98 protein-coding genes, 3 tRNA genes, 4 rRNA genes, 1 other RNA gene and 2 pseudogenes (2 of these 108 running past the window's edge) are annotated in these 115,343 nt (G+C 34.1%); 58 read left to right on the forward strand and 50 right to left on the reverse strand.

The genetic code is table 11. From position 1 onward, the window contains the following. Both C0J27_RS03195 and C0J27_RS03200 read right to left on the reverse strand, forming a co-directional pair. Positions 1-368, reverse strand: the 5' portion of a protein-coding gene (locus C0J27_RS03195; protein ID WP_115585751.1) for a hypothetical protein. It extends 277 nt beyond the left edge of the window; 368 of the gene's 645 nt are visible here — the first part of the coding sequence; its start codon is at positions 366-368; the stop codon falls past the left edge of the window. 42 nt (positions 369-410) lie between these two features. Further along, positions 411-1,052 carry a hypothetical protein gene (locus tag C0J27_RS03200; protein WP_115585752.1) on the reverse strand — a complete coding sequence of 214 codons (642 nt, stop codon included), beginning with the start codon at positions 1,050-1,052 and terminating at the stop codon, positions 411-413. 189 nt (positions 1,053-1,241) lie between these two features. On the opposite strand from C0J27_RS03200, the gene efp reads away from it, so the two are divergent. Together efp and nusB are read left to right on the forward strand one after the other, a co-directional pair. Further along, positions 1,242-1,808 carry an elongation factor P gene (gene efp / locus C0J27_RS03205; RefSeq protein WP_350337599.1) on the forward strand — a complete coding sequence of 189 codons (567 nt, stop codon included), beginning with the start codon at positions 1,242-1,244 and terminating at the stop codon, positions 1,806-1,808. A 13-nt stretch (positions 1,809-1,821) separates the two neighbouring features. Further along, entirely contained in the window at positions 1,822-2,337 is a 516-nt protein-coding gene (gene nusB / locus C0J27_RS03210; protein ID WP_115585753.1) for a transcription antitermination factor NusB, read from the forward strand. An 80-nt stretch (positions 2,338-2,417) separates the two neighbouring features. Here the strand turns inward: nusB and C0J27_RS03215 are convergent, their stop codons facing one another. The 9 genes from C0J27_RS03215 to C0J27_RS03250 all read right to left on the reverse strand — a co-directional run bounded on the left by C0J27_RS03215 (position 2,418) and on the right by C0J27_RS03250 (position 7,781). Beyond that, positions 2,418-2,657, reverse strand: coding sequence for a hypothetical protein (locus C0J27_RS03215; RefSeq protein WP_115585754.1), 240 nt, complete (start codon positions 2,655-2,657; stop codon positions 2,418-2,420). Positions 2,658-2,670: 13 nt separating this feature from the next. After that, complete coding sequence (locus C0J27_RS03220) at positions 2,671-2,970, reverse strand: hypothetical protein (protein WP_115585755.1); 300 nt, start codon at positions 2,968-2,970, stop codon at positions 2,671-2,673. A gap of 175 nt (positions 2,971-3,145) precedes the next feature. After that, positions 3,146-3,313 (reverse strand): hypothetical protein, encoded by a 168-nt coding sequence (locus tag C0J27_RS05680; RefSeq protein ID WP_162801766.1) that lies wholly within the window; start codon positions 3,311-3,313, stop codon positions 3,146-3,148. A 221-nt stretch (positions 3,314-3,534) separates the two neighbouring features. Continuing rightward, positions 3,535-3,864 (reverse strand): hypothetical protein, encoded by a 330-nt coding sequence (locus C0J27_RS03225; RefSeq protein ID WP_162801767.1) that lies wholly within the window; start codon positions 3,862-3,864, stop codon positions 3,535-3,537. A gap of 57 nt (positions 3,865-3,921) precedes the next feature. Beyond that, positions 3,922-4,356 carry a hypothetical protein gene (locus tag C0J27_RS03230; protein WP_115585757.1) on the reverse strand — a complete coding sequence of 145 codons (435 nt, stop codon included), beginning with the start codon at positions 4,354-4,356 and terminating at the stop codon, positions 3,922-3,924. Positions 4,357-4,516: 160 nt separating this feature from the next. After that, a complete protein-coding gene (locus C0J27_RS03235) occupies positions 4,517-4,762 on the reverse strand; it encodes a hypothetical protein (RefSeq protein WP_162801768.1) in 246 nt (81 codons plus the stop codon). Positions 4,763-4,983: 221 nt separating this feature from the next. After that, complete coding sequence (ndk, locus tag C0J27_RS03240; RefSeq protein ID WP_115585759.1) at positions 4,984-5,388, reverse strand: nucleoside-diphosphate kinase; 405 nt, start codon at positions 5,386-5,388, stop codon at positions 4,984-4,986. 1 nt (position 5,389) lies between these two features. Continuing rightward, entirely contained in the window at positions 5,390-7,291 is a 1,902-nt protein-coding gene (locus tag C0J27_RS03245; RefSeq protein WP_115585760.1) for a 30S ribosomal protein S1, read from the reverse strand. 103 nt (positions 7,292-7,394) lie between these two features. Further along, positions 7,395-7,781: an iron-sulfur cluster assembly scaffold protein gene (locus C0J27_RS03250; RefSeq protein WP_115585761.1), complete on the reverse strand. Its 387-nt coding sequence runs from the start codon at positions 7,779-7,781 to the stop codon at positions 7,395-7,397. A gap of 121 nt (positions 7,782-7,902) precedes the next feature. Here C0J27_RS03250 and C0J27_RS03255 point away from each other — a divergent pair, with 121 nt between their 5' ends. Continuing rightward, positions 7,903-9,273 (forward strand): hypothetical protein, encoded by a 1,371-nt coding sequence (locus tag C0J27_RS03255; protein ID WP_115585762.1) that lies wholly within the window; start codon positions 7,903-7,905, stop codon positions 9,271-9,273. Positions 9,274-9,332: 59 nt separating this feature from the next. On the opposite strand, the gene prs is transcribed toward C0J27_RS03255, so the two are convergent. The 3 genes from prs to C0J27_RS03265 form a co-directional block, all read right to left on the reverse strand. Then, the gene (gene prs / locus C0J27_RS03260; protein WP_115585763.1) at positions 9,333-10,202 is read right to left on the reverse strand and encodes a ribose-phosphate diphosphokinase; all 870 of its coding nucleotides are present in this window, start codon (positions 10,200-10,202) and stop codon (positions 9,333-9,335) included. A 76-nt stretch (positions 10,203-10,278) separates the two neighbouring features. Continuing rightward, a complete protein-coding gene (locus C0J27_RS05685; RefSeq protein WP_162801769.1) occupies positions 10,279-10,467 on the reverse strand; it encodes a hypothetical protein in 189 nt (62 codons plus the stop codon). Positions 10,468-10,486: 19 nt separating this feature from the next. Then, a complete protein-coding gene (locus C0J27_RS03265; protein ID WP_115585764.1) occupies positions 10,487-13,111 on the reverse strand; it encodes a M16 family metallopeptidase in 2,625 nt (874 codons plus the stop codon). Between the two features lie 107 nt (positions 13,112-13,218). Between C0J27_RS03265 and C0J27_RS03270 the strand changes: the two genes are divergently transcribed. The 5 genes and pseudogenes from C0J27_RS03270 to infB all read left to right on the forward strand — a co-directional run bounded on the left by C0J27_RS03270 (position 13,219) and on the right by infB (position 20,696). Continuing rightward, the gene (locus tag C0J27_RS03270; RefSeq protein WP_115585765.1) at positions 13,219-14,313 is read left to right on the forward strand and encodes a ComEC/Rec2 family competence protein; all 1,095 of its coding nucleotides are present in this window, start codon (positions 13,219-13,221) and stop codon (positions 14,311-14,313) included. Positions 14,314-14,382: 69 nt separating this feature from the next. Further along, positions 14,383-15,948 (forward strand): clostripain-related cysteine peptidase, encoded by a 1,566-nt coding sequence (locus C0J27_RS03275; protein ID WP_115585766.1) that lies wholly within the window; start codon positions 14,383-14,385, stop codon positions 15,946-15,948. Positions 15,949-15,981: 33 nt separating this feature from the next. Further along, a complete protein-coding gene (locus C0J27_RS03280) occupies positions 15,982-17,253 on the forward strand; it encodes a clostripain-related cysteine peptidase (RefSeq protein WP_115585767.1) in 1,272 nt (423 codons plus the stop codon). A gap of 587 nt (positions 17,254-17,840) precedes the next feature. Next, a pseudogene (gene nusA / locus C0J27_RS03290) lies at positions 17,841-18,794 on the forward strand (transcription termination factor NusA); the annotation flags it as partial. A gap of 18 nt (positions 18,795-18,812) precedes the next feature. Next, the gene (infB, locus tag C0J27_RS03295; protein WP_115585770.1) at positions 18,813-20,696 is read left to right on the forward strand and encodes a translation initiation factor IF-2; all 1,884 of its coding nucleotides are present in this window, start codon (positions 18,813-18,815) and stop codon (positions 20,694-20,696) included. A gap of 249 nt (positions 20,697-20,945) precedes the next feature. On the opposite strand, the gene C0J27_RS03300 is transcribed toward infB, so the two are convergent. Then, entirely contained in the window at positions 20,946-21,806 is an 861-nt protein-coding gene (locus C0J27_RS03300; RefSeq protein ID WP_115585771.1) for a deoxyribonuclease IV, read from the reverse strand. A 268-nt stretch (positions 21,807-22,074) separates the two neighbouring features. Between C0J27_RS03300 and C0J27_RS03305 the strand changes: the two genes are divergently transcribed. The 11 genes from C0J27_RS03305 (at position 22,075) to C0J27_RS03355 (ending at position 33,353) form a co-directional block, all read left to right on the forward strand. Next, positions 22,075-23,910 carry a hypothetical protein gene (locus C0J27_RS03305; RefSeq protein WP_115585772.1) on the forward strand — a complete coding sequence of 612 codons (1,836 nt, stop codon included), beginning with the start codon at positions 22,075-22,077 and terminating at the stop codon, positions 23,908-23,910. Between the two features lie 16 nt (positions 23,911-23,926). Next, complete coding sequence (gene aspS, locus C0J27_RS03310; protein WP_252120560.1) at positions 23,927-25,696, forward strand: aspartate--tRNA ligase; 1,770 nt, start codon at positions 23,927-23,929, stop codon at positions 25,694-25,696. Between the two features lie 107 nt (positions 25,697-25,803). Next, positions 25,804-26,061 (forward strand): hypothetical protein, encoded by a 258-nt coding sequence (locus C0J27_RS03315; RefSeq protein ID WP_162801771.1) that lies wholly within the window; start codon positions 25,804-25,806, stop codon positions 26,059-26,061. Between the two features lie 558 nt (positions 26,062-26,619). Further along, positions 26,620-28,167: ribosomal RNA gene (locus C0J27_RS03320) — 16S ribosomal RNA — on the forward strand. Between the two features lie 81 nt (positions 28,168-28,248). Next, a tRNA-Ile gene (locus C0J27_RS03325) sits at positions 28,249-28,324 on the forward strand. A 23-nt stretch (positions 28,325-28,347) separates the two neighbouring features. Beyond that, positions 28,348-28,423, forward strand: a tRNA-Ala gene (locus tag C0J27_RS03330). 181 nt (positions 28,424-28,604) lie between these two features. Next, positions 28,605-31,602, forward strand: a 23S ribosomal RNA gene (locus C0J27_RS03335). 88 nt (positions 31,603-31,690) lie between these two features. Then, positions 31,691-31,805 (forward strand): 5S ribosomal RNA (gene rrf, locus C0J27_RS03340). Positions 31,806-31,926: 121 nt separating this feature from the next. Then, positions 31,927-32,041 (forward strand): 5S ribosomal RNA (rrf, locus tag C0J27_RS03345). The 16S, 23S and 5S rRNA genes sit together here with 2 tRNA genes alongside, the layout of an rRNA operon. Before the next feature lie 357 nt (positions 32,042-32,398). Beyond that, entirely contained in the window at positions 32,399-33,145 is a 747-nt protein-coding gene (locus C0J27_RS03350) for a ParA family protein (RefSeq protein ID WP_115585774.1), read from the forward strand. Then, entirely contained in the window at positions 33,135-33,353 is a 219-nt protein-coding gene (locus tag C0J27_RS03355; protein WP_115585775.1) for a hypothetical protein, read from the forward strand. The genes C0J27_RS03350 and C0J27_RS03355 overlap by 11 nt, the downstream gene beginning before the upstream one ends. A gap of 358 nt (positions 33,354-33,711) precedes the next feature. On the opposite strand, the gene C0J27_RS03360 is transcribed toward C0J27_RS03355, so the two are convergent. Then, positions 33,712-36,273, reverse strand: coding sequence for an ATP-dependent Clp protease ATP-binding subunit (locus tag C0J27_RS03360; RefSeq protein WP_115585776.1), 2,562 nt, complete (start codon positions 36,271-36,273; stop codon positions 33,712-33,714). Between the two features lie 447 nt (positions 36,274-36,720). Here C0J27_RS03360 and C0J27_RS03365 point away from each other — a divergent pair, with 447 nt between their 5' ends. Further along, entirely contained in the window at positions 36,721-37,389 is a 669-nt protein-coding gene (locus tag C0J27_RS03365) for an ankyrin repeat domain-containing protein (protein ID WP_162801772.1), read from the forward strand. Positions 37,390-37,682: 293 nt separating this feature from the next. Here C0J27_RS03365 and C0J27_RS03370 read toward each other — a convergent pair whose 3' ends face one another. Next, positions 37,683-38,207 (reverse strand): nucleoside triphosphate pyrophosphohydrolase, encoded by a 525-nt coding sequence (locus C0J27_RS03370; protein WP_115585778.1) that lies wholly within the window; start codon positions 38,205-38,207, stop codon positions 37,683-37,685. A 116-nt stretch (positions 38,208-38,323) separates the two neighbouring features. Continuing rightward, positions 38,324-40,513 carry a D-alanine--D-alanine ligase family protein gene (locus tag C0J27_RS03375; RefSeq protein WP_115585779.1) on the reverse strand — a complete coding sequence of 730 codons (2,190 nt, stop codon included), beginning with the start codon at positions 40,511-40,513 and terminating at the stop codon, positions 38,324-38,326. Positions 40,514-40,744: 231 nt separating this feature from the next. Between C0J27_RS03375 and C0J27_RS03380 the strand changes: the two genes are divergently transcribed. The 4 genes from C0J27_RS03380 to orn all read left to right on the forward strand — a co-directional run bounded on the left by C0J27_RS03380 (position 40,745) and on the right by orn (position 44,131). After that, positions 40,745-41,809, forward strand: coding sequence for an ankyrin repeat domain-containing protein (locus C0J27_RS03380; protein WP_115585780.1), 1,065 nt, complete (start codon positions 40,745-40,747; stop codon positions 41,807-41,809). Positions 41,810-42,093: 284 nt separating this feature from the next. Then, positions 42,094-42,960 carry an ankyrin repeat domain-containing protein gene (locus C0J27_RS03385; protein WP_162801773.1) on the forward strand — a complete coding sequence of 289 codons (867 nt, stop codon included), beginning with the start codon at positions 42,094-42,096 and terminating at the stop codon, positions 42,958-42,960. A gap of 145 nt (positions 42,961-43,105) precedes the next feature. Continuing rightward, complete coding sequence (locus C0J27_RS03390) at positions 43,106-43,510, forward strand: hypothetical protein (RefSeq protein WP_115585782.1); 405 nt, start codon at positions 43,106-43,108, stop codon at positions 43,508-43,510. Positions 43,511-43,561: 51 nt separating this feature from the next. Next, complete coding sequence (gene orn / locus C0J27_RS03395) at positions 43,562-44,131, forward strand: oligoribonuclease (protein WP_252120561.1); 570 nt, start codon at positions 43,562-43,564, stop codon at positions 44,129-44,131. A gap of 34 nt (positions 44,132-44,165) precedes the next feature. Here the strand turns inward: orn and C0J27_RS03400 are convergent, their stop codons facing one another. From C0J27_RS03400 to C0J27_RS03420, 6 genes are all read right to left on the reverse strand, one after another. Then, positions 44,166-44,654, reverse strand: coding sequence for a hypothetical protein (locus C0J27_RS03400; protein ID WP_115585783.1), 489 nt, complete (start codon positions 44,652-44,654; stop codon positions 44,166-44,168). Between the two features lie 329 nt (positions 44,655-44,983). Further along, a complete protein-coding gene (locus tag C0J27_RS03405; RefSeq protein WP_115585784.1) occupies positions 44,984-45,427 on the reverse strand; it encodes a hypothetical protein in 444 nt (147 codons plus the stop codon). 195 nt (positions 45,428-45,622) lie between these two features. Further along, on the reverse strand, positions 45,623-47,578 hold the full coding sequence (gene priA, locus C0J27_RS03410) for a replication restart helicase PriA (protein WP_115585785.1): 1,956 nt from the start codon (positions 47,576-47,578) through the stop codon (positions 45,623-45,625). A 98-nt stretch (positions 47,579-47,676) separates the two neighbouring features. Next, entirely contained in the window at positions 47,677-47,820 is a 144-nt protein-coding gene (locus tag C0J27_RS05690) for a hypothetical protein (protein WP_162801774.1), read from the reverse strand. A 57-nt stretch (positions 47,821-47,877) separates the two neighbouring features. Further along, a complete protein-coding gene (locus tag C0J27_RS03415; protein WP_115585786.1) occupies positions 47,878-49,170 on the reverse strand; it encodes a hypothetical protein in 1,293 nt (430 codons plus the stop codon). A gap of 30 nt (positions 49,171-49,200) precedes the next feature. Continuing rightward, a complete protein-coding gene (locus C0J27_RS03420) occupies positions 49,201-49,830 on the reverse strand; it encodes a hypothetical protein (RefSeq protein ID WP_115585787.1) in 630 nt (209 codons plus the stop codon). Between the two features lie 209 nt (positions 49,831-50,039). Between C0J27_RS03420 and C0J27_RS03425 the strand changes: the two genes are divergently transcribed. The 7 genes and pseudogenes from C0J27_RS03425 to rho all read left to right on the forward strand — a co-directional run. Beyond that, positions 50,040-50,870 (forward strand): HhH-GPD family protein, encoded by an 831-nt coding sequence (locus C0J27_RS03425; RefSeq protein ID WP_162801775.1) that lies wholly within the window; start codon positions 50,040-50,042, stop codon positions 50,868-50,870. Between the two features lie 133 nt (positions 50,871-51,003). Next, positions 51,004-52,257: an ankyrin repeat domain-containing protein gene (locus C0J27_RS03430; RefSeq protein WP_115585789.1), complete on the forward strand. Its 1,254-nt coding sequence runs from the start codon at positions 51,004-51,006 to the stop codon at positions 52,255-52,257. A gap of 137 nt (positions 52,258-52,394) precedes the next feature. Continuing rightward, positions 52,395-55,130: a DNA polymerase I gene (polA, locus tag C0J27_RS03435; protein ID WP_115585790.1), complete on the forward strand. Its 2,736-nt coding sequence runs from the start codon at positions 52,395-52,397 to the stop codon at positions 55,128-55,130. Between the two features lie 105 nt (positions 55,131-55,235). Continuing rightward, positions 55,236-55,787 (forward strand): hypothetical protein, encoded by a 552-nt coding sequence (locus tag C0J27_RS03440; RefSeq protein ID WP_115585791.1) that lies wholly within the window; start codon positions 55,236-55,238, stop codon positions 55,785-55,787. Positions 55,788-55,952: 165 nt separating this feature from the next. Beyond that, the gene (rpmA, locus tag C0J27_RS03445; protein WP_115585792.1) at positions 55,953-56,216 is read left to right on the forward strand and encodes a 50S ribosomal protein L27; all 264 of its coding nucleotides are present in this window, start codon (positions 55,953-55,955) and stop codon (positions 56,214-56,216) included. 63 nt (positions 56,217-56,279) lie between these two features. Beyond that, the gene (gene secF, locus C0J27_RS03450; RefSeq protein ID WP_115585793.1) at positions 56,280-57,143 is read left to right on the forward strand and encodes a protein translocase subunit SecF; all 864 of its coding nucleotides are present in this window, start codon (positions 56,280-56,282) and stop codon (positions 57,141-57,143) included. 216 nt (positions 57,144-57,359) lie between these two features. Next, positions 57,360-58,595: pseudogene (rho, locus tag C0J27_RS03455) on the forward strand (transcription termination factor Rho); the annotation flags it as partial. A gap of 218 nt (positions 58,596-58,813) precedes the next feature. On the opposite strand, the gene C0J27_RS03460 reads toward rho, so the two are convergent. From C0J27_RS03460 to C0J27_RS03470, 4 genes are all read right to left on the reverse strand, one after another. After that, entirely contained in the window at positions 58,814-59,125 is a 312-nt protein-coding gene (locus C0J27_RS03460; RefSeq protein WP_115585794.1) for a hypothetical protein, read from the reverse strand. Positions 59,126-59,269: 144 nt separating this feature from the next. Then, a complete protein-coding gene (locus C0J27_RS03465; RefSeq protein WP_115585795.1) occupies positions 59,270-60,997 on the reverse strand; it encodes a zinc-binding dehydrogenase in 1,728 nt (575 codons plus the stop codon). Then, positions 60,889-61,134 carry a hypothetical protein gene (locus C0J27_RS05790; RefSeq protein WP_350337604.1) on the reverse strand — a complete coding sequence of 82 codons (246 nt, stop codon included), beginning with the start codon at positions 61,132-61,134 and terminating at the stop codon, positions 60,889-60,891. Before C0J27_RS05790 ends, C0J27_RS03465 begins: the two co-directional genes overlap by 109 nt. After that, positions 61,017-61,424, reverse strand: coding sequence for a hypothetical protein (locus C0J27_RS03470; RefSeq protein WP_115585796.1), 408 nt, complete (start codon positions 61,422-61,424; stop codon positions 61,017-61,019). The genes C0J27_RS05790 and C0J27_RS03470 overlap by 118 nt, the downstream gene beginning before the upstream one ends. Before the next feature lie 138 nt (positions 61,425-61,562). Between C0J27_RS03470 and C0J27_RS03475 the strand changes: the two genes are divergently transcribed. Further along, the gene (locus C0J27_RS03475; RefSeq protein ID WP_115585797.1) at positions 61,563-62,072 is read left to right on the forward strand and encodes an HIT family protein; all 510 of its coding nucleotides are present in this window, start codon (positions 61,563-61,565) and stop codon (positions 62,070-62,072) included. A gap of 13 nt (positions 62,073-62,085) precedes the next feature. Continuing rightward, complete coding sequence (gene alaS, locus C0J27_RS03480; protein WP_115585798.1) at positions 62,086-64,674, forward strand: alanine--tRNA ligase; 2,589 nt, start codon at positions 62,086-62,088, stop codon at positions 64,672-64,674. Positions 64,675-64,929: 255 nt separating this feature from the next. Here alaS and C0J27_RS03485 read toward each other — a convergent pair whose 3' ends face one another. The 5 genes from C0J27_RS03485 to C0J27_RS03505 form a co-directional block, all read right to left on the reverse strand. After that, positions 64,930-66,537, reverse strand: a complete 1,608-nt coding sequence (locus C0J27_RS03485) for an ankyrin repeat domain-containing protein (RefSeq protein WP_162801776.1) — start codon at positions 66,535-66,537, stop codon at positions 64,930-64,932. A 2-nt stretch (positions 66,538-66,539) separates the two neighbouring features. After that, positions 66,540-67,910, reverse strand: coding sequence for an ankyrin repeat domain-containing protein (locus tag C0J27_RS03490; RefSeq protein ID WP_115585800.1), 1,371 nt, complete (start codon positions 67,908-67,910; stop codon positions 66,540-66,542). A gap of 11 nt (positions 67,911-67,921) precedes the next feature. Then, positions 67,922-69,406 (reverse strand): ankyrin repeat domain-containing protein, encoded by a 1,485-nt coding sequence (locus tag C0J27_RS03495; RefSeq protein ID WP_115585801.1) that lies wholly within the window; start codon positions 69,404-69,406, stop codon positions 67,922-67,924. A 167-nt stretch (positions 69,407-69,573) separates the two neighbouring features. Further along, a complete protein-coding gene (pth, locus tag C0J27_RS03500; RefSeq protein WP_115585802.1) occupies positions 69,574-70,122 on the reverse strand; it encodes an aminoacyl-tRNA hydrolase in 549 nt (182 codons plus the stop codon). Positions 70,123-70,124: 2 nt separating this feature from the next. Further along, positions 70,125-70,817, reverse strand: coding sequence for an OmpH/Skp family outer membrane protein (locus C0J27_RS03505; RefSeq protein WP_115585803.1), 693 nt, complete (start codon positions 70,815-70,817; stop codon positions 70,125-70,127). A gap of 402 nt (positions 70,818-71,219) precedes the next feature. Between C0J27_RS03505 and C0J27_RS03510 the strand changes: the two genes are divergently transcribed. Together C0J27_RS03510 and C0J27_RS03515 are read left to right on the forward strand one after the other, a co-directional pair. Further along, a complete protein-coding gene (locus C0J27_RS03510; protein WP_115585804.1) occupies positions 71,220-72,509 on the forward strand; it encodes an NAD(P)/FAD-dependent oxidoreductase in 1,290 nt (429 codons plus the stop codon). Between the two features lie 306 nt (positions 72,510-72,815). Further along, complete coding sequence (locus tag C0J27_RS03515) at positions 72,816-73,634, forward strand: hypothetical protein (RefSeq protein ID WP_115585805.1); 819 nt, start codon at positions 72,816-72,818, stop codon at positions 73,632-73,634. A 76-nt stretch (positions 73,635-73,710) separates the two neighbouring features. Here the strand turns inward: C0J27_RS03515 and ssrA are convergent. The 4 genes from ssrA to smpB all read right to left on the reverse strand — a co-directional run bounded on the left by ssrA (position 73,711) and on the right by smpB (position 76,106). Beyond that, positions 73,711-74,097, reverse strand: a transfer-messenger RNA (tmRNA) gene (gene ssrA, locus C0J27_RS03520). 95 nt (positions 74,098-74,192) lie between these two features. Continuing rightward, positions 74,193-74,357: a hypothetical protein gene (locus C0J27_RS05695; RefSeq protein WP_162801777.1), complete on the reverse strand. Its 165-nt coding sequence runs from the start codon at positions 74,355-74,357 to the stop codon at positions 74,193-74,195. A 229-nt stretch (positions 74,358-74,586) separates the two neighbouring features. Next, a complete protein-coding gene (locus C0J27_RS03525) occupies positions 74,587-75,477 on the reverse strand; it encodes an ankyrin repeat domain-containing protein (RefSeq protein ID WP_115585806.1) in 891 nt (296 codons plus the stop codon). A 176-nt stretch (positions 75,478-75,653) separates the two neighbouring features. Continuing rightward, the gene (gene smpB / locus C0J27_RS03530) at positions 75,654-76,106 is read right to left on the reverse strand and encodes an SsrA-binding protein SmpB (protein ID WP_115585807.1); all 453 of its coding nucleotides are present in this window, start codon (positions 76,104-76,106) and stop codon (positions 75,654-75,656) included. Between the two features lie 107 nt (positions 76,107-76,213). Here smpB and C0J27_RS03535 point away from each other — a divergent pair, with 107 nt between their 5' ends. After that, positions 76,214-76,909, forward strand: coding sequence for a hypothetical protein (locus C0J27_RS03535; RefSeq protein WP_162801778.1), 696 nt, complete (start codon positions 76,214-76,216; stop codon positions 76,907-76,909). 2 nt (positions 76,910-76,911) lie between these two features. Further along, entirely contained in the window at positions 76,912-77,934 is a 1,023-nt protein-coding gene (gene tsaD, locus C0J27_RS03540; RefSeq protein WP_115585809.1) for a tRNA (adenosine(37)-N6)-threonylcarbamoyltransferase complex transferase subunit TsaD, read from the forward strand. Positions 77,935-78,013: 79 nt separating this feature from the next. On the opposite strand, the gene C0J27_RS03545 is transcribed toward tsaD, so the two are convergent. Then, on the reverse strand, positions 78,014-78,688 hold the full coding sequence (locus C0J27_RS03545; protein ID WP_115585810.1) for an SET domain-containing protein-lysine N-methyltransferase: 675 nt from the start codon (positions 78,686-78,688) through the stop codon (positions 78,014-78,016). 78 nt (positions 78,689-78,766) lie between these two features. Continuing rightward, complete coding sequence (locus C0J27_RS03550; RefSeq protein WP_115585811.1) at positions 78,767-79,648, reverse strand: SET domain-containing protein-lysine N-methyltransferase; 882 nt, start codon at positions 79,646-79,648, stop codon at positions 78,767-78,769. Positions 79,649-79,761: 113 nt separating this feature from the next. Between C0J27_RS03550 and C0J27_RS03555 the strand changes: the two genes are divergently transcribed. From C0J27_RS03555 to C0J27_RS03590, 8 genes are all read left to right on the forward strand, one after another. Then, positions 79,762-80,730: a dolichyl-phosphate beta-glucosyltransferase gene (locus C0J27_RS03555; protein WP_115585812.1), complete on the forward strand. Its 969-nt coding sequence runs from the start codon at positions 79,762-79,764 to the stop codon at positions 80,728-80,730. Positions 80,731-80,819: 89 nt separating this feature from the next. Next, on the forward strand, positions 80,820-82,280 hold the full coding sequence (gene atpD, locus C0J27_RS03560; RefSeq protein WP_115585813.1) for a F0F1 ATP synthase subunit beta: 1,461 nt from the start codon (positions 80,820-80,822) through the stop codon (positions 82,278-82,280). Beyond that, the gene (locus C0J27_RS03565) at positions 82,261-82,506 is read left to right on the forward strand and encodes a hypothetical protein (protein ID WP_115585814.1); all 246 of its coding nucleotides are present in this window, start codon (positions 82,261-82,263) and stop codon (positions 82,504-82,506) included. The genes atpD and C0J27_RS03565 overlap by 20 nt, the downstream gene beginning before the upstream one ends. A gap of 50 nt (positions 82,507-82,556) precedes the next feature. Continuing rightward, a complete protein-coding gene (locus C0J27_RS03570) occupies positions 82,557-84,083 on the forward strand; it encodes an ATP-binding protein (RefSeq protein ID WP_252120562.1) in 1,527 nt (508 codons plus the stop codon). Between the two features lie 164 nt (positions 84,084-84,247). Next, a complete protein-coding gene (locus tag C0J27_RS03575) occupies positions 84,248-84,661 on the forward strand; it encodes a hypothetical protein (RefSeq protein WP_115585816.1) in 414 nt (137 codons plus the stop codon). A 36-nt stretch (positions 84,662-84,697) separates the two neighbouring features. Beyond that, positions 84,698-85,465, forward strand: coding sequence for a substrate-binding periplasmic protein (locus C0J27_RS03580; protein ID WP_115585817.1), 768 nt, complete (start codon positions 84,698-84,700; stop codon positions 85,463-85,465). Next, positions 85,462-86,115: an amino acid ABC transporter permease gene (locus C0J27_RS03585; RefSeq protein WP_162801779.1), complete on the forward strand. Its 654-nt coding sequence runs from the start codon at positions 85,462-85,464 to the stop codon at positions 86,113-86,115. The genes C0J27_RS03580 and C0J27_RS03585 overlap by 4 nt, the downstream gene beginning before the upstream one ends. Further along, entirely contained in the window at positions 86,108-86,824 is a 717-nt protein-coding gene (locus C0J27_RS03590) for an amino acid ABC transporter ATP-binding protein (protein ID WP_115585819.1), read from the forward strand. Before C0J27_RS03585 ends, C0J27_RS03590 begins: the two co-directional genes overlap by 8 nt. Before the next feature lie 166 nt (positions 86,825-86,990). Here the strand turns inward: C0J27_RS03590 and C0J27_RS03595 are convergent, their stop codons facing one another. The 3 genes from C0J27_RS03595 to C0J27_RS03605 form a co-directional block, all read right to left on the reverse strand. Next, a complete protein-coding gene (locus C0J27_RS03595; protein ID WP_115585820.1) occupies positions 86,991-87,890 on the reverse strand; it encodes a hypothetical protein in 900 nt (299 codons plus the stop codon). A gap of 124 nt (positions 87,891-88,014) precedes the next feature. Further along, entirely contained in the window at positions 88,015-88,281 is a 267-nt protein-coding gene (locus tag C0J27_RS03600) for a hypothetical protein (RefSeq protein WP_115585821.1), read from the reverse strand. Between the two features lie 143 nt (positions 88,282-88,424). Further along, complete coding sequence (locus C0J27_RS03605) at positions 88,425-89,639, reverse strand: M23 family metallopeptidase (protein WP_115585822.1); 1,215 nt, start codon at positions 89,637-89,639, stop codon at positions 88,425-88,427. Between the two features lie 162 nt (positions 89,640-89,801). Between C0J27_RS03605 and C0J27_RS05750 the strand changes: the two genes are divergently transcribed. From C0J27_RS05750 to C0J27_RS03630, 5 genes are all read left to right on the forward strand, one after another. After that, entirely contained in the window at positions 89,802-91,589 is a 1,788-nt protein-coding gene (locus C0J27_RS05750) for a hypothetical protein (protein WP_252120563.1), read from the forward strand. A gap of 8 nt (positions 91,590-91,597) precedes the next feature. Beyond that, on the forward strand, positions 91,598-93,274 hold the full coding sequence (locus C0J27_RS03615; RefSeq protein WP_115585823.1) for a hypothetical protein: 1,677 nt from the start codon (positions 91,598-91,600) through the stop codon (positions 93,272-93,274). Positions 93,275-93,278: 4 nt separating this feature from the next. Continuing rightward, positions 93,279-98,030, forward strand: a complete 4,752-nt coding sequence (locus tag C0J27_RS03620) for a hypothetical protein (protein WP_115585824.1) — start codon at positions 93,279-93,281, stop codon at positions 98,028-98,030. Between the two features lie 104 nt (positions 98,031-98,134). Then, positions 98,135-99,388: a GIY-YIG nuclease family protein gene (locus C0J27_RS03625; protein ID WP_115585825.1), complete on the forward strand. Its 1,254-nt coding sequence runs from the start codon at positions 98,135-98,137 to the stop codon at positions 99,386-99,388. 286 nt (positions 99,389-99,674) lie between these two features. After that, positions 99,675-100,472 carry an ankyrin repeat domain-containing protein gene (locus C0J27_RS03630; protein WP_162801780.1) on the forward strand — a complete coding sequence of 266 codons (798 nt, stop codon included), beginning with the start codon at positions 99,675-99,677 and terminating at the stop codon, positions 100,470-100,472. A 91-nt stretch (positions 100,473-100,563) separates the two neighbouring features. Here C0J27_RS03630 and C0J27_RS03635 read toward each other — a convergent pair whose 3' ends face one another. Then, positions 100,564-101,853: an alanine/glycine:cation symporter family protein gene (locus C0J27_RS03635; RefSeq protein WP_115585827.1), complete on the reverse strand. Its 1,290-nt coding sequence runs from the start codon at positions 101,851-101,853 to the stop codon at positions 100,564-100,566. Positions 101,854-101,961: 108 nt separating this feature from the next. Continuing rightward, a complete protein-coding gene (gene ruvA, locus C0J27_RS03640) occupies positions 101,962-102,561 on the reverse strand; it encodes a Holliday junction branch migration protein RuvA (protein ID WP_115585828.1) in 600 nt (199 codons plus the stop codon). Between the two features lie 136 nt (positions 102,562-102,697). Between ruvA and C0J27_RS03645 the strand changes: the two genes are divergently transcribed. The 6 genes from C0J27_RS03645 to C0J27_RS05700 all read left to right on the forward strand — a co-directional run bounded on the left by C0J27_RS03645 (position 102,698) and on the right by C0J27_RS05700 (position 106,439). After that, positions 102,698-103,144, forward strand: coding sequence for a DUF1653 domain-containing protein (locus C0J27_RS03645; protein ID WP_252120564.1), 447 nt, complete (start codon positions 102,698-102,700; stop codon positions 103,142-103,144). A gap of 238 nt (positions 103,145-103,382) precedes the next feature. Then, a tRNA-Gly gene (locus C0J27_RS03650) sits at positions 103,383-103,458 on the forward strand. Positions 103,459-103,571: 113 nt separating this feature from the next. Continuing rightward, positions 103,572-104,210: a Jag N-terminal domain-containing protein gene (locus C0J27_RS03655; RefSeq protein ID WP_115585829.1), complete on the forward strand. Its 639-nt coding sequence runs from the start codon at positions 103,572-103,574 to the stop codon at positions 104,208-104,210. Continuing rightward, positions 104,192-104,506, forward strand: coding sequence for a hypothetical protein (locus tag C0J27_RS03660; RefSeq protein ID WP_115585830.1), 315 nt, complete (start codon positions 104,192-104,194; stop codon positions 104,504-104,506). The genes C0J27_RS03655 and C0J27_RS03660 overlap by 19 nt, the downstream gene beginning before the upstream one ends. A gap of 8 nt (positions 104,507-104,514) precedes the next feature. Further along, positions 104,515-105,891 carry a tRNA uridine-5-carboxymethylaminomethyl(34) synthesis GTPase MnmE gene (gene mnmE, locus C0J27_RS03665; protein WP_115585831.1) on the forward strand — a complete coding sequence of 459 codons (1,377 nt, stop codon included), beginning with the start codon at positions 104,515-104,517 and terminating at the stop codon, positions 105,889-105,891. A 395-nt stretch (positions 105,892-106,286) separates the two neighbouring features. Then, positions 106,287-106,439 carry a hypothetical protein gene (locus C0J27_RS05700; RefSeq protein WP_162801781.1) on the forward strand — a complete coding sequence of 51 codons (153 nt, stop codon included), beginning with the start codon at positions 106,287-106,289 and terminating at the stop codon, positions 106,437-106,439. An 80-nt stretch (positions 106,440-106,519) separates the two neighbouring features. Here the strand turns inward: C0J27_RS05700 and C0J27_RS03670 are convergent, their stop codons facing one another. Continuing rightward, on the reverse strand, positions 106,520-107,647 hold the full coding sequence (locus C0J27_RS03670) for an ankyrin repeat domain-containing protein (RefSeq protein ID WP_115585832.1): 1,128 nt from the start codon (positions 107,645-107,647) through the stop codon (positions 106,520-106,522). 129 nt (positions 107,648-107,776) lie between these two features. After that, positions 107,777-108,418: an OmpA family protein gene (locus tag C0J27_RS03675; RefSeq protein ID WP_162801782.1), complete on the reverse strand. Its 642-nt coding sequence runs from the start codon at positions 108,416-108,418 to the stop codon at positions 107,777-107,779. 392 nt (positions 108,419-108,810) lie between these two features. On the opposite strand from C0J27_RS03675, the gene C0J27_RS03680 reads away from it, so the two are divergent. Next, positions 108,811-110,349, forward strand: a complete 1,539-nt coding sequence (locus C0J27_RS03680) for an Rne/Rng family ribonuclease (protein ID WP_115585834.1) — start codon at positions 108,811-108,813, stop codon at positions 110,347-110,349. A gap of 170 nt (positions 110,350-110,519) precedes the next feature. Beyond that, positions 110,520-111,980, forward strand: a complete 1,461-nt coding sequence (gene gatB, locus C0J27_RS03685; RefSeq protein ID WP_252120565.1) for an Asp-tRNA(Asn)/Glu-tRNA(Gln) amidotransferase subunit GatB — start codon at positions 110,520-110,522, stop codon at positions 111,978-111,980. A gap of 100 nt (positions 111,981-112,080) precedes the next feature. Here the strand turns inward: gatB and C0J27_RS03690 are convergent, their stop codons facing one another. The 4 genes from C0J27_RS03690 to C0J27_RS03705 all read right to left on the reverse strand — a co-directional run. Continuing rightward, a complete protein-coding gene (locus C0J27_RS03690) occupies positions 112,081-112,710 on the reverse strand; it encodes a hypothetical protein (protein WP_115585835.1) in 630 nt (209 codons plus the stop codon). Positions 112,711-112,831: 121 nt separating this feature from the next. Then, positions 112,832-113,371 (reverse strand): hypothetical protein, encoded by a 540-nt coding sequence (locus C0J27_RS03695; protein WP_115585836.1) that lies wholly within the window; start codon positions 113,369-113,371, stop codon positions 112,832-112,834. 360 nt (positions 113,372-113,731) lie between these two features. After that, positions 113,732-114,328, reverse strand: coding sequence for a hypothetical protein (locus C0J27_RS03700; protein WP_115585837.1), 597 nt, complete (start codon positions 114,326-114,328; stop codon positions 113,732-113,734). Between the two features lie 30 nt (positions 114,329-114,358). Beyond that, on the reverse strand, positions 114,359-115,343 hold the 3' portion of the coding sequence (locus C0J27_RS03705; RefSeq protein ID WP_115585838.1) for a hypothetical protein. It continues 236 nt past the right edge of the window; only the last 985 of its 1,221 coding nucleotides appear in the window; its start codon lies off the right edge, out of view; it ends in the stop codon at positions 114,359-114,361.

The raw sequence follows: 115,343 nt of genomic DNA on the forward strand, positions 1-115,343 counted from the left end.
TTTTTATCAAGAACGCAATATAATCGGCATGCAATCGTACCTAAAGTCTTTGTATCAGCCATTCCACTTAAGGTTGCGTTAGAGTCTAAAATAGCTTGATTATAATCATCTTGCATGCTTAATTGACGAACTCGTTGATAGCTCTTCTGCGTCTCAACTTGCATCTTAATTTTACTATCAGTACTTGTTTTTCTTGCAGCAGTTTCAAGTAATAAAGCTTGCGCTCTATTGTGTTCAATTTGGCCAGTTAACGTGTCAGCTCTCATAATCATAGGATTTTTTGGTGCTGAATTTTTTGAATTATATTCAGAAGCTTTAAGTAATGGATTCATAGAAAAAAAAGCAAGAACATACAGTGTAAATTTCATACAACTCCTTTCCTTCATAATCAATATTTTATGATTAATTTTCTATACCTTGCTATCCTGAGCAACAGGATGCGCATGAACAACAACTGTAACAGAACTACCTAAACCACTTTGCCCCACTGGAGCAGGCGGTAAGTTATTTTCTTCTGCTAAATTTTTCAATCTCATGTGTATTGCCTTGATAAGACCGTGACCTGTTGTTTTAATTTTTTGCGAACTTGGCATAAAAAAACAATTTTGCTTGTGCGCTGCTTGATCTATCCCAGCTAATTCATGTAAAATCAGTTGATCTTCTTGATGAGTTAAAACTGGATATAAACTATCTCGTACAACAAGCAACGTATGCATTTTTTCTATTTTAGTTTCTCTATCAAATTTCTTCATATCGTTTGTATCAAACTTACGTTCCAAGCTCCCAGCGCATTGCAATAAAACATCTTTATAGTTATTTTGCCTTTCAATCATATCAATTTGATCTCGCGTATTTGTTGTAGTAACCCGCATAGAAATTTTATTATTAATTTCTGCTCGCTCACGTTCAACTCGACGTAACTCTTCTTGAGCATTTTTGTTATTCTCTTCCAATACTGAAGTATGAACGCGCTGCAATATTGAATGCGGTTGTGAAGCTTGTATAACTAAAATGTTCATAAAAAGCGCAACAACACAGAACTTAATCTTCACACAATTCCTTTTCAATTTTTTTAAAATGTGTATGTTTTTCAATCTCACCATCATGTATAGTACAATTTTCATCTAAATGAAAAGATATATATAAAAAAATTTTCAAGTTGTAGCTATATTGATTTTTTTCCCACATCATTTTATACTCAAATATACGAGATTCATATCTTTCCCCCCACTTTAAAGGACATGCCTGTGATAGCGACTTCTGATTTTAAAAAAGGCCGTAAAATTTTGTTCCGCGATGAACCATACATGGTTATCGACTTTGCCCATGTAAAACCGGGTAAAGGTGGTGCTTACGTGCGCACAAAAATGAAAAACATGATCACAGGACTTATGCGTGAAGAAACTTTCCGCTCAGGTGAAAAGTTCGAAGATCCAGGATTAGAATATAAAGATATGCAATTTCTTTATAACGAAGATATGTTATACCACTTCATGGATTTAGATTCTTTTGAGCAAGTATCTTTAAATAAAAATCAACTTGAAGAAGCACTTGATTACCTTAAAGAGCAAGAAATTTATAATGCACTTTATTTTAAAGGCAAATTAATTACGATTAACGCTCCAATGTTCATGGAATTAAAAGTTGTTGATGCTCCACCTGGGGTACGTGGAAACACAGCTCAAGGCGGCGGGACAAAAACAATTAAACTTGAAACAGGTCTTGTTTTGCAAGCTCCATTATTCATTGAAGAAGGCGATATTTTAAAAATTGATACTCGAACCAACGAGTACATTGAACGAATTTAACGGAATATAGTCTATGAGCGATCAAAACACCGACCAACAAATCGTTGATCAAACTACAGGCGTTGATGATTTAGTCTCGCAAAATTTAACAACTCGTAGAAAAATGAGATCGTTGTTATTTCACGTGCTCTATGCAGCTGATGCGTTTGATTACGAAACATCTGCAGTTGTTATTGCAACTAACTTTAACCGTGAATATGAAACAAATATAGATCTAGAAGGCGAAATCATTAAAATTGTTAATGAAATCGCATTGAAAAGAGATGAACTTGACGAACAAATTGTACCCTTTCTTGAAAACTGGAAGTTTGATAGAATCGGTCGTTGTACACTCTTAGTATTACGTTATGCTATTTGGGAAATGCTTTACACTACAACTCCACACAGCATTGTAATTAACGAAGCTATTGAACTTGCAAAATGCTTTGCTGAGCAAGATTCATACAAATTTGTAAACGGTATCTTAGATAAAATTTATAACAGCATCAAGCCAGAAGAAGCTGGCGATGATGATAATGAAAATCTCTAGATAACTAGTATCTACAAAAAAATTAAGGGCTCCAATCTAACAAGATTGGAGCCCTTTTTAATATTCTACAAACTATAAAATTACTTATTTATAGTTTTACTTACAACTGTTGCTGCAGATGCAGTAGTTTTTAATCTTGTATTTTGCATTGATTGCAAAGTTCTATTAGTTGCTTTTTTAGACCCTGTTTCAGACCAGGTTTTTGATAAAGCATTTTTTCTTGCATGCGGCTCTTCAGAACTGTTTCTAAAAGTTTTGCCCGCAAATGCATTAGCATTCATTGCAACTACAAACAATGCTAATATTTGAAATTTTTTCATACATAATCCTTAGTTATTTTAAAATTGCTAATCTTTGTTCGTCTTTTCTTTTACCAGCTTTTAATTTCTTATGTCTATCTGCTTTTGGAGAACATCCAAAATGGCAAACTGTGTCTGGCGAAACAGCTTCATCATGATTAACTAAAAATAACGGTGAATTGCGCTCTTCTTTTTTGGTTTGACGACAAACAGCATTAAAAGCACTCACTGTTTTACTATAAGACTTTGAGCTTGGTGAGCCAAGTTCACTTGCACAAGCTTTTTCGATACCAAAAGCAAGTAATACACAAATTAACAATTGAAATATTTTCATAAAAAAACCTTTGAGTAACATGTTTTAAGCTCAATAATAATAATTCAGTGTATCAAATTGAAATATTATTGCAAAAAAATAAATTCTCAATAGAAAACAAAAAAATATAGAACAATCTTTAATTGATGACAACTAAAAATCATTCTATATTTTAAATTTACTTATTGTATAGGTCTTAAATGCGTATAAACGATAAACCTTTAATAACTAAAAGCACACCAATAATAATCCAAATTACTGCATTATTTATGATATCGTAACCTGCAAGCAGATATATACCTGCAACAAGTAATAAAACTCCAATTAATGTGCTTTGTATAGCGTCTAATTTATTGTAATCCATAATACTCTCCTTTTTTAAAATATTTTACACTCTTATAACTACTTGTTCATACTAAAAAAAGTTCATAGCATTGCGCAATTAAATAGTAATTAAATTTGAATAAATCATGAAAAAGCTCTGATAATCAATTCCCAAGAAATATAAATAGATTAAAAAACAAATGAAAAACAAAAAAGCTCTCATTTTCATGAAAGCTTTTTTTAATTGTATAATGCAAATATCTATAAACTAGACACTAATTTATTGCAAACATGCAGCTGTTCTGCAAACAACCAACTCACTGCATCTATTTTTTCTTTTGTATGAGCTTTATTAAGAGCTTTTAGAAAATTTTGTGTTTCCCATAAACAAAACTGCAAGCGCTTTTCACGATCTTTATCACCACGAAGCTGAGACAAGCCTATCTGCACAGAGTAAACTCCGTATGATGCGACGTCCGCAATAACTAAGGACGTTGCTTTTGTTACAACTTTTATCTGCTCTTCGTCAAAAGCTTGCATTGAGCAAAAACTGGTGATTAAAGCAAGTATAAACAATAATTTACTTTTCATTTTTACATCCTAGTAACAAAATAAAACCTCATTACAAAGTGAAATCTCTCATAATTTTTAGTTTAAATCTAAAGATTGCTGCATCGCTTTACTCAAATTTTCATAGTGCAATGCTACCTTTGCACGCTTCAAATTTTCTTTTGCGGCGAGCACAGCTCGCTCGGCATTTTTTGCTGCTCTAAACGCTGTAAATTGTTTGTTAACATCACCTATTTTATCTGAAGAAATTATGCGGTTAAGCTCAGGATAATACTGATACGTACAATTTTTAGCGCAAGACTTGTAGTCTACAACTAATTTAGAACCAAATTCTTTTAGATCAGCTTTATCTTCTTGTGTGCAATCACAACAAAAACCAGAAATTAACCTTGGCTCTTGAAATATAATATTGATTATTTTGTCAGAAGCCACTTGTGTAAAATTTTCAGCAGCTTTTAAATTTTCATATCCAAAGCTTGCTAACATCAATAAAATTATATTTGATCTGTTCATTTTTTATTTTTTTTATAGGTGAAAATATTTTTACTATTTATTTAACTATATCAGATAGAAAAGTTATGTAAAAAGCATGACATATAACTGTAAAGAATCTATTTCATTGACTTGGTATGTTTTCAGGCTCATAAATTTAACTATCCTTAGGCGATAATTATTAATGTAAATCTACTGCTTTTTGCATCGCCTGAAATACCATCGCGTAATGCTCCGGTGATTTTTCTTTTTTTCTTTTTAATACTTTTAAATTTTTACTTGTTGCACATTGATTATCTTTTAGTTGCTGATCATTAAGCTGTCTTTGATAATTTTGTGCTAACATAAAAGCTGTTATAGGATTTGCTTGCAATGCTGTAACAGCGCCACTCAATACAAATAACAATGCTAAATTTTTTATTTTCATTTTGATATCTTTCATAAAGGAAAACTTTTATTACGCTCTACCATGTTATCAAATAGAAAACATTTTGCAAAATCAGTGTGACAGTATGAATAAAAATTTATAAAAAATATGAAAACAGAAATTACAGTCACACAAAATAAAAGATGGTAACATTATATTTCTATAATATTACCATCTTTTATTTAATTATCTCAATAAACTAGGCTGACAATCTTTGCAGATTATAGAGCTGGAAAGAATATTGCTAATTCACGAGCTGCACTTGCTAATGAATCTGAACCATGAGCAGCATTTGCTCCAATGTTTGCACCGTACAATGCACGAACTGTGCCTGCAGCTGCATCTTTTGGATTTGTTGCACCCATAAGATCTCTCCATGCCAATACTGCATTCTCTTTTTCAAGAGCAAGAATAATGATAGGAGAAGCCATCATCGCAGCAACCATTTCACCAAAGAATGATCGTGCGCTGTGTTCTTTGTATAATTCATTTGCTTGTTCTTGGCTCATGTTGATTTTATGCATACCAACAATGTTGAACCCAGCAGCTTCAATCATATCAATAATTTTACCAGCGTTTTTTGCTGCAACAGCATCTGGCTTAATAATTGCAAAAGTACGTTCCATATTAGTCCTTTTTAACTGTAGCTTTTTTAGCTTTAACAACTTCTTCTGTCTTAGCTTTTTTGTCTACAGCAACATCAGCTGCACCAGACATATGTCTTTCAAGTTCTAGTTGGAAAGCAGATTTTGCTTTTGAACCTTCGTTTGAATGTGTAGATGATGAGAATGATTGAGATTCTTTTTTAGGAGCTGTAGCTGCTTTTTTCTTAGGAGCTGCTGCTGAAGAAGTAGTTGTTGAAGTTGCAGGAGCTGCAGCTTCTTTCTTTTCTACTTTTTTAGGAGCTTCAAGAGAAAGACTTAAACCAAGCTTACGCTCTTCAGCGCTTGCATTGATTACGCGTAATTCTTTTTCTTGTCCAGCTTTTACAGGCTCATCTTTTTGCTCAAGTAATTCTGAGTTGTAAATTAAACCTTCGATTCCTGTTGCAAGTTTAACAAAAGCACCATAGTTAGTGATTTTTGTTACAGTCCCTTTAACAATAGAATCTACAGGGTAATCTGCTTCAACAGTTTTCCATGGATCTTGTTTCAATTGTTTGATACCAAGAGCTACTTTTTTGCTATCTTCATCAATAGAGATAATAACAGCTTCGATCTTGTCACCACGTTTGTACAAGTCACCTGGATGTTCAATGTGTTCTGTCCATGAAAGGTCAGAAACGTGAACTAAACCATCAACACCTGGCATTAATTGAACGAAAATACCAAAGTCAGTAACATTGCTAATTACGCCTTTGATCGTTTGCCCAGCTTTAAAATCTTCGCCAACTGCTGTCCAAGGATTTTTTTCTAATTGCTTGATACTTAGAGACATTCTACGGTTGTCAACATCAAGAGAAACAACTAATGCTTCTAACTCTTGTCCAACTGTAAATCTATCTTGTAAGTTAGAAATTCTGTCTGTCCAAGAAATTTCTGAAATATGAATTAAACCTTCTACGCCTTTTTGTATTTCAACAAAAACGCCATAGTCAGTAATACTTGCAACTTTACCTTTAACACGGCTGCCCACTTGTACAGCTGCATCAAGACTTTGCCATGGATTTTTATCCATTTGTTTCATACCAAGAGAAACTTTGAAGTTTTCTTTGTCGATAGAAAGTACTTTAACAGAAATTGTTTCACCAATTTTAACAATTTCGCTTGGGTGAGAGATTCTGCCCCATGTCATATCAGTGATATGCAATAAGCCATCTACGCCGCCAACGTCGATAAACACACCGTAGTTAGTGATGTTTTTAACAACGCCTTCAATAACTTTACCAACTTCAAGAGATCCAAGAACAACTTTTCTTGATTCATCACGACGTTCAGCAAGGAATTTACGACGAGAAATGATGATATTTCCACGTTTTTTGTTAATTTTGATAATTTCTGCAGTAACCATTTGACCAACATATTGATCAAAGTCAGTTACACGATGTAAATCAACTTGTGAACCAGGAAGGAACGCAGGAATACCAACGTCAACACTAAGACCGCCTTTAACCTTGTGAAGAACCATACCTTCAACTGGCAAGCCAGCTTCTTGTAATTTAGCGATTCTGTCCCAAGCTTTAACAGCTTTAGCTTGTTCGTAAGATAGAACAACATCACCATTAACGTTTTCGATTTCGTCAATCATAACTTCGATGTCAGATCCAACAGACAAAGCTTTTAATTCATGTTCAGGAAACTCGTAAGCAGGAATAAATCCGTTTGATTTGTAGTCGATATCAACTAAGACACCGCTACCATCAACTTCAAGAATTTTACCTGTAATTAATTGACCTGTAGAGAATTTTCCAACAGTGCCATCATACAGTTCTTGCATATCTTTAAGTTGCTCTGCACTTAAAGTAAAGCCTTGATCTGCGACGACTTCAGCACGAGCAAATTGCTTCGGCTTAATAAACTCTTTTGACATAGCGCTCCCAATACAGTTTTTTATCTATCTAAAAAACTGAAAAAATGTAAGAAAAATAGTAGTATCACTTTTTAATTTAACAGATTATTTTTGACTAAGCAAATCACACTTTTTTTTCTAAATATGATTTTATTCCCTTTTGTAAAGCCATTAAAGACAGCATCCCGCACTGCATGCGCTTTAAGCCAAGTTGCATGTTTAACAACTGCTCTACCAGGGTGTCATCAAGCTCTAAAAGTTGTTCTAATTTCTTATCAAGAGCAAATTCTGTCAACTTTGATGCCATCGCAACACTTAAAACACAACCCTTACCCTGAAAAGCTATTTTAGTTATTTTGCTCTCATGAACAAGCGCGCATATTGTCACACTATCGCCACACGATGGGTTATACATTGGTGAAATAAAATCAAAAGATTCAAAAAGCCCAAAATTTCTTGGACTTTGATAATGATCAAGCAATTCTTGCTCGTATAAATTTTGCATACTCATCTAAAAACCCCTCATTGCTTACAAGGCAAATGCATTCTCAAGGAGAAAACATAAAGCCTTGATTTTATTCATCCCCAGTCAGTACAGTATAGTAAATTTTATTACAAAAAGGATGTCTTCTATGAAACAAAAAAACAAATTAATGCTCTTTCTTTCTTGCGGAATACTTATTTTTCAGACAGCAATTTGCTCAGATCTTGACACTCAAGAACAATACGCTCAAGATGAAATAATGTTAACTAGAAACTTTAAGCCGATTACTCAACTCGATGGTAACGAATATTCAAATTTATCCCATGTAAATGAGTTGATTAGTATAAACAACAGAAGAGATTCAGTAGATCTTACGACTGCTATACAATCAGCATCAATTGAAATACTAAAACTAGAATCACTCAATAAAGTAAGAGAAACTCTCTTAACAAGCTACCTGAATAGCAATGAAGTTATTGCACCTTTTTCTATGATTGAAGAAAAATCAAACATTAAGAAAATTGAGCAAGAAAAAATTAAACAAAATTTAGCTTATAAAAATATTGTATCAGGAGGCATTGGAATCACATCTCTAGGAGCTTCAATTTATGTTGGTAAAGTAACAGAGTCATTATTAAAGTCGGAAAAGAGAGTCTTTGGGTTTGACGACTTACTTGCAGCAAGTGCTGCACAATCAATTTGGCAAGCTGTTATTCCTACAGCATTTACTGCTATTGTTGGCTATATTGCTTGGAGGCAAGTTGATTATTATTTACATGCAGAAGAAAGAGCTCGTTTAGCTATTATGCAAGACAAAATGGACTCTGCGGACAAAAGAATAACACGAGAATTTACAACAGCTGTCAATAATCTTCGCAAAGACGTCAACTCAAAAGATTTAGAACTCAATAAACAGATATACAAAGGGCTTTCTAAGTGTGATAAAAAACTAGATGAGGCATTAAAGTACCTTAATGAAAGTAATTTTAGACAAGACGAGCAAATTAAAGCAATTGTACATGAGCAACATGAACATACAGATGATATAAATCAAATAATAAGCTTACAAGCAAGCGCTATTCAAGACCATATCAATACAAACAGAGATGTTGTCAATAAATTAGTAGCCAAAATAACGGCTCTGGATTTATATGTTTCACAACTTCAACAAACAAATCATGAAATGGCAGAAAAACAATTATTAATGCTGCCTATGATGGAACGCATTAAAACTATGATAGAAAAAGACTGGTTTGAAGACTTAAAAAATATCTATATCCCAAGTGATTCAAGCGAAGAGCACAAAGATGAAAATCCATCCGCATCACCAAAAGCTTCAATGCAAAAAGCGCCAACTCCTTTAAGCGCAACATCCAGAACTTCAACTCCGACAGTTACAGTAAAAAATCCAACTCATCAAACTCATGTAATAAAACCTCAACCTCAAAAATCAAAAACTAATAGCGACGGATACCATTATGGTATATTTGAGATACTGTATGGTAAAAAAAATAAATAAATTTAAAAGGCCTTGATATTTTTGTATCAAGGCCTTTTAAATTTATTTATGCTCAAAAACTACAAAGTCAAATCAACTATATTTTTGATCAAAGGTGTAATAGATTTCACATGAATACGCTCATGATTAATTTGATGAGCTGGCGGAGTTGAGTTAGTACAAAATAATACTTTAACTCCTAGTGCCCACAAATCGTTCCACGCAACTCCATGAAAAAAAGCATGCGTCACAAAAATAACTATCTCTTCAACCCCCATTAATTTTAATGCCATACAAGTTTGTATTAAAGTCTGCCCAGAGTCTAAAATATCATCATATACCATAACTTTTTTACCAATCTTTCCTTGAAAATCATGCATAGTAAGCTCTTGAAAATTTCTTTTTTTCAAAAAAAAACCATACGAAACATGCGGAAAAAAATCATAAATCCAAGTAGATCTTTTAATAGCTCCGGCATCAGGATAAACAAAAGTAAATCCAAGTGAAACATACCGAGCCATATCATGAATAAATAGCTGTTCTGATGTTTGAACCAAAACAGGAACGGTTGCCTGTAACAACTGATCATAATTATGGGCCTCTATAGTTACAACTCTACAAACCCCCGTACTCAATAAAAGCGCATCAGCCCACACAAAGCCGTGAGATAGACCAACGTTATAAAGATCTTGTCGCTGATAGCCTAAGTACGGCGCATACAAGGTAACTGAAGATGCTTTTCCTTGAATTAAAGCATGCAATAATAGCAACAGAGTTAAAGACTGTTCTAGCGGAGCTGTAAGTGATCCAATAACAATGCATTTTTTACCTTGTACACTATCAAGCAACTTTACAACAAGTTCTTGATTTTCAAATTGCTGAACTTCATAAAAACAACGGTCAGAAAAACCTGCGGCTAAGTATTCATACTGTTCTTGTAGAAATAACATACAACCTTTCTTGCAAAAAAGGCCTAAGAATCTGAACAACAAACTCTTAGGCCTTTTTTATTATTTTTTATACAAATTAATTCTTAACAGGTAACGTTTCACTTGTATTTTGATCAGTTTCAAATTTTTCTTGAATTTCACTGCAAACTGCTTCTAAAGAATTTTCAATAGCAACAGCTTCTTGTTGCATTATTCTTTGCTGATATAAGCAATATGCAGCACCAGCTAAAATTGCAACACACAACAAGTTCATTAAAAACTTCATACAAACTCCTTCTGCTTTTTTAAATTCGGCCTACTTTGATTTTAACAAGTTTATCACTCGATAAAATCTTTTTAACAGCTTGCTGAACTTGAGCTATCGTTATTTTTTGTAAAACATCGACTTGTTTTTCAAAATAATTAAACGGCAAATTATACTTCTTTAAAAACAAGAATGTCGAAGCTTTTTGCTCATTGCTGTCATACAGAGAATCAAATGAATTAATAAGAGCATTTTTTGCTTCTTGTAGTTCATCTTCTTCTATAGAAAGAATTGCTTCATCAATTTCTTTTTTTATAACTTTTTCAGCTTCTTCTATTCTATCATTTGACACAATTGTTTTAATCAGAATCATACCCGGTTGTTCACTTGCACCATACAATAATGAGCCACCAATGGTATAAAACAAACCAGTTTGTTCACGTAATTTAAATAATCGAGAGCTCATAGAACGAAGCGCACCACCTGTTAAAATTTGATCAAACAACAAAATTTTATCGTAATCTTCATGTAATCTATCAATAGATAGTCCTGCAAAAAGAAGAACAATTTGATCCCGATTAATATACGATGTAATATCTTGTTTTTCAACGGTTGCAAGCCCTGGATAAACCAAATTATCAACAGAGCTTCCCTGCCATTGGCCCAAAGTTTTTTCAACTAACGCTTGAACATTATAATTATTAAGATTTCCCACAAGAGCAATTCGCGCTCCTTGAGGAGATATCATATGCTTGTAATAATCAATACAATCTTGCAATGAAATAGCCGCAAGGCTTTCTTGAGACCCAAGTAACATATTATTAAAAGCATGGTCTTTATAGACAACATTACGAGCCAGCTGAACACTAAATGATGAAGGATTATCCCAGAATTTCTTTAACTGAATTGCTATGCGACCCTTAACCTTATCCAAAGAAATATCTTCAAATGATGCATTGGTAAACATTTCAGTCAATAAAGACAAACCTTTTTCAACATCTTGCTTTAAGAACGTTGTGCTCACATGGCCTGGCGTTACATAAAACGACATGCCATGCGATTCAATTTCATCAGAAAAGCTTTGACCGGGAAAGTTTTTAGTTCCTTCTAAAAGCATTCTACTGACAACATTTCCAAGACCTTGCTTAAGTTGATTGTCGTAGTAATGATTTGCTTTAAGATCAATTTGGCACTCAACAATGTCAACAGTATCATTGTGAAACCACACCAATTCAAGCCCATTAGCAAGAACAACGCTGCCTGGTTTACTGTAATCAAAAGTTTGCTTTTCATTGAGGATAACAGAATGAACATACGATCCATCTTCAACAAGAGTTTCGCGTTGCTTTGCTCCTAAAATTGCTGCATCTTCATCATCAGATTCTTGCTGTAATTTATTCAAGTATGCTATCTGGCGTTCAGGAATCGCAACAACTTCCCCTTGGTTGCGAACAACTTCATGTAAATAATTTGTCGCAAGGTTCTTTATCTCTTCAATCAAAACATTCTGCTCAATATTGCCATATTCAAATGGGTACAAAGGATCTTTAATCGCAAGAAATGATTTTCCAATTGCATAAGCTTGTTTTTGAGTGTCTTCAAGCATTTGTTGATACTCAATTTGAGCAAATCGTTGCGCTCTTTCAACTTCTTTGACGCTTGGACCATCTTGGGCTATAAGATCAATTTCTCGTTGGATATGCTGAATAATTAACTCAATGTCTTTTGCATCTTTTGGATTAAACTCAATAAACAAAACAGCTTGATCAAATAAGTCATAAGAAAACGCGTGAATGCTTACAACAAGTTGTAGTTGATCAACTAAAAGTTTGTACAAACGAGAACCTCTGCCATTTGCAAGCACATAACAGAGCGATTCAACAATAAATTCATTTTTAGTTATAACTCCAGGAATTAAGAATGAAACCGTACAGATTGGTTGCTTAATATCTCTAAATAAACGAATAGACTTGCGTTTTACATCTTCATTTAAGAAAAACTTCTCATTATTCCAACCATTTCCCGCAGGAATATGTGAAAATTCTTTTTCAATTTTTTCATGCACTTCTTCTGGATTAACATCACCAACAATAATCATTACAGCGTTATCAGGTGTATAATGTTTTTTATAAAAAGCTAACAATGTTTCGCGAGTAACACTCCATAAATCTTGCTTATAACCAATAATTGGGTAATGGTAAGGATGCGACTCAAACAGATTGGTAACCATGGTCTCTGCAAGCGTTGCGCCATAGTTATCTTTATACATTTTGAGCTCTTGAATAACAGCTTTAACTTCTGAATTAAGATGCTCTTGCTTGAAAGAACAATTCGTCATACAATCTGACATAATTGGTAAAACTTTATCCCAGTTAGCTACAGGAATATCAAACAAGTAGCCTGTATAGTCATATGATGTAAAAGCATTACAACTTCCTGATAATTTACTGACAACAAGATTAATATCAGACTCAGTTAACGTTGTTGTTCCTTTAAAAATCATATGTTCAATAAAATGAGCAATCCCTTTTTCTCCAGATTTTTCATGCTTAGAACCAACATTATACCAAAGCTGTATAGAAACTTTTTCAGCACCTTTTTTTGGACAGACAAGAATGGTAAGCCCATTACTTAAACTCGATTGAATGACACGTTTGTTTTGCATAGAGCTGTCCCCACAGTTTTTACACGATTTAAATTTTAGACACACCAAAGTGTTTTTTTATGGTATACTAATCATAAATAAATACAATTTTCACCACACCCTTTCTCATGCAATCATTTAGTTTTTCTACAAAATATCTTGCCATAGTTATTATGGCTTTCATTGCCGGCATTTGCTGGACCCCTTATTCAATATGGAGCCTTGCGATTGCAAGCGGCAGTTTATTTTTAATTTTTCAAGAAAAAAATGCCCCTTTATTATGTGCTCTTGCATGCTGTCTTTTCTTTTTTGGATCAACTCGTTATTATCAAAACAGAGAAGTTTATTTTTCAGATAGCCACCTACTTGAAAAGAAATGCAACATCATTGCAACAGTCCAAGAGATTATGCCTCGCCTTGATGAGACTGAACAAATTTGCATTATCTTGCAAGTCCACCAGATAGAAATTCATGACAAAAAGTATCCAGTTCACAAAAAAATCTATCTATTTTTGCCTTACTACACAACAGTTTGGCTTAAATCTTATCAAAAAATATCCATAAAAAATATTATACTTAAACACCCTCATTCATCTTCATATCAAGAATATTTAATTCGAGAAAATGTATGGGCTGTTGCGCATCAAAAAAAGCTTTTTTATACAACTGTTGCAAAGCCAACTGCATTTCAGCAACAAATTAATCTGTTAGCAAGCCTGCCTTTACTTGCAACACAGCATAATTTTTCAGAATTAACAAAAACATTGTATCTTTCAATTTTCTGCGGAAAAAAAATAAAATCTCCAACAACAAATCGTATGAAAAAAACATTTCAATACTGGGGAATCTCTCATCACCTAGCACGATCAGGACTTCATCTTGTTATACTCATAAGCCTTTTATCATTTCTTCTTGCTTGTATCCCATGCAGCTCATCAAAAAAACAACTGTTCATACTTGCATTATTGTGGATATATTATGCCACAACATACTCTTCAGTAGCATTTATGCGAGCTTTTTATATGTATACTTTTTATGCATTATGCAAGCAGCTTTTCCTCCCCAGCAACTCCATTCACATTCTTTTTTTAACAGCTTTTTTTATATTAACGCTCAACCCTCACCACCTCTTCTTTTTAGATTTTCAATTGAGCTTTAGTGTAACTCTTTTGATATTATGGTTTTGTCAGGCAACTCAAAATACAAAAACTATTGCTTCTTAATTCTTCGTTTTTCTATGTTGGACTCAAAATAAGTCTAGTCTGATGGTTTAATAACCAAGGAGTTCGTACATGAAAAACGCTAAAATATATATGCTCATTTTATGCATAAATTTACTACACGCCAGCCACGCAATCACAGGCGATTTTGATTCTACAAAAGCTGAAATAAGCAACCTACAGATATCAGATCCAGAAAACATTTTAATCTATACTTCTGAATTATTGCGGCTATCTCTAGAACAAGACAAGGATCAGGAATATTTAAACAGTGCTACAGAGGAAGAACTATTAGACCTGCGTACAATCTCTGCTGAAAAAGATTGCACACTCGTTGTTTTTATGGCTGCAAATAACGATTTATACAGATTTGCACTAAAAAATATCGTTCAAATGGAAGCTGTTGGCTCCAATCAAAATATCAACATCATCGTTCAGCTCCACACTCCAGGTGCTAACAATCCTACAAAGCGATATGTAATAAAAAAAGGCAAAAGATTACTTGTTCCTGCAGAGGGCCCAGCGCTCACAACAAAACTTGATAGCGGCGATCCAGAAACCTTAATTGACTGCGTAGAGTGGGCAATGAAGTACTATCCTGCAAAAAACTTAATAGTTAATTTTTGGAACCATGGCTCAGGATGCTGGGATCCAGGAGTTTTGAAAACTATTAGCACATACGATCTTTTTTATATGAACTCTGAGACAAACCTACTTGAGCTTGATCGCAGCATTGAATTCATTGAACACATCGAAGAACAAAACAACTATAATCAAAATGAAGCTAAAAAAAATCAAGACACTCTTGATGATAATGATTATCTAGAAAGCGAAAAGCGCGGAATATGCTTTGATGAAACATACAAGAGCTACATGAGCAACCAAGACCTCAAGTACGCTCTATCGCAAATTCAAAATCGAATCTTAGGCGGTAAAAAAATAGCTGCAGTTTGGTTTGATGCTTGCCTTATGTCGATGATTGAAATTACAAATATATGCAAAGATCATGCAGACTACTTTATGGGATCACAAGATGTTGAATATGCATCAGGATCAAATTATCAATTAGCTCTTAGCCCTTTTATTGATAGATCATTATCTCCTAAAGAATTTGCATGCCACATTGTGCACTCATTTGAAAAAGCATATCAAAACATCACTCGTGATTTTACACAATCAGCAATAGATTTATCGTTAACAGGTGTCATTGAAGAAAATATAGAGCTCGTTGCCCAACAGCTTGTAACTGCAATGCAATACCAGACTGATAAATCAGTTTTCAAGATGATTCAACAGTCAAAGTCCCGGCCTGCATGCACATGCTTTGAGGAACCTTCTTTTATAGACATTCGCCATCTTTACATTAACCTTCAAGCAAACCTTGGGCAAATTAACCTTAATGACAAAGCAAAAGAAGCTACAATTAAAGCAGAATTAAAATTTCTTCTTGAAAAGGGAATTAACGCAATTAATAGAGCTGTTATAGCAAATACAACAGGAAGCAACCTTTCTCATGCTTGTGGAATATCTATATATTTTCCAGAAAGAAATATATTTCACTCCTACCCAATATGTAGTTTTGCTCGCTCAAATAGCTGGATGAACCTACTCATTCAATATCTTCAACAAGCGCGATGATATTTTAAAACAAGCCGATTGAGGAGTATCAACATGCCAATTAGATGTAAATATATTTTGTCATTGTTCATACTCCTGGGTCTGCCATGCAACTTACAAGCTCAATTTAAAAAAAAATATACCTTATTAGTTTTCATGGCAGCAGATAACAATCTTGCTCGCTACGCACTTTATAACTTAGAGCAAATGCTTACGGTAGGATCAAATCAAAATGTTAATGTTCTTGTTCAGATAAATACGCCGGGCAAAGAAAAAAAGACAGAGCGTTATTTCATAGAAAAGGGAAAAAAAACTCTTATAACAGCTCGCAACCAAGCCCCAGTAGAAAAATTAAATAGCGGCAGCCCCCAAACACTTATTGATGCAGCTGACTGGGCAATGAAAAATTATCCTGCAGAGAATTTAATTTTAAACTTATGGAGTCATGGCTCAGGAATTCACGATCCTTCAAGATACTGCAGTGAATTCAACCTAGAAGTCATTGATGAATTTGAACAACGAGGCATTTGTTTTGATGATACCTTTAAAAGCTATATGACAAACAAAGACCTTACATTTGCCTTGCAAGAAATACATCAAAAAGTCTTGCGTGGCAAAAAAATAGCAGTACTTTGGCTTGAAGCATGCTTAATGTCAATGGTAGAAGTTGCAAGTTCATTAAAAAATCACATTGACTACCTTGTCTCTTCTCAAAATGTAGAATACGCACCAGGTTCAAGCTATCAACTTGTTTTACATAAATTTCATCAAGAAAAAGTTCCTTTGCCCCAAGAAATTGCATGCCATATTATAGAATCTTTTACAAAAATATACGGCCCAACAAAACTTAATTACACTCAATCAGCAATAAACTTAACCAAGATCAATGCAATTGAAATAAATATAAACTCTGTTGCTCTTGAACTACTTACTGCAATAGAACTTCAAAATAAAAAATCAGTGACAACTCTTTTAAAAAAATGCAAAACAGCACCTTTATGCACCTGCTTTCACGAGCCATCATTTATTGATTTACAAAACTTTTACAGCAACCTTCAAGCAAACATAAATCAAATTAATTTGAAAAACAAAATCAAAGAAAACTCAATAAAATCAAATCTGCGAAACTTTACAAGGCAAGGTCTACAACTAATAAATAACGCAGTCATTGCAAATACAGCAGGAAATAATGCGCACCAAGCAAAAGGGCTGTCTATTCACTTTCCAGATCATGGAGCACTGCCCTCATACCTTTCTTGCGATTTTAACCAATCTAACAATTGGGGCAAAATGCTCATGCAATATGCGATTGCAAGCAAAGCATGATTCACACTGAATAACCAAAAGAAGGTCAAGTTTCTAATTGTATTATTATGTGGATAAGTGGTGGATAAGTGGTGGATAAGTGGTGGACAACTCTCACAGAGTGTGGAATAAGCCCTGCTAGAGTAGCTATTCAGAGCAAGAAGCTCGAAAAGATCCTCCAGCAAGCACTATTCAGAGCCCGCCAAAAAGTTATCCCCATAGTTATCCCCAAGTTATCCACCACTTATCCACATAAGGCGCAACCATCAAAAGGCCCTAACACAAAGGCTTTTTGATCACTAAAATAAAGTTATCCACATAAATGAGCCTTACCTATTACTATTATTACTTTATAAATATATATAATATGATATACATGTTCAAACACGAAGATACAGTAAAAACGGTGATCCTTTTCTTTTTCCCATTTTTCTGGTATTCTGCTTGTATACAAATTGTTATAAATTATTAATAGCCCTAAGAAATATTTAAACTATGTTACATAACGTAATATCTGAACTTGTTGATGAAAAAGGTTTGAAAAAATCTGATCTCAACGAAATTATCAAAGAAGGTATCTTAGCTGCGTATTTAAAAAATACCCTGAGGCCATCTTGCGCATTGATTTTGATAAGGCAGGAGCCGTTATTGTCGAAATCGAAAAGACTGTTGTCTCTGAAACCGAAAATGAACTGACACAAATAAGCATTAGAAAAGCTCGGTTCTTTAAAAAAGGCATTCAACTTGACGAGACAATGTGGATTCCCTTTGAAGGAACAATTGGCAGAGTGGAAATTTTAAAAGCAAAACAGGTAATAGCATCAAAAATTAGAGATGTTGAGGCGCTTACTGTCTACAATGAATTTATAGACAAAAAAGGCACTATTGTTCATGGTACTGTGCACAAATGCGAGCACAGTGGAACAACGGTTATGCTTCGTGATACACTAGCTTTTTTGCCTCGATCATGCTCAATTCCCGGAGAAAAGCATGTTGCGGGCAGACCAATTAAAGCTCTTTTGAAGGATGTTTACTCTGATTTTAGAAGTGGGGGCCAGTTAATCCTTGACAGAGCGTCTGGTGATTTCCTAGTCAAGCTTTTAGAGCTAGAGATTCCTGAGATTTATGACAAATTAATTGAGGTCAAAGCTGTTGCAAGAAAAGCTGGATACAAATCAAAAATAGTTGTTGCATCTCATGATCTTAACATTGATCCTGTTGGGACGTGTGTGGGTGTTGGTGGCGGAAGAATAAAGCCTATTCTTAAAGAACTTTTTAGTGAAAAAATCGATGTCATTTCATGGGTTAATTCAAAAGAAGAGCTCGTTAAGAATGCTTTAAGACCTGCAGAGGTTAATAAAGTTGAAATCGTTGACCAGGAAGCAAAGGTTTGGCTAAGTGAGGATCAGCGCGCTTTTGCAATTGGTAAAATGGGGCAAAATATCAGCCTTGCAGCTGAGTTGCTTAATTTAAATATCCACTTGATATCATCTTCATCATCTTCAGACGATTCGATTTCGTTTTCTGATGGTCAGGATGTTGAAAATAATGAAAATAATTAGTACGAGTAGGGTTTCTGAATGCGCATATATGAGTTTTCGAAAAAGTTTGATGTCGCTGTAAAAGACATTGTTGAGCTACTTAAAGAACGAGGCGTTCGTCGAGCTGATGCAGAATTCATGCTGACAGATTCTCATATTTCATTTCTTAAAAAGCGTTTCCATATTGGAGCTGTTAAAGAGCCAGTTCAGACTGCTCACGTAAATGTTGACATTGAAGACAAGGAAGTGTCGCTTGGGGATCTAGCACAACGTCTAGGTCGTCCTGCAAGCGAGGTTATTGTTTTGCTGTTAAAGCGTGGTATCGTGGCAAACATAAATAAACTTCTTCCTCGCGATGTTCTTGCTATAGTTGCAAAAGAGTATGGCGCAACACTTGTTGATACAGTTAAAGATACTGTTAATAAGAGTAATGTTGTAAAAGAGTCGCTTCAAAAAGAGCAAGTTGTTCAAGAAAAAAGAGATCCAGTTGTTGTTATTGTTGGTCACGTTGATCATGGAAAAACAACGTTGTTGGATTACATTCGCAAGACAAAAGTTGCTTTAGGAGAAGCTGGTGGAATTACTCAGCACTTAGGTGCATACAGCGTCCCAACTAATCATGGAAATGTTGTGTTTCTTGACACTCCTGGACATGAAGCCTTTTCTGTTATGCGCGAACGAGGCGTGAGCGTTGCTGACGTTGTAGCTCTTGTTGTTGCGGCTGATGACGGCGTAAGACCTCAAACAATCGAATCTATCAAGGCTGCTCAATCTTTAAAAGCACCGATAGTTGTTGTTATTAATAAAATTGATAAAGTTGATTCGCTTAGAATCGAAACTGTTAAGCGTGAGCTTTCTCAGTACGGTTTGTTGTCAGATGAGTGGGGCGGAGAAACTCCGTATGCACTTATATCTGCAAAGACTGGTGCTGGAGTTGATGAGTTAATAGAGCTTTTAGCTTTGCAAGCAGATATGCTTGATTTAGTAACAAGTTCTGCAGTTGCTGCGCGAGGATATGTTTTAGAGTCGCAAATTCAAAAAGGAAGAGGAGCTGTTGCTTCACTGCTTTTACATTGCGGAACTCTTTCTGTTGGCGACTTCTTTATATGTGGAAAAGTCGATGGTCGAGTCAATTCAATTGTTGATGGGACAGGTAAATCTTTGAAGTCAGTTGGGCCCTCAAAGCCAGTTTTGGTTTCAGGGTTTTATGATTTTCCTAAAGCAGGTGATTTGTTACAGGCATCATCCCAAAAAGAGGTTAAAAAACATCAGTCAGAAGTTGAGAAAGATGTTCAAGTAAAGCAGCTTTATGATGCTTCTCAGGCGGCAATAAATGTAATTGTTAAGGTTGGATCGTTTTCATCACTTGATGCTGTCGTTCAGTCATTACAAGCAATTACTGTTAACAGAGCACTTCCTATTCGTGTTATTTCTTCTGGTGTAGGCGATATTAATGAGAGAGATATTGAATTTGCAGAACAAGCTCATGCTCTTATTTATGGTTTAGATGTTAAAGTTGAGCGTAATGCAGCGGCTTTAAAGAGCGAGGTTCAAGTTAATATTTACAATATTATTTACAAGTTACTTGATGATGCTCGCGAAGCTGTTCTTAAAACCAAAAAACCTGAGTATATTGAGACTCAGTTAGGCAAAGCTATTGTTAAAGCAATATTCAAAGTTAACTCCTCTATTATTGCTGGTGCTGGAGTTCATGAAGGCGCATTGAAAAAAGGTCAATTTGTTGCTATCTATAGAAATAGCAAAAAAATAGGTGAAGGTATAATTAAGAGTCTTCAGAAAGATAAAAGAGCGGTTGATACAGCTCCAGAAGGTTTTGACTGTGCCTTTAGAATTGACACTTTCGAAAGCTGGAAAATGGGCGACGAAGTAATCTGTTTTAGCAGAGAAGAAAAGAAAGATTAACTTGTTGCTTTTTGTTGCATTGTGTTGCGCTAAGGCGTTAAAATAAACGAAAACCCCCTTCTAGAAGGGGGTTTTTTGTTGTTGCTTTTTTGTCAGTTTATAAAGTTTTTACTTTTTTGACGAATCTTATAAATTTGTTTGTAGATCTCTTGCTGTAGAATATTTGAAAAAGTATTTAGGTAGTATGGTTTGAGAACTGCTTATTAACGAAGTGAAAAACTATATAAAATAGTCTTCTCACTTCGTTTTTTATTTTAAAAGGCTTGCCAGCTTTTCCAGATTTCTTTTATCGTTTTCAAGGTCTTCTGAGTGTGGAGTCTCTAATATTTTAGGTACGTTTAAAAAGCGTGCATCATTTACAATCATCATAAAAGCTTGAATGTTTATTAATCCATCCCCTATGTTTTCATGCCTGTCTACATGAGAGTTTAATTCTTTTTTTGAGTCGTTAATGTGAAAGGCTTTAAGGAATTTTAATCCTATGGTTGCGTCGAAATGAGCAAACGTTTTTTCATATTTTTCGGCTGATGTGAAATCGTAGCCTGCTGCAAATGTGTGGCATGTGTCAAAGCAGACCCCAATTCTATTTTTGTCCTCTATTCTACTTATTATTTTTGCAATTTGTTCAAAGGTGTGTCCAATGCTTCGACCTTGGCCTGCCATTGTTTCAATAAGCACGGTTGTTAAAGACCCTGGAGTTTCTTTTAGTGATTTGTCTATATAATCACCAATTAATTCAAGAGTCGCCTCTTGACTGTCTTTTTCAGATGTTCCTGGATGCAAAACAAGGTATGGTATTTCAAGTTCATGACATCTATTAATTTCATCGACTAACGCGTGGTATGATCGCTCTTGAACTCCTACTGTCGATGAACCTAAGTTAATGAGGTATGAAGCGTGTGCTATAACCATTTTAATGGGAGAATTTCTTTTTGTTTTAATAAAAAGCTCAGCTTCGCTTTGGCTGATTTTTTTTGATGCCCACTGACGATTGCTTTTTGTAAAAATTTGAATAGCTGTACAGCCAATTTTTGACCCGTTTTCAATAGCGTTGAAAAAGCCACCTGAGACTGAGAGGTGTGCACCTAGCAAGTGAGTGTGATTGTTCATAAAATCCAGTCGTTGTTTTATATGTTTTTGTACATTATAACCCTTTCAATTTGCTGCGCTAGTTTTTTTACTCCGGCTATTGTGATTTCTCGCGAAATTTAATATAGAAAAATTATTACAACAAAAATCATATAGAATATAAAAAATAGCAATTTGATATCAAGAGTTCATTTGATAAATTTGACAATAGTCGTTATTTTATAGAAAATAGCTATGATACGCTATTATACAATTGACAATATTCTGTCCTTTCGTTTTCGGGATTTTCATGAAATTTTTTCGACTTAATCAGCTGATAGCAGCTTTATTGCTATCGACATTTGCATTTTTACAATCTTCTTCATCCAATCAATCTATCAAGATGGCTGGTAAGTTAACAAAAGAGATGTATGCAAACCATTTTATGACGTACCTTAATAATACCATAGCTAATGATGCGGCGTTTAGATATCGTACAACGCTTGATGGTAACTTTTTAGCTCAGTATGGGGATCTTAAAAAGAATCCTAAAGTTGAGATCAAAGGAACTGGACGTTTTCGTTATGACGTTGGAACAGCGGCCTTGGTTAAAACAGCTCCCGTTTCTTTATCAATAGCTGGTACATCTTTTGATATTCCATCAGCAAGTACACAAAAGACATTGTTGTTTTTGCGTGAATTATCTATGAAGATTTCTTTAGATGAAAATGAAGATGGAGCGACTCATTACTTAAAGTTTGGAAGTTTTCCTTACGAACTTGGTCGCGGTATCGCTTTAGGGGCTGCTTATAATTCAGGCGGCTTTTTAGGTCTTGATCCTCGATTCTCTATTGACCAATTTGCTTCAGGTGGTATTTTTCATACAGACCTGTTTCATGATAGTGTTTCTATGGACGCTTACTTTGCTTTACTTGCAAATCCTAATGGATCATTAAGAGAAAATGCTGAAAAGATTAGAGCTATGGAAATAAGCTCTTTGCCGTTTCAAGATCAAACACGCGGTCCAAATCGTGGAGTATGGTTTGGTTCAGTTTCTTTAAATTGGAATGCGATCGATTTAAATGATTGTAAGTTAAATGTTAACCCTTATCTTTATATGCATGTTTCGCCTGATCAAACATTAGAGTTTGTAGCCGATACAGACAGTCAGCTATATGGAATTGGGACTGCTGTTGAATTTAAAGTTGGTAATTTTGAGTGGGGCTTTGAAGGTGCTTTTCAGGGTGGACAGACAGAGATTAAAGCTTGGGATAGAAATCTAACAACGCTTATTAATAATAATGGCGATGCAAGTTTCCGTTATACAAAGGTTTACTCAGATGCTGGTTTAACAACTCTTGCTTATGCTACAACAGCCAACCAAGCTGTTGTAGATTCTTTGCCAGAAGGCTATTTGCAAAACGGTCAACAAATTGGCACAAGTGGTTTATATAATGCTAATGATAGGTTCCGTCCTGCCCAAGCTCAATTTTATCACGGTTATTTCTTTGTAACTGATTTTTCTTACAGTTTTCTTGATGGACAACTGAAATGGTGTGGAGATGTCGGATATGTTTCAGGGCAGCTTGATGATTTATATGACATTACTGGGTTAGATCAAAAAGAGTTAATGCACCGAGATTTTAATGGGTATGTTCCAATTCAGTCAGTTTACTCAGGAAAAAGAATTCAGCATCTTGTTATGTTAAACACAGGCGTACCTCGTTTTACGGTTATGAATCCGACTATAAGTCCATCTGATATTAATGCACCGTCTCGTATCACTGGGGTTGCAACGTTGACAGATAAGTTTACTAATCTTGCTTATACAGGAACCGCATTTGAAATTAAGCCTGATAAATTTAAAGATCAAAAGCTTTTACTAAAGCCAGTTGCAATTTATTATTGGATGGTACAAGCACCTTATCTTGCAGATGGAGTTACTGTAGCTTCGCACGCATTAGGAACGGCATTGAGTTTAGAACTTGAAGCAACTTTAAAAGAGTGTATAAATATTGGTGGATATGTTGGTTTGATGATTCCAGGGACTCAGTACAAACAATTTGCTGGTTTGCAGTTGAGAGGCGGTAAGCTTGGAAGCAACACTGCATATGTTTTAAACTTCTTTATGGCGTATAAATTTTAAATAAAAAGTGAGTATTATGACAAATATGAAGCGAACTACGTATTGTGGATTAATAACAGAACAATATTTGCATCAGGAAGTTACTTTAGCTGGTTGGGTTAATAAGCGCCGTGACCATGGAGGATTAATTTTTGTTGATCTTCGTGATAGAGCCGGTATTATGCAAATTGTTTTTAATCCTGATTTTGATAAGCAAGCTCATGCAACAGCTCATGAATTGCGTAGTGAATTTGTTATTTTAGTTAAAGGTAAAGTCATTCGACGAGATGACAAGTTGATTAATAAAAATATTGCTACAGGTGAATTTGAACTACAAGTTACAAGCTTAACTATTTTGAATAAGTCTAAAGCTCTTCCGTTTGCTTTAGATGAAGATCTTGCTGATGAAGACACTCGTTTAAAATACCGCTATTTAGATCTTCGTCGTCCTGAGATGCAAAAAAAATTGCAACTGCGTAATGATATTCTTTTTACTACACGAGAATTTTTTCATAAAGATGGTTTTATTGATGTTGAAACTCCAATTTTAACAAAAAACACCATGGAAGGGGCTCGTGAGTTTATTGTCCCTTCACGCGTTCATGAACATAATTTTTATTCATTGCCCCAATCACCACAAATGTACAAGCAACTATTGATGGCAGCCGGTTTTGATAAGTACATGCAAATAGCTCGTTGTTTTCGGGATGAAGATTTACGGGCTGATCGTCAACCAGAGTTTACACAACTTGATTTAGAGATGTCGTTCATTGAAGAAGATGACATTATTGGCGTTATTGATAACTACATCAAAACATTGCTTAAAAAAGTTTCAAACATTGATGTGCAAATTCCATTTAAGCGGATTAGCTACGATTACGCCTTTTCAAATTTTGGATCAGATAAACCTGATTTGCGATTTGATTTAAAAATTCAAGATTTTTCATCATTATTTATTAACACTGAATTGAAATTTTTAAAAACAGTTGTTGCAAATGGTGGTAAAGTTGGTGGTTTGCATGTGAGCGGGAAAGTTTACTCTCGATCAGAATTGTTAGCGTGGGTTGATGCGGCAGTTAAATTTGGAGCAAAAGGGTTATTGTGGATACGCTTTAATGAAGATTGCAAGCATGAATCTCCTGTTTCTAATTTTCTACCAGATAACTTCTTTGAACAAGTTAAAGAAATTTGCCCTACGTTGCAGGCTGGCGACACAATTTTCTTGATTGCTGGTGAGTATGAGGATGCATGGACCCTGCTCGGTCGTCTTCGTTTAGAGCTTGCACAGGATTTAAAAATTATCCCAGAACATGAATTAAATTTTTCTTGGGTCGTAGATTTTCCTATGTTTGAATACAACAAAGATGATAAGCGCTGGTACTCAAAGCATCATCCGTTTACATCGCCTCAAGCAGGTTGGGAGAATTTAGAACAAAAAGACATTAAAGCTCGAGCGTATGACATTGTATTAAATGGTGTAGAGCTTGGTGGTGGATCAATTCGTATTCATGATTCTGTTATTCAGAAGAAAATATTCAACATGATCGGTATGACGGACGAAGTTGCTCAAAATTATTTTGACTTTTTATTAGAGTCTCAAGAGCTTGGCTATCCGCCTCTTGGTGGTATTGCAATTGGAATTGATCGTTTTGTTATGTTGCTAACAGGCTCAAAATCAATTCGCGAAGTTATTGCATTTCCTAAGAATCAACGCGGTTATGATCCAATGATGAAGGCGCCTTCTGAAGTTGAAGAGCAAAAATTAGAATTATATCGATTGAAGTACTTACCAAAGAAAAATAAGTAATATTAAAAAAGAGAAAGAAGTTTTGTATGTTGTACAAAACTTCTTTCTCATAAAAAACACTTAAGAGTATAAAAATAAGGTTTATGATGAACTGCATGTTGAGCTATATGTTTCTATTTATTTTTTTAAACTCTGTTAATTTAGAGTCGATGGAAAAATCTTCTTCTTCTTCTTTGTATGAAAATTATGATTTGGGTGGAGATAGATGTATTGAAGGAGGAGCAGGAACATATCCTCCAATGTCTGATGAAGAATTGGCTATGAGAAAAAAAGCACGAAAAGACAAAAACAACAAAGCTCAAAAGTCTTGGACTGCTAAATTTTGTGGATGTATTTCAAATCAAAATGTTAAAAAAGATAAGTAATATTTGAATGCAGTATATATGTAAATAAACCTTGCATTTTTAAAATAAATCGCTATTTTATTTACATATATACTATAAATTTATATAAAAAATTATGTCAATTTCTTGTTGACAATGTTAGTTGTTCAGGTTATTATTTAAACATGATTTAAGTTTGAAAGCAGCAATCACCAATTAAAAGCAATCAACTCATTGAGAGGTTCTTTTAAGGGCGTAAAAATAAATTAAAAAGTTTTAAAAAAAGTTTGCAATTTGTTTTTATCTGGTGTAATCTTATTTCACATGGCAATCATGGTTTAAGTTTGAAAACAAAAATGCAGTCGATCGGTTTTATAGCTCTTTTTAGGGTCTGTAAGTCGAAAGAATCATGTGTCTGAAATTAAAAAGTTTTCTTTGCAATTCTCTTTCATTTGTTGTATGATAGTTTCTCTGGTTCGGAGGTTTGGTTACCTTTCGAGTTAGAGCTTAAATTTATCTTTGAAATTTCATAAGAAATTTGGTAATAAAATTTCCAAGTTTAGGATTTTTTGTCAATTTTAAAATATCACAGAAAATTTTGTGATGAAGAGTTTGATCCTGGCTCAGAATGAACGTTGGCGGTGTGCTTAACACATGCAAGTCGAGCGAGAGAGTCTCTTCGGAGATGAGTAAAGCGGCGAACGGGTGAGTAACGCGTGAGGATCTGCCTTTAAGTGAAGGATACCCTTGAGAAATTAAGGTTAATACTGCATACGTCCGTCATTAACATGACGGAGAAAGATGGCTTAGGCTGTCGCTGAAAGATGAACTTGCGTTCTATTAGCTAGTTGGTGGGGTAAAGGCCTACCAAGGCGATGATGGATAGCCGGCCTGAGAGGGTGAACGGCCACATTGGAACTGAGAAACGGTCCAGACTCCTACGGGAGGCAGCAGTGAGGAATATTGCACAATGGGCGAAAGCCTGATGCAGCGACACCGCGTGAAGGATGAAGGTCTTAGGATTGTAAACTTCTGTTAAGTGGGAAAAAAGAATCGCTTCAAATAAAAGCGAGAGATGATGGTACCACTAGAGAAAGCACCGGCTAACTTCGTGCCAGCAGCCGCGGTAATACGAGGGGTGCAAACGTTATTCGGAATTACTGGGTGTAAAGGGTACGTAGACGGCATATTAAGTTAATTGTTAAATTCCCCAGCTTAACTGGGGGTAGGCGGTTAAAACTAATAAGCTAGAGGATGAGAGAGAGAAGTGGAATTCTCGGAGTAGCGGTAAAATGCGTAGATCTCGAGAGGAACACCGATGGCGAAGGCAGCTTCTTGGCTCATTTCTGACGTTGAGGTACGAAAGCGTGGGGAGCAAACAGGATTAGATACCCTGGTAGTCCACGCTGTAAACGATGATCACTAGACGTTAGGCTTGCTTGCAGGCTTAGTGTCGCAGCTAACGCGATAAGTGATCCACCTGGGGACTACGGTCGCAAGATTAAAACTCAAAGGAATTGACGGGGGTCCGCACAAGCGGTGGAACATGTGGTTTAATTCGTCACTACGCGAGAAACCTTACCTAGGCTTGACATGCTTTTGACTGCTGCAGAAACGTAGCTTTCTAGACTTCGGTTTAGACAATTGCACAGGTGCTGCATGGCTGTCGTCAGCTCGTGTCGTGAGATGTTTGGTTAAGTCCTCTAACGAGCGCAACTCCTACCGTTAGTTGCTATTCCGTAAGGAAGCACTCTAGCGGGACTGCCTGGGAAACCAGGAGGAAGGTGGGAACGACGTCAAGTCATCATGGTCCTTATGCCTAGGGCTACACACGTGTTACAATGGTCGGTACAGAGAGTTGCAAACTAGTAATAGTAAGCTAATCTCTTAAAGCCGATCTAAGTTCGGATTGAGGTCTGCAACTCGACCTCATGAAGTTGAAATCGCTAGTAATCGCGCATCAGAACGGCGCGGTGAATTCGTTCTCGGACCTTGTACACACCGCCCGTCACACCATGAGAGTTTTTCATACCCGAAGGCATCTTAGCTAACCATTTATGGAGGCGGATGACTATGGTAAGGGAAGCGATTGGGGTGAAGTCGTAACAAGGTAGCTGTAGGAGAACCTGCGGCTGGATCACCTCCTTTCGAGGGAGATAAAACAGTTTGTTTTTATATTGGTGTGCAAAAATTTAACAAAAAATTCTAAACTTGGTACTAAACTTTTCTGGGCCTATAGCTCAGGTGGTAGAGCGCTCTGCTGATAACGGAGAGGTCAGTCGTTCGAGTCGACTTAGGCCCACCATTTGATTATAGGTGTCAGTGTAAGGGGATGTAGCTCAGTTGGTAGAGCATCCGCTTTGCAAGCGGAGGGTCAGCGGTTCGACTCCGCTCATCTCCACCAATTAAAAATTCTTATGAAATTAGTAAAAGACGTTCGTGTTGGTAAATGGAGTATAAAAAATTTTCTTGTGATCTTTGAAATATTTGTAAATGTAGTTAAGGGTAACTACAATTTCGACTTAGATAGTAAAATATCGAGTCGCTTTAGTTTGTATAATATTTAATATTGTATAATAAATTTTGACTAATTGAAAAGGGCATTTGGTGGATGCCTTGGTATCAGGAGGCGATGAAGGACGTTATAGCCTGCGATAAGCTTCGGGGAGCTGGCAAATGAGCTTTGATCCGAAGATTTCCGAATGGGGAAACCCTTCTTGGCAATCCCAAGAAATCTTTATCTGAATATATAGGGTAAAGAAGCGAACGGCATGAACTGAAACATCTAAGTAGTGCCAGGAAAAGAAAATGAATATGATTCCCGTAGTAGTGGTGAGCGAAATGGGAAGAGCCTAAACCCATGTCATGTTAAAGCTTGTATGCGTTGTGATGTGGGGGTAGTGGGAATATATGTCCGAAAGATACAAATTTCGGCTTGTGGTTGCATACGTCAGTAGAACAGCTCTGGAAAGGGCGGCCATAGAAAGTGACAGCCTTGTAGACGAAGGCCTATGCAAAACAAGATTATATATCCCGAGTATCATGGGACACGTGTAATCCCGTGAGAATCAGTCCAGACCATTGGATAAGGCTAAATACTACCTGATGACCGATAGTGAACAAGTACCGTGAGGGAAAGGTGAAAAGAACCCCGGGAGGGGAGTGAAATAGAAACTGAAACCAAATGTCTATAATCTGTGGAAGCGATGTATACGTACGCGCAACCATGTGCCTTTTGCATAATGAGCCAACGAGTTATTCCTATGTTGCAAGATTAAGTTTAGAAAGAACGAAGTCGTAGCGAAAGCGAGTCTGAATAGGGCGTTTAGTAACATGGGATAGACCCGAAACCAAGTGAGCTTTCCATGTCCAGGATGAAGTTTTAGTAAAATAAAATGGAGGTCCGAACCGGTGTAGGCTGAAAACTGCTCGGATGAGGTGTGGAAAGGGGTGAAAGGCTAATCAAACTTGGAAATAGCTGGTTCTCCCCGAAATATATTTAGGTATAGCCTTGCGCGATGAATTATAGGGGTAAAGCACAGTTGAGATTTTGGGGTCTTCACGATTACCAGGTCTTTACTAACTCTGAATACTATAATTTTAGAACGCAGGAGTCAGACTGTGGGAGATAAGTTCCATGGTCGAGAGGGAAACAGCCCAGATCGTTAAATAAGGTCCCTAAGTATTCGTTAAGTGTGAAAAGAAGTGGAGACGCACTGACAGCCAGGAGGTTGGCTTAGAAGCAGCCATCCTTTAAAGAAAGCGTAATAGCTCACTGGTCAAGTGTTTCTGCGCTGAAAATAAACGGGGCTCAAACGAATCACCGAATTTGCGACTTGCACTTTACTGTGCAGGGGTAGGGGAGCGTTCATTGATAGATACAAGCTTGACCGTAAGGACAGGTGCCGTGATCAATGAAGTGAGAATGTTGGCATAAGTAACGAAAAAATAGGTGAGATTCCTATTCGCCGAAAATCTAAGGTTTCCGTGAGATCGGATTATCCACTCAGGGTTAGTCGGCCCCTAAGTCGAGGCCAATTGGAGTAGACGATGGGAAACAGGTTAAATATTCCTGTACCGCTAAAAAGCGTTTGAGTGATGGGGTGACGCAGGAAGGTAGGCTGAATTGATGTATGGATGTCAATCTAAGCACAAAGATAGGTCTTGTTGGCAAATCCGCAAGATCGTTGATTTGAAGTGTTATGGGCATTCTGATCCCTAGTGGAGATGTGTGTTCAGCTGATCCTACGCTGACTAGAAAAACCTCTAGCGAGCTTTATTAGCGACCGTACCGCAAACTGACACAGGTAGATGGGTAGAGTATACTCAGGCGTTGAGATAACTATCATTAAGGAACTCGGCAAAATAGCCCCGTAACTTCGGGAGAAGGGGTGCCTGCGGCGTGAAAGCGCTTGCAGGTTTCAATAAAATGGACCAACCGACTGTTTAGCAAAAACACAGGGCTCTGCAAACTCGTAAGAGGAAGTATAGAGTCTGACACCTGCCCAGTGCTGGAAGGTTAACAGGATGGGTTATCCGTAAGGAGAAGCTCAGAATCGAAGCCCCAGTAAACGGCGGCCGTAACTATAACGGTCCTAAGGTAGCGAAGTACCTTGTCGGGTAAGTTCCGACGCGCATGAATGGTGTAACGAGTTGGACGCTGTCTTGATGATAGACTCAGTGAAATTGTAGTTCCGGTGAAAATGCCGGATACCCGCGACTGGACGGAAAGACCCCGTGCACCTTTACTATAACTTGACATTGATCTTTGGATAGGTTCGTGTAGGATAGGCGGGAGACTGTGATACTATGGCGCCAGCTGTAGTGGAGTCATCCTTGAAATACCGCCCTTATTCGTTCGAAGATCTAACTTTAAATTTCCGTAATCCGGATAAAGGACATTGTCTGGTGGGTAGTTTGACTGGGGTGGTCGCCTCCTAAATTGTAACGGAGGCATTCAAAGGTTCCCTCATGACGAATAGAAATCGTCTGTAGAGCGCAAAAGTATAAGGGAGCTTGACTGCAAGACATACAGGTCGAGCAGGTGCGAAAGCAGGATTTAGTGATCCAGTGGTTCTGTATGGAAGGGCCATTGCTAAATGGATAAAAGGTACGCCGGGGATAACAGGCTAATCTCTTCTGAGAGTTCATATCGACGAGGAGGTTTGGCACCTCGATGTCGGCTCATCGCATCCTGGGGCTGAAGAAGGTCCCAAGGGTTTGGCTGTTCGCCAATTAAAGCGGTACGTGAGCTGGGTTCAGAACGTCGTAAGACAGTTCGGTCCTTATCTGTCGTGGGCGTAGGGTATTTGAGAGAGGCTGTTCCTAGTACGAGAGGACCGGAATGGGCAAACCTCTGGTGTTCCAGTTGTTCCCCAAGAGCAACGCTGGGTAGCTAGGTTTGTAAGAGATAACCGCTGAAAGCATCTAAGTGGGAAACTCGTCTCAAGATAAGATACCCCGTTATAGTCGCAAGACTATAACATTAAGATTCCTTGTAGACTACAAGGTTGATAGGCTGGATGTGTAAGCACAGTAATGTGTTCAGCTAACCAGTACTAATAAATCGAATGTTTTAGCCAATCTATAAAAAAAGCTAAAGACGTGTAGTTATTTAACAACAACATTTACAAATATTTCAAAGCATCCAAGAAAAAAATTATTAAAAATTTCTGGTGCGTATAGCTTTGGGGCAACACCCGTTCCCATCTCGAATACGGTAGTAAAGTTCAAAGCGTCGATGATACTTGGCTGGAGACGGCCTGGGAAAGTAGATAGCGCCAGGATTAAATTTTAGGACTTCATACCTCAAAATATGAAGTCCTTCTTTCTTTCAATCATCCATTCAGCATACATTTACACAATATTTTAAAACACACATGCTCAAAAGTTTGATTATCAAAAATTTCCGGTGCGTATAGCTTTGGGGTAACACCCGTTCCCATCTCGAATACGGTAGTAAAGTTCAAAGCGTCGATGATACTTGGCTGGAGACGGCCTGGAAAAGTAGATAGCGCCGGGATTATAAATTACATAAAAAAGAGCTCCATAGAAATATAGGGCTCTTTTTTTTCGTCTTTTTTTAAAATAGTAGCTATTTTTTATGCAAAATTATATTTTTTTTGATATATCTATAGGGATATTGTCTTTTTGTTTGTTATATCGTGAATTTAAAATAATCTAAATTATTTGTTCTATAAAATCTAAAGAGAGTTTTATAGATAATTATTTGCTTTTATTTCTAAAAAACCATATATCTATACAGCATGTTTTATTGTTTTTTAGTGAAAAATAACAAAACTCTTGATTTATAGGTTGTATTATTTTCAATATTGTTCTGTTGTTACAAGGTTAGCAATATAACAATAAAGGAGTTTTTGTGAGAAAAATAGCAGTCTCTTTATCTAAAGGCGGAGTTGGAAAAAGTACCGTTGCAGTAAGTTTAGCTCATGGTTTAGCAATTGCTGGTAAAAAAGTTTTATTGGTTGATACTGATGATCAAGGCCAAGATAGTTTTTTATTAGGTGTAAATCCACCGACTGGACTTGCAGAAGTTTTATGCCAAAATTTATTAGCATCGCAAGCAATATTTTTAGCTCGACCAAATTTATCTATTCTTGCTGGTGGAAAGTCTTTATCAGCAGCAAAAAGAGAGATTGGCAGAAAAGATTATGGGGCAGAACAAACTTTAAGCGAAGTTTTAAAACCAATTGAAGATCAATTTGATTATATTATTTTAGATACATCTCCTGCATGGGATCCTTTAACTATTAATACATTATTTTATGCTACTGAAGTGTTAACGCCAGTTTCGCTTGAAGCTTTAACCATTAATTCTCTTGCAGAATTTGTAAATCGACTAGAATCTGTTAAAAAATTTAACAAAGATTTGAATCATTCTTACGTTTTACCAACTTTTTATGATTTGCGAGTCAAAAAATCATCAGAAATTTTACAACAACTAAAAGGTTATTTCCCAGTAAAACTGTGTGATGTTATTAAATATAACGTTCGAATTTCAGAATCTGCTGGTTTTGGGCAAACAATTTTCGAATATAGTCCAAATTCGACAGGCGCCCAAGACTATAAAAAATTTGTAGAAAGGATTATTTCTGATGAAAAATAGAAAAAGCACTCCAGATATTATGTCTAATTTAATGTTGAATCAATCATCTTTGATTGCAACAGAACCGGCAAACATGCAAAATGTTAATATTGATAGCAATAAAACAGTGTTACGTGAGCAGCAAGAAATGATTTCTTTAAAGGAAGATCTTAAAGAAATAGAACCTGCAAGCAATAAAACAGTAAAAAAGCTATCCAGCTTGCAGTAAAAGAAAAAACTACGTTTAATTTATCACAAGAAATTTTAATAGAACTTGAAGATGCATGGATAAAATTGCGGAGAAAATTAAAAGGGGAGCAAAGAATTACCAAAACTTTGATCGTCGAAAAAGCTATTAAGATCATATTGGCTGATTTTGAATCAAAAAGTGAGCTGAGTGATATTTTTCAAGAGTTGAAAAGTTGAAAATATTGTAAAAAATATAACAATAAAACCATAAAGTTTTGCTGCCGTTTAGATTTATTATACGATGAAAATCTCTCTATGTTGTTGTATTGTTGTATGGTAAAAAATAAAATACCCTAAAAAAGGCCAGTTTTTAAAACCGGCCTTTTTTATTTAGCGCATTAGTTAATAATGATCATATCATTTTTGACGTCAGTAGAAATATTTTTAGCTTCTGGATGCTTTAAAATATATTGTGATATGGGTACTATTAAATATTGCTTTATTGCTCGCTTCATTGGACGCGCTCCAAATTCTTCTACAAATCCTTTGTCAGCGATAAAATCTATAACAGAATCAGGAATATTCAAGGTAATTCCAAGATCTTCGACTTTATGTTGAAATCCTGCAAGATGAATTTTGGTAATATCTGCAATTGTTTTTTTATCAAGCATTTTAAAGTAAACGATATCATCAATTCTGTTTAAAAATTCGGGTCTAAATGTTTGCTGTAAAACTTTTTCGATGTCATGTTTCACTTTTTCATCGATTTTTTTAGCTTCTAAAATAATATGAGAACCGATATTTGATGTCATAATAATGATCGTATGAGAAAAATCTATCGTACGACCTTGCCCGTCAGTCAGACGTCCATCGTCTAATATTTGTAAAAATATGTTAAATACGTCTGGATGAGCTTTTTCTATTTCATCAAAAAGAACAACGCTATACGGATTTTTACGTACTAATTCGGTTAATTGTCCGCCTTCTTCGTGCCCAATGTAGCCAGGAGGTGAACCAATAAGACGGGAAACGGTATGTTTTTCCATATATTCAGACATATCAATGCGAATCATTTTACGTTCGTCATTAAATAAAAAATCTGCTAAGGTTTTTGCAACTTCAGTTTTACCCACACCTGTTGGCCCTAAGAACAAGAAAGATCCTATTGGTTTGTTTGGATCTGTTAGTCCTGCACGATGCATTTGAATAGCTTGAGCCACTTTTTCTATAGCCTCATCTTGTCCTGCAACACGTTTTTTTAGAATTTCTTCCATGCCTAAAAGCTTTTCCGTATCACCTTTTTTTAATTTTTCTGTTGGAATACCTGTCCAACGCGATAAAACTAAAGCAATATCATCTTCAGTAACTTCTTCTTTTATAAGATTGGAACCATTTTTTTTAGCTTTTTCTTGTTCATCAGCAAGTTGTTTTTGTAGCTGAACCAGTTTTCCATATTTTAATTCAGAAGCTTTTGCATAGTCACCAGCTCGTTCTGCTTGCTCGTATGCATAGGTTGCAAGCTCGATTGCTTCTTTTATTGAGCGTATTTTTTCCAGGGGTGCGCGCTCTGTAGCCCATTGGTTAGCAAGGGTTTGATGCTCTTCTTTTAAACTTGATAGTTCAATATCAAGTTCTTTGAGTCTATTTTGAGAAGCTTCGTTGTTCTTTTCTTTTTCCAGAGCTAGTTTTTCGATCTCTAATTGTCGAATTTTTCGCTCCATACGATCCAAACTTTCTGGTTTTGAATCGATTGCCATTTTTACCATTGAAGCTGCTTCATCAACAAGATCAATAGCTTTATCTGGCAAAAAACGGTCAGGAATATTTTTTGCTGATAGTTGAGCTGCATTGACTAACGCTTGGTCAGTAATTTTTATTCCATGGTGCAATTCATATTTTTCTTTAATCCCGCGCAAGATAGAAATAGTATCTTCAACAGTTGGCTCAGAGACTAAAACTTTTTGAAAGCGTCGTTCAAGTGCCGCATCTTTTTCGATATATTTTTTATATTCTTTAATGGTTGTTGCACCAATACAATGCAATTCACCACGAGCCAGAGCTGGTTTTAAAAGATTAGAAGCATCCATACCCCCTCCAGATGAGCCAGCGCCAACAAGCATGTGTAATTCATCGATGAATAATATGATTGAATCTTGTGATTCAGAAACAGCTTTTAAAATGCCTTTTAAACGCTCTTCAAACTCACCTTGATACTTTGTTCCAGCAATTAACAATCCAAGATCCAATGAGTAAATTTGACGATCTTTTAAGCTTTCAGGTACATCATTGTTAATAATTCGTTGTGCAATACCTTCAACGACCGCAGTTTTTCCTACGCCAGGTTCACCAATAAGGACAGGGTTATTTTTTGTTCTGCGAGATAAAATTTGAATGACGCGACGAATTTCTTCATGTCGGCCGATGACCGGATCTAGTTTGCCAAGTTGTGCTTGTTTGGTGATATTTTGACAATATTTATCTAAAATTTCGTACTCTTTTTCTGCATTTTTATCAGTCACTTTTTTTCCTTTTCGTAACTTATTCATCAGTTCTAAAATTACTGTTTTATTGAAATTGTGCTCTTTAAAAAATGTTGATATTCCATCAGGAAGAGTGTTTGAGTTGGTCCATGCAATTAAAAAATGTTCAAGGCTGATAAACTCATCGCCAAGCGCATCTGCCTCTTTTTTACATGCATCAAAAAATTTTTGTAATGACGGATCAGCGGTAAGTTGAGCACCTGAAATAGTCGGCAATTTTTTAATTTCGTGTTCGACCAATGATCGTAATTTTTCTAAAGAAAGATTGCATCGTTGATAAAATGAAAGACAAAATTCATTATCTAAACTTTTAGATATAATATGCAATGGTAGAAATGTTGGGTTCTGGTTTGCTTGAGCAAATTCAATACTTTTATTGATAAGTTCAGAACTTGATTGTGTGAAGTTTTCAAGATTCATATATTTTTCCTCGCGTCCTTTTTTGTACTATGAGAATAATTTAGAACTAATTTAGCAATTTTTTAGGCGATGTCGAGGCCTATTTTTATTACACAATAACTATGAAGATTTTCTAAATTGCTATATATATATTTTTTATATAAATTTTTTATATTTTATTAAAATAATGCTTATTATAAAGACTTTTAAGATCGTTGTAAAAATAAAAAAATTGTAATCAAAAAAAGCATGATATAAAAAATTTATTTTATATCTATACTTTGTACTTAATATAATAAGTATACATTGATTTTAATTTATTTTGTTTCAGATTGTCAATATTATGATGAAAGAAGGGCTACTATATTCTCACTTTAAAACTATCATCTATTGATCATTGTGCGATATCGTGAATCTGATAAAATGATGACAAAAAGTGTATGCATCAAAAACTATAAAAGGGATAGTATGAAAAATTTAATGACTGTATGCGCTCTATTACTTTACTCTGGTACAAATTTTCAAGCAGCAGAAAGTTTGCACAAAGCATGTATGCAAGCGGTCTTGAAAGGTGATATAGACATGATTGACCAATATATTCAAGAACAAGAGATTGATATAAATATTCAAGATGAGTTAGGCTTAACAGCTTTTATGCGTGCAGCTGCTCACGGACAACTTGAAGCCATGCAATTTTTGATAAAGCTGGGTGCTCATATTAATCTTCAGGATCACGCAGGTAATACAGCTATACTTCACGCTGTGTATAAACGTCAGCTTCAAGCAGTTCAATTTTTAATCGGTGAGCATGCTGATCTTACGCTTCAAAATTCATTTGGGTCAACAGCGTTGATGGTAGCAGTTGAGAACAATAACCAACCAATCATGAGTATACTTGCCCAAGAAGATTCAAATGTTAACGCACAAGATAATTGTGGCTTTACTGCTTTAATGGTTGCTGCGAATTTAAATTTGCATGAAGCAGTTGCATTATTACTCAAGCATGGTGCAGATGCTTTGTTGCAAGATAATGGAGGATGGACAGCTTTCAGGCTTGCCCAATTTCAAGGCAATACAGAAATCGCTGAGCTTTTAAAAGAAGCTCAATCAAAACATTGGTATAATTTTTTTAGTTAATTAAATAAAATTGTTAATATTTAAAATAAATATAGTTATACAGCTTTAATGTTTGCTTGCTGTTATGCAAATGAAAATTTGTTTGAAAAATGTGCAAATAAAGAAATTAATTCTCATGATGGTTATACTGCTTTATTGTGAGCAATAAAATAGAGGTTTGTAAAAAGAGTTAAAGTATTAATTTTTTTGATAAATGAAAGTATATACAGGTCGTTAGAATCAACATATAAATAAATAGGGTATATATACCTAAGTTATATATACCCTATTCTTAAATCGAGACTTTTAAAAATTTATTCTACAATTAATGTATATTTATCAGGATCTTTTGAACAATAAACATCTAAGAAACTGCCTGGAATAGATTCTGTTGTTGTTACAAACTTACGCTCTAAATAACTTCCGCGATCATTTCTTTTTTTATTGCGAGACTGTTCAATTTCTTCTCGTGATAAGTTGTGTAAAGCTATAATGCAATCAACAACTTCTAAAACATCGCCAACTTCGCTACTCAGCTCTTCTTTGTTTTTAGCTGTATGAACTTCGCCAGCTTCTTCAATTAACTTTAAACCAAGTTGATTATTATACGCTTGGTCATCTAAAATAACACGATGAATAATGTCACCATGGCGTTCTTCTAGTTGTTCAATAGCATTATCTCTCCATAATTTATTGTGAATAAATTTACGTCGCGGTACAATTGATGCAGTTTCTTCTGTTGTAGTTTGTAACTGTTTTACTTTTTTATACATGAAAATATTACAAAGTAGTAGTGGAACTAAAATGAGTATTGAGTTAAAGATTGTTTTAAAGTTCATAAGATTCCCTGTTTAGAAAAATTGTAGATTGGGTTATATTTTAATTTTTAGCGAAAAATGTATGCCAGGTAGGTTTTTAAATTCAACCTGGCTTGTCAATTGAGAAACTTTTTTATTTATAACGATTGCTGTATTTCTAAAGCTTTGTCTACACAAACAGATGCAGATTTTTCATGTTCCTGTAATCCTAGCTCTATAATTTTATCGATAAATTCCATCGGTCGCATGCCATCTTCGGCAGCTTGATGGAATATACAAGTTGCAGGCGTTAGACCTGGAAGTGTGTTAATTTCTATTAAAATAACACGGCGCTGGCCTGTTGGTGATTGCTGAGCTGTTTGAAAAAAGCAGTCAATTCGAGCGTATCCACGACCATCGACAGCTTGAAACATTGCTTGGATCTCTTTTCTTACAAAAGCTAAATCAGTTTCTGGTAGTAAAGCTGGGGTTTGGTTTTCGCCTGCACCGGGTAAAAATTTTTCTTCTAGCGATAACAATGCACCTTTCACGACAGTTTGGCTTGGCATTAAAGCTTGAGGATTCTCATTGCCAAGCACCCCAACAGTCAATTCCATGCCGGTAATTAACTCTTCAATGAGGGCATATTTTTTTTGCATAAAAAGCTCTTGCAGCGCTATTTCAACTTCTTCACGATTTTTTGGAGCAGAAACCATCACACTGCAACCATCGTCATGGGGTTTAATTATGCAAGGATAGCCAATAGATTGTAAAAATATCTCTAAGCTCTCATCTTTCTGTGCCCATGTATCATATGACAGGAGCAATGATTTTGGAACATGAAAACCTTGAGAGCTTAAAAAATTCGTAGTTTTAAATTTATCCATACATAAGCTGCTGGTAAAAACACCTGAACCATTATAAGGAATTTGCAGCATCTCAAGAGCGCCTTGAATAGTCCCATCTTCACCAGGGCCGCCATGCAATGCTATAAATGCAAAATCAATATGAGTTGCTAAATCTGACCAGCCAATTTGCTGCGATGTGTCTAAGTTTTCTTCAATTTCTCTTGTTGAATGGCATACAAGTAAACGATTGTCGATGATATTGAGTTTAACATCACTTGATACAAACAGAGGTACTATTTCATATTTTTTTGTTGATAGTTTATAAATTACGTTGCGTCCAGACTCTAAAGAAATCTCTTTTTCATTGCTTGGCCCACCAAACAAAACTCCAACACGAAGTTTTTTAAGGTTTGTAGAAGTTTGTTTTTCTGCTGCTTTTTCCATATCATAACTTTTTAATTCTGTTTTAATCAGGTGGTTAATTAATTCTGTGTGGCCAATATTAACTTCTGCTGCTTGGCGAAATAAAAACGTTGCAGGCCCCATACCAGAAAGAGGATTGCTATCAATAATTACTACACGTTCATCTGGGGTTAAAAATCCATCAATGCGCGCTAGGTTAGTAAAACCGATAATTTTCATAGCAGCTTTACAGGTTTCTTGAATTTTTTTTATTAACGAATCTGAGCATCGAGCTGGAGTTTTTTCATGAACTGCACCTGGCATATATTTTTGCTGGTAATCAAAATATTCAGAGCCTTTTGAAATTAAGACTTCTGTTGGAGGAAGTGCTACCAATTCACCAGTTGTGTTGTCCGTAATAATAATGCAGGTAAATTCCATGCCATGAACTTTTTCTTCAATCATGACTGATTGGCCTTTACTGCAGCTAATAAAGCATGCAGTCTCAACAGCTTTTTGTAGATCTTGTAGTTGCTTAACAACAAAAACTCCAAAACTTGAGCCTTCGTGAGATGGTTTTACAATCAAGGGAAATTGTAAGTTATGATCTATTAATTGTTTTTCAATAACTGAACTGTTGTAATTTTTAATTTGACTAACAGATATACAAAAACCAGCCGGAACATCAATTTGTTGTGCTCTTAAAAATTCATTGTGCAGCTGCTTGTTCATGCCAAGGGCGCTTGCAAGTTTTTTTGAGCCTAAATAAGGAATGTTTAAAAGCTCAAGCATAGCTTGTAATCTACCATCTTCGCCATATTTTCCATGGACAGCAATATACATAAAATCAACAAGATGAGGCAGTTCATCCCAGCTGACTTGTTGAGCTTGCGTTGTTAATCGTGCTTGAAAATCAGCTATTTTGCCACGGTATAAAAAGGTCCACGGTAAAATGTATAACTTACCATCGACTGATTGAAAAAGTGGAATAACTTGGAATAAATCTGCATCTAAATGATCACAAATTGTTCGCCCTGAGTTAAAAGAAACTTCGCGTTCAATGGACATTCCTCCCATCAAAACTCCAACTTTTAGCATGACGTAGATCCTTATTCTAATGAAGATTTATTGTTTAGTTATTCTTTTAGTTTACTGCTTTTATTTATTTATCTCAAAATATAGATGATATTTATACACATTTTTAAGAATTTTTCTAAAAAGTTAAATGTTCCTTATTTCTATTGTTTTGAGCATCTGTTGATTTCTGTTTGTAAATATTTATATCTTTGTTGAAAGTGTTTAAATTTTTATTATGAAATAAATAATCTTATGAAATATCTAAAAATGTTAGCTGTGCTTAGTTTTGTTTTTACTTCAAACCTTTTTTCCGTAGAACATGAAGTAAAATCAACTTCATTTCAGGAAGATCTTGAACGTTATGCAGAGCATGATTACAAAGCTGAAAATGAAGTATTTAAATTCTTACAAAAACAAAAATTGACACAGCAATCATTGTATGATTATTTTTTAGAACATACAGAATTTAATGATAGTGATCATGAAGATCAAATGCCAAACTTTGATGAAGTTGTGCAAGGAGCGCATGATCTTATTGCTGAAAAAATAAAAGATAGATTTATGCAAGGGATGACGGAGGCATTATTGCAGCAAAAAAAGTTACATGAAGTTCAAGATCCTGTTTTTCAATTTGTGATAAATCATCAAGATTATGATTTTATAAAATATCTTATGTATGAATGGTTAGGGCAATGGGCAACATTAAAAAATAAAATAAGCTTTTATGAAGGTGTACCTGTCCGTAAAAAAATGAATCTTTTCATAACAGTATTCTTTGATCGCCAAGATATTTTGCAGATGTTGATTACAGCGCATGCAGATTTAAATATTCAAGATGATCACGATAAATATACAGTATTAATATTAGCAGCAGAAAAAGGAAAAGAAAAATGTGTCAAAATGTTACTTGAAGCTGGAGCAAATAAAAACATTACATGTGCTTATGATGTTACGGCATTAATGCTTGCATCTCAAGCAGGTCATGAAGAAACTGTGCGTATTTTAGTGAATAATGGGGTGGATATAAATAGCCTTGATGTACATCATTGTACAGCTCTCATGATTGCAGCTCAAGCAGGTCATAAAGAAATGGTAAATATATTACTTAAGGCTGGAGCTGATAAAGATATTAAAAGTCTTAAAAATGAGACTGCATTAATGGCTGCAGTTCAAAAGGGTCGTACAGGAATAGTAAAAAAATTACTTAAGGTTGGAGCTGATAAAGATGTTAAAACTATTGATAATAAGACGGCATTAGATTTTGCAGTTCAAAGAGATTATAAAAAAATACAAGAGATATTATTACATGCCAATTAAGATAAACATGGGTAAATTATTTAGTATAATATTTTGCTAGTTGCGTGAATGATAATTTTAAGATGAAGATAGTTTTTAGGTTTTGTAGTTGTTTTGCCAATTAAGGTTTGGCGTGTTACAATTAAACAAGAGAAGATTAATATTAAATTGTCTTTTATTCTAAAAGTAATTATCCATTTTTAAAATTTTAGATTGTAAATCATATGCAAATAAAAAATCTTATCTTTACCGTTTTATTTAGTTTTTTCTCCATTATAGTATGCAGCTCAGAATATGACTGTTTTTTGCAGTATATACAGTTTGATGATAGCCAACATAGGGATCAATTATTAAGTATTAATGAAGTTGCAAACGGGGCCCATGATGTTATTGCTCACAAAATAAAAAATAGGTTTATGCAAGGCATGACAGAGGCTTTGTTGCAGAAAAAAAATTTAGATGAAATTCAAGATCCTGTCTTTCAATTGGTAGTAAATTATCAAGATGATTTCATAAAAGACTCTATGTGGCAATGGTTACAAGAATGGGCATATACAAAAGAAATTGGTCACTATAATATCGTAAATGTTGTAAGTTTTGAGCGTATAGATATTTTAGATATGCTTACAAAAGCTCATGTAGACCTATATAGTAATAGTTATTATTCTAATCCATTATTTTTTGCAGTTATGAGAAAAAACAGTCAAGTTGTACATATGTTACTTGATGCAGGTGTAAGCTTGAATGAAGATATTTTAGCTATCCCAGTTTTAGGTAATAATCCAACAATGTTGGGAATATTATTAAAATCAGATGCAGCAAGAATATCTCGGTTTTCTTTAGATGCAGTCGAAAGGCTGTTAGGAATTGCAGCTCTTTATAATTATCCTAAAATAGTAAGTTTATTACTTGAAACTAATATGTATACAAGTAAAACATGCAATTCAGTTTTAATGACAGCTATTCGATTTAAAAACTCTCGTATCGTAAGAACCATGCTTGATGCTCATGTTAATATAAATTTTAAAAACTCTTCAGGATTGACTCCATTAATGTATGCAACTTCTCAAGCTAATACTGAAATAATAAAGATATTTAAACAAGCAAAATTAAAAAATGATGAATACAAAGACGCTACTTATACAAGATCATATAAAATAAAAAAAGATTGAGATTGATGATAATAAAGATACTCTGTTTGCAATGTGATAGTTTTTGTTATTGGTAGTTTTGCCAATCTCAATTTGACATGTTACAATTAAATAATAAAATTCAATATCACATTATTCATTTATAATTTTTTAGATCGTAAGTCATATGCAAATAAAAAAAAAGCATCTTTTCATTTTAGTAATTTTTTTACCAATAATTTTATTTTGTGCAGAGCAAAATATAGCGCGTGATTCTTTAAAACAAAGAAGTCATAGTTGTCCTCAACAGCATGCAATATTAGAGCAGCTTTATATCCCGCATCCAGATCCAAACAGGCATGCTTATTCTTATAAAGATCCAAAAAAATGTTATAGTCCGTTGCAAAGTCTTTGTCAAAAAATGAATCTAAAAGAACAGGAGCTTGAAGTTGAAAAAATAAATTTTAAAAAAACCTCTAATGATCATGAAAGTGATTGTGAAAGTGAAGTATCTGATCATTCTCAAACATCTCAAGATCTTGATTCAGGTGAAGAATGTTTATTTGAAATTGATGACATAGACACTAAATAATTTAAAAAATAATAAAAACTAATAGATAGACGTAATTAAAAAAGGTTTATAGTGCTACAACATAATAATAACAGGCTTATTTGGATTGATCTTGAAATGACAGGTCTTGATCCGGTAAAAGATAAAATTCTTGAAATTGCAACAATTGTTACTGACGATGAATTAAATATTATTGCCGAAGGTCCAAATCTTGTTATTTATCAGCCTAATGAAGTTTTGGCTGAAATGAATGAATGGTGTCAGATTCAGCATAATAAAACTGGTTTAGTTAAAGCTGTACAAGAATCAGAAGTATCTTTAGAAGAAGCAGAACAGCTAACCTTAGAATTTTTATATGAACATTGTGATGAAAATTCTACCCCTATGTGTGGCAATTCAGTATGGCAAGATAAACTTTTTATACAACAACATATGCCTGACCTAGCAAAATTTTTTCATTATAGAATTCTTGACGTGAGTTCAATTAAATTAGTGATCAATCGATGGACTAAAAAATATAAGCTATTTAAAAAACTTGAAACTCACCGTGCGCTTGATGATATTAAAGAATCAATTGGTGAACTGAAGTGTTATAAAGAAAATTTCTTTAAACTCTCAGATGAAAATAACAAAATTTGTTAAAAAGAAAGCCTTGGATTTATCCAAGGTTTTCTTTTTAACTTCTATGACAACAGCATGATAACAAGCACTGCATAATATTTTGTGTGCTTTGTACCAATGGTGGCTCTTCTTGATTGAGTGTTTCTGGTGAAGGTTGATGTGGTGTATTATGAGCTTGGCCACTTCCAATTCTTGATGGTTCTTCATCAAAGGGTAATGCTATTACGGGGATTGCATTATGCAGATTTTCTGAGTTTGCGCGTCGAACATGTGTTGCTTGTGTAATTCGTGGGCGCACTCTTGCATGACTTTCAACTTGCTGTTGTCCTGGATAGCAATTATATAATGTACTTTGTCTTTGTTGTGCATTGACATGCATAATTGTTGTGTAGTTTACTACATGCTGTCTGTAGTAACGCTGTTGGGGATAGTAGTATTGAATTTGATTTTGTTGTATTTGCGCAGGCTGGTAATATTGCTGGTATGATGCATTTAAAAATGTGTTAACCATACATGAAAATATTAAAATCATAATTTTTTTCATACATACCCTTTAAGATTAAGAATCTGCCTGTAATTTTTTTATGAATTTTTTGTATTATATATTTGTAATTATATACAACCAGACTCCTGAAAAGCTAGGTTCTGTGAACCAAATCTTTACAAGAGAGTTTTGTTCTATGTTTTCTATGAAAACTTTGAGAATTTGCTAGCCGGTTTGCTTAATGAATTCTTTCTTGAGATAGAAAAAGCGTAAAGTGGCCGCCACCAATATTTTGGCAAATGAGCAAGATTGTATCTTGATTTTTAAATTTGGTTTACACAGCCTCGTAGTTGGCAAGAAACAAAGAGGTTGTGATTATCAATACATTTTTAGTCTGTAGAACCAAAACAGCAAAAACAGCTTGTAAAAAAAGAAGAGTTAATTTGCTCTTGGGTATGAGCTTGATTGCAAGCTTGAATAGGTATAACGCTTGCTCTTGAACTGTTATTTAGTTGCAATGTATGATTCTGATGAGAATTGCTAGACAGTAAGTCTTGACCTACTTCTATTACTGTTGTAGATAGCCTGTCAGGAGCTAAGCAAACATTGACAGCAGTTACTACAGCTTGCCTTGATTGTCTCTGATTATTATGTTCATATTGTACGTAGCTATCTGGATTATTGCTGGTATATCGCACAGTTACTTGGTGCACGCAAGAGCCTTTAATTTCATTGAATTGAATACTTTGTCCTGGCTGAAGTATTTCAACAGAACTTGAAATTTGAAAAGAAAAGCTTAGTAAGAAAATTATTCTTGTATGAAATTGGGTCATAGTTCTTGTCGCATCATAGTAAATTTAAAAATAAGATGTATGTAAATATTTAAATATGCACAGGGTATCCTCATTATGGTATTTCGTGTAATGAGTAGACATAAGCTCATGTTTTTTTCATAAAGCTTGCTGTCCTAATAAATAAAAATTTGCATAATAGAAAAGTATACTGTTGGTTTAGTGCAAATTCAAGTCTTAAGCAACTGGATCAATAGTAAAAAATAGTGATGATGCGTAGGGAGTTTTTTTGAGCTGTGAAAACAGTTGCATCATCATGCCGCGACTCATGCTTTTTAAAAATATTTTTTGGCAAAAAGTTCTTTGTACACGATAGATGACTGCAGGGACAGGGCCAAGTACCATAACTTCTTCTCCTGCTAAATCAATCAATTGATCAACGATCGCTTGAGCATCTTGCTCCACAATTTGTTGAGAGTTGTGACGGATTTCGATTTCTGCAATATGTTTTGCTGGCGGGTAGCCAACTTCTTGTCGTTTAATAATTTCGCTAGTATAAAATTTCAGATAGTCTTGCTCGTTAATAAAATTAAACAATGCATGCGGGGTCATTGTTTGTACGATAACACGACTTTCGTTTGATTGTCGACCAGCTCTTCCAGCGACTTGAATGAGTTGCTGTAAAGTTGTTTCTGCAGCATTGTACATAGGAAAGTGTAGGTTGACGTCTGCCCATAAAATACCTACCAGTGTCACGTGAGGGAAATGATAGCCTTTTGATATCGATTGTGTTCCAACTAAAATATCTATTTTTTTATCATAAAAATTTTGTAATGTTTGTTGCCAAACTTTTTTCTTTGAAGTTGTATCAAGGTCAGCACGTTCAATAACAGCAGTCGGAAATAATCGTTGCAAAATAGCTAGAACTTGTTGTGTCCCGATACCTTTATTGAGGAATTCTTTACCCTTACAGTCGGGGCAAATTTCGTACGATGGTAATACAAAGTTACAATAATGGCAGATCAGCCGACCATCTTCATGCAGCGTTAAGCTGACTGAGCAGTTATTGCAAGAAAATATAAATGTGCAACCTGTGCATTGCACAAAAAAGCTAAAACCGCGTCGGTTAAGAAAAATAATAGTCTGTTCTTTTTTTACTAATTGGTGCTGAATTGCACTGTATAATTGTGAGCTAATCCAAAAATTTTTACGTTCTTTTTTATCTGATAATGCAACAACTTGGACTGAAGGAAATTGGCCCGCAAACCTATTTTTTAGGGTTAAGAGACGCCATTTTTTTGATTCTACATTGAATAAGGATGAAATCGATGGTGTTGCAGAACCAAGCAAAACAGGAATTTTTAATAACGAAGCTTTGAGTAGGGCAGCATTTCGACTATGAATTTTTGGATGGTTTTTTTCTTGATAGCCAGCATCATGTTCTTCATCAACAATAATAATCCCAAGGTTTGCAATGGGTAAAAATATTGGTAAATGCACCCCAATAATAAGACATGGTTTGTTCGATAATAATGCTTGCCATAAAATTCGTTTTTGTTTGACTGTCGTAGCTGAGTGAAATCCAAAGATTTCAATATTTGGCATCTGAGCTTGCAGTAGTTTTTCAAATTGAACAGCAAGTGAAACTTCGGGCAATAAAAGCATGGCGCTTTTATCAGCCGCAAGAACTGATGCGATTAATTTTTTGTAAACTTCAGTTTTCCCTGAGCCGGTAACTCCATGTAAAACAGTTGCCTGGTATATTTTATCCTTGATATCTTTTGCAACTGCTTGGTATGCAGCTTCTTGCTCATCAGTGAGCACAACTTCTTTAATTTTTTCATATTCTGGAAGCTTGAGTTCAAGCTCGTCTTCATCTTCTTTTTCTGCTAAAAAGTTTTTTACACGCTTGAGAATATACAAAGGATCAATTTGATGAAAAGAGCTTATTTGAGCTGCAAATTGATGATAGGTTGTATCAGCAGGAAAAGGATAAATTGAATCGATTGGTCGAATCTTAAAAGGATAGGTAATACCTGGATCATTAATGCATACAACAATTGCAGCCTCAAGCCTTTTTTGTAAAGGAACTTGTACCATGGCACCTTGTGCTATAGAACTACAAAGATCTGCTGGTACAGCATAGGTAAGTTCTTTAGCAAAGTTATTCAGGAGGCGAACTGTTATGTACATAATTTTTTCTATATTTTAAGTTTTGTAAAAACAAATTTTTATGGGTAGAAGAACAGATCTATACCGTCTCTTTGTATACAGCTTTTTAATTTGTCTTACTAGGCTGTGTGAACTAATTGAGCTGTTATGCGCCATAAAGCTACCCCTGAAACTGCAGTGGCAGCTACAAGTATGGTTACACCAAAGAGATCATTTCTATCTTGAGTTTGTGATGGAGTACAATGAGATAGACAGACAAGCAAGGCAAGAGATATTTTTTCATAAGAGTGAGCTTTTTAAATCTGGTATGTATGTATTAATTAACTATTTTTTGGGTATACAGCAGTTGCTTGTGGAAGATTGCCACCTGAATATGGACGAGCAAGTGGAATGTTAGTAGATTCATTTTCTGCTGGCGGCGCTGAAGGGACAACATTTGCTTGAGTGTATACACGTGATGGATTACGACGCTCTTGCTCTCTTTGGTTACGCTCTGATTGTAATTGATTTTGAACTTCAAGAGCTGCAATTTCTCGACGTCTATTTTCAGCAATCAGTAAATTAATTTGATTTTGTTCAGATAATAATCTGTTTTTTTCAGATTGTAAGCGATTTTTTTCAGCTTGAAGTCTATTATTTTCTTGATCAATTGGATAACGAATAGCCAGAAGATGATTTTGCCGTGAAATCTCTTCAACTTTTTTTCGTTCTAATTCTCTAATACTTCTTGTGTTTGCAGCGATTTCTGCTTGATCTCGAGCTACCTGTTCTTGAGCTTTTAAACCACGCAATGCAATGCTATTTTTATGTTCGATCGCTTGTATCTCAGCTTGTTGCATTTCATTTTGTTTTTTATTTTGAATTTCTATGGTTGCTTTGTCAGATGCGTAGACAAGTGCAAGCGACCTTTGAATTTCTTTTTTTGTGCTTTGAATTTTGTTTGTTAGGTCAGGGTAAGCTGAGATGTTACAATTATCTATATAAGCTATATCGCGAGCTGCTTTTTCTTTATAATCCAAAATAGGATATAACGAGTTGCCGCTTTGCATGATGATCCATTCTATAACTTTATTTTGATACGTTGGCATTTCTCTATAGGTGTTATGCATATCGTAAAGTTTAAAGTATGATGCGTGTTGTTCAATTACAGCTAAAAGGCTTAGACAAATATTTAATCGTAATGAAATTTCTTTTTGAAGATTGGTTATTTCTTTGTTTTGTGAATAAATTGATAAAAATTTTGTTTGCACTGCTTGTAGTTCTTGTACTTCTCTTTCAAGATAAATTGTCAGGCTATCTGTATTATTACCAGTACGGAGTTGTTGATAGATATATGCTAAAGATTTTTCTTGAGTTCTGTACGAAGAATCATGAGTATTTATTTGTGTGTATTTATCAGTTTTTAACAACAAAGCTTGTGCTGTTATGCAATTTTTTTCAACTTCTTTTTGATATTGTGAAGTTAATTCATAAGTTATTTTTCCTGCAACAACAATTCCTGTTACGGCAATTCCTGTAAGAATAATTCCTTGTAGAATTTCATCATTATTTGCATGAGTTATTCCATGAAAACATATGAGAATACATGCAATTGTTTTTTTAACTGAGATCATAAAGCATTTCTTTTTAAAGGGTAAATGTTATTAAAAATAACTTGTTTCATATTTATAAATATTATCATGATAAATCGAATTACGAAGTTTAATGAGTTCAATTTTTAAAACATAATTACGAGCTTTTAGTTCACTGTGATCTGCGTGAAGATAATCTTCAAATTTATCAATTTTAGCTAAATCTTTAACGACTTGATTAAAGTATGCTTTGCATTTTTGTTTTAATTTTTTAGATATTCCATAAAGCTCTGGAGTTGTGTGAATGCATTGGACAATGCTTGGATTATCAAAAGCTAAAGCATATCGTTGTTGAATTTCTGCATGAAGCTGCATTGCATTGTAGCAGTGTTTATGAGTTTTAATATATTGCAAAAATGATCGTAGTTCAGGAACGACTTGTAACTGTTCTTCTGACTTTTTATCATTCACTCTCATGTACCTTCTGCATCGAATGAGGTCAACTCGTATTGCAGATAAGAGTTTGTCAACAGACAAATCGGTGCTTGCAAAAATAGATGACATGACATCATAATTTTCTAAATTATTTTTGTCTGCTTGCATGAATGCTTGAAAAGGGTTTTTACTTAAAAAATCATCTTGATTATAACAGATGGTTAATGAAAAGCAGGAGATTAAAAATCCAAAAATAAAAGATTTCATAAATGTTCCAAAATGTATTGATGTCGTACATTACTATTATTTTAAATTATAGCAGAAATAAAAAAAGTAATACGAATTCATATAAAAATCGTGCATCACTATGTAGAGAGTCATTTTTATTGTAGGCAGGAATATTTTTTTGATTGAATAATTTTTTTATAAAAATGGCTGTGATATACTTGTATTTTATACATTCAACAAAAAGGCTTATGGAAAAACTTACACTTGATCAAGTATCACAATTTCAATCTTTAATTTATGATTATTACGCTGCCAATCGTCGTGATTTTATATGGCGACAGGATGTTACTCCGTATAGAATTGTAATTTCAGAAGTTATGTTACAGCAAACACAAACGGCACGTGTAGTTCCTAAATTTGAAAATTGGTTACAAAAATTTCCCGATTTTCTGACTTTAGCTCAAGCATCAACTTATGATGTTTTAACTGCATGGCAAGGCCTTGGTTACAATCGAAGAGGGCTTGCTCTTTTAAAAATAGCTCAAATCGTTGTCGATGAATATAACGGACAGCTACCAAATGATCCAGTTGTACTGCAAACATTTCCTGCAATTGGGCCAAACACAGCAGGCTCTATTTGCGCCTTTGCTTTTAATAATCCAATTATGTTTATCGAAACCAATATTCGCACAGTCTACACGCATACTTTTTTTCAAGGACAATCGGAAATTAGCGACAAGCAATTATTACCGTTAATAGCACAAACAATTGATCAAAATAATGCTCGAGAGTGGTATTATGCCTTGATGGATTATGGAGTTCATCTTAAGCAAAATTTGCCACGCATTAATGCTGCAAGTAAACATTATACCAAACAATCAAAGTTTGAAGGTTCAAAACGCCAAGTTCGTGGTGCTATTATTAAAATATTAACAGAGTTAAAGCAAGTTGATCAAGCAACTCTTGTTGAATTATTGGATTTTCAGTTACCTGAAAACAAACATGATCGCTATAAAATTATACAAGATCTTATTGATGAAAAAGTTATTTATAATCAACGTGGCGTTATATCTTTATAGCACGGTAAATATCGAATCAAATAGTTTGGCATGCTTTATTTTGTAAATGTTTAGTAAACTTTAATTGTTTCCTATCTGAAATATTTAATATACTTATACATAAGAAGTAATAAAAATATTTTTAGGTGGAAAAATGATTAAAAATTTAAAATTGTATATTGCTATCATGCTTTATTGCTTTTACATACCAGTAACTATAACTCAAGAAATTCAAGATAAAAATTCGATTCAAAATTTGATTTTTACTTATATTGATCATTATAAAAAAGAAAATGATGCTTTTGATTTTCTACAGGAGCAACAACTTATTTCGATATCTTTTTATGATTATTTATTAAAAAATTTAGTTCAAGATACAGATAGCCAGAGTCAAGATGCAAATTTTGGAGACGTTATAACACAAGCCCAAGAGCTAGTTTGTGACACAATGAAAGAGCCTTTTTTATCAACTTTATCAAGAGAAGTTCTTTTTTTTAACAATAGTTTAGCTGAAATTAAAGATCCTATTTTTTTATATGTAGTGAATCATCAAGATTCTGATTTTATAAAATATTCTATGTATCAATGGCTTAAAGAGTGGGCCAAGAGTAAATATTCTAATCAGTATGATAATTTAAGTAATATTGTTTTTAAACGGCGAACAGACATATTACAAATACTTGTGGATGCAAAGGTAAATATTAACATAAAAGATATCAATGGTGACACACCATTGTTTTGGGCTGTTACTCATAATGATTTTCAATCAGCAAAGCTGCTTGTTAAGGGTGGAGCAGAGTTGAATGAGCAAGATGAGTATGGATTTACTTTTCTGCATGATGCTGTAGATAAAGGGTATAATGAAATAGCCTATGCGTTTATTCATGAACCAGCAATTAAACTTGATCTTCAAGATAAGCTTGGCAGAACTCCTTTATGTATAGCTGTTATAAAAAATAGACCTCAAATCATTCAAGAGCTTATACAGGCGAAAGCTGATTTAACGATTCAAGACAATAGAGGGACACCTTTAATGGAAGCGGCTGTCCAAAACCGACTAGAAATTGTAGATATGCTGATTAAAGCAGGAGCAAATCTCAATACAAGAAATCTTGATGGCTATACACCATTATGTATGGCTGTTTTATGCAATAACAAAGATGTAGTAAAAAAGTTAATTCAAGGTAGAGCTGGTGTTAATAAAAAATCTCAAGACTTAGCTCCATTGCATATTGCATCACGTAAGAATTTTATAGAAATTGCGCAGCTTTTAATTGATTTTGGGGCAGATCTTAGAGCGCAAGACAGTCTAGGCAGAACTGCTAAAGATTTTGCAACTACACCTGAAATGAAAAACATATTTGATAAAGCACAAAATAAAAAAAGAAAAAGAAGCGAAGTTTCTTAAACATTTAAAAGTTTTATAATGTTCATAATTAATTTTATATATTTGCATCTGATATAAAAATCAGATGCGATTTTTTGTAACTATGGTATCGTTATTTCATATTAAAAAGCTTTATTGTTTACGAAAAAATTATAGCTATGCCTACACAATCACCAGTTTTTATTATTGATGGATCATCATTTTTATACCGAGCATATTATGGTATGCGTCCTTTGCAAACGTCGCAAGGAGTATCGGTGCAAGCAGTTTATAGCTTTTGTCGGATGATTCGTAAGATAATAAAAGACTTTAATGTGGAGCATATTGTCGTAGTGTGGGATAGCAAAGGCAAGAACGTACGCCATGAAATTTTTCCTGAATACAAAGCAACTCGTCAAGCACCGCCAGTAGATCTTTTTGAACAAAAAGAGTTAATATTGCAGTTTCTTACCCAAATTAAAATGGCGCAACTATCACAAGTTGGTATTGAGGCCGATGATTTAATTGGTTCGCTTGCTAAAAAATTTAACGATCTTGGTTGCCAGATTATGATTGTCTCTGGTGATAAAGATTTAGCGCAAATCGTTACGAATGATGCGATTAAAATATTTGATGCGTTTAAAGAAAAAGTTGTCAACGAAGAACAGTTAGTTACACAGTACGGATTTCCGTTATCAAAATTACCATTTTATTTTTCGTTGTTAGGCGACGCCTCAGATAACATTCCTGGTGTTAAAGGTATTGGTAAAAAAGGTGCAACAGATTTAGTTATCCAATTTGATAGCCTTGATGATTTGTATGCAAATATAGATAAAGTTACTAAGGCACGCACGAAAGAACTCTTGCTTGCGCAAAAAGATAATGCCTATCTCAGTTTAGATCTTTTTACGCTTCGTAATTATGATGTTGCAACGACATTAGATGATACTCAGTTTGATGAAGCTAACTGGGAGCTAACAATTCCTTTACTCAAAACATTGGAGTTTAAAACGTTAGTTGCTGATATAGAGAAAAAAAGTGTGAAGGTTGAGCAAAAAAATCCATCTCAGCAAAATTTATTTGAACAAGCTCCTCAATTTTTACATGATATCTACAATTTTCAGCTTGTTACCAGTCTAGATAGTTTACTTGATGTGTGTGCAAAAATAGAAGCAGCAGGGGCATTTGCAATTGATACCGAGACAACAGGTCTTGACCCTATGGTTAATGAATGTGTTGGTATTTCGATTGCAATAGAGCCTGGCACAGCTTATTACATTCCCTTTGGTCACACAACAGATGAAGTGCAATTACCATTACAAGATCTTAAAGAGCACCTTGCTCCAGTGTTTATTAATCGAACTATTAAGAAATATTTACATCACGCAAAGTTTGATCAAGTTGTCTTGCATCAAATAGGATTGCCTCTTGCAGGTGTAACCTTTGATACGTTAATTGCAGCAAGCTTACTTGTACAAGATTGGCAAAAAAAAGGGCTTAAAACGTTATCAGAATTTTATTTTGATGAAACAATGTTGACGTACGAAGAGATGGTTAAAGAGTTTAAAGTTTCTAATTTTGCAGGTATTTCGCTGCAAGCTGCAACTCGCTATGCAGCTGCCGATGCACACCAAACACTTAAATTATACCATGTTTTTTATGCTGAGCTTGAAAAGCAAAATCTATTATCTTTGTTTAATACCATTGAAATGCCTGTTAATGAAATTTTAGTAGCGATGCAAATTGAGGGCATTTATTGTAATACAAAAATTTTAGCAACATTAGACACTTTGGTTTCTCAAGATTTAATAAAGATAGAAGCTGAGATTGCCCAGTATATTGATGAACCAATCAACCTTAATTCACCAAAACAAATTAAAGAGTTGCTGTTTGACAAACTGAACTTACCAACACAAAAAAAGAGTGCAAAAAAAACAGGCTACTCAACTGATGCCCAGGTTTTGCATACACTTTCAAAAATACATCCAGTTCCGGGTTTAATTTTAAAGTATCGTGAACTTTTTAAGTTAAAAAGCACCTATATTGAGAGTTTACCAACCTATATAAATTCATTGACGCATAAAATTCATACATCGTTTAATCAGGCCTTAGTTGCAACTGGTCGTCTATCCAGTTCAAATCCAAATTTGCAAAATATTCCAACGGGTGACTTAGGTTATCCTATGGACATTCGATCTGCGTTTCAGGCAGAGCCAGGACATGTTTTGCTTGCAGCCGATTATTCTCAAATTGAGTTAAGAATTTTAGCCCATATGAGCAAGGACGAAACGCTTCTTGATGCATTTAGACTTAATAAAGATATTCATACACAAACTGCAGCAAAAATATTTGATACGCACGATAGTCAGATTTCTTCTACACAAAGAACAGTTGGCAAGACGATTAACTTTAGTATTTTATATGGCTTAACATCGTATGGACTGTCAAAAAGTTTAGAGATTCCTTATAAGGATGCAGAAAAATATATTGCTACCTATTTTGCGCAGTATCCTGGCATTGTCCAATGGATTGATGAAACAATTGAATTTACAAAAACTCATGGCTTTGTTACCACCTTGTATGGCAGAAAGCGATATATTCCAGGTATTTATGAAAAAAACAGAACACTGTTTGACCTTGCAAAGCGTATGGCAATCAATTCACCTGTTCAAGGAACAGCAGCTGAAATTATTAAAATTGGCATGATTAATTTAGAAAAAAATCTTGTTGAGCATAACCTGCAAGCAAAAATTCTTTTACAAATTCATGACGAACTTATACTTTCTGTGCCATCTGATGAGGTTGATAAAGTGTCGCAAGTTGTTAAAGACTCTTTAGAATCAGTTGTTTCATGGGAAATTCCGTTGACAGTTCAAATTAAAACAGGTTTAAACTGGCATGATATTACAAAATAAAGCATTGTACTCATTTGAATTAAATTTGACTCTTAATCTATTGATATTATAAAGCCTTAAACGTTAGACTGATGACAAGTTGCATTTTTCTAAAAAGGGGGAATTATGAAAAAAGTAGTAATGAGCATTGCAGTTCTTGTAATGATGGCGCCTGTATTCTGTTCTGATGAGGTTATAGCTGAAGAGCAGGTTGAAGTAGTTGTTCAAGCAAAAAAAGCTATTAAAAAAGAAGCTGTAAAAGAGCCTGTAAAGTTAGAGCGAAAATTATTTGTTAACTATCTTGATAATCCAATGACTCTATTTTTTGTTGATAAAAGTAATAAACAGCGTAATTATGTTATTCCGGCAGGAGTATCTCGCATTGTCGATTGTATTGTAGAGCAAGTTAAAAAAGTAACTTATTTTGACAGGCATCAAGAAAAGGTCGTTGCAATTCCAGTTGCTAAGTTACAAGAAAATGCGGTAATTATTTTTAATCTTGATAATAAAGTAGAGTTTTTTAATTTTGTAAATATTCAGCAAAAGCAAGAAATGATAAAAAAAACTAAAGCTGTTTTGCAAAAAGTTCGATTCTCAACTCCTTGGGATAAAACCTTAATTGAAAAACTGGTTAAAAAAGTTGAAGATCTTTCTGAACAAACCATATACAGACAATAATTCACACCTCAGATTGAGACTATTCATCTTCTTTTATCGTATTAAATTTTGAATTTATAGATTGACTTTTGATTGGTTACCAGGCACAATTAAAAAGGAAATCTATAGTTTTTTTACTATAATAAATGTTCAATAAATCAGAAATTTAATTTAAAGGATGCAACGATGGCAACCAGTAAAACCGGCGGTTCGACCTCGAATGGCCGTGAGAGTCACAGTAAGCGTCTTGGTGTCAAACTTTATGGTGGACAACAAGTATTAGCAGGCCAAATTATAATTCGTCAACGTGGTACAAAATTCCATCCAGGACTTTTAGTAGGGCGTGGAAAAGATGATACATTATTTGCTTTATCAGCAGGTGTTATTAAGTTTCATAAAGGTAAGAAGAATAGAAGTTTCGTTTCTGTTCAACGTAATCTTGTGAGCTAAATTTTTTCTCGAATTCTGTATTTTTTATTTTTAAAGTTAGAACCTAAGCCCTTGGAGAGTATAATGTTCCACTTTTCACAATATCGCATACAAAGCGCGTTATTATCTTTACTTGTTATTTTTGCTGGTATTTCAGCTTATATTTACAATGGAGGTTTTCGATATAGCGTAGACTTTACAGGCGGAACCGATATCAGAATGAGATTCGATAAACCTGAAAATACCGCCGCAATTAAAAAAGCGATACATGATGAATGGAACGGCACGGTTTATAATATAATAGACGCTAATGAAATTATCATTAGAATCCAAGATACGCCTGAAACTACTGACAATTTAGATCAAAAAATACAAGCGACTGTAGATGCAGTTTCGATTGATAATCCTGGCAAAATTCTTCAAAAAAGCAGTTTGAGTAGTGCAGTTGGAGATTCGTTAAGAAATTCATCAATCAAAGCTATTTTAATAGCATTGGCATTAATGTTAGTATACATTGCGATGCGTTTTAGATTTGCATTTGCTATAGGTGCAGTAGTTGCATTATTTCATGATGCTCTTGCTGTTCTTGCTTGCTTTTTAATCATAAATCGTCCAATTGATATCGATGTTGTTGCAGCTATCCTTGCGGTGCTTGGTTACTCAATCAATGATACGATTGTTATTTTTACTCAAATTAGAAAAAATTTGGTATCAATGAAAGGCAAAGCTTTAGATGTTATTGTTGACACAAGTATCAACCAAACATTACGAAGAACGATTTTAACAAGCGCTTCAACTTCGCTTGTTGTTGGATCAATGCTTATTTTTGGCGGAGATGCAATTCGAAGCTTGTCTCTTGCTATTCTTCTTGGTATTATTTTTGGCACATACTCTTCAATTTTCATTGCAAGCTCAATCATGATGCTATTTTATAAAGAAAATAAATAGTTTTATAGCAATCAGTAAATAATTACATATTAAATAGATAATAACAGATATATTACAAACTCTTTGGAGCTTTTAATAACCTGTTATTATCTATTTACTATAACCTCTCTTACCGTGGATACAAAGACCTTGCAAAATCCAAAAGAAATTAAACGGCCTCGACCAACAAATATTCAAAAAAAATTACCCAATCCAAAAGAACTAACAAAAAAAGATATGTTAGAGATGGTCATTCAAGATCTTAATTTTACCGCAAAGCGTCTTGGTATAATTGGATCGAGCATGATGACCAAGGATCAACTTATTGAAGCTATTCTTGAAAATCAAAAAATTACTGAAAAATCAATTTCTGTTTCAGGAGTTCTTGAAAAACTGCCTGATGGATTTGGTTTCTTACGCTTTCCTGAGTATGACTATATTTCAGGGCCAGATGATATTTATGTATCTCCAACTCAAATTCGTCGATTAAATTTACGAACAGGTGATACGATATCTGGTGAAATTAGGCCACCTAAAGAAAGCGAAAAATATTTTGCATTGCAAACTATTGAAGCAGTTAATGGTCAAGATCCAGCACGAACAACAAGCAGAATAGATTTTGATCGTTTAACACCATTGCACCCTGATAAAAAATTCAACCTTGAATCACAACCAGATTTTATATCAACGCGTATCATGGATATTTTTACACCGATAGGGAAAGGCCAACGAGGTTTAATTGTTGCTCCACCTAAAGTTGGTAAAACTGTTTTGATGAAAGAGATTGCAAAAAGTCTTCTTGCTGAAAATGAAAACATCTATCTGATTGTTTTGTCAATTGATGAACGTCCAGAAGAAAACACTGACATGAAGCGTTCAATTACCAATAAAAACTCTGAAGTGGTAAGTTCTACATTTGATGAATCTCCAGAACGCCACGTACAAGTAGCAGAAATTGTTCTTGAAAAAGCTAAACGTTATGTTGAGTATGGACATGATGTGGTTATTCTTCTTGATTCTATTACTCGTTTAGCGCGTGCTTATAACACTATCTCACCGACATCAGGTAAGGTTTTAACTGGTGGTGTTGATGCAAATGCGTTACAACGACCAAAAAGATTTTTTGGTGCTGCTCGTAATGCAGAAGAAGGCGGATCGCTTACAATTATTGCAACTGCGTTAATTGAAACTGGTTCTCGTATGGATGAAGTAATTTTTGAAGAGTTTAAAGGTACCGGTAACATGGAACTACATTTAACTCGAAAATTATCAAACCGTCGTACGTATCCAGCATTTGATTTAATACCTTCAGGTACTCGTCGTGAAGATTTATTGTTAACTGATGAAGAACTGAATCATTCATGGGTATTACATAAATTCTTATCGACCATGAATATTGTTGAAGGTATGGAATTCTTAATTGATAAAATGAAGCATACCAAAACAAATGAAGAGTTCTTTGCTACGATGAGTAAAAAAGCTATTGCAGCTTCTTCAAACGGAAGTAACAATAACAACAATCATCATGGTAACGGGCATCATAAATCTGAATAAATTTGATATAAAAAATTTATTTATAAATAAAAAAGAACGATTCAAGTAAAAATATTTGAGTCGTTCTTTTTTTGTTAAAATACTAAACATATAGACTTATTTTAATAGTTCATTGGTTTAAGCATTACAATTATAGTTTATGCAGGTAACTGATTGAGTTCGTTTAAAAGTAATTTTTTATCATCATCATTTATTGTATTTGCTATTTGATTCTGCAATTCTCTTCGCCTTGCTTCTATTAATAAAGCAGTTCTTGTAGCTTGACCAGATGCTACCTGTTGATTTTCTGTTATTACTTGTATTTCATCTATATTTAATGGAGTAGTTTCTGTTGATCTTCTGGTAATCGAATAATCTCCTATACCCCAATTGCCACCTCTTCCCATTGCATGGATTTGTCTTAATTGATATATAGATAGTATTGCAATAATACCGCATAATTTTTTCAAAACAGATCCTTTAAAAATTTATATGTTGTAGTTTGAGATGACTACATTAGTCGTTCATGATTTAAAAATATATAAAAATTATTCTTAATAATGAAATACATAAAAAAATAAGAAAGAAGCGCATGATAACCATGAGCTTCTTTCTTATTTTAAGATTTGTTCTCCGCCGCCCTTAAGGGCAAGTTGATCAATAATTAACGTTAATTCAGTTGCCTGATTTAATCGTTCAATTGATATGGGCGGTACATAGTTTTCTTGTTTAATTGATCGTAAGAAATTATTAATCAAAGCGTCTTCGCCTTTGTTTGGCTGTTTTACACTTTCATTAAATGAGAAAGGCAGACCAAAGCCTTCAAGTGAAACATAATCGTCCATAACAATTGATTTAGAATCAAAGAATATTTCCATACGTTCTTTACCGGCGCCTACGTGACCAAGCGATGTGTATAAAAGTGTACAGATTGAGCCATCAGCAAAGCTAATTTGTGCAGAAAAATTATCGGTAGGGAAAAGATAACTATTTGTTGGTTTTAATGATTCGACGGAAACAGCAATTGGTTGAGCTTTAACCAAGTATAAAAACATATCAAAAATATGGCACGCTTCACCAATTAATCGACCCGAACCCATTTGACGCTGTAGCCACTGTTCTTTTGCTATAAAGCCAACATTCATGCGATAACTAATAATTAAAGGCGATGTTCGTAGCTTGGTCTGTGTATCTATTTTTTTTATGAATGGAGCAAATGATCGATTATAATCAACACAAAACTGAGCGGAGGTGTTTTTTTGCAAATAGCTGTACAGCGTATTGAGTTGTTCAAGATCCGTTGCCATCGGTTTTTCTAAAAATACTGCTTTGCCTTTTTCCATGGCGTTTATAGCTTGGCTGCAATGCAGGCGGTAGGGCGAATTGATAAACACCACGTTAACATTGTTATCATCGAACAGTTCTTGTTCGTTAATGATTGTTTTTCGTGCGCCACCGTAGACTTGAGCAATGTTAAGAGCTTTAACAATATTCTTGTCGACAGCAGTTTCAATCTGAACGTTTTTAATTTTAGATAAAGCAGGCATTAAGGTGTTTTGTGTAAATGGGCTTGCTCCGACAATTCCTACATGCAACGTATCTTTTTTAGCAGGGATGAAACTTGAAATTGGTGAAGCATTGTTTTTTTGAATAACTTCTTGCTTTGGCAGAAAATTAAGGACAAGCCCTAGCACGTCTTTTGTTTGAACAGTTTTGTATGCTTCTTGTACGTTATTAATACTAATCGTATGAGAAATTAACGGCTTTGTACTGATTAAGCCATCTTCTAATAAATTAATAAACGTAGCCAAACTTTTACAATACTCTGGGGTAACTCCAAAAAACGAGTCATGATAATTTTCAAGTTGTTGCTCTGATAACGTCAGTTCATCTTTGAGCGTTGACTGAATATTAACAATGTTAATTTCTTTTAAGTACAACTGATTGTAATTTAGATTAATAGGTTTTTTGCATTGTGATAAAACAATTCGACCTTGCTGTTTTGCAAAGTTGACTGCATGTTGCAAGATTTGGTCCATATGCTTTGTGATGATAGTGCAGTCGACTCCAGCATGGTTGGTCAGATAGCTCATTTCTTGTTCTATGTTATCAAGCTTTTGGTTTAAAACTGTGGTAATTCCAAGTTCTTGAGCTTTTGCAAGGTTGTATTCGTTGGTGTCTATTCCAATAACTTTACACCCAGATAATTTTGCAATTTGAGCTGTTAAAAGACCTAAAATATCAAGTCCAACAACGCAAACAGTTTGACCAATTTGCAGCTGAGCTTTTTTGATATTATCAAAAGCAAGGCCACCAATAGCAATAAAACTAGCTTCTTGCAAGAGTGATTTGTTTTTATTTTTACGGCAAATGATTCTGGAATGCAGACGACGTCAGCATGATTTGCAAACCCATTTCCTGCGCAAGCAACATAGTCCCCTGGCCGAAATTGTGTAACTTTTTTCCCAACTGCAATAATTCTTCCGGAACATGAATGTCCAAGAGATTTGATTTCACCATAAAAACTTTTTTTACAAAGTCGGTAAGACCTTCAATGTTTTTAGTTGAAATCGAATTAAAAATCATTCGAATTTTTTCGGGAATATTTTTTAATAACGATTCTTTCTCAGAGCTTGCAATGATTGACTTCTCTGTTTCAGGTATGATTAATGAATGGTATACAGAAACCAGCATCGAATGATCATTGAGTGCTGGCTCACAAACTTCTTTGAGCGCTATTGCGCCCTTATTTAAAAATACCTGTCTCATCTAAACGTTCTCCCTGGTTTGCTTGGTAGTTAGCTTACCTTGGCTGTGATTATATTAGACTGCTTATTTACGTATCAAATAATCTATTTTTTGATAGAATATCTCTTTGAAATAATAACATGTTTACAAGGAGTTTCAATGGATATTTTATATGCTCCATGGCGAGATAAGTATGTTAAACATAGTATAAAACACAAAGATGATGAAAACGAAGCCTGTGTTTTTTGCACAATTTTTTCAGCAACAAATGCAGATGATAAAGAATTTATTTTAAAAGAAACAGACCATGCAATCGTTCTGTTGAATATATATCCGTACAACAGTGGACATGTTTTAATTTTACCTAAAATTCACGTGGCAAATCTTGATGAATTATCAAAAAATGTCAGAATTGAATTAATGGAGTTAATGAACGCAAGTATCATAATTTTAAAAGATGTTTTGTGTGCGCAAGGTATTAACGCGGGTGTTAATTTAGGCAAAATAAGTGGCGCAGGAATTCCAGGGCATGTGCATTTGCATGTTGTGCCACGCTGGTCAGGTGATACCAGTTTTATTACGGTTGTTGGTGGAACTAAAAATATCTCAGTTGATTTAAAAAGAATTTATAACGAATTAAAACCAGCTTTTACAGCTTTAGAACTATAGGACAATACTATCCATGAACTCACATGTTATTCGACAAAAGTTTTTTGAGTACTTTAAAAAATTTCATCATGAACAAGTTGCAAGCTCATCGTTAATTCCTGCTCAAGACCCAACAATTTTATTTACCAACGCAGGCATGAACCAGTTTAAAGATGTTTTACTTGGGAAAGAAAAACGGAGCTATAACAGAGCTGTTACCATTCAAAAATGTGTTCGTGCTGGCGGCAAACATAATGATTTAGATAACGTGGGCTTTACGCAACGACATCTTACATTTTTTGAAATGATGGGCAACTTTTCGTTTGGGGATTATTTTAAAAAAGAAGCGATTCCTTTCGCTTGGAATTTTTTAACACAAGATATGGCGCTTGATCCTGCAAGACTTTCAGTTTCTGTATACTTAACAGATGATGAAGCGTATGCAATCTGGCGTGATGATGTAAAAATTCCTGAAAATAAAATATTTCGCTTAGGTGCTGATAACTTTTGGCAAATGGGGGATGTTGGTCCTTGTGGCCCGTGTACAGAAATTTTCTTTGACCGTGGACCTGAGTATGGGTGTGGTAAAGCTGATTGTAACGTTCCTTGCGGATGCGATCGATTCCTTGAAGTGTGGAACGTTGTGTTTATGCAGTACGATCGCCAAGCTGATGGTACTGATAAATTATTACAACAAACAGGTATCGACACTGGCATGGGATTAGAACGTCTGTGTGTCGTAACGCAAAACAAAGAATCAGTTTTTGATATTGATATTTTTCAACCATGTATTAAAAAAATTGAAGAACTTACCGGCCACAAATATCATGAGTCAACAGGGATTATCAAAGCATCATTCAATGTTCTTTTAGACCATGTTCGCTCAACATCATTATTAATCGCTGACGGATGTGCGCCATCAAATGACGGTCGTGGTTATGTGATTCGTAAAATTATTCGTCGAGCAGCTTTATTTGCACAAAAATTAACTGATAAAAACATCTTCCCAGAATTAGCGGCAGTGTTAATTGATGAAATGAAACAAATTTATCCTGACTTGCAAGAAAGCAAAGATAGGGTGATTGCAGTTTTGAAAATTGAAATCGAACGGTTTTCAGAAAATTTGAATCGAGGTAAATCTATTTTACAAGGCTATATCGAAAAAAATGGCTTAAACAAAATAGTTTCTGGCACGCAGGCATTTACTTTGTACGACACGTATGGATTTCCGTTAGAAGTTGTGCAACTTGTTGCAGCAGACTATGGATGCACGGTTGACATTGATGGCTTTGAAGAGCAAATGGAGCTGCAGCGTCAAAAATCTGGCAAAAAAATGAAGCAGTCAGAGCAAGATTTAGCTTTGGATAGTTCAATTAAAACAGTTTTTACTGGGTATGGATCAACGTATGAAACATCAACGATTACTGCTTTGGTTTGTAATAATGAGCTTGTTGATAGCGTTAAAGCTGGTCAAACTTTTTCGTTTACTGTAGAAAAAACACCATTTTATGTTGCGTGTGGTGGCCAAGTTGACGATAAAGGAACAGTCACTTTTGGTGCTTATCAAACAGAATTATTAGGATTACAAAAACTGAACGATGCAATTTTAATTACGTGTATAGCTCCGACAACAATTACCCTTGGTGATAGCGTGGCAATGCAAGTTGATGAACAAGCTCGTTTGTTTACGATGAAAAATCATACCGCAACACATTTACTGCAAGCCGCATTACAATTAATTTTAGGTAAGCAAGTTAAACAAGCTGGTTCTGTTGTTAATTGCGAGTATCTTCGTTTTGATTTCACCTATCATGCGCCACTTTCTCTTGCACAAATTCAAGCAGTTGAGAATTTGATTAATCAAAAAATCTGGGACAATATTCCTGTAGCAATTGAAAATACAACCTTAAAAGATGCGACAAGTCGCGGTGTTATTGCTTTCTTTGGTGATAAATATAATCCAGATGCAGTTCGTGCAGTCATGATTCCTGGTTTTTCTGCTGAATTATGTGGAGGAACGCACGTACGGGCAACGGGTGACATTGGTTTATTTAAAATAGTTGAAGAAACTGCCTTAGCTGCAGGCCAACGAAGAATTGTTGCGTACACTGGCGGCAAAGCTCTAGAACTCATGCAACAAAATTTTACTATTATAAAAAACTTGGAACAAGATCTTAAAGTTAAGTCAGAAGCTATTTTACAAGGTGTAGAAAAACTTCAAACAAGATTAAAAGATCTAACGCGTGAGATTAAAGTGTTAAAAACTGAGCAGTGGAAATCATTAATTCCATCATGGATAGAGCAAACAGAAAATATGAATGGAATTGCTTTTGGGTATTTGCAATTACAAGGATTTGCAGAAAATATTCGAGATATTCTTACAGCTTTGCAGGCAAAAAAACCTGGCTTATATTTCATTGTTAATGATGAACAAGGGTCAATGACATTTGTTTGTTCTCTTGCAAAAGAATATGTAGCACAAGTTACAATGAAACAACTTCAGGCTCTATTACAAGAGCAGTGTGGATTAAAGTCTGGTGGAAGCCCAGTCATGATTCAGGGTGGTGGTAATGTACCAACATCGTGTAAGCAATTTATAAAAAACTGGCTTATAAAAGCATAAAAAAAAGGAAGGTGAATGACTCAATCATTCACCTTCCTTTTTTTTGTGCACGAGTTGTTTATTGTAGCAGTCTTTATAATGACCTTATTTTAGACATATAGTACCCATTCATATTAATATGAGTTTTTTTATACATTGAACGATTTACTCCTGAGAGATGATTAAAGGCGAAGACAATGTATTAATATCGTATAAGTAAGTTATAAAAAACTAGCTTGAACAAGCATAATAAAAATAAAGGGATGCGCGTTTATATCACTCCCTCTTTATAATAAAATCTATTAACTTGTCTGAATGTAAAGCAATGTATCGTCCTGCTAAAAAAAATAAGAGGACAGCACAATCAATTTTAAGCGTATCATCAAATTCAAGATCGCTTCTTATAAGAGGTGCTATATGTGCAATACATTGAGCTGGTATAAAAAATAATGGAATCATTATACATGTAAAGCTCAAGCCTAAAATATCAAAATTTCTATTCTCTCGATTATTTATATAAAAAGATAATTTTTGAGAATCTTTTTGTTTAGCTTCAATAATTATTGCGTTTATTCTACGCTTTTTAAAGTAAGCATCTTTTATCGATGTATCAAGTCCAAGTGTTACAATAGTTTGATATATAAATATATTAGTTAAACTCGATTCAATTTCGCTACTTAATCTATCGATTGTTAAATTTTTTTTATATATATTGGTATGAAAATTTTGTGGGCTTTCATCTTGGCCAGCTCCGTGATCAATTAAAAATTCGAGCGTCTGTATATTTGTTACATGGTATAAAACTGGCACACTATGCATAATACCTGTATCAATAAATAAAGACTTTAAAACTTTATGATTGTAAGGAGGTGCTAAAAATTTGAGCAATAATTCATCATTGTTTTCATGCAGCGCTAATTCTAAAATGTAAGGGTGATTGATAATATCGTGTAAGTTTTGATCTAATAAAATCTTATCAATTGATTGCGTTTTTAATTGCAAGGCAAGTTCATGGCCTAATTTTTCTTCTGCTTTGCTTATAAAATCCTGAAGTGAAGATTGTAGATCATCTGCATGCAGATCAATAATATCGTCAGTAATACTTTTATTTTCGAATAGTTCAGCCATGAAGTTTTTAAAATCTAAATCAAAAGTAGCAAAACTTTTTTCTAAAAAAGGGTATGAACTTTTATCAAAAAATTTTTGTAAATCATTTAGAAATTCTAAGAGATCTTGTTCGTAAATTTTTTCTGGTAAAGGTTTAAAATCACTTTGCGCTGGTGGCATACCATACAGTAAGATTCTCATTTCAGGAGTTGTTGCATAGTCAAAGGCTGTTTTGCCATTTTCATCGGTAACTGTTATATCTACGCCTGCTTCAAGTAATATGTGAGTCGTTTCTGTATCGTTTTGACGAATTGCATAATGTAAAGGCGTAAAGCCTATTTGATTTTCAGCAGATGAATTCCATGTGCGCTGTTGGTTAACATTGCAAACTTTTTGTCCTAGTATATAACGAAGAATATTTGGAGAAGAATTTTGAGCTGCACAATGCAAAAGATTTGTTCCATCAGGATATACTCGAGAAATATCGACATCTTCTTCTTTATGCAAAATTCTAAGAAGTCCAGCTTCATTATTTTCTATTGACCATGCCAAAAAAGGGCCATTTATAATAGATCTATCAGGTGTATCAATATTTGCGCCTTCATACACTAAATCTGCTGCTTTTTCATAGTTTTCAAACAGTAAAGCCGTTGATAGATCTGATCGTTTTGAAATAATTGTTGAGCTGGTTTTTTCTATTAATTCTTGCGCTTGGCTTGTGAACGCTGATGATATGAATAAAATTAAAAGCAGTAGGCAGTGATAATTTTTATACAATTTTAGTCCAATTCTTTTTTAGCAAGGTCTTGGCAAGCACAATCAGCAGCATTGACTGTATTGTTGCACATAAACCGATTGTGTAATTGCTTTAGTTTTATAAATTCTTCTTGTGGGATTGAAATTTTTATAGCGTCGTTAAATTTTTTGATCAAAGTGTTATATTCTTCTATTTCTTCAGGGCCCATACTTATTTGTGTTGTAATTTGAGACATGCGGATATGATGCAAATCATCAATTTTTGACATTTTTTCAGCACCCATTAATTTTTGTGCCTTTTCAGAGCATGTTTTTCTTAGGTTATTATATTCATTTTCTTTGAGTAATGTATTAGGATATGCTTGGTGTATAAAAAAATAATCTTTAAATAAATTCTGTTCTTTACAAAAGTCCTTAAAGTTTTCTTGCATGTAAGGAGAGCTCTTTTTAAACTCATATTGCAAAATATCTATGATATTCCCGGTTTTTTCTTGCGCTAGAGTCGCATTATTTTCTAATAAAAAACGACATCGTTGTACATTGTAATTTTTTACAGCGTAATAAAGAGGGGTGCATCCATAGATATTTTCAAAATTAATAGCAGTGCCAGCATCTACAAGAACTTGTGCAACTGCAGTGGTGTTTGCAAAATGAAGTGGGGTGTTTTCTTCATTTGTTAAAGCATTTACTTTTGCACTATGATCAATCAAAATTTGTGCAACTTCTTCATTATGAGCAAAATGCAGCGGAGTATGTTTAAACCTACCTTGAAGATTAACATCAAGACCCATTACAATTAATTTTTGCGTCAGATCAGGATTTTTTACAAAATGCAGCAAGCCATGGTTAAGATTGTTCAAGGTGAAGACATCTGCACGTAGATTAATGAGAAGACTTGCTATTGTAAGTTTATTTTGAACAACTGCATGCATTAAGGCTGTTGCTCCATGATGATCTTTTATTTCAAAAAAAGGAGGAACGAGATCTGTTTGATGGATGCTTGAATAGCACTCTAATAATAATACAATATCTGCATTATCGTAATCTACTGCATAATGCAAAGCTGTTTCACCTCTGTTGTTTTGTGCGCAAATATCGATGCCTTTTCTTAGAAGCTTACATGCTATTTTAAATTTATTTTCTTTAACTGCTTGATGTAAAAGAGTTTCTTTGAATTCGTTTACATTGTCATAGTTTGTTTGTTCGTCGATATGTGCCCAAAAATTTTCTTGTTGTTCTTTTCTTTTATCACCAACTCTATTGCTATCAAGAGGATCTAAGATTATTTCATATTCCGGGCAATTAAAATCAGTAGTTGCTTGGCAACTTGATAATGAGGGAATGTGTGATGTAAGCAGCCCTACTGTTATAAATAAATAATGAAAAAACAGCATATAGATTCTTTCTATGTTGTAGTTAAGTTATGAGCAATAAACTGACTGAGAGCATTAACAGTGATAGAACTTTTATTTTTAAATGTTAGATCAACATCTATTTTTCGGTGGTGTTCTTCTTGCTGTGTTATGTAAGCATTAATTGTATTAAGATTTGTTGTAATTTCATTGTCAGTTGTATTTTCACATGCCTTGAGTAGACGATTATCTATCGATGCTAAATAATTAAAAGTTCCTAAACATGCAAGCTGATAAAGCTGCTTAAATCTTTCGAAATCTTTTATGCTCATATGATTTCCTGTTAAAACGCATTGCAAAGATAGATTTCGTAAATATTGATATTCGATATCCTCTTGATAGGTATAAGGAAAAGCTGGGCATATATTTGTAAAGAAAGGTTCCAGTTTGTTTGTTTCTCTCATTTCTTGTATAAAGTTGTCTGCAAGATAAGAACGTGAATGAATTTTGTATTTTGCAATAACGCCTGGATTAACTATATTTTCATCAGCACCATGTTTTAGTAGAAGGTGGCATCGAGCTGTATTTAAATTTTTTATAGCAAAGTAAAGAGGTGGATTATTTTTATAGTTCTTATAATTAACATAAGCCCCAGCAGTAAGTAAAACTTGAGCAATTGCAGTTGTTTTTGCTGTGTGAAGTGGCGTATTACCTTCATCTGATAATGCATGAATGTTAGCTTTGTTTTCAAGAAGAACAAGTACAATATCTTCATTTGCAGCAAAATGCAATGGCGTATTATTAAATCTCCCTTGATAATTAACATCTAAACCAGCATTAATTAAATTTTGAGCAAGTGCAGGGTCTTGAACAAAGTGGAGTAAAGAGTGTTCATGATGATTGGTGGTAAATATATTAGCGCCAAACTTTATCAATAGTTCAGCAATAAAAGTTTGATTTTGTTCAACTGCATGAAGCAATGCTGTAGCTCCATCAGAATCTTTAATTTCTAAAAAACGTTGAAGAGAATCAGATGCATTTTGCTTGACTGCATGGTGTAATAACAAATTTATAATGGGTAAGTTTTTGTAGTCTACTGCTTGATGCAGCGCTGTTTGATGCCTCTTGTTATGCCTAAAAATATCAACATTTTTTTTAAGGAGTTTTGTTACTGCATCAATTTTATTTTTTTCTATGGCAAGGTGTAGTAACGTTTCGCCATGAGCATCTACCGTATCAATGTTTCCAGGTACATCAACTAATAATAATAGATCATTTCTTTCTTTGATTTTTTCACCAAGATTAGTGGCAGCTAAATAGACTTTACTAGAAGATTTATAAGAGTTACGGTTCTCAATGATTTGAACTTTTTGAGAAGGATCTTGTTTTTGCTTTTCTATATTGTCAATAGCTCTTTTTTTACAAGAATCAGCATTGTTATAAAGCGAAGTAGCTGGTATGAGAGGCTGAGTTGTTGAAGAGCAGTATGAAGAAGAAATACAACTTAAAGATAGAAATACATAGTAGAACAATGGCATTATAATCTTTTCGCGATAAAGAAGATCAAAAAAATAATATTAATGTATACGCTTAAAAAGAGACTTTATTTATAAAAATAAAGTCTCTTTTTTGTTTTTTACAAAGCTGATATATGTTTCTAATTGTACTTAAAAAGATGTAAATTGCTACGATAATAGAGATTTTATTATTGTTTAGAAATTAAAGTAACGATTTCAGTCGTTGCTTCTTGAATTTTTTGATCGAGAATATCTTGAGATTCTTTAAATTTTGATAAAACATAATCTGGCACATCTTGCCGATCAGTCGGTCGATCAACGCCAAAGCGTAATCGCAAAAAATTTGATCCACCAAAAGCCATCATAGATTTTAAGCCATTGTGGCCTTTTGCGCTACCATCAAATTTAAATTTAATTGCTCCAAAAGGTAATTCTAATTCATCATGCACGACAAGAATATTATCTTGTTTTATTCCTTGCTTTGCTAAATCGGGCAAAACTTTTCCTGAATCATTCATGAATGTCATTGGTTTTACTAAAAATAACTTTTTGCCTTGAATAAAAATAGAGCAAATTTCCATTTTGTTTTTTGTTTGCCAAATACCTTGGTGTTCATCTGCGAGTTGATCAAGAATTAAAAATCCGATATTGTGGCGAGTTTTACCATAAGCAGGCCCTGGATTACCAAGGCCTACGATTGCTTTAATTTCTAACACTGGAATCTGGTTAGCAACCATTATTACGCAGCTTTCTTAACAAGAGATGCAGCTTTTTTTTCTGCTAATTTAGCTTCATTACGTTTTGCTTCAGCTTTGTCTAACAAATCAATGATGATTGATGTTCTATCAAATCTATCGCTTGCATCTAAAAGAGCTTCTCTTGGGTGAACAAAATCCCAACCATACGTTGCTTTAGCAGTTGCAATAACATCTTTAATTTCTGATTCAAACGCAGCCATTTCTTTTTTGTAGAGAGCTTCAAGACGTTGTTCAGCTTTTTTAGCTTCTTGATTAAATTTATTAATCATACGTTCGCGCTCTGCACCTGTAGCTTCGATTTGGCTACGGATATCTTGAATTTCATCAATTTCTTTGTTGCGAGCTTCTTCAGAAATCATTTTTGATTTTGTTTCTAATGCTTTGATCTTATCATTGTAGCTGTTTTGTAATTGACCAATTAAAGCTTCTTTTGATCTAATATTTGCTTCCATAGCAGGAAAACCTGCAGTTGTAGAAGATTGTTCATCCATCATTCTTTTTTGAATATCTTTGCCTCGAATAGATTCACCAATGCATCTTTGTGTGCTAATAACAACCGTTACTGCAGCTTTTTCATCGTGTTGTGCCGTTGATGATGTTTGCTCTGCACCAGTTTGCATTGAATGGCCACTAAATAAAGTTACCAACGCAACTGCTAATTTTAATGATTTCATACATAATTCCTAACGTATATACATACTATAATGTTGACTCAGATTGCAGTTAGCTTAGCGTGTTTCAGTACCTTAGTCAATTTTTGAACATGAAAAAAACATGAAAAAATTAATGGGAATTGTTTGTGAAAGCTATGAGCAAAGTAGATGGTTAATGGTCCTTATTCCCCCCGAACCCTGTATCTACTTTGCATCATTATGAACTTTACTTTAAATATGTTTGCGATGCTTAATCAAGAGATTTTATTTATTTTTATATTTTTTGTTTTTGTATACTCATTTTAAGAGCTTACTGAAAGCGCTTTTTCTTAAAAAAATCAAATTTTATTTCTATACAAACTTTCATGAAAACTTGATTTTTTGCAGTGTCGTATGCATGACTAATAAAAAAGGAGTATAAAAATGGTAAAAAAAATGTGGTCTCCGCAAGATCAGGTGTTTTGGTATCTTAAACGTGATCAAGTTATTGCCTGCAAAGAAGATATGCAGGTTGATGTTGTTATTATTGGTGGTGGTATCGCAGGGCTTTCTGCAGCTCAAGCTTGGCATGAACGAGGTAAAAAAGTCGCTCTTTTTGAGCAATATTTTTGTGGTTCAGGTGCAACTGGGAAAAGTTCTGGATTTGTAACGCCTAATGCAGAGTTATCTTTTACCGATTTTTCAAATAAATATACATCAGCAGGGGCTGTTGTCATTTGGAATTTTATCACCAAAGGGGTCGAAGATATTCGTAAAAATATTTTAGATTTTGATCTTGCATGCGACTATTCTGAACAAAATACGTTAATTCTAGCAAGTACAGCACCAGCAATGAAAACGCTTGAAATTGAATATAAAAATTTAAGTTCATATGGGTATAAAACAAAGTTTTTTAATAAAGAAGATATAGAAAAAAAGATTACATCAACTGCTTATTTTGGTGGGATTGAATACGAAAATACCTTTGGCATGAATGGTTATAAATATTGCCAAGAGATGAAAAATAAATTACAAAGCTTAGGTGTTATGATATTTGAAGAAACACCAGTTATGAAAATTCAAGATCATGTCGTCATAACTCCGTATGCAAAAATTACTGCAGATTACATTGTTGTGTGTACAGATCGATTTATGCCAGAACTTGGACTGCTTTCCAAAGATGTGTATCATGCACAAACATTTTTAATGGCGTCTCAGGTCTTATCTGCCGAGCAAATACAAACTATATTTCCAGAAAAAAAATATATGGCATGGGATACTGAGTTCATTTATAACTACTTTAGAGTAACAGCTGATAATAGATTACTTGTTGGCGGTGGAAATTTTGCTACTGGGTATGCAGCGCAAGAAACTCATAATTACGCTCCGATTGTAGAGCAACTGACAAAATATATTACGCAAAAGTTTCCAGAATTAGATGTTCAGTTTGAACAAGTTTGGCCAGGTTTAATTGGTATATCAAAAGATATTGTACCTCTTGCCGGTTGTGATAAAGATAAACCCTATCTATTTTACGTATCAGCATCAGCTGGACTGCCTATTGCAGCTGGTCTTGGGCGTTATAGTGCAGAGCATTTACTTGATGGCAGAACTGATTTAGATGGTTATTTTTCACCGTATAGAAAGTTTCCTGTTTCAGGAATTGCACAGTCTATTTTAGGATTGAAAATGTCGTTTATTTTGTCGAATTTAATTAAAAAAAATATTCCATAAAATATGATGCTGTGTGAATCAAATTTGAAATAATCATAGCAGTCTATGATATCGCTGCGTTCATCACAGCAAGTATGAGTTGCTATAATTATTTTACGTTTTTTCAGTTCAAAAAAAGAGTTGATTAGCCAGCCTTGTATGCAAATCCCCGGAGTTTTATAAAAAACATAAGGCAAGCTTTATCGTAAAAATTTGGTGCATACAAGCTCGTACATGTAAGTAAGTTTTAATTGAATTTTCAGATACTATTTTTCTTCTAGATAGATATAATTAATTATATAAATATTTATCTAGAGGAATCATAGTATGTATAAATTTATATCGACATGTTTAATTGTTATTTTAATTTTTAATGCGTCAATCCAAACATCTGATATTGAGCATGAATATTGGGCTCAGGCAGTCCAAGATGAATCAGAAGACGATGAAAGTTATCAATCAGATGTACGAGAGGTGGCAATTAATACGACTCTTTATGTTCAATTACAGCAGTTTTTTACTCATGATGGATCAATCTATAACGGAATTGAGTATAGTGAATTTTGTAAAAAATATGGTCAGATTACAGATATATATATTAATAAGGCTTTAAGAGAGAGTAAATTAAATAGATTACAGCGAGATGATACTTATTCATATACCATAGTTGGTGAACAAGATGTTGATTTTTCAGATTCTTTGTATGATTGTCAAAAAGCTCGAGATACTTTAATTAACTTAGTAAATAGATATATAGATAAAAATTACGATGCTGTTCGTGCAGCATGCGTTGGAGTTCCGCTACAAGAATCTCGATCAAAAGTCGTATGGGCGCCTGGATGTTGTGATATTCAGCTTCACAAAGATTGCTTTAAACAGTGTAAGCAAAATAATATGCGCGCATGTTTAAATTCGTTTTGTGCAAAGCGTGAGTGGAATGCTGATTTTTATTGCAATGTCTTAAAATCATCTGCATTAAAAAAACATTATGTTCCTTTCGATTCTATACGAGATACAGATTGTCCATTATGTATGGAGCCGTTGCTAGTAGATAAAGCTGTAGAGCAAGCAAATACAACAAAAAAAAGAGATAATACGGATATTATTGATCATACTGCGCAAGCGAAAAAAACTCGATTTTTATAATAGTTTTTAAAAACAAAAAAGCTCTGAATGTATATTCAGAGCTTTTTAAATTTATATCGAAAATGTGGGAAAAAATTGGTGGAGGCGATGGGAGTCGAACCCATGTCCGCACTACCTTTCTCTACAGGTACTACATGCTTATTCTTCGAATATAGTCAAATATCGTCTCGAAGACAAAACAATATATTTAACTCTGTTTTGTGATATTCACGCTTTACAAAACAAATTAACCTACAGCGTGAAACCTATATTTTTATAATACGAGTTAGTTTGACGAATAGATACGTCGCCCTAACAAGAATGATCAAACAGGTTTATGCAAAAGCAAAGCCCTGAATTGATACATCAGCGTAATCGTTAGATTCTGCATTTATTTGTTTTCATCATTTGTTTTACGAGCACACAATGAAAGCTCGACATGCACCCCTAGCGATTAACAATACGTCGAAGCCAGTACGCCCCCACATTTTTCAAAGAAATTCTTTATACAAGAATTATAAAAACAGCATATCAGATTATGAGATGACGTCAAAAGGTTTCATTGTTTTTATAACAAATTTATTTGTATTTAAGCTGGCCTTTTTTGCTTGCTACAATAATCTCTTCGCTTAAAATAAGTTGGATATCATTTTCAGGTTCTTCTATTTCATCAGATTCTTCACGATGATCATACGTTTTAATACTCGCTGACCAGAGTAAAAGAAATATAAATATTTTTTTCATAATTGGTCCTTTTAGCATGAGTGCAAAAAGCATTGTAATTGCATGAATGTTAATCAGCTTTTTATGCGATAACTGTGAGTTTTCTTTTTAACTCTTGAAGAAACCCTATCATGATTGATATTGTCAGTCAATTGGGGTTAATGATTTCAGGATGCAATTATTACGCCTGGTACAATTGATAAAGAAAGAAGGTTCATGATGCAAAGTATCATGAACCTTCTTTCTTTACTTATATACGCTCTTGAATCAACTTTTTAATTGCAGCAAATTCTTCTAACAAGATATTATACATGTCTGCATTTTCACCTTCAAATGATGGCATAAGTGATAAATAAATCATTTTGCACTCAATGTCTTCAGGAGTTAAAGTTTCTTCATTGCTGATTTTTTTATACTGGTCCATTTCATTTTTAGGCCCATCAAGAAATTCTAATATATCAACTAATCCTCTTTCATCATCAAAAAATATATGTACATCTGCACCAGCTGCCAAAAGAATTCTTACTACCTCAACATTCGAGTTAATAAAAACAATAGACTTCCAATCTGGTAAAGGTTTATTAAAATATTCGTAAGCACCATAACGGTTAGTACGAATTTGAAATTGAAGCAGGCTGCTTAAAATTGCTATATGCAAAGGAGTATAACCAAGCAAATTTGTAGCGTTAACATCAACTCCAATTTCAAGTGCATATTTTATAAGCTCTAGAATTTTGCAACGACCTTCTTTAAAATCATGATGACTATAATTTGCCTCTAAATAAGAAAGTTGTTCAGAGTTAAGAAGCATTATTAATATATGTAAATATGTACAGCTTTGAAAATAATCAAGCTCAAATAGCGAAGTTTCATCAACCAAATCTTTAACTAAATCGTTAGTTGGCGTGAAAAAATTCATAAATGCTAGCTCATTACCAGGTATCATGATTTTTTTTAATTCTTCAATCTTGGTGTTGAGCAAAATATTACAAAATTCTTTAAAAAGATAATCGTCTTCAGCTGTGTAAAAAACTCCTGAAAAATTATCTTCATCAAATAAGTCATCGTTGCTTTTTGTAATATGCATTAATCCTGCACATAATAAAAAACTTAAAGTTATAATTTTATTTATTTTTTTCATATATCTATTTTTTTCGTGTTTATAATATGAATTAGTAGTTTATCTATCATACTTCATCGTATTACAATAAAAACATACAGCAACTGGTGGAGGGCTTTTTGAAAAATTACATAAAAAAAGCGGAGCTCATGTGCAGCTCCGCAAGGTGTGTGTATTTGAGAGACACGTTTTAAAATCTATCGTAAGTCTTTTATTTCTCGTTGTGTATCACGTGCTATATCACGCTCTTTAATCATCTCTTTTTTGCCCTGAGCTTTTCGGTGACGAGCAAGTCCAATTTCAACTTTAGCACGACCTCGTTTATTAAAATAGATGATTGTTGGAACAAGGGTAATGCCTTTCTTAGAAACTTCACCCATAAGTCTGTTGATTTCTTTGCGATGTAATAGTAATTTGCGGCTATTAAAAGCATTGTTATCTTCTTTAACATAAGCGTGAGAGTACAAAGGGATATTACAGTTAATCAAAAAAAGTTCGTTATCTTTCATCACAGCAAAAGCTCCAACAAGGGATGCTCGTTTTGCTCGAACAGTTTTGACTTCGTCTCCTGTTAAAACTATACCAGCTTCAATGGTACTAAAGATTTCGTAATCAAAATGAGCTTTTTTATTTTTAGCAACAATGTTCATAGACGCTTCTTTTTCTAACAAATTTCTTTTTTATACTACTATTATTATACTTTATATATTATGATAATGAAAATATTGGCACTACGTCAAAATATTTAGGTAAATTTATGAAAACAAAGATACTGCTATATGTTTTAATTATGTCTTGTGCTCAATTATCTTATTTGCATGCTTATATGGTATCACTTGATTATGAGCCGGTTGCAATATGTTTAGGAGCTATTACATTTCCTTCTTATGTTACCCCTTATGCAAATCTTTATTATAACGGCAAAAAATTATCAATTGATGTTGATACAAAAGAAAAATCTGTTGCGATCATTCCTTATTGCTTAGAAGAAGCAAAGTCACAGCAACAGTTTCACATCGTTATTTGTGGGGAATGTAAAATTTCATCAAAAGAAAATACGATTGAATGTTTATATGTTCCTTTAGATGTATCATATAAATTTTATACGCTTTCTGCTACGCGAGAATATAATCAAGATCAAGAGGTAGATGGCTATAGTTGGAAAGTGACTGAAAATAACCTTGTAGATAATAATACTATTCCTCAGTACGCGATCATCTTTTTATTTGATGCAGACCTTGTAGAAGGGCTGTACGTTAAAAGTTGGCCGCAAAATAGTAATGTAAGAATTTTGCCAGAAATAGTTATAAAAAAAACAGCAAGTCAAAAAGAGTTAGTTCAAGCTATGAATGCTTCTGCTGCGGCGTCAATGGACATAAATGGAATTCATAAACGCAATATGACGTGTATAAAACAAATTGATCAAAAAGCTGTCCTTTCACTGAAATCATAATTATGAAACGTCATCTTATTTTAGGTATAGAATCTTCCTGTGATGAAACAGGAGCCGCTGTTTACGACTCAGTTAACGGTTTACTTTCTAATGAACTCTATTCACAGGTTGACTTGCATGCTTGGCATGGTGGAGTTATTCCAGAATTAGCATCACGACTTCATATGGAAAAAATTGGTATCATTGTTCAAACTTCTTTAGATAAAGCAGGCGTAACACTTCAAGACATTGATACAGTTGCCGTGACCAGTAAGCCAGGACTTCCTGGAGCTTTAATGATTGGTGTATCTTTTGCTAAGGCTTTAGCTTTTGCTCAAAATAAAAAATTAATTGGTGTTAACCATCTTGAAGGGCATGTTTTTTCAGCGTGTATTGAGCATACGATTCCATTTCCATTTTTATGTTTAACTGTTTCTGGTGGTCATTCATCATTGTACCTGGTTACAGATTATGGACAATATCAATCAATAGGGCATACGATTGATGACGCGGCAGGTGAAGCTTTTGATAAAATAGCAAAGCTCATGAATTTGCCATATCCAGGTGGACCAGTCATAGAAAAACTTGCAGAGCAAGTTAATTTTCAAGATTTTTTTAATTATACTCGCGGCGCAATGGCAGGGCTCAATTTTAGTTTTTCAGGTCTTAAAACTGCAATTTTATATGATATGGTTAAACGTGGAGCCTACGATCTTGCAACCAAAACATTTTTAAAACCTGATGATATTGAATTTCAGCAACAAGTTGCAAGTTCTTTGCTTGTTTGTATGGGTGATATTTTTGAAAAAAAATTAGCGCTTGCGCTTAAAGAATATCCTGAAATACAAGCAATTTCTTTTGTCGGTGGCGTAGCATGCAATAAATATCTTCGCCGTAAGCTACAAACTTTTTGTGAAAAAAAGAAAATTCAACTTTTTTATCCATCAGGTAAATTATGTACCGATAATGCAGGAATGATTGCTTTTGTCGGTGCCTATAAAGCACAGCAAGATCAGTATAGTGAATTAGATTTATCGATTTTTTAGATGCTACTATATATTTTAGATTTTAAAAAAAGTCACCATGTTAAAAATAAGCATGGTGACTTTTTTGAGTTTTTTGATCTTAATACCTATAATGCCTCATGTCTTGGTAAGCATCTAAGGAGCATGAGTTCCAAAAGTTAGCGCTATAGGTCATGGTAAGTTGTTCTTGGGCCTCTATATTTCGTTGTGCTATCATCGCAATGTGCGACATCCCATCATGCCCAAGGATAGCCCATGCTTGACAATTTGAATGTTGCTCTCCATCATTAATGAATCTTATTTCGTTTCCATACAAACCTGCATCAACAACACAGCCTTTTGAGTGGTAAGCATAATAGATGTTTGTTGAGCGATCCTCAATTTTCTTTAATTGCCCAGCAAATTCTCCAATATATTGACCTTGAGCTATAGCATGTTTTGCAAATACACCATATCCGACATGATTGTTAATAAGTTTTATAGAAAGATCTGCCATCTCATTTCGTTGTATTTTGTCAGCAATAGTAGAATTTAATGTTGAGCAATACGGTGATTGATAAGGGGTTCTGTTGTCATAACTGTAGAGTAATGACCGGGTGTATGTTACCTGGCAAGCATTAAAAAATAAAGCTTTCTCTCGTTCTGTGTGAAATTCAGTTTTTTTTAAGAAGCGGAGAGCTTGCCAGCTGTTATTGTCTAGATCTGAACTTGAGCTGTGTGCAGATATTGAATTAAGAAGAAGGCTTACGAGTAACAAAAACTTAGGTGAATTCATAAAATATAATTATTTTTAAAGATTAGATGGAGATTCAAAAATAGAATCTCCATTGATATTTTTAATAATTATATCAGTTTAATTTTCATCAGCCAGTTCTTGATATGTATAAGATCGGCTATCCCAGTAATCAGGGCCATAACTTATTAAAAGTTGTTCGCCTTTTTTTATATCAGTTAATGCAGTATAGCACACATGCCAGAGATCATCATTCCCGATCACATACTGGACTTGACAGTTTGGGACGATTCCATCATTAATAAATCGTAGTTCATTTCCTTGGCTGTAACCATCTAATGAAACAGCTCCTCCATCTTCAGTTCGTATAGGATAAAACCAAGCGTAATCCTTGTTGTCAACAAGTGATCGGTCTTGTACGCTTCCGGTATACATGCCAATAAACTCATTTTCTGTTATATCTTTTTCAGCAAAGATTCCATACCCTACATCTTGCCCAAGCCAATGAATTGACGTTGGCACAAGTGTTTGAGCATCGACTTCATCTTTATAGTAAAAGCTTATTTCTTCATATTTGGTTGGATCTTCTTGGTACATAGAGGTTTGCCGAGCATCGATTGTTTGAGCTGGTTGGTAATCAAAAATCTCTTTTTTTAGATAATCAATACCTAATGTATTGAATAAATTCAATTTTTCTTCGTGTGTTGTAAATCTTTTTGTAGGAAGTTCATAAAACTGGTGTTCTTCTTCTTCTTCTTCTTCTTCTTCTTCTTCTTCTTCTTCTTGGTCGATTAAGGTATCTATATTTTCTTCATCAAAATCAAAGTCAGTATCATCTAATTCGGTATCGGATTGACTACTATCAAAAGACAATCTTGGTTGTTCTCTCCATGCATTTTGAATGATAACTGGATTAAGCTCTGCTTTGTTTTTACAAAAAAGGTATCCAAGCAAGCAAATGCTTATTAAAACTAAATTTCGTATGTAAATTTTCCACTCCATTTTTCACCCCTTAAAGCTCAATAGAAATTTTATTTTTTATATGTATACTTAAAAATTGTAAGGCTATTCTAGATGAAAATAATATGACGTTAATTAAATAATGAAAAAAAATTATGAATCACGACTCTTTTATCTTTAAAAATCAGTTAATTACAGCATTTTTTTGTTCGTTACTGGCAATAACAACAGCCATTATTTCAGCACCTGCTTCTGATACACCTCCTGTATTTGAAGTTCCTACGTTTGTTCCTCTTGATAAGTCTTACAAAGTCGTCATTGTTATTCCTGCTTATAACGAAGAAGAAAGAATAGAATCGACGCTTCATGCATATTTTGATTACTTTAGTAAACAAAAAAATCTCACAACAACATTTCTTGTTGTTTGTAATAATTGTTCAGATAACACAGCAGCAGTTTGTAAAAAAATTAAAAAAAGACATCGTCAGCTTGATTATATTGATTTGCAACCAGGAGGAAAAGGGTTTGCAGTAAAACAAGGGTTTTTAAAAGCTTTAGACTACGATGCTGATTTTATTGGTTTTGTTGATGCTGATATGGCAACAACGCCTCCATATTTTTATGAGCTCATTACAAAAATGAAGAATCATGATGGTGCTATAGCGAGTCGTTATAAAAAAGATGCTCGTATTTGGCCAAATAGACCTTTTATTAGAGAAATTGGTGGTAAATTTTACAACTGGGTTTTACGACATAATTTTCATTTAGATATTCGTGATACACAGTGTGGTGCAAAATTATTCACATACCAAACAGTTAAAGACATTGCCCCTCATATGCAAGAGAAAGGCTGGGCTTTTGATCTTGAGCTTTTGTATCTTTGTCAGATTTTTGATAAAAATATTATTGAAATTCCAACCACGTGGACTGATATGCCAGGAAGTCATTTAACAATTTCTGGTTGCTATAAAGAGTTTATATCAGCACCTTTACGTATAAAAAAACAGCAAAAAAAGTTAGTTGAAAAAGTTGCTTTAGAAAAATCTGAACAAAGACGCCAAGCACGTATACAGCAAAAAGCTGAGCGTAAAGGTAGAAAAAAAATGCCTAAAATGTTTGCGTAAGCGTAGACTTATTTCATAATCTTTACAAAGAGTTCTATTTTAAGTAGCTTAACTACTGGTGCAATTTAAACGTTAAAAGGAATTATGACATGCCTGATAGCTCATCAATCAATTCAAGATCACATCTTGCGTATGGACGCATTGTTAAAATAAGTGGAACTGTTTTGGATATAAAATTTCCACAAAACAAAGCCCCAAAAATTCATAATGAACTTGTCATAGAAATTCCTGCAACGGATACAACAGCAAAAAGATTAGCCCGCCTGGAAGTTGCATTGCAACTTGGTGATGATATTGTTCGAGCAATTGCTATCGAAAATGTCTACGGAATTAGCAGAAGCTTGCCAGTTTATGACACAGGGGCTCCAATATCTGTTCCGGTAGGGACTGATGTTTTAGGTCGTATGTTTAACGTCTTTGGTGATCCAATAGACGGTTTGCCTTCTTTGGATCAGTCTGAAAAATGGTCAATTCATCGTGACGCTCCATCATTTGTAGAACAAAAAATAGAAAATGAAATTCAAGAAACCGGTATTAAAGTTATTGATTTATTGTGCCCATACTTAAAAGGCTCAAAAGTTGGTTTATTTGGTGGTGCTGGTGTTGGTAAAACAATTTTAGTAACAGAATTAATTCATAATATTGCCAAACAGCATGAAGGTGTATCAGTTTTTGTGGGTATTGGTGAACGCAGTCGTGAAGGAAACGAACTGTGGCTTGAGATGAAAAAATCTGGAGTATTAAGCAAAACAGCTTTAGTGTTTGGCCAAATGGGAGAACTTCCTGGAGCACGTCTTCGTGTTGGGATGACAGGCTTAACCATGGCTGAATATTTTAGAGATGTAGAAAAAAAAGACGTATTACTTTTTATCGATAATATCTTTAGATTTGTGCAAGCCGGTTCAGAAGTATCTTCATTGCTTGAGCGAATTCCATCAGCAGTAGGTTACCAACCAACGCTTGCATCTGAGATGGGTGCATTTCAAGAACGTATTACTAATACAATTAATGGTTCTATAACTTCAATACAAGCGGTATATGTTCCAGCTGATGATATTACAGATCCAGCTCCAGCTACAACATTTATGCATCTTGATGCTAATACGGTGTTATCGCGTAAGTTAGTAGAGCTTGGTTTGTATCCTGCAATTGATCCTTTAGCTTCAAATTCAAAAGGTTTATCACCAGCAGTTGTTGGCGAACGTCATTATGCAATCGCACAAAAAGTACAAAACGTTTTGCAACGATACAAAGAGCTTCAAGATATTATTGCAGTTCTTGGTATTGATGAACTATCTGATGATGATAAAATTATTGTAAAACGTGCGAAACGTGTTCAAAAATTCTTGACTCAACCACTCTTTACGGCAGAATTTGCTTCAGGAATGCCAGGTCGCTATGTTCCAGTTTCACAAACCCTTGATGATTTTGAAAAGTTATTAGGCGGTGAGTTGGATCATTTACCAGAACAAGCTTTTTACATGGTAGGCAATCTTCAAGAAGCTTTTGAAAAAGCAGAAAGATTAAAGAATGAAGCTCAGCGTAATTAGTCCTCAGTCAATACAACAATATGCGATAGTTTGGGTAGAGATTAACACTCCTGTTGGAAATCTTGTTATTCAAGAAAACCATGCGCCCATGATTGTAGAGATTGAGCCAAATTCAGAAATTTTATTGATGCAAGAAAATGGTAAACAAATGTCGATTCTTGTTGTGCAAGGATTTATTCATGTGACTCATCAAGAGATTAAACTTTTGATCACGAAAGAAGCATGAAGAATTCTATTGGGCAAATTATATCCGGTTCGCTTAGTGAAGGGTTTGTGATGAGATTTTCATCGCAAACTGATATTGAGACGATTAAATCAGGAAAATTTGTTTGTATACAAGGGTTAAGTCATAGATTTTTTTCTATTATTACCGATTTGATGCTAGAAACTGCTCATCCTGAAATTTTACAATTTCCTCCTGATGAGGGAGAGGGATTGTTAAAAGAACTTTTAACAACAAATAGTATGTATGCAACAGCTCAGTTAAAACCTATGTTGATGTTAAATTCGCTCAATCATATTTCTCCGGTTAAAACAGTTCCTCATCACTTTGCATCGGTGTATGAAGCAACTAGAAAAGATATTGAAACTATCTTTGGTGATGAAAAAGATGTTTCAAATAACTATTTTAATATTGGAAATCCGCTTGATATGGATGCTCCTGTTTGTTTAAACCTTCATAACCTTGCTGAGCGAAGTAATGGAGTTTTTGGTAAGACAGGTACTGGTAAAACTTTTATCACTCGATTAATTTTAGCTGGTCTTATTAAATCAAATAAAGCTACGTGTCTTATTTTTGACATGCATAGTGAATATGGCTTAGAAGCGCGCCAAGAAGGTTCTGGGACTTTTGTTAAAGGGCTTAAAACGTTATTTCCTTCTAAAATTGCAATATTTTCAATTGATCCTGTAGCAACCCAGCGAAGAGGTACAGCGCCAGACGTAGCTGTTAAAATCCCTTATCAAGACATTCATGTTGAAGATATTATGTCGTTGCAACAAGAGTTGAATTTGCATGCAACTGCAACAGAAGCTGCATATCTTTTACATGGTAAATACAAAAAAGATTGGTTAGCAGTTTTGTTAAGCAAAGGTATTAATGCAAAAGAGTTAGCGGAAGAAATTGGAGCTCATCCAGAGTCAATTGCCGCTTTGTATCGTAAATTAAAGCATATTGAAAAATATTCATTTTTTACGCCAGATCCAGTTCCATCAGTTACAGATACAATTATTGAGTATTTAGATAAACGTAAATCGATTATCTTTGAATTTGGGAACTACTCATCAACATTTTGTTATTTATTGGTAGCTAACATTATTACACGTCGTATCCACTCAAGTTATATACAAAAAACAGAACGATTCTTAGGTACGAAAAAACCTGAGTTAGAGCCATCAAAATTAATGATTGTTATTGAAGAAGCACATAAATTTTTAAATCCTACTGCAGCAAGCCAAACTATTTTTGGAACTATTGCTCGCGAGATGAGAAAATATTATGTTTCGTTATTTATTATTGATCAGCGACCATCAGGAATTGATCCTGAAATACTTTCGCAAGTGGGTACAAAAGTTATAGCTCAATTAAGCGATGAAAAAGACGTTCAGGCAGTTCTTTCGGGCTCTGCGCAGGCAAACACATTAAAAACTGTTTTAAATTCATTGGACACTAAAAAACAGGCGTTAGTGATAGGCCATGCAGTTCGTATGCCAATTGTTATTGAAACAAGGACATATGACCAGATTTTTTATAAGGCTATGCAGCTTGATGCGTCTATAAATATTGAGAACGATCTTTTCTAAAAAAATTATTGTTACTTATTTTTATTAATTGAACGATAACGTCTTATTTTTTAGTTCTGTTTTCCTCTGGCAATAATCGTGACTTTTTCGCAAAAACCTTTGATACTAAAGTAATTAAGCCTTGTCATAAAATTTATAAAACAAATGCTTTTCAGGAATCTTGTATGAAAATTTATTTAAATTTATTTTTATTGAGTTGCTTGTTTTTTAAGCCGCACACTAATTTTTGTTGTGAATTTGAAGAATCTCAAGCAGATATAACTAGTATGTCGAGTTTAGAAGAAATAAATAAAACTTTTATTGAAGATAGCAACTACATGCAAGAGTTTAGTAGTCAGATAAAACAGATTGAGAGTGATCTATTTGAATTGAATAATAGAGTTTATGTACAAAGCTTAAAACGTCGGAGAAATGATATATCGCGAGTCAATCAACAGTATCAAGATCAACAAAGTCGCCTACCATTGCCTGGTGGTATTGCATCTAAACGAATAAAATTTGCTGAAGATAGTAATTTAAACGAGATGTTTATTATTGATCATACTTTGCCTGTTTCAAGCAAGAGTGATGTTGTTTAAATTTGATACTAAAAAATATAAATTGAACGATCTTTTATGAAAAAAATTAATGCTATTTTAGCTTGTATGTTTGCCATATCCGGTTTGATGTTTGTACGTTACATGCATACGCTGAAATCTTGTAAAGAAAACACGCTCATCGTAGGTACGAGTGCAGACTACCCTCCCTATGCAACTATTAATCTTGAAACTAATGAAATAGTTGGATTTGATATTGATATTGTTCGGCAGGTCGCTTGTAGGCTTGGTAAAAAAATTGAGTTGCGTGATATGCCATTTAACTATTTAATGTTTGATTTATATTTAGGTCAAATTGATGTTATTGCAGCAGGGTTAACCCCAGATGAAGATCGTAAAAAAGCTGTTTTATTTAGTAAGCCGTACTTAACAAGCGACCCACTTATTATTGTTACAAAAAAAGACCAACCGCCACTGAGCGATATTACTCAGTTGTATGGTAAATCAGTTGCAGTTAATACTGGGTATACTTCAGATATGTTTTTATCAAAATATTCAGAAATTTCACTTGTTCGTCTTAAAGCAACTGCAGATGCTATTATGGCTTTGCAAGCAAACAGTATTTATGCTTTTGCAACTTCGCAAAGTAGCTTGAGTCTTTTTTTAAGTACGCAAAAAACAGAACATGATTTTCAGTTTTTTACGATACCAACAACAGAAGATTCATACGCTTTAGCGTATCAAAAAAACAATGAAAAACTTCAACAACAAATTGATGATGTTCTTGATCAAATGGAGCATGATGGAACGTTACAAAAAATTAAAAAAAAATGGGGATTTGCATGATCGATTTTAATTTATTAGTGAAATATTATCCTCGATTATTGCAAGGTGTTGCTGTTAGCTTGCAAATTGCACTCGTGAGTTGTGCAATTGGAGCGATTATAGGCACATGCTTAGGCATTATTCTTTCGGGAAATAATAAAATTGCAAAGTTTTTTGCGCAAGCTTACGTATCAATTGTGCGTGGAACTCCCATGCTCATTCAAATAACAGCAACATATTTATTATTAAAATATGCAGGTTTTTCTATTTCAGCATTATGGTCTGCAACTATATCTATTGGCATTAATAGTGGAGCTTATTTAAGTCAAACTATTTTGACGGGAATTACATCTGTGAGCAAAGGGCAATTAGAAGCTGCTAAAACTCTTGGATTTACGCCAGCTCAGACGATTCGTTATATCATCTTCCCACAAGCTTTGCGCACAGTTTTACCTAACCTAGAAAGTGAAATTGTCACGCTCATTAAAGATTCAAGTTTAGCATCTTTTATTGGGGTATATGAGCTGAGTAAGCAGGGTGATATTATTATCAGTCAAACATTTGATGCACCAACAATCTATTTTGCAATTGGTTTGATGTATCTTATTTTAACAACATTGGTAACAGTTTTGATGAATATTTTAAACAAGAAGGTACATACGCATGCTTAGTATTAAAAATTTATCAAAGCATTATCATGAAAAAACTATTTTAGATGATGTCAGCTTTGACGTTCAAGCAGGAGAAGTTGTTGTTTTACTCGGTAAATCTGGTGTGGGTAAGTCGACAATTCTTCGTATTTTAACTGGCTTAGAAACAAAAGATTCTGGTTCTATTATATTTGATGGTCAACCTTTAGTAACTCAAAAAGTTGGTATGGTGTTTCAAGATTTTAATCTATTTCCTCATCTGACTATTGAGCAAAATATTATGTTGCCGTTACAAAAAGTTGCAGGAAAAACAGAGCAGGAAGCTCAAAACATAGCTGATCAATTGCTTGCAAAATATGAACTGTCAGCTCAAGCACAATTGTATCCCCATGGACTTTCTGGTGGCCAAAAACAACGAGTTGCCTTTGCTCGTACGCTTGCTATGCAACCACAATTAATTTGTTGTGATGAGCCAACATCGGCACTTGATCCGTTATTAACAAGTAAAATAGGTCAAGAAATTAACGATCTGGCACTACAGGGTTTAACAGTTATTGTTGCAACACATGATACTGAGCTTATTAAGCAAATTAAGTCGACAATATATTTAATGAAAAGTGGTAAAATCATAGAAAAAGCAACATCACAAGGACTTATAGACAATCCTGATCAATTTCCTTTCATTAAAAACTTTACACAAGGTGGAACATTTGATACAACTAACAACTGAAGATTACTATTTTTGAGCAATTGTATGTAGTCAGATTTGTTAAATTTTTTTGAATGTATATAATTTTGTTATTACAATGTCCCTAATCGAACAATACTCATGTATTGTTCACCCCCCTAACCCTTCAGCTTTTTAAGTTGAAGGGTTTTTTATTACATAATTTTTTTTATGAAAATAGTGACTCTTGAGTTGCATTGTCTTTAATTTGTGAGGGTAAAAGTTCTTCTTTAATAGGCTCTGCTACAACTGTTGCTTGTTTATCATAACCAAAAGCTACATCAAAAAAATCTTGAATAGCATCAATCATTTTTTGCCATGATGATCGATTAAGACTTTTTTCAGTGTACAGATTCATTTGTTCTGTTGAAAAATCTTTAAAGTCATTTAAAAACTGTGCTAAATCAGCAGACTTAATTTGAGTTGGATCAACCATCCACTGTTTTTGTAAAAGATCGAGCTTTTCTTTATATTCAGTTAGTTTTAATATTTGGACATCACTCATATTTTCGATAGCATCGCCCTCAGTAATTTTAGTAAAAGTTTCATTCATTTTTATTAAAGCTTTTGCAGATTTTATTGGGTCAGCTTGCCCAGTTCTTCTTGCATTATAATCAGCTACTTTGGTAGAGAAACTTTCAGTTGATGTAAATAAATCGAAAGGTGCTTGTTGTCCAGTTTCAACTGATTGTACGTTGTAAGGATCAAAGGCTTCATCTATTCGTATTGCTTGTATTGGTTCAGGTTGTACAGCTTGAATAGGTTCTGTTGGATCAATTTGAAATGATCTAATATCATGAGCAGAAGGACTCAGATTGGTAGCCTCTGGAAGGTTTGATTGAGAGGTAGAGTTACGTGTTGATTCTGATGCAGTCGATTCATGTGTATGTTTGTGAGCATTTTGTAAATCAGCATTTTTGGTCTCTGTTGCTTTGTGATCAGGTAGAGACTCTCTTTGTTTTTTACTTACATCTATTGTATGTTGTTCAGGCGCTCTTTCCATAGCAAAAAAAGTTATGTTATTACTACATAAAATTGTAAGAATAGATCCTATAATTTTTTTATTCATTATTTTCCTTGGTAATTTGATAAGCTTTTTTACTGTTAAATTGAGTTAACAATAAAAATTGATAAAAACAAAGAGACTTTACTATATAATAAAGTCTCTTCGTTGAATTTTTTATGAGTAAATTTTAAAATTCCATTAATTCGGCGCTAACAGTGAGACCCATTTCTGTTCCTTCAAGTTCATCATCGACAACATTTGGATCTTTTTGTGCATTTATCGCTTCATTTGTAACTTTTGCAGTCTCATCACCGGCTTTTTCAACTTTACCACCTATTTTTTTTTGTATAACAACAACTTCAATAGGATTTTTACATGCAGAATAGTAACAGTATCCAGCTATAACAAGTGTCGCTAAACCAACAAGTGCTAAAAGATCGCGTAGAATTTTCATACAGTTCCTTTATAAGGTAATAAAATTTTTAAATATTTTTACTTTATAGATACTGTAATTTTTTTGATTTCTTAAAGTCAATACAAACAAAAAGAGGATTTTGCTTGTACCACAAAATCCTCTTAATTATTTTTTTAAAAAAATTAGCTTATAAAGTCACGTTTTGTCCATTGCATTGGATCGATAGCAACGTTGCCAACTCGAATTTCCCAATGTAAATGATAACCGTTTGCATACCCAGTTTTTCCCATCGTTCCGACTGGATTACCTTTTTTCAGCTTTTGGCCAACTTCGATATTTGCATACGTTTCAAGATGGAAGTACATGCTTAAAATTCCGTAGCCATGATCGATGATGATGGTGTTACCACTGTGAGCATAGCGTTCTTTTAAGACAACGATTCCTGCTTGTGATGCCCATACAACACTGCGAGGAGCTGCTGCAACCATATCAATTGCTTTATGTACGTAACAGCCACGTTCTTGGGCAACTCGTTGAATACCAAACTCTGTTGTAATGTTTGTCATTGCAAGAGGGATTTCAAAAACTCCATGCCATAATTTTTCTTGTACAGAATTTTGTGAGAGTTCTTCCATTTTTAATTCAAAATCTTTTTCTCCAAGAGAAGTAAATTCACCTTCTTTTGCAAGAGCACCTGACGGAACATGTAATGTTTTTTTCTTAAAAGGGAATGCTGTTACGCTAAAATTTGAATGAAGGTCAAAGTTGTTTCCAACATGGTCCTGAATTGCAACTGAAAAAGCATATTCTGATGGATGCTGATCACAATCAAGTGGAATAAATGTTTCATATACTAGTGACCCAAGTGCTTCTGGATACGCTATAAAATTTTTTGATAGCGCTGTTACCATCGCTTGCTTGATTGGCTTGTTAACTTTGAATTGAACATGAAAGCATCGACCTTGTAACACTTTATTTTCTGATTCTGGTTTTATAAAACCTGCTTGTAATTCAGCATTATCAACATAAAAAATATGCTCTGATTGAACAGTATTATGATTATTTGTACCGCTAACGGTTGTAAACACAAGAGTATGTTTTCCATTATCAAGAGTGTCAACTGGTATAACTACGCTATTTTCAAATGATGAGCGGTTAACCATAATATTTTGTTTATACGGTTTGCCATCAATAATAATTGAATAGTTTGAAATTTTATACGGATGAGTACCTGCTATAGTAGCAGTAAGATTTTTTGCAAAAAATGAACCATCATGAATTCCATGAATGGTAACAATTGGATCTGTTGTGTTGTAGTAGTAAAGATAAAAATTATTTCCGATATACCATGTTAAAAAGGATATGAAAATAACTCCTAAATATTTTGAATATTTCATTATGCACAGCTCCAAGAAACAAAAAAATATAAATAATTTAAAAAAGAATGTGTATTAAAGATACCTTAAAAATAATAATAAATAAAATTGTTGCTTTCAATTCCACATAATTTTTATATATAGATATAAATCATTTTTAATTAATTTCGATTGTAGGTCTTTATGAATGAAATCAAAGCAAAATTTAAAATTTTATTGATAATTTTATTACATTTCGTGATGACTGAAAAAATTATGCATGCTGATGTTACTACTCCGATATCTCAGCCGTTAACAGCAGATAGCTCAGCAAGTTTTCAGGGTTTACTTAATAATATTTCAAGCTACCCAGCTTTAACCATTAACGATAAGAATCAAGTTATTCAAATTCCTGTTAATAGAATTTCTCGTTATGTGCTTCCTGTTGATGTTATGACCATGGCGCAACTATCAAATCTTTCTGTTTTGCGGCCAACAGACAATAATGCATATAAAAATTACCCAAGTGGTTCAGCTCTTTTTCCTAAAAATAGTAATGTAGCACAGCAATTTGATGGGGTCGTAAGCTCTATAAAATCAAATCAAGAATTAATTAAATTTTTTAGAAAAATTCATTTTAATTGTTTAAATCAAATGTATGCATATTTGATGAAAATTTATACTAATCTGATAGCTCGTCATACAGGAAGTTCTCGTGATAAAACTGGGAATCTTGTTATTGATACAGCAGCTTTTTTAGGAGATGAAAAAACGTATGCAACAAACCAAAAAATATTAATTATGTCACATCTTGTCAGTCTTATTGAATTGCAATTTCATGGTATGGTGCTTGCTTGCTCTCCACAAACTCCTTATATTTTTGCAACTCCTGCAGGTAAAATATATATTCAAAATGATTTTAGTATTGATTTAAGTACATTTGCATCAACTCAAACTGACGAAGTTATGCAACAAGTTCAAAAAAATTATACAGATTTTTTGAAGAAATATATTACTTTTTTTCAAACATATACCAGCTTGCTTTCTACGCAAGATACAACAACAGGTTTTACTCAATTTTATACTGCAGTAAAGGCTATGCAAAGCAGTCCATCTTTTGCAAATATGAATCCACCTATGTTTTTTTATGATGATGAGTCTGTTCGTGCAATTAAAATGATTCCTTATCTTGCATCACAACTACCGACAAAAAGTGCATTAATTGATTGGGCTGATGATGCAGTTAATGCGGTAACAAAAAATATTATGCAAAACAATCGTCCGGTTGCTTATTTTAAAGATGCCGCAAATAATTCAACTCAAAATAAATCACAAGCTGCCCACTTGTGCATTCTTTCTCAATCTGGAGATAATATGTTTGAAGAAGAATTACTCAAGCAACCTGATTGGTTAAATACATCTCAAGGAGTTATCGCAATGCTGCAAGCATGCCTTGGCGATTTTTCGAAAATTATAAATTTAAATATTCTTGATCCTTATACTCAAGCTATTCTTGAAAAAACTTTAAATGGTTCTGTGAGCAGTCAGACATCTCAAACAGTAAGTGACTTATCTGCTGCTATGGTGCCTCCTGCACCTACAGCGGCAGACAAAGCAGCGGCAGACAAAGCAGCGGCAGACAAAGCAGCGGCAGACAAAGCAGCGGCAGACAAAGCAGCGGCAGACAAAGCAGCGGCAGACAAAGCAGCGGCAGACAAAGCAGCGGCAGACAAAGCAGCGGCAGACAAAGCAGCGGCAGACAAAGCAGCGGCAGACAAAGCAGCGGCAGACAAAGCAGCGGCAGACAAAGCAGCGGCAGACAAAGCAGCGGCAGACAAAGCAGCGGCAGACAAAGCAGCGGCAGACAAAGCAGCGGCAGACAAAGTTAACCAAGACGCAGCAATAAAGTCGGCACAAGATGCGGCAGCAAAACAAGCACAAGATATGGCAGCAAAACAAGCAGCAGCAAGAGCTGCAAGTCAAAAAAAATAAGGTATAAAATGTTTAAAAAAAATATGTGGATTCTTTCTATTCTAACCATATTAATAGTTGGATCTATTTTTTATCATCAACATGCTGTTAAAAATAATAATGCTGCCTTTGTTCAAGATGTTCAAACAATGAGCAATTACTCTATTGATGAAGTTGTTGACGCTGTGTATGGTAAAAATGGAGTTAATCTTGATTTGCAAAAAATCTTAGAAATTAAAAATCTTGTTGAGCAACTTAAGAGTCTTTCACAAGTAGAGCAGCAACAAGTTGCATGCTTGGTAATAAACATGCTTCAAGAAAAAAAAGATAAGCACATTCTTTATTGCAAGCTTGTTTCATATTTAGAATCAATTGCTGATGATATTGTATGTAAAGATACTGATACTGCTATTATGACTTATGCTGAGCAATTATTTAATTACTTTATACTCGAGCAAGCAGAAATAGTAGATCATCAAAAAAAACTATATATTTTTTTACAAGCTCAAAAGTCATTTCATCTACCAAAGCTTATGAGTTTTTGGGCCACTCAAGATGGAGCAAAAGCTCTTGACGCGCACATAGGCTCTTCAACTGATAATGTTGTTATTCAGGATATGATGACAGATATGGCGATTCTTATTGGAACGCAGATGGGTGCAGAATTTGCTAACGCTCAGATAGATACTCAGGCTGAAGATTTAGCAAATATATTAACGCAGCAAAGTAAAACAATTCAAGCCAACGTTCAAAGTTTTCAGTCACAAGCGCAGGCTTCTCAGGTAACAAGTTTACAAAAACAAATTACCAATTTTTCAAATAAAAGCACTGAAATTCAAAATAAAACTCAAGGCGCAATTGATCAATCAAGTCTTGAATTAAACTATTTATACCAAAATATAAGTTTAAATAAGCCTTTACAGCAATATCTATCAAGTCCAGTTGTGTTTGACCAGATATTTGCTCAAGGAGATATGTTGACACCTGAAGGATATGTGTGGAAAAATCCATTTTCTGTTGGTGATTGGCAATATGCAAAAGATGATGATAGCTTTTACCAGTGTCAAAATTCTTCAATTATGAGCAAAGATTCTACGGGAATTTTAAGTTCTACACGAGCAGAAAATAACTCTATATTTACTGAGTATTCATCAGCGCAATCAAGTTATTCTATTTCTGGTGTAATTACGATATATCAAATTGAATATCCATTTTTTGTCGGAATTATTTTTAATAAAGCTCGCTGGATTTCTGGAAATTATGAAGGGTTGCGTAAAGCAAGAATGGTTGGAGTCTATGGCAAATCAGAGACTGATATAGGTGTTTATTTTGCCGAACAATACACTATGACCGATGAACAATTAGCATCATCAAAATCTGATGAGCCAATCCAACAGCCATTGGCACAGATTTTATCAGGGAGTGTTGATAAAAAAATCCCTCTTGTTGTCGATGCTTTTAATAATTTAAAAAAAGAATCAATTATTTTAAATTTTGAAATCACAACAACTCCAGAAAAAGCTACATTTGCTTTTTGGAATGATAAAAATAGTAAAAAAGAAATTACCGTTGATAAGTTAAATTCTCAGATGTTTTTATATCATGGAATTGGTTTTATTTGTCCTGGAGCTATTGCACAGTTTAAACTGAATAGTCCAAAAAACATACTTTTTACTCCAGACGCTATTTTGAAATATAAAGGTTAATTGTATGAATAAAAGAACACCATCATTACTTTTTTTGATAATCATTGCAATGGCTCATCTTCTTCAAGCCTCAGCTAGTAGTTTGGTGCCATCAACTCAAGCAACGTCTTCTACTTTGTTTCCATCATGGATACCCCAGCATTCAATAAATGAAAAAAATATTGAAGCAACCTATGGCAAATCGGGTTTAAATTTACCAGCAGATGATCTTATGCATATTAAGCAAACATACAGTTATCTTGAAATGGCGATAAGAGGTACAAGTCCAAAAAAAGATCCAATTACGAGTGCAGAAATTCAAGATTCAGATATTTGGCAAAAATATTTAAAAGGTATGCTGGTTGATTATTATGATAATCAACATGATTTTATAGAATCTATCAGCATGGTTCATAATCAGATGTTTCCATATTTAGCAAATATCGAACTTAATTTTTATAATAATGACTTTATAAAATTACGAATATTTGCAGATTCGTTAAGGGTTGAAAAAAATTTACAAGACGTTGTGATTCAAAGATATCTTACTCAAATTAAAGATTGGAAGAATGACAATCAAAGCGTACTTGCTTCTAAAATAACAGCTTTTAAAGCTACAGATTTTTATAAATATACGCACGATGCAACTTTGTGGACTGCTCAAAATAAAACTATAAGTGCGGATGTCGCATGTTATTTTATGCTTATAACAATTCAATCTGCGGTACAAAATAAATTAACTCAAAGCAATGCGCTTTCATTTTTAAAGCAAGCATCATCTTCAGCTATTTCTCCAAATTTTTATTATTATCAACCAGCAGATTTTATAGCGCTTGATGAGATTTTTACCTTGCAGCAGGTTTCTATAAATGCCGCAAAAAAATCTACGATAAAAGATGCTAATCCAAAAACATTTGACCTGAAAGATTTGGTTGATTTGCAACAAGCTAAAAGTTTAGCAAATTCTCAAAATGTAGTTATTCAAAAAGGAAAAGATCCTACAGGTATATCTGGAGGAATGAAAAAAGCGGGAAACTCAGTTGCTCACGCAGCAACTGATGCGGGTAATGCAATTGCCAATACAGGTGAAAGTGTTGTCAATGATGCTGCCAGGGTTGCAGCTGAAGCAGCGCAAGCAGCACAAGATACTGCAAATAGAGTTGCAGCTGAAGCAGCGCAAGCAGCACAAGATGCTGCAAATCAGGCTGCAGCTGAAGCGAAAAAAATATCAGATGATGCGGCAAAAGCTGCAGCACAAAGTCAAGCAATGCAAGCAGCGCAAAATGCTGCTCGGGTTGCAGCTGAAGCATCGCAAGCAGCACAAGATACTGCAAATAGAGCTGCAGCTGAAGCTCTACAAGCATCACAAGATGCTGCAATAAAAGCAGGAAGTGGAATTGCTCAATCAGCAGTTGCAATAGGAACTGGAGTATCTCAAGTTGGAGTTGCAACAGGCCAAGGGCTTTCCCAAGCAACAACTGCAGTAGGAAATGTTGTTGTAACTGATGCTGCAAAAATAGCTGCTATGCCACAAGATATAGCAAATACAACCACCGATATCGTTAAAACAACAAACGAAGGTTTAGCTCAGGCAGGAAAAGCTACCGAAAAAGATATCGTTGGCAGCATGAGTGCAAAAGATTTTGAAAATGTGGGAACTTCGACGGCAAGTATGGTTGAGCATGGAGCTAAAGCAGTTGGAGAAGCTGCTGCGGGTGCAGGAGCTATGGCTGTTGGAACTGCTCTTGATCAGGCAGGGGTTCATACAAATGCTGCTGACTGGGGTCAGCAACAAGTCAAAGCATCATTGCAAGATTTAAAACAAACAGATAAAGCATTTAATAATACGATTGCAAATTTGTCTAAGTTTACTTTTCTTGGTGTTGTTACCTATGGTTTAAAAGGGATAACTCTTGGATGTGCCGGGCTTGGTGCAACAATGATTGGTGATATTGTGTATGCGCAAACAGGCAATAAATCAATTAAAAATTGGGGCGCAAAGCAAAATGAAGATGCGATTAAAAGCATTCAAAAAGCTGGAGATGATGTAAATGCTATTGTAGAAAGTACAGCCCTTGTACTTGAAGATGGTGTTGTTGCTCCTATAGCACTTATAGCAGGTGCAGAACTTAGTATTGTTACTCAAAATAAAAAATTTGGTGATGATTTAGCTTTAATGATCAATCAAATTGTTGATGCAGCTATTAATGAAGTTGCTACAGGAGTTGTAATTTATAACAATGTTATTAATTACGGACTTTCTCAAGGCATGATACTTAGTGAAGCGGGAATTGCATTGTTAGAGGATAGTCTTTTAGTTGTATATGGTGAAACAACAGGGCAGCAAGGAGTCTCGAATCGAGCAATAAAAATAACAACTGATTCTGCAAATGCATTAGTTACAAAAACTATGAGTGCAGCAAGCAAGGGAATTTCTTTAGTTGTAGATTCGTCAATGGATCTTGTCGTTGGATTAATTCAAATTATGGCAGCTGTAGAAAATTCTATGACGACTATTATATTTGATATTGTTGACGAGATAACGTTTATTGGCGCTGATTTTGCTTCATTTATGGGTGCTCCTGTTAATCCAGCTCAAGAAATGGCAAAAATAGATGCAAAAATGGAACAGCATCGAGGAACAATTAATATTGTTATGGGCGTTGTTTTAGCCGTTGCTTTAACAATATTAACTTTAGGTGCAGCTGGACCAGAAGCATTTACGATGGTGAGTGCAGAAGCTGCAGCTGAAGGTGCGGCAGAGGGAGGTGCAGAAGTTGGAGCAACTACATTGACTGAATCAGCAGGAAATGCTGCAGGAAATGCTGCTAAAACTGGAGTAGAGCAAGGCGGAAAACAGGCTGCAGAGCAAGGCGGAAAACAGGCTGCAGAGCAAGGCGGAAAACAGGCTGCAGAGCAAGGCGGAAAACAAGCTGCATCAACAGCTGCAAAAGAAGCAGGAACTGCTGTAGCTGATGCATCGGGTGATGTTACAGCTGGCCAAAGTTCTTCTCTTGCTAAGGTTGGAGCTTTTCTTTCAGAAAATGCCATGGAACTTGGAATGCAGCTTATGAACGTTGGGTTTAGTGTTTTTGGAATTATAGCTGGAGATAATAAAGATGAAGCTGCTATCAATACACTTGCCCAAGAAAAAGCATCGATTATAAATTTATGGCAATTCATAGAAAACAATAAAGTTGTTATGACCCAAGGGCAAAGTGTATATCTTGATGAGTTAACAAAAAAACATCAAGCTGCAGTAGCAAATCAAGCATTAAGTTTAAATTATTATACTAACTATCTTAATAATACGGTTAATAATATTCAAAGTCAGATATCGCATGCATTATCTGAGCAGTATATGCAGATGTTAACGCCAGATGCTACGGGGTCTCGTATTGCTGATATTGGTTCAGTTTGGGGTTTAACAACACCATTTGTGTATTTATATCCTTCGCAAGGTTTTTTAACAACAACATTGGGAAGAAAAAACTTTCCGTATGCACAAGAAATAGCGCAAGCTCCTTTTGTTTCAGAAAGTACAAATAAGGATAGCACAAAGACTTCATTAGATGGATCATCAAGTCAATCTGAAGCCTTATGGTTTAATCAACGTGCAGTTTCGATTGTTGATCAAGCGGTTGATGCTCCTTTACAAGTTGAGATTAAATTTCGTGTTATTTATAACTTAACAACAGAATTTCATGTGGGGTTGTATCTTGGTGGTAAATATTATGATTATAATTCACCACAGTATCTTGCAGATATTAAAAATACCGGCGGAATTCATCTTGACGATGCTCATCTTGCAAAAATGTTTGTACTTAAGCGAGAAGTTGGTGATAAAAAACCTTCACTTGGAATTTATGAAAATGAAGGTAAAGGGTGGATTTTAGAAAAACAAGTTGATGCAGCAGCTTCGTTTAATCATGGTGCTATCTGCCATATGAGTGCAAGTTTGAATAAAAACAAACTGACTGTTTCCTTATGGACAGAGGATAAGCCAACTGCTATATGGACAAACACGGTTGATGTTACGCCGTGCGATCAAAAAACGTTTGGAGTTATTTTTTCTGGTGCTGCGATCGAATGGGATGTTGTAAAACCATTAAAAGTTATTCAACAAAATAGTCAGGTCAGAACTCCTTCTACAGCACCATTAGAAGCTGATAGAGAACGAGCTTCTAAGAAATCATGGGCTGCGCTGAGAAATCCTGATTTTGGGACAATTAAGTTGAGCTCTTTAGGTAAAAAATATCTATTCCAGGGTCAATATATATATTCAACTACCAGTACGCCAATTAAAGATAAAGACGGAAAACAACTGACTGATATTGTAGCATTTGCTACTTGTGTTGCAGGAATTTGTAGTAGTATTGGATCATCACCAACTCCAGCAGATACATCGCAAACACCTAATGCTGTCGTTAGCATGATTAATGGGGATGTGTATAATTCAAAAGGTGTTGTTATAGGGTCTCAAAAAGATCCATGGACATTATTTGTTAAGAATAATGGACCGTTTGATGATGCATTGGTTGCTACTGTGACAAAAACGCAGCAAGCTTGTCCACCAAAACCAGTTGTAGTTGTTCCTCAAACAATCTCATTTGACAGTTTTGCTGATAATGACTCCCCCTCTCTTGGTGGATTTGAATTTGGTTTTTCAGCCCCTACTGATATGGTTGATACTGAGGGGAGTTTTGACATGCGGCAGATGGATGCAGCAGATGGAGCTTCATTTGACTTTGGAGGCTTTGGAGACTTTGGATTTTGATAATTTTTTTATAACTTGATGTAATAGAAAAAGGGCTGTTTTTATATAACAGTCCTTTTTTTGTATAATTTGTTTTTTATTTCTAAACAGTTAAAATCAACAGTATGATAAACAATAAAGCGCTCCGAGATAAATATTACCCAAAAGATTCTGGTGTCTACTTTTTTAAAGATGCTAACAATGGCATTTTATACATTGGAAAAGCAAAAAATCTTAAAAATAGAATCAACAGCTATTTTTCTAGTATTGATGACAAAGCTATAGATCTTGTCAGACATGCAGTTGATATTGAGTATATTATTACCAATAACGAGATTGAGGCGCTTTTCTTAGAAGCTCAACTGGTTAAAAAGCATCAACCACCTTATAATAGACTTTTGAAATCTGGTAATCCGTTTGTCTATATTTTTTTCTCGCAAGATACGATACCAACAATTTCAATTGTGCGGACTAAGAAAAAAAAAGGCGAATACTTTGGACCATTTTTAACAAAAAAAGATGCCTTACATCTTGTAAGCTACCTGAAAAACAGATTTCAATTAAATATCTGCGGTAAAAAAATTCAATCTGGTTGTTTACAGTTTCATATTAATATTTGCGCTGGAAGTTGTAAGCCAGATTTTGATCTAGAATTTTATTTATTCAGACTTCAGATTGCACGCCAATTACTCCAGCATGAATACAAAGAAGCTTTGCATTACTTAGAATCAGAGCTTGTTAAAAGTAATCTGGATTTAAATTTTGAGCGATCAAAACATCTGGTTGCGTATCGTCATCATTTACAAGCAATTGTCGATACGTTAACCATATTAAAAAAGACGAAATTTACCAATATAAAAGAGCCGTCTATAGATAAAAATATAAGTAATGTTAATTTACTCTCAGATCTTAAAATACGTTTGAATTTAAGTCGTATTCCTTATCGTATTGACTGTTTTGATATTTCCCACATGCAAAGCCAGTCTATTGTCGGATCATGTGTACGTTTTCTTGATGGCAAGCCAGATAAAAAAAATTTCCGACATTTTATGATTAAGTCATTAATTATTCAAAATGATTACGCAGCACTTGAAGAGATTGTGACGCGTCGGTATCGCAAGCCAGAAGATTATCCAGATTTAATTATTATTGATGGTGGAAAAGGCCAACTGAATGCAACAAAGCATCTAGCTGGTCCAGCAGAAATTGTCAGTCTTGCAAAGCGCGAAGAGACCATATTTTTTGGTAACGGTAATGAGCCTATCATTCTTGATATTCAAAAAGAAACTGATCGTTTAATCTTGCAAATTCGAGATTATGCACACCATTTTGCAGTTTCGTATCATCGCAAAAAACAAAAATTAACAGCTGATTCATAAAAAACTATAGATCTTTACTAGGCTATGTGAACCAAATTTAGATGTGCACAAAAACCTACGATATCGCTGCGCTCATCTCCGGAAACATGGTTTGCGGGTGCCACTTTGCGATTTTTTAGTTTGGGAAATAGTGCATCAAGCCCACCGGCCAACAAATTTTCTGAGTTTTTGTAGAAAGCGTAGGACAAATATTTAGAGTGAAAAATTAGTTTACAGAACCTACAATTCGTTATGATTAATTTAAATAGAAAAAAAAATTATATATAAAGATGATACTATGAATTGCATGAAAAAAAATATAAAAAATTTAGCAGTAATAGGCTTTTTATTTTTAGGGTTTTCGCTTGCAGCAAAAGAAAAGAAACAATCTGATACGGTTATAATTGTTGACGGCAAAAAAACAACTTTATTACATCAAGCTGTTAGAAGAAATGATCTTAAAGAAGTTGAAAAATTGTTGAATGAAGGTTTTGATGTTGATGTGCGCAATGAGGTATTGTGTACTCCATTACATGATGCAGCTGCGTTCGGTGCAGTAGATGTTATAAAACTACTCTTAAGCCGCGGCGCTGACATTAATGCAATTTCAGGTGGTTTTGGATGGACACCGTTACTCAAGGCCGTATATTGGAATCATTATCATGCTGTTGTTGCGCTTGCCCAAGCAGACGCAGATCTTAATATGAAAGCAGACATGTGGGGAGTTACTGCATTACACAAAGCGGTATATCACCGACATAATAAAATTGCATTATATTTACTTGATAAAGGTGCAGATTTTAATAGCGTAGATAATTTAAAATCATCGCCTTTGCATTATGCAGCTGCTTATAGTTCAGCACAAGTTGTTGAAAGTTTGGTACAACGTGGGGCAAATATTAACCAGCAAAATTTTCGTGGTAAAACAGCTTTGCATGCAGCTGTAGAGTGTAATAATAAAGCGACAGTAAAGAGTCTATTACATTCAGGTGCTCGTACAGATATTTTAGATCAAGATGGTCATAATGCTGAGTTTTATGTAGAAACAGAAGGTATGAAATCATTGTTCCATCCAATAGTCTCTTGGTATAAATTTTTTCTATAATATTGAGTGATTAAAAAATTGAGGCGAATTAAGAGTTTTGAGTAATTCTTAATCCGCCTATTTTTATGTGAAAACATAGTTTTTTAAAAAATTATGCTCGTAATTCTTTGCGATGAAGAATTGATAAATATATAATTCCAATAAGATTTGGAAGCGCTGCGCATGGTAAAATAATTTCCATCATGTACCATAATGTTGTTGTGTCAGCAATCGCACCAAACATCAACATGCAGGCAACAAAAGCATAATATACTTTTAAGTATTTATTGTTGGTAAAAAAACCAAAACTTTTGCTTCCATTAAAGCTATTTCCTATAGCGGTTCCAAGAACAAACAGGGTTAATGTAAAGATTAAAATTGCTGGACCAACGGTTGGAAGGCCAATATTAAATGCATCAAAAATAATAGTATTGCTCGTAACACCTGATGTCCATACGCCTGTTACTAAAACAATAAATCCAGAGATTAAACAAAATAGTGTATCGATAGCAACAGAATACATTCCTAAAATACCTTGATCAGTTGCATGTTCGGTATCTGCAAGTGAGTGAGGAAATGCTGCTGTACCAAGACCAGCTTCAGTTACGTAGGCAGCTTTAAACACACCTTGACGCATACCCATAAGAGCTGTTGCTCCTAAAAATCCACCAGTTGCAGCAGTTGGAGTAAATGCATTGTTGATAATGAGCATGAACATTTCACCAAGTAATGGAATGTCTTGTAGCAATATAATTAATGAAACACCTAAGTATGTTGCACACATAACAGGGACAAGTTTTTCAGAAAATTGTCCAACGCGCTTTGCGCCGCCAATAAGCATGTAAAAAACAAAAACAGCAGTTACCGCTCCGGTAATGTATTCAGATACCCCTAAACGACCATAGGTTTCTGCAAGTGTTTTAGCTTGCAAACTTGACCAACCAGCAAAAAGAACAAGAGCTGTTGCTCCGTACCAGTATGCCAAGAAAGGGTGTACATGCTCCAAATAAGTTGTTGGTCCACCGATGATTGATCTGTCAGCAGCTCGTTTGCGGTATTTGATAGAAAAAGTAACTTCTGCAAACTTTGTTACTGCTGCAAAAAAAGCGTAGGTAAATATCCAAAAAAGCGCCCCTGGACCACCAATCGCAATAGCTAAAGGAGGGCTTACAATGTTACCTGAACCAAGACTTGTTGACATGGCTGTCAGTAAAGCTTGTAATGGAGTGATGGTGTTTTTTGTTGATTCAGTTGCTTGTTTAGATGAAATAATGCTGATGAATCGTTTGAAATTTCTAAGCTGTGGAAACTTAATTAAGCAAGATAAAAAAATTCCTGTGAAAAGTAGCAAGATGGTCATTGATATGTGAATAATATCTACAATTTCAGTTATAGGTATCATAATTTATTTCCTCGTTTTTATCGCAGATTGACTATTTTTTATTGCGCAGATTATGATGTTGTAAGTTCTTAAGGTAGCGCGATTATTATATTTTTTCAATAAACAAAACTATTTCTTGGCTAAAAAAGCGAGAGCTTTGCGTAAAAGTTGGCTTAACGGTGTTGCGCTATCAAGGCTATTTTCTTTTAAAAAATTCATGGCAGATTTAATTTCTGCTGGTGAATAACTTAACGATGTAAGTGTATCGATAAGATCTTTCCATGCACCAAGTGATTTTGATGATTCAGTTAAGTTTGGCTGATCTTTGAGTAATTTTGCAACCTTATGCTTAAGAGCTACGATCATTTGTTCAGCTTTTTTAGCGCCAATGCCACTAATTGAGCTTAAGGTTTTAATATTTTCTTCTAAGATTGCTTGTAAAAAGACAGCAGGATCCATCTGATTTAAGACCGTAAGGGCTATTTTTGGTCCGATGCCAGAACAACTAATAATAAGTAAAAAAGTTGTTTTTTCTAATGCTGATTGAAAGCCATATAATGAAGGGCCTGCTTCTTGGTTCCAATGAAGATACGTTTGTAAGGTTACTTGTTGTTCAAGGTTAAAGCTTCCTGCTGCGGCAATGCTTAGTTCGTATCCAATTCCAGATTGTTCTACAACAAGACATTGTTCAGTTATTGATGTGATGATTCCAGATATGGTTGCAATCATGAAAAGCCTTTTTTGGTTTTAGTGTTCCATACGATTAAAAAAAATGCAAAAATGTCACGAGCTATATTTTTGCGGTGTATGTAAAAATCTATATAATTAATATGTATATATCTTAATTTTTATTAAAAAGAATCATATGAAAATCAACAAAATATTTGTAACTGTTTTTATTTTTCTGATGTTCAGTCAACCTGTTTTGCCGATGATTACAGCATGTACTCCATTAAAAAAATTAACTCAGCAATCGTATGCGGCAATGACGGTACTAAGAAAAAAATCTTGCGATATGAAAGCAGGTGATACATATCAACATTATAAAGGCGGCATGTACGAAATTATTGCGCCCGTTGCTCATCATAGTGAAGATTTGTCTGAAATGGTAGTGTATAAAGCTTTATACCATGCACCTGGTTTTGGAGATAATAGTGTGTGGGTAAGGCCGCGTGCAATGTTTAAAGAATCGGTCGTAATTGATGGTAAAAACGTTCTACGTTTTAAAAAAGTTGGATCTTTATCAAACAATACACCTTTTGTGACGAATGTTGTCGATGCTTATGCTCAAGCTTATGGGAAAACTAAATAAATAATGCATATTATTTGTGTGCCGATTTAAATAACAGTTAAAGTAAAAGAGTTGTTCCATAAAAAAAATACACATGCAAGATTTAAGCAAGATGCACGCAAAAAATTTTTTGGTAATATAAAAATTGATATTCATAAAGAATGATAATAATGACTCTCAAGTGCTTATAGATTGATTTGTAGATGTTGACATTATTTTTAGAGATGGTATTATATTTAAGTATTTAAAAATTCTCTATGTGGGAATAGCTCAGCTGGTAGAGCGTTGCCTTGCCAAGGCAAAGGTCGCGGGTTCGAATCCCGTTTCCCACTCCAAAAAATAACACATGCCTTGATTTTATTATTTTAATTTTACATAGTTTAACCTCATAAGCTTTTTTGCATTGTAATATTTTATAACAATCGGGCTATTATAAGGACACTTCATAATGAAATCAGTTGTTGTAGAAGCATCTACAGTAGCAAAAGCTATTGAGTTAGCATGGCAAAAAGCAGAAAAACCAGAAGAATTTTTCATTAGAATTTTACAAGAACACAGTTCTGGATTTTTAGGTTTTGGTGCTCAAAAAGCAAAAATTGTATTTTTTTTCAAAAATGCACAAAAATCAGATTCACTTTTTCCTGTTATCTTAAAACAAAAAGAATATGCAAATTTATTTGATAACGATAAATTAAAAGCTCCATCACAAACTAATGTGATTGATAATGAGTTGAATAAAAATATTTCTTTAGGGCAAAAGAAAAAGCAGCATCCTCATCATCAGCAACAAGCAAAACAAAAACAAAGTCAACCAGCTCATCAAGCACCTCGTCCAGCTCACCATGATGTAAAACCTCAACATCAAAATCAAGCGGTGCAGGTTAAAAATCAACAACACGTAAAGCCAGTATTACAAACGCAAACAAATAGAACTCAAGTTAAAATAGAATTGCCAGTAAAGCCAGTTGTTAAGCAAGAGCAAGCTCCTGCAAAAGAACAGTTGATTAAAAAAATACAGCACCTCATGTTCCTGTTCAAGCTAAAGTTGCTCAACAAGCTCCTAAAGCTGTGCATGCTCCTCAGGTAGTAGCTCCTGTTGTTCAAAAAATTGTAGAAGTTGTAGCTCCTCAAGTATCTGTAACTCAAGTGCAGAACGTTGCGGCGCAAGCAGTAGCTCCTCGAGTTATACCAAAAATGAAACGTCGTCCTTTAGTTGGGGCTGATCAAGGAGTTTCTGGAATTACTCGATCTACAAATCTTAATGGTTCTCAAAGTAAAACTTCTGGTATTACACCAAAAGTAGTAAAAGAAACTTCAGCTGTTCCTGCTCCAGTGCAACCTGTGGTAAAAAACAATGAAGAAGATAAAGGCGCGCAAGAATAATTTTGAATATGATCTACCTAAAAGACGATGAGGCTATTGTAGCTCAAGCTACTGCTATTGGTGCAGGCGCTATAGCAATGCTACGAGTTTCTGGTTTAAATGCTGTGCAAGTTGTTGATGCAATTGCTCATATTCCAGGCGGGAAAAAGCTTGCTACGCAAGATTCTCATACGATTCATTACGGGTGGGTTATAGACACTGCTGGTCAGCATGTTGATCAAGTATTATTTTTACTCATGCGTGGTCCTAAAACTTTTACTGGGCAAGATGTTGTCGAAATTACCTGTCACAATAATCAATTTTTAATCGAACAAATTATCGATATTATTATACAAGCTGGAGCGCGACTTGCTGATAATGGTGAGTTTACTCGTCGAGCTGTTTTAAATAATAAAGTTGATCTTGTTCAGGCAGAAGCAATTAATGAGCTTATTCATGCTCAAACTTCACAAGCGTTAAAGCAATCGTTACGTCAACTTGAAGGTAGCTTTTCATCATGGATTGCTCACATCGAAAAACAGTTGATTCATATTGTTGCATACTGCGAAGCAAGTTTTGAATTTTTAGATGAAGAAATGACGTTTGATGATCAAATTCATCGACGATTAGAAAATGTTATGAACGATGTAGCAGATGTTTTAAAGACCTTTGATAAACGTCAGTATGTGACGCAAGGCGTACGTATTGCGCTCGTAGGATCCGTTAACGTTGGTAAGTCATCATTGTTTAATGCTTTGATTAATCGTAAGCGAGCGATTGTTACTGACATTGCAGGGACAACTCGAGACACGATAGAAGCAGGCTTGTACCAACAAGGTGCATTTGTTACGTTTATTGATACGGCAGGATTGCGAAAATCGGATGATTTTGTTGAGAAAATTGGGATAGATAGATCGTTTGAAGAAGTTACTTCATCGGATCTTATTTTAATGGTTTTTGATGCAACACAAAATTATACACAAGAAGAGCTGACTTGTTATGAGTCGATAGCTCAAGAGCATACAGATAAAATTATATTTGTTCAAAATAAGATTGATCAAGGTAATAAACTATTACCATTTTTACAGCAGGAAGATTGCATTGCAGTCTCTGTTATTGAAAATAAAAACATTGACCTATTGCGAGCGACAATCGACAGTAAAATAGATACGTTGATGAATATTGGCCAAACACCTTGTTTGTTAAATAAGCGTCAATATAATCTATTATTTGCTGTACAACAACAGTTAGGAGCTATTCAACAGGGAATTAATAAAACCATTGAATATGAATTATTAGTAGTTCAGGTGACAGATGCAATTACAAAACTTTCAGAGTTAACAGGTAAAACTGTTACGGAAGATGCTCTAAATGCTATCTTTCGTGAATTTTGTGTAGGAAAATAATTATTTTACTTGCCATTGTGCATAAAATAATTCTATGATCTCTTTCAAGATATAATCAGTGTAGTGTTACATCTCAATTAACATACGACTACACGGTAACAAGAAAAGGGATCATTATGATAGTATCACAAGATATAAAAAAAAGATGTCTCTGCTGTGCAGCTTCATCAATTTCAACCTCTTTCTCTTTTGTTATTACCTATTATATTTTTCAAAAACAACTCAAGCAACAGTTTCCCTCTAAAAGCTAAATAACCATTTTTAGCACCATGCATTTTTATAACTTGTTTTTTAAAAAAACAGGTCAACATAGGTATATACTCCAGGCATTGCTATTTGCTATGTCGGACAGATTTTGCTTACAGAGCAAATTATTATTTCGATAGAAAATTATCATGAATATAAAAAAAATTATGGCATTATCACTTTTAATAGTGGTAGTAAGCTTACAAATCTCTTGTTCACAATATGCTTTAAGCATTGAAAAAGTTGTTATAGAGCGCGACATAGATCGTTTTGCAACATCATTTAAAATTAAGTGTATTTAAAGAAAAGGCGAATCTAAGATTCGCCTTTTCTTTAGCTATTTTTTATGAAAATGTGCAATAACTTTTGTTATTTTTAGTTTTTACGAAATAGCACAATGACATGTATGGTGATGTATATTGGGAAGTTTTAGTAGGTTTTGAGTTTCTTCATTTGTTGCTATATCCCATGGAGATTTTTTTTCATTATTGGTTGCATGCAGATCTGCTCCATTATTAAGCAATATTGAAATAGCTTTATGGTTACTTGTTTCAGCTGCTAGGTGTAAAGGGGTATTGCCTTTGCTATCTTTAAAATTAATATCAATTCCAGCATCAAGTAATGCCTTGAGTGCGATATGTTTTTTTTGATCAATAGCTATATGTAATGGGATGTTATTTTCATAAGACTTAGCAGGATGATATTGCCTCTTGTGACCTTCTATCAGTTTTTTCATTAATATTGGATTATTTGTTTGACTTTGATGCATTTTAGCAGCTATGAAAACAGGAATAACGTTGTTAGCATTGTATAAAATTGCTAAACATAAAGGATTATTTGAATAATATTTTTTTTCATTTTCCATGGAAGTATACTCATTAATGTAATATCTTCTTTCATTTACAGTCGTAATATCAAACTTTTTATTAATTAAAAATTGTAGAATTTTTGAACTATTTAGTTCTATTGCACGTTCTACAAATGAATAAGAGCTATAATCCATTTCTGTACGCGAAAGAATCCAATGTTGGACTGTCGGTGCCATGAAATCAGTACGTATGCAATATTGAAAAAATTGATCAAGATGTAATTTAGAACCAAAAAAAGATACAGCTTGAGAGTTTAAATCAATATCATGATCAATTGCATATGATAATATCGTACAAAATTTAGAAGGTAATACAGGATTTTTTGAAATTTTTTCTACAATTAAATCTTGTGCAGGTATTATTGCATGACTTAAAGCATCAAAAATTTTCATTGTTTTATTGATTTGATTATCTTGGTCTGTGTCAATTGTATTTTCTCGATTATCAAGAGCTTGGAAAGCTTTAATTTTTTCGTTGAAAAATTCTTGTAGATTATATCGACCACATAAAGCAAAGCCTTCTACAAGTGTTGGATAATTTTGAGCGTTTATGGTTATATTTTCATAGCTACTTGCGTTAAGCATATTGCATTGAAGATTTATGATTATAAAAAGGGTAGATATTATTGTATTTAATTTCATGCGTAGTTCTTTGTTTGTTGAAATATTTTTTATATAATTTTTTGTGTCGTAATTTCAATATATTATTTTAGACAGTAAAAAAGGTAGATACGAATATCTACCTTTTTTGTAATTCTATACTTTTTTTAATTATTTGCTATCAATTGCAAACACTTCAACACGTCGGTTTGCAGCTTGTTGTGCTCTGTTACCACCTTTTACAGCAGGCATTTCTTGACCTCGAGCAGCAATTTTAATGTTTGCTTTGTCGATGCCAGCTTCAATAAATTTAGTTGCGATAAATTTAGCACGTTGTTCAGAAAGTGTCATATTATAAATTGCTGACCCAGCAGAATCACAAGCATGGCCTTCAATTACGATTGTTTTGTTTAATGCGATCATTTTTTTTGCATGTTCAATATCAGCTTGTAGTGATAATTCTTGTGCTTTATCTATGTGATATTTATCAAACGCAAAATAAATAGTTTTAAATTCATTTTTGCTTTGGTCTACAGCAACGCTTTCCCACTCAAATATAGAATTTGTTTTGCGAGTCGTTTTTACTGTTGTATCTGTTACAACTTGCTCAGATGAACTGTTTGCTTCTTGTGCAAAGTTATGTAAAGCATCATCATCTAAAGTGAATGCTTCTAAATTTTCATCAAAAGCACTTTTTTTAATCGAAGTTTTTTTTGTAGAAATTTGTGTCGAAGTTTTTTTATTATTTTGTTTCTTAGCACAACCTGTTGTGATGATCATGAAACATAAAAAAATGTGGATATATTTTTTCATTTTATCCCTTAGTTTGATACAATAGTAATATATAGTTAAAATAGGCAGTAAAAGCTTATTCATAGCCTAATATAATTTTTTAAACTGTCAAAACATTTATACAAATGGAAAGATGATGCAAAAGGTTGTAGATAAGTTTGTAATAATTATTTACGCTAGCTTTTCTATAAAAATTCTTCAGTTTAAACATCAAGGGTGTTTAAAAGTTCTTATACTATACAATAAGGCAGGTAATAAAATTTACACACTGAGTTTGTAAAATAATGAGTAATTAAAAAATATAGTAAAAAATAAAATTATAAGTTTTTAAAATTTGTTATATGTGGTTTATAAAACCAATAAAGATATATGAAAAAATTTTAGGAGTTATTTAAGATTAAAGTAAGGATGCAATGAAAAAAATATTAGTAAATATTGAACCATGGGAAAGCAGAGTTGCTGTTCTTCGTGATGATCAACTTGAGAATATTTACTTTAGTTCTGCAACAGACAATGTAATTGAAAAAGCTTTTTTTAAAGGCACAGTTATTAAAGTTTTTCCTGGTATCCAAACAGCTTTTGTTGAAATTGGTCAGGAGCGAGCAGGCTTTTTACATATCTCAGAGATTGATAGAGACCTTGCAGTCAACAAAATTGAAGGCGCGGATCAGTTTGATATTATTCATGATAAATCAATGGAGCATGAAGATGATCAAAAACAGTCTTCATTTAAACGAGCAGCTAAAGCAAGCATTAGTGCTATATTTAAAGAAGGCCAAGAGATCTTAGTACAAGTGAGCAAAGAACCAGTTGGTGAAAAAGGCGCAAAGCTTACAACATGCTTTACACTTCCTGGTCGTTTTCTTGTTTTAATGCCAAACATTGGCAGAATTGGTATTTCTAAAAAAATAGGTAGCAGCCAAGAGCGTCAACGTTTACGTGATATCTTAACGACTAATTTACCTGCAGGTATGGGTGCAATTATTAGAACGTCTGCTGAAAATGCAGACGAAGGTGAAGTATCTAAAGATATTCATTTCTTGTTGAAAGACTGGAATAATATTGTAGAAAAATATAAAACAGCTCCAACTAAAACTAAAATTCATGAAGAAGTTGATATTTCTTTACGTGTAGTTCGTGATCATCTTGATCATACGGTAGAATCAATTATCACCGACAGCAAGCTTAACCAAGAGCGTATTTATACCTACTTAAAAAATGTTGCTCCAGAATTTAAATATAAAGTTGTTTTGCATGAAGGGGCTACAAATTTATTTGATTTATACAACATTGATAAACAAGTAAATAATGCTTTGTGTAAAAAAGTTTATCTTAAATCAGGTGGTTCAATTATTATCGAATCAACTGAAGCGATGACATCAATTGATGTGAACACAGGTCGATTTACAGGTAAAAACAATTTAGAAGACACAATTTTAAAAACAAACTTAGAAGCTGCGCGTGAAATTGTTCGAGAATTGCATCTTCGTAATATTGGAGGGTTAATTGTTATCGATTTTATCGATATGAATGATCTTAAAAATCGCCAAAAACTTGTTGAGCAGTTTGAAAAACATTTAAAAGAGTATGATAAATTCCAGTCAGTTGTGCTTGCAGTGTCTGAATTTGGGCTTGTACAAATGACGAGAAAACGCTCTGGAAAGACATTAATACGTCAATTAACAGAATCGTGCCAAGCATGTAAAGGCGCTGGTTATTTAAAATCAAGTCGAGCAGAAAGTTATGAAGTGTTGCGAGCAATTGATCAAAAATTAGCACACCTTGGGAGTAAAGGGGCACTTGTTTTAAGTGTGAATCCAGAAATTTTTGATTTTATCTCAAGCATTGAATTTAATTCGATTTTAGCTTTAGAAGGTAAATTTGGTGTTCAAATTACATTTTTAAGCAAACCAACCTTGCTCAGAACTCAATTTGAAATCAATAAACAGTAGTATTGCTCGTATAGTAATTAACCTGATGTTTTTATAGGTATTGTCAGGAGTCGATGTTATAGCATGATTCCTAAAAATACGTTTCATAAAATTATAGGGCTTTATATTTAATGTATTACGTTGCTGGGCCATGGCTCAGCAACTATAAATACCTCGCTGAAAGGATTATTGTGGAAAAACCAACTTCTGTTTTAGATAGATATCCAGAATACAGAATGGATATTGGCATCGAAGTGCACGTACAATTAAACACGAAAAGTAAAATATTTTGTTCTTGCTCTAACGCTCAAACACAAGTGCCTAATCTTAATATTTGTCCAATTTGTGCTGGGTACCCAGGCGTATTGCCAGTGTTAAATAAGCAAGTTGTTGAATTTGCTGTTATGGCAGGACTTGGAACAAATTGTGAAATATCTGAAGTTTCAGAATTTGATCGTAAACATTATTTTTATCCTGATTTGCCAAAAAATTATCAAATTACGCAAAATGATTTCCCGATTTGTCGTAATGGCTATGTGATGATTCGCTTAGAAGATGGTTCAACAAAAAAAATTAGAATTAACCGTATTCACATCGAAGAAGACGCTGGTAAAAATACTCACTCAGATTATACAGGTGAAAGTTTTGTTGATTTGAATCGTACCGGTACGCCTTTAATTGAAATTGTTACCGAAACTGATATCGATAATGCTGAGCAAGCTCGTGCTTATTTAAAAGCTTTGCGTACAATTATGCAATATCTTGGTGTCAGCACTTGCAACATGGAAGAAGGTTCATTTCGAGCTGATACGAATCTATCCGTTCGTAAAAAAGATTCAGCTGAACTTGGAACTCGTTGTGAATTAAAAAACATTAATTCATTTAAATTTATTGGCGATGCGATTGAGTACGAAGCTGAACGTCAAATTTTAGCAGTGATGAATGGCGAAAAAATTGTACAAGAAACTCGTTTATGGGATTCTAAAAATAGAGTTTCTGTTTCGATGCGTAAAAAAGAAGGTATGGCTGATTACCGATTCTTTACCGATCCTGATTTAGCGTTGGTAAAAGTGACTCCAGAATTATTAGCGCACGTACAAGCTAATTTTCCTGAAATGCCATTTCCTAAATTTGATCGATACAAACAACAGTTTAATTTATCTGATTATGAAGCTGAAATTATTACTTCTGATTTAGCATTAACTCAATATTTTGATGCGTTAATGGCTTGTCATGAAAGTAAGTCAGCAACAAACTGGTTGTTACGTGATGTACTTGGTGCTTTAAAAGAGCAAAAAGTTACGATTGAAGAGTTTAAAGTTACTCCTGATAAATTAGCAATGCTGATTAAATTTGTAGAAGATGGCGTGATTAATAATAAAGTCGCAAAAGAAGTTTTTGACCTTATTGCAAAAGAAGGTGGAAATCCTGCTGAAATTATTGAAAGCAAGGGACTTAAACAAATTGGTTCTGCAGATGAGTTAGAAGCTATTGTAAAAGAAGTTTTTGCTCAAAATCCTCATCTTGTTGAAGAGTATAAAGCTGGTAAGCAAAACTTATTCGGATTTTTTGTTGGTGCATGCATGAAGGCTACCCATGGAAATGGTGATCCTAAGTTGCTACAAGCATTAGTGAAAAAATATCTAAGTTAATTGTAACTTGGTATTGTCGTAAAAAGAAAGCCCTACGTAATTGTAGGGCTTTCTTTTTTAGGGCGATATTTTTTGTTCTGTATTTTAAATCTGAAGTTGGTTAGCTCCAATCATAAAATTCACTATATCGATGATAATTTTGATTTTTTATAAATACATAATCTGTATATAAACATGGAATACATACAACAGCACAAGGTATTAACATCGTGGCAGCACAACAATTAATATTGCCAATATTATTATTACAATAAATATCTAAACATTGAAATTGATCATTAGTTTCTTTTGTTTGCTGATTTTTCATTGTTATGTATCTACTATAAAAACAAGGAAATTTAAGCATGCAACCTAATCTAGATGGCATTGCCATGGTAGCATTGCAGCAATTTTCACCATCAATATTTTCGCACCAGCCTTTACGACAACAGTTAGGCATACTTTTAATAAATTTTTCTCTCTTCTGTCTTGATGATTCTCTCTTCTGTTTTGCTAATTCGTATTCGCTCATTTCATTGGGAAGATATGTATCTAATGTTTCTTTAATAAATTCATCTAAAAAATCTTTAATATGATATTCATTATGTATGTGAGCTTTAATTAAAGCATCGGTTGTCCATGCAGGAGTTTGGGTTGAATTATCAATCAATCTTTGCTCTTGTGAATATTGACTAGCATTTGCATTGCTACTGACTATGATCCATATAATTACTATAAAATGGTTTTTCATTACATTTTGCTTCGTGATTTAAAAATAAAATAATAGTATAATTTATGCTAATTTTGTCAATTTATTACAATTTGTGATAAAGATTAAGAAGGTGTGTATTAAAATTCTGAAATTTTTGACTTTAACTGTTTTGACGTAATTTTTTATTTACAAGTATAATATGATCGGCATAGACACAAGGTAAACAAAGACAAAAACAGGGTAAAAATTTGAGAGCAGTACAGCTGCTTATTTGAGTCTCTTGGGCACAGCAACAATTCAAGTTTAAAAATTTTAATACTCCATGATTATCATCGGTTTGTTCATTTTTATGGTGAATATATTCTGGTATCCAGGTGCAAAAGCCTAATAATGCACAAGGTGCAATTGCTGTAGCGCAACAACAGGAGTATTCTTCTGTTTTATTTTCATTGCATAGCCAGTTGGTAAAACAACATGGTTCATACTCATCTTTGGATTGAACTGAAGATTCTTGAGAACTTGATTGTTCATGTGTATGTGCTGCATGTTTATTACTACTTTCAAAACTATATCGATCAAAAAAACTGAGGTCAATTGTTTCCATGTCTTCTGCTGTTATGGAAAAATCATTTTTGTCACAAGTTTTTAGATTGTTTGTGTATAACGCAATAATCATAATAAAAACGATAAAAGACTTCATGAAAATAGCTCCGTAATGGTGTGGATCAAAATAAATAGCATGTATGTATAGGTTATGTAAACCAAATTTTTACGAGAAATTTTTGCCCTCCGTTTTCTATCAAAACCTCCGGGGATCTGCTGGCCGCTAGGCCTCATGCACTATTTCTTTACATAAAAAAGCGTAACGTGGACACCGCTACCACTGTTTCCGGAGATGAGCGAAGCGATATCGTAGGTTTTTGTGCAGATGTAAATTTGGTTGGTACAGCCTAGATACTATTTATTTTATACCTCTATTGTAAATATTTAGTAACAAAAAGATGATACCAAGCAGATTTTACTCATCTGCTTGGTATCATTTTCTCTATAGATGTATTATTTAATTTGTTATCGGATGATTTGTTAAATATTCATCCATGAGTTCTTTTTCATAAAAAGCAATAAGTTCATATTCTTGATCTAATGATTGAATAAGTAATAGATGTGGATGATTATGCAAAAGAGATTCTTTCCAGGCTTGCAACAGCTCAAATAAATTTGATTGAGAGACACAAATTCCTTGATGAGTTGATTCAAGTCGCTTAATTTCCACTATACTTTTTTCATAATCAATAGAGAGTTCGGTCTCTTCTAAATCTATTGAGCTGTTGTTATCAAGGTAGCCATCTTGGCCTTCATTAAGATCACAACATTTTTGAAATGCTTGAAAATCATTTTGTAAAAGTTTTATTAAGTATTGTACTTTAGATGTTTTGAAATTTTTACTTTGTAATGTGAAATTTTCTTCTAAGGGTGCATAGGTAAAATGTGCCATTCCTAGAATCTCTTGAGGGGTATAGCTTGCATGATCTCTTCTATTTGCTATTGACTGAAATGGTGAGTTATTTTCATATAGCCGAGTTTTTTTAAAATTTGGTTCAGATTCTGCAGCATACAATATAGAACTGCACAGTAATAAAAAAATATATTTTTTCATGAGGGGTCCTGCTTTCTTTATTAACTTTTTTTAACTATTTTTAAATGAAGGGAAAAATGTAGCTTGCCCCGATGGCATAATGTTTAAAATAGTATCAACATCTTTGCCTATAAGTTTTATTGAAGTCATCGGATCATCTTCTGTATAAATAGTAATATTATCTGCTTGCTGAGAGCTATAGGTTAAATTATGATGATCTATTGCAGATAATAATGTATAAAAAATTTCATGAGGGGTTTGTCCGTAAGGATAATATGTTTTTACACCCCTGCCTTTTGTTGTTAAAGTTTTTATAATAAGATTAAAACAACCTGATTCTTTATTCAAATCATACGATTCAAATAAACGAACTTTTGGTGTTAAAGCAGGTAAGTACAGGTGGCCGCCTTTTAACATAGATGGATAATGAGGGCTTGTCTCAGACAAATTAGAAATGTTTATCATTTCTCCAATAAGTACATGATAAAAATCAAAAGATGTAATAGGTGTACAATTTGTTTCAGAGGTTTTTACACAAAGCTTCATAGATCGTGTGATATCATTAAGTTCTTGTGCAATAGGATATAATTGTGCACAAATATTAAGATAAATAACTCCATAGGGTGTTTTTTGTAATACTGATGCATCAGTAAAATTATGAGTAATTGCACGAAATGAATCAATCTGAGTAACATTTTTCATATGAATAAGATTTGGATCAAGTGTTGTTGTCGAAACATTATTCATTCTTGATAAAAACTCTTTTTGGTCTTTTGATAATTTTTTTGATTGTTCTTCTATCATATCGTTGATCTCTATTTGAGAGACAATACTTGTCAATACAACTTTTGATCGTAAAATATTTTCTTGAAGTTCTTTTTTTTCAGCGCATTTTTCTTTTTCTTTATCTTTATCGACAGATTTGCTTGCAAGTTTGCGACTAAATCGTAATTCTTGTTCTGGGCTGTATGTTCGCTCTTCTTCATCATCTGAAAAATTAAAGCCACTAAAAAAATTATGAGATTGATCGGCATCA

Source organism: Candidatus Chromulinivorax destructor (genome assembly GCF_003366055.1).
Taxonomy (GTDB): domain Bacteria; phylum Babelota; class Babeliae; order Babelales; family Chromulinivoraceae; genus Chromulinivorax; species Chromulinivorax destructor.

Coding starts and splice junctions, on each gene's coding strand:
- mnmE (WP_115585831.1), top strand. CDS start 104,515: ATGATCTACCTAAAAGACGATGAGGCTATTGTAGCTCAAGCTACTGCT.
- C0J27_RS03505 (WP_115585803.1), bottom strand. CDS start 70,817: ATGAAATCATTAAAATTAGCAGTTGCGTTGGTAACTTTATTTAGTGGC.
- C0J27_RS03625 (WP_115585825.1), top strand. CDS start 98,135: ATGATAAACAATAAAGCGCTCCGAGATAAATATTACCCAAAAGATTCT.
- C0J27_RS03645 (WP_252120564.1), top strand. CDS start 102,698: ATGAAAATCAACAAAATATTTGTAACTGTTTTTATTTTTCTGATGTTC.
- C0J27_RS03250 (WP_115585761.1), bottom strand. CDS start 7,781: ATGAGTATGCAAAATTTATACGAGCAAGAATTGCTTGATCATTATCAA.
- rpmA (WP_115585792.1), top strand. CDS start 55,953: ATGGCAACCAGTAAAACCGGCGGTTCGACCTCGAATGGCCGTGAGAGT.
- C0J27_RS05685 (WP_162801769.1), bottom strand. CDS start 10,467: ATGAAGTTTTTAATGAACTTGTTGTGTGTTGCAATTTTAGCTGGTGCT.
- C0J27_RS03430 (WP_115585789.1), top strand. CDS start 51,004: ATGATTAAAAATTTAAAATTGTATATTGCTATCATGCTTTATTGCTTT.
- secF (WP_115585793.1), top strand. CDS start 56,280: ATGTTCCACTTTTCACAATATCGCATACAAAGCGCGTTATTATCTTTA.
- C0J27_RS05695 (WP_162801777.1), bottom strand. CDS start 74,357: ATGAAAAAAATATTTATATTTCTTTTACTCTGGTCAGCGAGTATTAAA.
- C0J27_RS03365 (WP_162801772.1), top strand. CDS start 36,721: ATGAAAAATTTAATGACTGTATGCGCTCTATTACTTTACTCTGGTACA.
- C0J27_RS03525 (WP_115585806.1), bottom strand. CDS start 75,477: ATGAAAAAAATAAATAAAATTATAACTTTAAGTTTTTTATTATGTGCA.
- C0J27_RS03225 (WP_162801767.1), bottom strand. CDS start 3,864: ATGAAAAGTAAATTATTGTTTATACTTGCTTTAATCACCAGTTTTTGC.
- C0J27_RS03495 (WP_115585801.1), bottom strand. CDS start 69,406: ATGCCATTGTTCTACTATGTATTTCTATCTTTAAGTTGTATTTCTTCT.
- C0J27_RS03590 (WP_115585819.1), top strand. CDS start 86,108: ATGCTTAGTATTAAAAATTTATCAAAGCATTATCATGAAAAAACTATT.
- C0J27_RS03265 (WP_115585764.1), bottom strand. CDS start 13,111: ATGCAAAACAAACGTGTCATTCAATCGAGTTTAAGTAATGGGCTTACC.
- C0J27_RS03405 (WP_115585784.1), bottom strand. CDS start 45,427: ATGACCCAATTTCATACAAGAATAATTTTCTTACTAAGCTTTTCTTTT.
- C0J27_RS03565 (WP_115585814.1), top strand. CDS start 82,261: ATGAAGCTCAGCGTAATTAGTCCTCAGTCAATACAACAATATGCGATA.
- aspS (WP_252120560.1), top strand. CDS start 23,927: ATGACAAATATGAAGCGAACTACGTATTGTGGATTAATAACAGAACAA.
- nusB (WP_115585753.1), top strand. CDS start 1,822: ATGAGCGATCAAAACACCGACCAACAAATCGTTGATCAAACTACAGGC.
- C0J27_RS03270 (WP_115585765.1), top strand. CDS start 13,219: ATGCAATCATTTAGTTTTTCTACAAAATATCTTGCCATAGTTATTATG.
- C0J27_RS05680 (WP_162801766.1), bottom strand. CDS start 3,313: ATGGATTACAATAAATTAGACGCTATACAAAGCACATTAATTGGAGTT.
- C0J27_RS03630 (WP_162801780.1), top strand. CDS start 99,675: ATGAAAAAAAATATAAAAAATTTAGCAGTAATAGGCTTTTTATTTTTA.
- ruvA (WP_115585828.1), bottom strand. CDS start 102,561: ATGATTGCAACCATATCTGGAATCATCACATCAATAACTGAACAATGT.
- C0J27_RS03370 (WP_115585778.1), bottom strand. CDS start 38,207: ATGAACTTTAAAACAATCTTTAACTCAATACTCATTTTAGTTCCACTA.
- ndk (WP_115585759.1), bottom strand. CDS start 5,388: ATGGAACGTACTTTTGCAATTATTAAGCCAGATGCTGTTGCAGCAAAA.
- C0J27_RS03550 (WP_115585811.1), bottom strand. CDS start 79,648: ATGGAGTGGAAAATTTACATACGAAATTTAGTTTTAATAAGCATTTGC.
- C0J27_RS05700 (WP_162801781.1), top strand. CDS start 106,287: ATGAATATAAAAAAAATTATGGCATTATCACTTTTAATAGTGGTAGTA.
- C0J27_RS03675 (WP_162801782.1), bottom strand. CDS start 108,418: ATGAAAAAATATATCCACATTTTTTTATGTTTCATGATCATCACAACA.
- C0J27_RS03595 (WP_115585820.1), bottom strand. CDS start 87,890: ATGAATAAAAAAATTATAGGATCTATTCTTACAATTTTATGTAGTAAT.
- C0J27_RS03515 (WP_115585805.1), top strand. CDS start 72,816: ATGTATAAATTTATATCGACATGTTTAATTGTTATTTTAATTTTTAAT.
- C0J27_RS03390 (WP_115585782.1), top strand. CDS start 43,106: ATGCAAATAAAAAAAAAGCATCTTTTCATTTTAGTAATTTTTTTACCA.
- C0J27_RS03375 (WP_115585779.1), bottom strand. CDS start 40,513: ATGCTAAAAGTTGGAGTTTTGATGGGAGGAATGTCCATTGAACGCGAA.
- C0J27_RS03605 (WP_115585822.1), bottom strand. CDS start 89,639: ATGAAATATTCAAAATATTTAGGAGTTATTTTCATATCCTTTTTAACA.
- smpB (WP_115585807.1), bottom strand. CDS start 76,106: ATGAACATTGTTGCTAAAAATAAAAAAGCTCATTTTGATTACGAAATC.
- C0J27_RS03355 (WP_115585775.1), top strand. CDS start 33,135: ATGAAAAATAGAAAAAGCACTCCAGATATTATGTCTAATTTAATGTTG.
- C0J27_RS03490 (WP_115585800.1), bottom strand. CDS start 67,910: ATGCTGTTTTTTCATTATTTATTTATAACAGTAGGGCTGCTTACATCA.
- C0J27_RS03600 (WP_115585821.1), bottom strand. CDS start 88,281: ATGAAAATTCTACGCGATCTTTTAGCACTTGTTGGTTTAGCGACACTT.
- C0J27_RS05750 (WP_252120563.1), top strand. CDS start 89,802: ATGAATGAAATCAAAGCAAAATTTAAAATTTTATTGATAATTTTATTA.
- C0J27_RS03510 (WP_115585804.1), top strand. CDS start 71,220: ATGGTAAAAAAAATGTGGTCTCCGCAAGATCAGGTGTTTTGGTATCTT.
- C0J27_RS03275 (WP_115585766.1), top strand. CDS start 14,383: ATGAAAAACGCTAAAATATATATGCTCATTTTATGCATAAATTTACTA.
- C0J27_RS03215 (WP_115585754.1), bottom strand. CDS start 2,657: ATGAAAAAATTTCAAATATTAGCATTGTTTGTAGTTGCAATGAATGCT.
- C0J27_RS03655 (WP_115585829.1), top strand. CDS start 103,572: ATGAAATCAGTTGTTGTAGAAGCATCTACAGTAGCAAAAGCTATTGAG.
- C0J27_RS03360 (WP_115585776.1), bottom strand. CDS start 36,273: ATGAATCTTGAAAACTTCACACAATCAAGTTCTGAACTTATCAATAAA.
- C0J27_RS03305 (WP_115585772.1), top strand. CDS start 22,075: ATGAAATTTTTTCGACTTAATCAGCTGATAGCAGCTTTATTGCTATCG.
- C0J27_RS03300 (WP_115585771.1), bottom strand. CDS start 21,806: ATGAACAATCACACTCACTTGCTAGGTGCACACCTCTCAGTCTCAGGT.
- C0J27_RS03315 (WP_162801771.1), top strand. CDS start 25,804: ATGTTTCTATTTATTTTTTTAAACTCTGTTAATTTAGAGTCGATGGAA.
- infB (WP_115585770.1), top strand. CDS start 18,813: ATGCGCATATATGAGTTTTCGAAAAAGTTTGATGTCGCTGTAAAAGAC.
- C0J27_RS03235 (WP_162801768.1), bottom strand. CDS start 4,762: ATGAAAATAAAAAATTTAGCATTGTTATTTGTATTGAGTGGCGCTGTT.
- C0J27_RS03245 (WP_115585760.1), bottom strand. CDS start 7,291: ATGTCAAAAGAGTTTATTAAGCCGAAGCAATTTGCTCGTGCTGAAGTC.
- C0J27_RS03690 (WP_115585835.1), bottom strand. CDS start 112,710: ATGAAAAACCATTTTATAGTAATTATATGGATCATAGTCAGTAGCAAT.
- C0J27_RS03230 (WP_115585757.1), bottom strand. CDS start 4,356: ATGAACAGATCAAATATAATTTTATTGATGTTAGCAAGCTTTGGATAT.
- pth (WP_115585802.1), bottom strand. CDS start 70,122: ATGGTTGCTAACCAGATTCCAGTGTTAGAAATTAAAGCAATCGTAGGC.
- C0J27_RS03670 (WP_115585832.1), bottom strand. CDS start 107,647: ATGAAATTAAATACAATAATATCTACCCTTTTTATAATCATAAATCTT.
- polA (WP_115585790.1), top strand. CDS start 52,395: ATGCCTACACAATCACCAGTTTTTATTATTGATGGATCATCATTTTTA.
- C0J27_RS03575 (WP_115585816.1), top strand. CDS start 84,248: ATGAAAATTTATTTAAATTTATTTTTATTGAGTTGCTTGTTTTTTAAG.
- C0J27_RS03400 (WP_115585783.1), bottom strand. CDS start 44,654: ATGAAAAAAATTATGATTTTAATATTTTCATGTATGGTTAACACATTT.
- C0J27_RS03475 (WP_115585797.1), top strand. CDS start 61,563: ATGGATATTTTATATGCTCCATGGCGAGATAAGTATGTTAAACATAGT.
- C0J27_RS03700 (WP_115585837.1), bottom strand. CDS start 114,328: ATGAAAAAATATATTTTTTTATTACTGTGCAGTTCTATATTGTATGCT.
- tsaD (WP_115585809.1), top strand. CDS start 76,912: ATGAAACGTCATCTTATTTTAGGTATAGAATCTTCCTGTGATGAAACA.
- C0J27_RS03380 (WP_115585780.1), top strand. CDS start 40,745: ATGAAATATCTAAAAATGTTAGCTGTGCTTAGTTTTGTTTTTACTTCA.
- prs (WP_115585763.1), bottom strand. CDS start 10,202: ATGTTATTTCTACAAGAACAGTATGAATACTTAGCCGCAGGTTTTTCT.
- C0J27_RS03425 (WP_162801775.1), top strand. CDS start 50,040: ATGGAAAAACTTACACTTGATCAAGTATCACAATTTCAATCTTTAATT.
- C0J27_RS03695 (WP_115585836.1), bottom strand. CDS start 113,371: ATGAAGTCTTTTATCGTTTTTATTATGATTATTGCGTTATACACAAAC.
- C0J27_RS03620 (WP_115585824.1), top strand. CDS start 93,279: ATGAATAAAAGAACACCATCATTACTTTTTTTGATAATCATTGCAATG.
- efp (WP_350337599.1), top strand. CDS start 1,242: ATGCCTGTGATAGCGACTTCTGATTTTAAAAAAGGCCGTAAAATTTTG.
- C0J27_RS03255 (WP_115585762.1), top strand. CDS start 7,903: ATGAAACAAAAAAACAAATTAATGCTCTTTCTTTCTTGCGGAATACTT.
- C0J27_RS03535 (WP_162801778.1), top strand. CDS start 76,214: ATGAAAACAAAGATACTGCTATATGTTTTAATTATGTCTTGTGCTCAA.
- C0J27_RS03635 (WP_115585827.1), bottom strand. CDS start 101,853: ATGATACCTATAACTGAAATTGTAGATATTATTCACATATCAATGACC.
- C0J27_RS03580 (WP_115585817.1), top strand. CDS start 84,698: ATGAAAAAAATTAATGCTATTTTAGCTTGTATGTTTGCCATATCCGGT.
- C0J27_RS03280 (WP_115585767.1), top strand. CDS start 15,982: ATGCCAATTAGATGTAAATATATTTTGTCATTGTTCATACTCCTGGGT.
- C0J27_RS03555 (WP_115585812.1), top strand. CDS start 79,762: ATGAATCACGACTCTTTTATCTTTAAAAATCAGTTAATTACAGCATTT.
- atpD (WP_115585813.1), top strand. CDS start 80,820: ATGCCTGATAGCTCATCAATCAATTCAAGATCACATCTTGCGTATGGA.
- C0J27_RS03415 (WP_115585786.1), bottom strand. CDS start 49,170: ATGATCTCAGTTAAAAAAACAATTGCATGTATTCTCATATGTTTTCAT.
- C0J27_RS03420 (WP_115585787.1), bottom strand. CDS start 49,830: ATGAAATCTTTTATTTTTGGATTTTTAATCTCCTGCTTTTCATTAACC.
- priA (WP_115585785.1), bottom strand. CDS start 47,578: ATGTACATAACAGTTCGCCTCCTGAATAACTTTGCTAAAGAACTTACC.
- C0J27_RS03570 (WP_252120562.1), top strand. CDS start 82,557: ATGAGATTTTCATCGCAAACTGATATTGAGACGATTAAATCAGGAAAA.
- C0J27_RS03680 (WP_115585834.1), top strand. CDS start 108,811: ATGAAAAAAATATTAGTAAATATTGAACCATGGGAAAGCAGAGTTGCT.
- C0J27_RS03470 (WP_115585796.1), bottom strand. CDS start 61,424: ATGAGACAGGTATTTTTAAATAAGGGCGCAATAGCGCTCAAAGAAGTT.
- C0J27_RS03615 (WP_115585823.1), top strand. CDS start 91,598: ATGTTTAAAAAAAATATGTGGATTCTTTCTATTCTAACCATATTAATA.
- alaS (WP_115585798.1), top strand. CDS start 62,086: ATGAACTCACATGTTATTCGACAAAAGTTTTTTGAGTACTTTAAAAAA.
- C0J27_RS03220 (WP_115585755.1), bottom strand. CDS start 2,970: ATGAAAATATTTCAATTGTTAATTTGTGTATTACTTGCTTTTGGTATC.
- C0J27_RS03545 (WP_115585810.1), bottom strand. CDS start 78,688: ATGAATTCACCTAAGTTTTTGTTACTCGTAAGCCTTCTTCTTAATTCA.
- C0J27_RS03440 (WP_115585791.1), top strand. CDS start 55,236: ATGAAAAAAGTAGTAATGAGCATTGCAGTTCTTGTAATGATGGCGCCT.
- C0J27_RS03585 (WP_162801779.1), top strand. CDS start 85,462: ATGATCGATTTTAATTTATTAGTGAAATATTATCCTCGATTATTGCAA.